The following is a 95,500-nucleotide window of genomic DNA, read 5'->3' as shown; positions in this document are numbered from 1 at the left end:
TGTGTCATGGCCTCTCGACTAATCAATCAACCCATTCACGTCATAAAACGGATACGGCCCCGGGTACTCGCCGAACACCGCGTTATGCGTCACCAACCCCTGCTCTGGGTGCCAGCGGTGCAGCAGGTAACCGGCCGGTTCCAGATTGAAATGCGCCGGGGCGTCTTCCTGCAGATCAAGCACGATCTGGTGGGAAGTACCGGGACAAATGCAGCTCAGGCTGCCACCAAAACGACGCTGCATCGGACGATGCAAATGCCCGCAGAGCAAGCGCTCCACTTGCGGGTGACGCGCAATCACTTTTTCGAATGGCCCCCTGTTGATAAACGGCTCGCGGTCCATGTGGCCGATGCCGGTAATGAACGGCGGATGATGCAAGACCAACACCGTCGGCACATCCGGGCGGCGCGCCAGTAACTCATCGAGCCAGAGCAACTGACACTCCGACAGTTGTCCGCCATGTGAGCCGGGAATACTGGTATCCAGGCCAATCAACCGCACGGGATGCTCTTCCACGACCCAATCCAGTGGCGCATCGGATGAAAGGGGCAGGTAGGTCTGATTGGCGAACTCGGCCAGCAAATGCTGTCGATCGTCATGATTGCCCGGCACCAGGTAAAACGGCATGTGCAGCCGTTTCAGTTCTGGATGCAACACCGCGTATTCATCCGCACGACCGAAGTCCACCAGGTCGCCACTGATCACCACGATATCGGGACGCGGCACGCTGGCGTTCAAGTGATCCACGGCACGACGCAACGCACCAAGGGTATCGACGACGCCATAGGTCAGCTTCTGACAGGCTTTGAGGTGCAGATCGCTGATCTGCGCAATGAGGAATGGGTGGTTCAAAGTAATAATTTCCTACCTGACAATATGTCCTGTAGGAGCGCACGAGCACCGCGAGGCCGCGATGGCGGTGTGTCAGGCAAACCGCCATCGCGGCCTCGCGGTGCTCGTGCGCTCCTACAGGTGTATGCGTTCCAGACAAAAAATCAGGAACCCAGGGTAAACAACACCTGCGGCGCGACGGTCAGGCCGATCGGCGCACCAGGGCTGTGGATAACGTTGTCGGAACTGTCGACCAACAGAGGCTGAGCACCACCGACATCCACCAACAGCCGACTTTGAGCACCCTGAAAGAACTGCCCGACCAAACGCCCGCGCAAATGACTTTCACCGTCCGCCACGCGCAAATGCTCGGGGCGGCAATACACCGTTGACGGCTGATTCGCAGCCGTCCACGGCAACTCGCCGCCGCTGACTTTCAACCCATGAGCCGTACGCTCAACCACCGAAAACGCATTGAGGTTGCCGACAAAACTGGCGACGAAGGCATTGGCAGGCTGTTGATAAATTTCGCGGGGCGTCGCCAGTTGCGCGACACGCCCTTTTTCCATCACCAGAATCCGGTCGCCCAGCGCCATGGCTTCGCCTTGATCGTGGGTGACAAAAACTGAAGTTATCCCCAGCCCACGCAGCAGCTCATCCAGCTCGCTGCGCAAGCGTTCACGTAATTGCGCATCCAGTGCCGCCAGCGGCTCATCGAGCAGTAACACCCGAGGTCGCGGCGCAAGCGCACGAGCCAAGGCAACCCGCTGGCGTTGGCCGCCGGATAGCTCGTGAATGCTGCGCTTGCCGTGCTCCTGCAAGCCGACCAACTCCAGCAGTTCAGTGCAGCGCTTGTTGCGCTCGGCAGGCGACATGCCGCGAATCTTTAGGCCATAAACGATATTTCCGGCCACATCCAGATTGGGGAACAGCGCGTAGTTCTGAAACACCATGCCCACGTCCCGCTTCTCGATAGGCAGACGGGTCACATCGCTGTCACCGAAAAAAATTTGCCCGACATCCGGGCTTTCCAGCCCGGCGATCAGCCGCAACGTAGTGGTTTTACCGCATCCCGACGGGCCGAGAATTGCCAGGGTTTCGCCGGGTTCGATAGTCAGGTTCAGGTCATGCACAGCGACGGTGCCGTCAGCGAATGACTTGCGGCAGCCCTGCAAACGAATAGTGGTTCCGGTCATCGACTCTCTCCACGGGAAAGACGGGCGCTGATGGCCTGCAACGCAATCAACAGCGGCACGATCATCAACAGAAAAATAAGGGTGTAGGCGCTGGCGACTTCCAGCCGCGCAGACGCGTAGCTGTCGGCGAGACCCACCGGCAGGGTTTTGGTCATCGGCGTGTGCAGCATCCAGGTCAGGTTGAATTCACCCAAGGACAAGGTGACGACCATCAACACACCGGCCAGAATCCCGGCCCGGCAATTGGGCACCACCACGCTGAAAAATCGCTTGAACGGACCTGCGCCAAGACTGGCTGCCGCCTCTTCCAGCACCGGTAATTGCTGACGCTGCATCACGGCCATGACCGGGCGCACCAGAAACGGCAACGTGAACAGCACATGGCCGACCAAGATGAACAACCAACTGCTGCGAAAGCCGCCGAACTGGCCGTAGGTCAGCAGCAACGCCAAGGCGCTGGCCAGACCGGGCATGGCCACCGGCAAGACCATCAATTCCTCGAAGGCACGGCTAAAGCGATTGTTCATCCGCACCAAGGCATACGCAGCCGGTACGCCAATCACGCAGACGCACACAGCGCAGGCCACCGCCAGCTGAATCGACAACCAGACCGTCGGCGAATAGGCCTGCCAGACCTGAATCAGCCAGTCGAAGGTCAATCCACTCGACAGGCCCTGGAAATAATTGCGCGTCAGGCCGGCGAGCAATGACAGCAGCACTGGCACCAACATGAACGCGCAGACCAACAGGGTAAACAGCAACTGCATGACAAACAGCGATGAGCGCTTCACAGGACAGTCCCCGAGTTTTTCACCAGACGTCGCGCCAGCAACAACACAGCCCAGGTCAACGCGCCCAGCACCACGGACAGCGCCGCAGCGACCGCAAAATTGGCGTAGTTGGTGAACACGTTGTAGATCGCGACTGGCGTGACGTTGAGCCGCGTGCCCAGCGTGAACGCCGTACCGAACGCGCCCATGGAAGTCGCAAAACAAATCGCGCCACAGGACACCAACGCGGGCGCGAGGCCCGGCACGATGACGTCGCAGACCACTCGCCAATGACCCGCGCCGAGTGAATGAGCGGCCTCTTCAAGGCTGCGATCCAGACTTTCACAGGCCGCCATCACCGTGAGGATCACGCGAGGAATCGAGAAATACAGGTAGCCCAGAAACAGTCCGGTCAGCGAGTAGGCGAAGATCCAGCGCTCCCCCGCCAACTCCATACCCAGCATCGCAAACAAGCCTTGGCGACCGGCCAGCAGAATCACCAGAAACCCTACGACCACGCCGGGAAACGCCAGTGGAAAAGTCAGCAACGCCACCAGTGCCGAACGACCGAAAAACCGCTGCCGGGCGAGAAAAACGCCGCTGATGCCACCGACCAGTAAAGCCGCCAGCGTGACCACAATTGCCAACACACAGGTCTGGGCAAGACTGCCCAGATATTGCGCACTGCTCAGCACCTGCCAGTAACCCGCGCTGCCGTCACGGCTTTCGCCACCCAGCAAAATCAGGTGCGCCAATGGCAGCAACCAGAACGCAAAGAGCATGGCTGCGGCTGGAGCCAGCGCCCAGGCCGCGGTCGGGCGCAGGCGCAAGAATCCACGCCTGCCCGACCTCACGCCCTGAGCTTTCAGAACCGAAGCGGTCACTTACTTGACCTCACTCAGATAACGCGCTGCGAAAGCTTCCTGCACCGCGGCCATGTGCTCGTAGTCGACCACGCCAGCACGGGCGTAATCGCTGTCCGGCAAGAACTGCGCAGCCACATCGGCAGGCATTTTCACGTCACGTACCGGGCGCAGATAAGCCTTGGCCCACAGCGACTGGCCTTGATCGGACAGGGTGAAATCCAGGACCTTTTCAGCGTTGGCGCGATGCGGTGCTTTATCCACAATGCTCATCACGTACGGCACGCTGATGCTGCCTTCTTTCGGAATCACGAAAGCAACATTGGCTTTGTCTTTATAGCGGGCGCGATAGGCGTTGAAGTCGTAGTCGACGAGGATCGGCAACTCACCTGAGAGCACACGTGCATAGGCAGTTTGCTTAGGCACGATCGGCGAGTTTTTCGCCAGCTTCTGGAAGTAATCGATGGCCGGTTTGAAGTCGTCCAGGGTGCCGCCCATGGCCTGGTTGATCGCCACCGCAGACACGTAACCGACAAAGGCGCTGGACGGATCCAGGTAACCAACCATGCCTTTGTACTCAGGCTTTAGCAGGTCAGCCCAGCTTTGCGGGACCGGCAGACCGCCCAGCGCATCGACGTTGACCATGATGCCCAAAGTGCCGGAGTGGATCGCGAACCAGTGGCCTTCCGGGTCTTTCAAACCGGCCGGAATCTGCTCCCAGCCTTTTGGTTTGTAGCTGCCCACTACGCCCGCTTTCTGCGCCTGCAGGCCGAAGGTCACGCCGTAATACACCACGTCGGCAACCGGAGCGGCCTTTTCAGCGACCAATTGTGCCAGCGACTGGCCGGAGTTTTTGTTGTCCAGCGGCACTTGCACACCGGTGGTGTCGGCAATTGCCTTGAGCTGCGTGCCCCAATCCGCCCACTCTGGCGGGCAGTTGTAGCAGATGGCAGTTTCAGCGGCCTGAGCCAGGCTGGCCGCACCGCACAGCAGCAGCGCTGCCAGGGTTTTACTGAAGCGGATCATGAAGCATCTCCTCGTAGGGCTGAGTACTTTCACCCGGCCGGATATGGCAAGGCAGGCAATGGGAAATCGGAGCGGCACCGGCGATTTGCGCCAGCAGTTGATCGATCACGGTGCTGGCCAGCGCCGCGATGGGTTGCACGACGCTACACAGCGTCGGATGCATCTGGGCGCCGAGGGTGATGCCATCGAAGCCGATAACGGAGAGCTGGCCGGGCACGCTCCAGCCGTTGCGGCGCAGTTCGGCGATCAGGCTGATCGCCAGTAAATCGTTGGAGCAGACCAGCGCGCTGGGTCGATGAGGCCCACGCAGCAAAGGCTCAAGAGCAGCGAAGTCGGCTTGGGTATGCGCAGGCATTTCAATCACTGGCAGACTTTCCAGACCCCGCTCGACCATGGCCTCGCAATACCCGGTATAACGCAGGCGGGCGCGGTCCGATTGCAACGCGGGACCGGCGACCATGCCGATGCGACGATGACCGGAGTCGAGCAGGTAACGCGTCGCCAGCGCCATGCCTGCGCGGTTATCCACAGACACGGCGCCGTAATCGGGATTGCCAGGTTGGTGATACGCCAGCACGAACGGCGTGTCTTCGTTGACCAGGCTTTGCAGAACACGATTGCTTTCGGCATCGGTCACGGTCAGCACCAGGCCATCGACGCGCTGCCGCAGCAGCTCCTCAACCACGGCGCTTTCCCGTTCGCTGCTGTAATCGGTCGTCGCCAATAGCAGGTTGTAGCCTTTCAGACGCGCAGCCCGCTCCATGGCCTGGAATTGCTCGGCGAAGACCGGGTTAAGCAGGTTGGGCACAATCACGCCGATCAGGTTGGTGGTTTGCAGGCGCAACTGACGCCCCAGGCGATTGGGCCGAAAACCCAACTGACGGGCGGCCTCAAATACTTGATCGCGAGTGGCGGGACGCACGACGTCCGGAGACGCAAAAGCCCGCGCGGCAGTCGCCCGCGAAACCCCTGCCAGTCGTGCCACTTCTTTCAAATCACTCACATTCGCTCGCCTTGAGATCGATCTCATTGGCCGCGACATTAGCGATTCAATATTTCGTTACAGCTAACAGGTGATGACAGTTTGATTGCAGCGCGCAACTTTGCGGTGAAGCTAAAGACCCATCGCTTGCCCGTCTGCGCTACCATCACGGGCCGACGCGGCAGCCTGCTGCGCGCAGGAGTTAGCATGGCCCACCCGTTCGCAACACTTACGCCAGACTTGGTCCTTGATGCCGTTGAAAGCATCGGGTTTCTCAGTGACGCCCGCATCCTTGCGCTCAACAGCTACGAGAACCGCGTCTATCAAGTCGGCATCGAAGACGGCCAGCCGCTGATCGCCAAGTTCTACCGGCCGCAGCGCTGGACCAACGAAGCCATCCTGGAAGAACACAGCTTCACGTTCGAACTGGCCAACGTCGATATTCCGGTGGTCGCGCCGATGGTGCATAACGGGCAGACCCTGTTCGAACACGCAGGATTTCGCTTCACGCTGTTTCCCCGTCGCGGCGGCCGAGCGCCAGAGCCGGGCAATCTTGATCAGTTGTATCGTCTGGGCCAGTTGCTCGGGCGTATCCATGCGGTGGGCGCGACCAAACCTTTCGAGCACCGCGAAGCACTGGCCGTGCAGAACTTTGGTCAGAACTCGCTGGATTTCCTGCTGCAAAACGACTGCATCCCGCGCAGCCTGTTGCCAGCTTATGAATCCGTGGCGAAGGATCTGCTCAAGCGCGTCGAAGATGCCTACGCCGCCACGCCGCATCAGAACATCCGCATGCACGGCGACTGCCACCCCGGCAACATGATGGCGCGCGACGAGATGTTCCACATCGTCGACCTCGACGACTGCCGCATGGGCCCTGCCGTCCAGGACATCTGGATGATGCTGGCCGGTGATCGCCAAGAATGCCTGGGGCAATTGTCAGAGCTGATGGACGGCTACAACGAATTCCATGATTTCAACCCGCGTGAACTGGCCCTCATCGAGCCGCTGCGCGCACTGCGCCTGATGCATTACAGCGCCTGGCTGGCCCGTCGCTGGGACGACCCGGCATTCCCGCACAGCTTCCCGTGGTTCGGCACCGAACGTTACTGGGGCGACCAGATCCTCGCCTTGCGCGAACAGTTGTCGGCGCTTAACGAGGAGCCGTTGAAGTTGTTTTGAATGAATCACATCATCACCTGTAGGTGCTCATGAGCTCCTACAGAAGAAATAAAACAAGAATCCACCACCTGCCAACAGGACCCACCATGCCAGCCGTCAACCCGCGACGCGGGTACATTCTCGGGCTTAGTGCCTACACCATCTGGGGTTTGTTTCCGCTCTACTTCAAAGCCATCGCCCAAGTGCCATCTGTGGAAATCATCGTCCATCGAGTGCTGTGGTCGGCATTGTTCGGCTCGGTGCTGCTGATGTTCTGGAAACATCCCGGCTGGTGGCGCGAACTGCGGGACAATCCACAGCGTCTGGCGGTACTGGCTTTCAGCGGCTCGATGATCGCCGTGAATTGGCTGGTGTATGTGTGGGCAGTGAATAACGAGCGCATGGTCGAGGCCAGCCTGGGTTACTACATCAACCCGCTGGTCAACGTCTTGCTGGGGATGCTGGTATTGGGCGAACGGCTACGGCGCCTGCAATGGATCGCCGTCGGTCTGGCGGCGACGGGCGTGGCGCATCAACTGTGGCAAGTCGGCAGCCTGCCGTGGGTCTCGCTGGTGATTGCCGGAACGTTCGCGGTGTACGGAATCGTGCGCAAGAAAGCCCCGGTTGCCGCCCTTCCCGGCCTTGTAGTGGAAACCTGGATTCTGGTGCCCATCGCCGTGGGCTGGCTGCTGCTCAACCCGGCGGCGTACACCTCGCAACCGGAATTCTGGACCACCAGTGAGGCACTCTGGCTCGCTGCCGCAGGCCCGGTGACGATCCTGCCGCTGGTCGCCTTCAACGCCGCCGCCCGGCACCTGCCCTACACCACCCTGGGCTTCCTGCAATACATCGCCCCGACCTTGGTGCTGGCATTGGCGGTGCTGGTATTCAAGGAACACCTTGCGACAAGCACCATTGTGACCTTCGCGTTCATCTGGGCGGGGTTGGCGGTTTACAGCGTTGATGCGTGGATAACTTTGCGTCGCAGGGCCTGATCAATTATTAATCAATAGCTTGCAAGCCTTTAACTATAAGGCCTGCAAGCGGTTCTCCAAAGGTTATCCACAGGCAGGCTAATAGATAAAGTGGATAACCCTTAGATCAATACATCCCCCTCGGCTCTCATCAAACATAAAATAACCAACTGAATTTAAATGCTTTTAAATGTAGGAGCGCGCTTGCCCGCGATGGCGTCAGGTCAGGTCAGGTCAGGTAAAACATTTTTCGCTGAGGCACCGCATCGTCCGGATGCGGCCCAGACCAAGCGCGCTCCTACAGATCCTATGTTTGCTTCGCGACAGCGCGGTGTCAGGGACACAGGACGACTTCCTATAGATCAGGCATAGCATTTCACCCGCAAGCAGTCGGTGCCTCCAACCCAATCAAAGACTGATCGATAACACTGCGCGCCATATCCACCAGATGCATGGCCGACATAGCCAATAGCCGATCCGAACCGGTCAGGCGGTCGCCGTTTTCGTAGGCTGCGACGGCTGCGCAGTGCAGCAGGTGGGAGGCGTGGTTTAGGGATTCTTCGAGGTTAGGCGAATCAGGTGAAAGCTTGATCATATTGAATACTCCGGTAATGGAAATGACCGCCTGTTATCGCTACTAATCGATAAGGGTGGCAGCTGTGTGAAGGTTAGTAGACCGGGCACCAGAGAAACCGGCGCGTCCAAAGACACCCTGCACACAGCCGCCATTGAATGAACGTTTCTAAACGTCTATTTCAGTGGATACGTTGTACATCTATGGCGATGGGCTACTAAACCCCGTCACTGAAATAACAGCAACCGGCGCACCTTAGGAGCCAAAATCCTAACCCGCAAGCGCTTGGGATTCTTTCGGAAATTTCCCTCAAGAAAAACGGAAACGTAGCGCAATGCGCGAAGGCGACTGCCTGCAAAAGCCGCCCCCACGGCCTCCATGCCCGCCCAAATCAGGGCATACAAAGCTCAATAAAACGCTTCCAAGAAACGCCCTTCAAACCTTTGAGATTCGCCCTACATAGCCATCCGTAACTTTCGTTTAGCGTCCGTTATCTCGCAGTGACATCACGTCATGCAGATGTCGTTAAACCGAAGAATCAGGATGAATGATATGAGCACACACTATCCCCTCAACGTCTCTCAAGACACTGCCCTGCAGCTATTAACAGCCAGAGCGCCGACTGCCGAAAACTTCCCGCTCTCTGTGGAGGGCTGATCCATGGCGAGGGGATATTTCATTCGCGAGGGCGACAAAACCACCTGTGGCGGTGTCGTAACAGCAGGAGATGGCCGCACCAACATGATGGGTTTCAATCATGCTCGGGAAGGCGACCCAGTCACCTGCGGTGTAGACGGCAAGGCGTACATCATCGTAGGCGGTATTGGATTCATCGACAGCAACGGCAGGTCCCCGGCAGGAACGCTGGACAGCTCCAGCACCTGTCCCTGCCGGGCGAGGCTTATCAACTCGTTAAGCCATAGCTATGAAAAACCGGACAAACCCGCAGCCCAACGGGCGACCCAGCCAGATAAAAAATCCGCAGCAAAAACACAAATGGCTGACTTAGCCTCCCCCGCCCACTCTCCCAAACCAGACATGTATGCGCGATCCTTCGCCATCACTAACAGCGAAACCGGGCAACCTCTAGTCAATCGAAAGTTCATCGCAGTGGTCAACGGCCGCGAAAAGTCTGGCATCACTGACGCCGCTGGCATGGCTCACATAAAGACGTCATCGGCAGATTCAATCGTCGCACTGCACGTTGTGTTCAATGCCCCTGCGCGAGAACTTAGCGAACTGTCGAGGAATGCCTAATGACTCCCGGAAAATTCACGACCACCGCACAGGTACAAAAGGTATTACCTGACCAATCCATCGCACCGGTGGAAATCACCGTCAACGACCGAGCGGCAACCCGCGAAGCGATTATTCGTAAAGTGCGATCACTAGGGCATGAGTTTGTTGAGCGGTCGGGGTGGAGTGCGCGCAAACCCAAGACTGAATTAGCAGATGACTGGGACTACAGCATGATTGCTCTGCACAACGCAGGTCGTAGCTACTCATGTGGTATAGGCAGCGAGCAGATGCTTGAAACCCAGCGGCTTCATCAGAATAAATTCGACGACATTGGGTATCACTTCGGGATCGACTGCTCAGGGACGATCTATGAAGGTAGGGACATCCGCTTCAAAGCGTCCAGCGTAGACAAATACAATACCGGCGTTATCGGTGTGGTGCTGCTGAATAACCTGACCGTCCCGGAAGAAGGCAGTGACTGGATTACGTTTGCGCGCAAGTCACTGAAGCTAATAGGGATCGATACAACCAATTCGGTTCCCGCACTACAAATGGATGCAACGCTAAATTTGATAATCGCGCTGAAAAGCGTTTTCTTCATAAAACATTTTGGCGGACACATGGAGTACCCAAAGCAGGAAGGTGATGGAAAAATATGCCCCGGCCGTATCGGCATGAAACTGGTGAAAAATATTCGCATTAAAACCGACTTGTTAAAACCTCCCACCTCATGAAAAAGTCAATAACAGCGGGCGGAATAATGCTGATCGCTCACCTCTACATCGGCTACTACACCGATCTAGGAATTCATGGCGGCGACGTTGTTTTTTTTATTAAAAAACACCCTACACTCCAAGTAAAATTTGAAAATATCTATACAAGATCATCCGACCCAAAATCTTGGTCTGATCTGAATATGGTGGAAGAGAAAATGATCAGAGATTACTGCAAATACCGTCTAGGTATCGAGACTTGGCTAGATAACGCAGACGAACTAGAAGCCTGTAAAGCACGGTGACCTTCTCGGGCGTTTGGGTATGAAGCCAACCCGGGCGGCACTCACCGCCCGAACTACTTAGACATGCTAAAAGCAACCATAATAAAACGTAAGGCCGCAGTGTTCTATCCTACTTTTTTGTCGACCATTACCATTATGAAAAGCATACTAATTTCTGCCACGCTGATTATCATCGCCCACTTGTACGTAGGCTACTACGTATCTCTGGATTTTGAAGACCCAAGATTAGAAATATTCATAAAAAAACACCCTACACTCCAGGTCAGATTTGAAAACATCTACACCAGTGAAGAGGAGCGAAAGCCATTGAACGATCTGAGTACAGCAGAATTAATTATGGTCAGAAACTATTGTAAGTTTCGTCTGGGCATTGATAAGCAATTGAGAAGCCAAGATGACCTAGATGCTTGCAAAGCTAGGTAACTCAGCCGCAGATAGAGAAAAACCTACATGGGCCGTACGTATACGGCCCATGGCGAAAGTACTTCGGCTAAAGTTACGCTATGAAAAAACCTATATTTTTAGGTATGAGCGTAGCATTTTATAAATGCAACTATCTTATCTGTAGGGTATTACAAATACGACTTGGGCATTGGCATCGAGATGAACACACAAGAAGAGATGGATAAATGTGCGAATGCCTATTACGCCACATGAAGAAAATCCGCGAGCTAAGGAGTTAACATTGACTGCTCAATAAATAACCAGTCGCTCACAGGCCTTGAGCCATCTAGCCTGCAAACGGTTCTCCCAAGGTTATCCACAGGCAGGCTAATGGATAAAGTGGATAACCTAAGGCAAGCACAATCCCTTATGTGGGAGTAGAGCTTGCTCGCGGTAAGGCTGGATGCAATTCACTCTAGATCGCGTCCAGACTTATCGCGAGTAAGCTCTGCTCCCACAAGGCCCTTCGTTAGCAAGGCCATAGCGCGGTGTCAGCTAATCGGTATCCTACAAATCCGTACGCAACACCAGGTCCACCATCAAATCATCCGCCAGGGTTTCCAACGCCTGTTGCAGATCATCCAGCGCCAACGATTCAGGCACGCCCAACACCGCATCCGCATGGAACAACAGCTCGCTGCTCATGGGGGCGGGTTTGACTTCGGTGATCAGCCTTTCGACGTTAACGCCCTGCTCTGACAGCAACCGCGTGATGTCGCGCACGATGCCGGGGCGATCGTTACCCACCAGTTCCATGCCAATGTGTTTCCAGGTACCGGGGGATTCAATGGCGGTTTCGGCGAACAACACGCGTATGCCTCGCCCGGACAACTCGATCAATGCGCTCTTCAATTCTTCATGGGCGTCAGCCACAACGCCAATGCGCAGGATGCCGGCGAACTGCCCGGCCATGTGCGACATGCGGCTTTCCAGCCAGTTACCGCCGTGGTCGGCGATGCATTTGGCGATGGCTTCGACCTGGCCTGGCTTGTCGGGGGCAAACACGGTGATTACGAGATGATCCACTGCTGACTCCTTCTGGTCTTGAATCCACGCCAGCGCCAACCCGGCGGGCTGACGACAACGGAGCAAGTATAGGCAACCCTGCCCGCCACGCCGGAACAGAGCTTGGTTGCCATTTTGTGTACGATTTCCATTTTTATCTGGAACAATCGACAGCATCTTTGAGAACATCCTGATCTCGATGATGACTGACCATGAAATTTCAGGCGCGAAGTGACATATTTAGTTCCGTTTCCACGCGTCAAGCCTTCATGTAGTATCCCGCGTCGCGCACTACATAACGTTGACCTAACAACAGAGCGCTCCCTCCGAGCGCAAAAAAAGCTGAGCAGAGTGAGGCAAGTGCAATGACTGAACACGTTCAAGTCGGTGGCCTGCAGGTCGCCAAAGTCCTGTATGACTTCGTGAATAACGAAGCACTTCCCGGGACCGGTCTTGATGCTGCTGGCTTCTGGATGGGTGCAGACCAGTTGATCAACGAGCTGGCCCCAAAAAACAAGGCACTGCTCGCCAAACGTGATGACTTGCAGGCGCAGATCGACGCCTGGCACCAGTCCCATGCCGGACAGGCCCACGACGCCTCGGCTTATAAAGCTTTCCTTGAGCAAATCGGTTATCTGCTGCCAGAAGCGGCGGACTTCCAGATCACGACGCAAAACGTCGATGAAGAAATCGCTCGCATGGCTGGCCCACAGTTGGTGGTGCCGGTCATGAACGCCCGCTTCGCCCTCAACGCCTCGAACGCCCGCTGGGGCTCGCTGTATGACGCGCTCTATGGCACCGATGCCATCAGCGAAGCCGACGGCGCGGAGAAAGGCAAAGGCTACAACAAGGTTCGCGGTGACAAAGTCATCGCCTTTGCTCGCGCCTTCCTTGATGAAGCCGCGCCGCTGGCCGCTGGCTCCCATGTCGATTCCACGGGCTACAAACTGATCGACGGCAAACTGGTGATCAGCCTCAAAGGCGGTAGCAATACCGGCCTGCAGGACGATGCGCAATTGATAGGCTATCAAGGTGACGCGTCAGCACCGACCGCCGTGCTGCTCAAGCACAACGGCCTGCACTTCGAGATTCAGATCGACGCTGCCAGTCCGATTGGCCAGACCGATGCCGCGGGCGTCAAAGACGTGCTGATGGAAGCTGCACTGACCACCATCATGGACTGCGAAGATTCCATCGCCGCCGTTGATGCCGACGACAAGGTCGTGGTTTATCGCAACTGGCTTGGCCTGATGAAAGGCGATCTGGCCGAGGAAGTCTCCAAAGGCGGTCAGACCTTCACCCGCACCATGAACGGCGATCGTCACTACACCGCACCTAATGGCGGCGACGTGAAGCTGCACGGGCGTTCACTGCTGTTCATCCGCAACGTGGGTCACTTGATGACCATTGATGCGATCCTCGACAAGAATGGTCAAGAAGTACCGGAAGGCATTCTGGATGGCCTGCTGACTAGCCTTGCGGCGATCCACAGCCTCAATGGCAACACCACACGCAGCAACAGCCGCACCCGCTCGGTGTACATCGTCAAACCGAAAATGCATGGCCCGGAAGAAGCCGCGTTCACCAACGAACTGTTTGGTCGCGTCGAAGACGTTCTGCGTCTGCCACGCAACACGCTCAAAGTCGGGATCATGGACGAGGAGCGTCGTACCACGGTCAACCTCAAGGCGTGCATCAAGGCGGCCAGCGAGCGGGTGGTGTTCATCAACACGGGCTTCCTCGATCGTACCGGCGACGAAATCCACACCTCCATGGAAGCCGGTCCAGTCGTGCGCAAGGCGCAGATGAAGGCCGAGAAATGGATCAGTGCCTACGAGAACTCGAACGTCGATATCGGTTTGAGCTGCGGCCTGCAAGGTCGTGCGCAGATTGGTAAAGGCATGTGGGCCATGCCGGACCTGATGGCGGCGATGCTGGAACAGAAAATTGCTCACCCGTTGGCCGGTGCAAACACGGCATGGGTGCCTTCGCCGACGGCTGCCGCGCTGCATGCGCTGCACTATCACAAGGTCGACGTGTTCGCCCGTCAGGCTGAGTTGGCCCAGCGCACTCGCGCATCAGTGGATGACATCCTGACCATCCCGCTGGCCCCGAATACCGATTGGACTGCTGAAGAGATCCAGAACGAACTGGATAACAACTCACAGGGCATTCTCGGCTACGTGGTGCGCTGGATCGACCAAGGTGTCGGCTGCTCGAAGGTGCCGGACATCAATGACATCGGCCTGATGGAAGACCGCGCCACGCTGCGTATTTCCAGCCAGCACATTGCCAACTGGCTGCGCCACGGCGTGGTCAATGAAACTCAGGTGATGGACAGCCTCAAGCGTATGGCGCCGGTGGTTGACCGCCAGAATGCGGGGGATTCGCTGTACCGTCCGCTGGCACCGGATTTCGACAGCAACATCGCGTTCCAGGCAGCGGTTGAACTGGTGATCGAAGGGACTAAACAACCTAACGGTTACACCGAGCCGGTCTTGCACCGTCGGCGTCGGGAGTTCAAAGCGAAGAACGGGTTGTAGGTGCCCGATTAAATAAAATACAACTACCTGATGCGAAATGCTTTTCTGTAGGAGCTCACGAGCACCGCGAGGCAGCGATGGCGTCCTGTCTGATGCACCGCCTTCGCGGCCTCGCGGTGCTCGTGCGCTCCTACAGGTGTGTGGTCACTTCGCTAAAGCTCGGTGTCGAGACGGCCTCTCCTACAGGTCGCCTCACTCCATCCCCAACTCTCTCTTCACCAGCTTCACCAACTGCTTGGTGTTGATGGGCTTGAGCAGGAAGTCCAGCACGCTCAGGTGCATGGCGTCGATGGCGTCGCGTACGTTGGCGTCACCTGACACGATGATGATGGGCAATGAGGCGCGCTCGGAATCACGGACCTGGCGAATCAGGTCCAGGCCATTGCACGGCGCCATGCGCAAGTCGGTAATCAGCAGAGCGATACTCTCACGGGTGCGAATCAGCTCCATGGCGCTGTTACCGCCTGCCGCCGTCAGACAACTAATGTCGTTGAGGCTGAGTATTTCGGCCAGCAGTTCGCGAGCGTCCCGATCGTCGTCAACGATCAACACCCGTTGCTCCGAATTGGACGCCGGCGCGAGCATGACCTCATTCAGAGCTTCGCGCTCTTCATCGCTCAAAATATCGTAATCCAGCATACCCGCCTCATTCCCTTGCACTAACTGACAAAAACACCGGGCTCTACCCGGAGATATCTATGTGCTTTTGCTGACGTCCCTGCGTTGAGCTAAACGCCGTCCAAGGCATCGTATAACTGTATACAGCTGCTTTTTACACCATGAGGCGAGAAGGCAGAAATCTTTTTATTGCCGTAAGACTTACGTCCAATGGGCACTACTCCTCAAGCGGCCGACCATAGCCTTCAATAAAAACAAAGCGGTGCAGGTCATGAGTCGAGCGGATGCATTCACCCAGGCCGGGAAAACAGCGGTGTTGCAGAACATTCACGGCACCATGCAGTTCCTGCAAAAATTCCCGCCATTCGACCACATGGAAAATGCGCATCTGGCCTATCTGGTCGAACAATGCCAACTGCGTTTTTACGCCGCCGATGAAAGCATCATCAAGCCTGGCGATGGGCCAGTAGAGCATTTCTACATCGTCAAACAAGGGCGAGTGGTCGGCGAGCGCCCTCATACGGCAAAAGGCGGCACTGAAACCACCTTCGAAATCACCACCGGCGAATGCTTCCCGCTGGCCGCGTTACTAGGTGAGCGAGCCACCCGCACCGAACATTTGGCCGCCGAAGATACTTTCTGCCTGCAGTTGAACAAGCAGGCGTTCATCAAGCTGTTTGCGTTATCCACAACCTTCCGCGACTTCGCTCTACGCGGCGTCAGCAGCTTGCTGGATCAGGTCAATCAGCAGGTTCAGCAACGCGCGGTAGAAACCCTCGGCACCCAGTACTCGCTCAATACCCGACTGGGTGAATTGGCCATGCGTCATCCAGTGATGTGCGCGCCGGATACGCCGATGCGTGAAGCCGTGAAACTGATGCATGAGCAACAGGTCGGCAGCATCGTGATCATTGATCAGCATCAAGCGCCGCTGGGCATTTTCACCTTGCGTGACCTGCGTGAAGCGGTCGCCGATATCAACGTCGACTTCAGCCAACCGATCGAAAGCCGCATGATCCAGGCGCCCTTTCATCTCAGCCCTGACGCCAGCGCCTTTGACGCGGCTATTGCCATGACCAGCCGGCACATCGCGCACGTGTGCCTGGTCAGAGACGGTCGCTTGTGTGGCGTGGTGTCTGAGCGGGATCTGTTCTCTTTGCAACGCGTCGATCTGGTTCACCTGGCTCGCACCATTCGCACGGCACCGCGCATCGACAGCCTGTGCAACCTGCGCGGCGATATCGTTCAGTTGGTGGATCGCATGCTTGCCCATGGCGCATCTTCAACACAAATCACGCAGATCATCACCCTGCTCAACGACCACACGGTATGCCGCGTGATCGAGCTTACCGTGCAGGAAAGAGGCGACCCGGGCGTTCCGTTCAGTTGGCTGTGTTTCGGCAGCGAAGGCCGACGCGAGCAGACCCTGCACACCGATCAGGACAACGGCATCCTGTTCGACGCCAAAGACGCAGCTGAAGCGGAGCGCATTCGCGGTCTGCTGCTGCCGATTGCCGAGCGCATCAACCAGAACCTGGCCCTGTGCGGATTCACGTTGTGCAAAGGCAACATCATGGCCAGCAATCCGGAACTGTGCCTGTCTCGCGCTGAATGGTCCCGACGCTTTGCGGCATTCATTCGTGAGGCAACACCGGAAAACCTGCTCAACTCCAGTATTTACTTCGACCTGCGAGTGGTTTGGGGCGATGAAAGCGGCGGTGAGCAATTGCGCCAGCAGATCCTCGACCAGGTCGCTGACAACCGTCTGTTCCAGCGCATGCTGGCAGAGAATGCGTTGCGACAGCGCCCACCGGTGGGCCGCTTCAAAGACTTCGTGCTCGCCCGCAAAGGCAGCGACAAGGACACCATGGACCTCAAGACTCAGGGCCTGACACCCTTCGTCGATGGTGCGCGAGTCCTTGCGCTGGCCAACGGTATTGGCGCCAATAACACGCTGGAGCGCCTGCGTCAGCTGGTGGCCCGCGAGGTCATCGATCCGCAGGACGGTGCGGCGTATGAAGAGGCGTACCACTTCATTCAACAAACCCGCATGCAGCAACATCAACAGCAAAGCCGCCAGAACCTGCCGTGGTCCAACCGCATAGATCCGGACACGCTCAACCATCTGGACCGGCGGATTCTGCGTGAATCATTACGCCAGGCCCAACGCCTGCAAATCAGCCTGACCCTGCGTTATCAACTATGAGTCTGTTTACCGGCATGAACCTGTTTCAATGGCTGCGACCTCGCCCTCCCAAACCGACGCTGGATAAACGCGATCAGCAACGTCTCGCCAATCTCGCGCCAGCTGCGCCTCTGAGCGAAAACCCGTTGCGGCAACAACGCTGGGTAGTGGTCGATCTGGAAACCAGCGGCCTGAACATGAATCGTGATCAAGTGTTGTCCATTGGTGCGGTCGTGATCGAAGACGGCGCTATAGACCTGAGCCAGCAGTTTGAGCGGACTCTGTTGCGCCCTAACCACAAAGTCAGCCCCGCGGTACTGATTCACGGTCTGGCGCCCAGCGCAATTGCGGCGGGCAGCGAACCGGTACAGGCCCTGCTGGACTTCATGGAATTTGTGGGTGAAAGCCCGCTGCTGGCCTTTCACGCGCCGTTTGATCAGCACATGCTGAGCCGGGCCCTGAAGGAGAGCCTGGATTACCCGTTCGAACATCACTTCCTCGATGTGGCAGAAATCGCCCCGCTGCTTTTTCCACAGGCTGGTTTGCGTAAAGCCGGACTGGACGACTGGACTCAGTTCTTCGGGCTTCAGGCAGAAGAACGCCACCATGCCAGCGCCGATGCATTGGTGACGGCAGAACTGGCGTTGATCCTGTTCAGCCACGCCCGCCGCCAAGAGATCGACAGCCCCGCCCGTCTCGACCAGAGCCTGAGCAAGTGGCGTCGGCGTCAGCAGAGTCATTCGTTTTAGAACCCGAGACCGTATTCCCCCTGCAGGAGCGTGCATGCCCGCGACCGGGCCGATGGACCTTCGGCACGTAAAGCCCATCGTGGGCAAGCGCGCTCCTACGGGAAGTTGTGCACAAAGGCTGTTAACGGCTCTGTGGATAACATGTTCGCTTATGCCTGAAACCTATACATACCGTGGCCTACAGGCAGTTGATTGAAAAACGACCAGCATAACCCACGGTTTTTATTGGTTATTCTCTGTGGATAAAGAGTCCACCGAGCAATGAGATCATCCACAACTACCCACAAAGTCTGTTGGCGCTTCTGTGGACAAGTTGTTTGCTTACCGCCACAAGTCACGTATATCAAGGCTTACAAGCAAACGATCAAAAAACAACCAACCACACCAAAAAGCCCTGAATATTCTTCTGTCAACCTTGAAAATCAAGGCTTTCAGCAGTTTTCCACAGATCGTGACCCTTAGATCGAAAGTTGCCCCCAAAGTCTGTTGGCGCATCTGTGGATAAGGTGTTCGCGATCCTCTACACCCCTTTAAAAACGCGGGCTTTATAGGCATGGTTAATTATTGATCAATATAAGCTAGAACAGCGTATTTTGGATAACTAACGGTTTTAATTAACTTTACAGAGGCTGACCACGTACTTTCCCACAGCCTCTGTGGATGGATCTGTGGGTAAGATGTGCAAACAGGTGTACTGAGCTAACTACAAACCTCGGTGCTCACTACCTCAACGTAAAATCGTATCCATGTCAGTATCGGCTGAGCCTGAATCGATTAGAGTCACCAGCTCCGCGATTCGCGCCTCATTTTCGAGCTCAAACCATGGCCCATCAGCAACCACCGCGCCTTGCTTCATAACAATAATCCGATCAAATCGTGGCAAAGCGGCCAAGTCATGAGTTACGCAAATAAGTCCTCGGTTCTGAAAGTGGCAAAAGATGACATCCCATACTCGAAGCCGAGCGTCTTGGTCCAGAGAGGCCGTGGGCTCGTCGAACAAATTGAAATCTCCCGGACGATTGATCAACCGCAACAGCGACAGCCGCTTCGCTTCTCCCCCAGAAATGTTTTTAGCACCTTCAGAAATAGGTCGACTTTCGAACAACTCACGCAGCCCTAAGGTATCAGCTGCCTGAGCGAGAATTGAGGACTTCTCGTGTCCAAAAAGCACCGAATGTTCAAAAGCGCCCTCGAGGAACACCGGCTCCTGCGGGCAGTAGCGAACGCGGCTCAAATATCCCTCAATGTCGGCAGGCTGGATTTGCCCACCGTTGAAGCCGAGATGATGCCTTCGAGTCTTTACTACCCCTGCCAGTGTTTCCAACATCGTAGTTTTCCCCGCGCCGCTGGGGCCGATGATCGCGATTGATTGATCACGATGAAAATGCAGCGGCCTGTCAGTCAACAGATTCATAACCGATAGACTTAACACCGAAAGGCAATCTGAGAATGGGGTTTGCGCCACGTGCAGAAGATCCTCTAATGACAAAAACTCTTGAAGTCTCTTCTTATCGACTAAAAACTGATCAAGTGTCCTATAAGCCTCCGCTAATTGACTGAAGTTATTTAAAAAAACTCCGGCGATGGAAAATACCGCAACGAGGCTTCCTACCGTTAAATGTGGTGAGGCCGATAACTGATCCTGAACCCCCCATGCCAGCAAACCGGTCGTTGAAAGACCGATATAGAGAATCCGTACTGCCCCGAGAACAGCGCCAGTGCTGGCGACCTTAGTAGCCGCCTGCGCGTAGTCCGCGTAGCTGTTGCAAAGAGGCCCAAGAGCACGATCACAGGCGCGCTCTAACTTGATGAGTTTTCCTGCATAAAGAGTCTCATATAGCCTCGAAGAGACTAGATCTTCTTCAGCATTAACCACGAGCAAATACGGTCGCCTCCAATTCACCAGATAGCGGTAAAGCAGTATATATCCAATCGAGATGGCAAGAAGCGCCATAAAAACAGTGAGTCCTCCAGCGTAGGCGAAAACTGCCCCGACCAACGCCAACTCAATGACAAGCGGAAAACCCGAGGTGATAAAAAATGTAAGCAGTTTTTCATGAGCGGTGATCCCGCGCTCAACGGACTTTATCAATCCACCGAGCCGGAAAGAAGAAAACGCTTCAAACTCCTTTCCCAAGATAGTTTGGGTCCACTCGATAGACTTTTCTCTCAACGTTATCTGTACGAGACTCACGAGTTGATAAGTCTGGAATGGGCTAAAAATGGATTGAAAGACGATCGCCATGCACAGCACTGCGAATAGCCATAACACGCCTGAAGCATCGAGACTTCCCGGAGAGGCGAGACCATCAATAATCCCCCCCAACAACAGTGCAGGAATGACAGCAACCCCTTTCAGAAAGATCGTTATAGCTGTCGCGCTTAAGAAGAGTCCCCTCCTCGCGAGAAATGTGTCCTTCAAAAAACTGATCATCTTGCCATGCCCCTCTATGCAAAAGACCTATTGGCATGCAGCAAATGCTGGGGGACGACAGGAACACCTGCCCTAACCAAATTGAAACGCTCCAGTCCGGGGATATAAACTTGAGTGACGATGCAACCATTATCGAACTCAAGCAAGGTCCGACGTAACACCCGCAAGCCGGTAGCGGAAACCTGTTCGATGATGTATTCAAGCTGATGAGCGACCGTTTTTTTCTTGGGAGGATCGAGCCGTCGGCATGTGTACTCAGTATTTCTAAGCACTTCAAGGCCTATGAGCGGTCGTAACTTTGATGACCGCTGCATCAACGAGTAGGCTTTGAGATCATTATCCCTCTCTGACTCGTCGAACAATTCCAGCATTTGAAGAAGCTCGGTTGAAGCACGTTCAATTGCCACACGAGCATCAACAGAACATCCAGAGCCGATGAGACAGACTGGGTATCTGCCATCTGGCCTTTTCGGAATTGCCATACAGAAATAGACACCGTAAATCGTGTGAGTGATTAATATCTTCATTCCATCAACCAACGCACGAACACTGTCCTGGCCAAAAAATAATTCGTCTAGAACTCCCGCAGCTGGAGATTTCAGCAATAGCTTTTCATGCTGACCGCACAGGGACATCAGTACCTTTGAAAGCGCATGTCTCTCAACAACCTCATTCAGCCCGTGAAGTATCGCTTCATTTTCTGAGCAGCCAAATGCAAGGCCCGAGTTTGATGAATAGCGGTTGAGATAGGAAATTTCAGGGTGGGCCTCAATTCTAGCCCCCAACGCCTGACATGGGAGTTGAATCACCGCTGGCACAGTGACCTTGGCCCCACTGAGCATGTCATTCATTTCGACGCAGTCAATTTTAGAGCTGCTTTGAGGAAGGTTAGCTAACAGTCCGTCCATACTGAGCAAAGGTTGACGACGGATATCGTCTATAACAGAGGAAACCAAACCAGTAAGTGAATTGTTATCCAGAGCAAAGTGCTCCAGGCTCTCAGCCATTGCACCAACTTTGCAATGCATTCCTTTACCCGCACCTTCGGCAACTGTCACGCCAGCGCTATCTACCAACTTCGATACGGCCACTGTCTTAGAAGCATTTTTGTATTCTGTCGAGAATGAGAGGGCTAAAGATGAGGCCGCATGCAAGATTTTTTCTTCAGACAGCGATGCAGGAAAATCACGTTCAAACATTTTTTTACTCCTTGCAGGTAGCGCTTGGGGAGTTACCCTCAAGCTAGCCCGTGGGCTATCCAACATTAGTCATGCGAATAAAATAGAGTCTCGCTAGGCAGCAGCCCCCCTACGAACTCATCGCTTGTATTAAAAGGAACAATTGAAATTTCAGAACGTTTACGACCCATTTTATATACTCCATATTTTTATATTGACGGGATTGATTCCCTGAGTGCCCGCGGCATGTGCCGCGAGTGGTGTATTGGTATCATTTCGTTCATAAACGTGCCAAGTCGTTTAATATTTTGCAGGTCCGATAATCCTGTAGGAAAATTCCAACTAGTTGTAGGAATGCATAAGCAAAGCCATATGCAGCTAGATCTATTCCTGTAGGACTAAGTACTTAGAGAGATGCGGTATTTCAAAAGACGCAAATGCAGATATCTGTCATCCCGCGACTAAATTGACGGTTTGGTGCACGAGGCTAGCAAGAAGAAAATCGTGGCTATACCCACAGGCACTCTTCTGACAGGGCTTTTTGAAAGGAATTAGCGACTTCCCCACAATTGCTGTGGGTTGCTCTGTGGATAAGTTGTTTGCTGACGCTGGGACGCGCGGTGGGGTTGGGCTTGCGAGGATTTGATCAAATTATGATCAGATGGAGAAATTACCTGGGAGAGCCATCTAGTTGGCGAGGCTTTGCGTCAGGTGCAAGGTCTCGCGAACAAGTTCACTCCTACAAGGGAGGCGAAGCGTTTCAGGTTTTGCTTACCGTGTAGGGACTGCCGAAGGCTGCGAGCGGTATCGCAGCCTGCGGCGGCTCCTACAGGGGGCTAACGCATCACTCGTGATTAACCGCCACACCCTTCAGGTACGGCGCAGGCTCAGCCCCCAGGTTTTCCAGCATGCGGGCACTGTACCAGTCGATGAAGTTGACCACGCCGAACTCATAGGTCTTGGAGTACGGACCCGGCTGATAGGCGCTGGAGTTGATGCCACGCTGGTTCTCTTCGGCCAGACGGCGGTCCTGATCGTTGGTCGCGTCCCAGACTTCACGCAGGCGCGCCACGTCGTAGTCCACGCCTTCGACAGCGTCTTTGTGCACCAGCCATTTGGTGCTGACCATGGTTTCCTGAGCGCTGATTGGCCACACCGTGAACACGATGATGTGATCGCCCATGCAGTGGTTCCAGGAGTGCGGCAGGTGCAGGATGCGCATTGAGCCCAGGTCCGGGTTCGTGATCCGGCCCATGAGTTTCTTGCTGCCTTGCTTGCCGTCCATGGTCATGGACACGGTGCCTTTGAGCAGCGGCATGCGCACAATGCGGTTGCGCAAGCCAAAAGCAGCATGCGCGTAAGGAATCTTCTCAGCCTCCCAGGCCGCAGCCGATTCAGCGACGTGGTCCTTGAACGACTGCGTGGCACGCGGATCGGTGACGTCGTCCCATTCCAGCAACGTGTTGAGCAGTTCGGGGTGTGAACCGGAGCAGTGGTAGCACTCGCGGTTGTTTTCCAGCACCAGTTTCCAGTTGGCCTTTTCCATCAAGGTGGTTTGCACCGCCACCTTGGTGTTTTCCATGTCGTACGGTTCCATGTAGTGCTTGAGGGTCTGCAGGAATTCGTCGATGGCCGGCGGATTTTCCGCAAGGCTGATGAAGATATAGCCACCCGCGGTTTTGACGTTGATTGGCTTGAGGCTGAAGTTCTTCATGTCGAAGTCATCGCCCATTTCGCTGCCCGCGTACAGCAGGCGGCCATCCAGCTCGTAAGTCCACTGGTGGTAAGGGCAGACCAGCTTGGCGACCTTGCCTTTTTCCTTGGTGCACAAACGCGAACCGCGGTGGCGGCAGACGTTATGAAAGGCGTTAACCGCACCATCCGGACCGCGCACCACAACTACCGGGTTCTTGCCGATCTGCAGCGTCAGGTAGTTACCCTTGGCCGGAATCTCGGCAGTCATGCCAGCGATCAGCCACTCTTTGTGAAAGATCTCCTGCATGTCGATTTCAAACAACCGCTCATCACTGTAGAAAGGCTGCGGCAGCGAATAGGTGCGCTCGCGGTTCTGCAGCATTTCGGCAGTGGCCTTACGTGCCGGTTCCAGCGGATCGCCCAAGCTCAAAGTTGCGGTGACGTCCATCGTTTGAAGTCCTCATGACCATACGGTTTACGGTCGACGAATGTGGCTAATACGGTTCTTTGTGGCGTTTGGCACGCAAGGCGGCCGTTGTTTTGCCGCTCATGCTTTTTGATAAACATTTAGTGCCGAGTGTGGAGTCCGGCGCAGACTTGACCTTATCCATGGGCGACATGGCCGAATCCGTTTCCGACGCGCTAACGCAGGTAGTCAGGGGCTGGTCGCGATAAGTACGCCGATGTCGCTGGCAGGTAAGTGGGTGGTCTGCGCCTTACGCAGAATTCGCACCATGAGGCCGGTAGTCGGCCGTGGAGATTGAGCATGTCCCAAAGCTTCCTGAGCCCGGTAAATACCCAGACCTGGGCCAATGGCCGCCACTTGGTGCGCGTCGTCAAGGTGATCCAGGAAACCTGGGACGTGCGCACCTTCTGTTTCATGGCTGATCAGCCGATCATGTTCTTCTTCAAACCGGGCCAGTTCGTGACCCTGGAGCTTGAAATCGAGGGCGTGCCGGTAATGCGCTCGTACACCATTTCCAGTTCCCCGTCGGTGCCTTACAGCTTCTCGGTGACGATCAAACGCGTGCCCGGCGGCAAGGTTTCCAATTACCTGCACGACACGCTGCATGAAGGTCAGGAGCTGGCGGTGCACGGTCCGGTCGGGCTGTTCAATGCCATCGACTTCCCGAACCCCAAAATCCTCTACTTGAGTGGCGGCGTCGGCATCACCCCGGTGATGTCCATGGCGCGCTGGTTCTACGACACCAACGCCAACGTCGACATGGTATTCGTACACAGCGCTCGCTCACCCAAAGACATCATTTACCACCGCGAGCTGGAGCACATGGCGTCGCGGATCGATAACTTCAGTCTGCATCTGATCTGCGAGAAGCACGGACTTGGCGAACCCTGGGCCGGTTATCGCGGCTATCTGAACCAGAAGATGCTCGAGCTGATGGTGCCGGACTTCATGGAACGCGAGGTGTTCTGTTGTGGGCCGACGCCATACATGACGGCCGTCAAACGCCTGCTGGAAGCCAATGGTTTCAACATGGCGCAATACCACGAAGAGTCGTTCGGTGCGACGCCTCCCGAAGCGCGTGCCGATGCTGTGGAACAAGCCGAAATCGCCGCCGAAGCACCCGAGGTCGATGCGTCGGATCTGCATCAGGTGGAGTTCACCGACACCGGCAAGAGCATCCGCGTGGCACCGGGCGAAACTGTTCACGCGGCCGCTGCCAAGCTCGGCCTGATGATCCCCAAAGCCTGCGGCATGGGCATCTGCGGAACGTGCAAGGTGATGAAGCTCAGTGGCGAAGTGGAGATGGAGCACAACGGCGGGATCACCGAAGAGGACGAAGCCGAAGGCTACATCCTGTCGTGCTGCAGCATTCCGAAGGGGGATGTGCGGATCGAGTATTAATCGCCTGGGCGATTGATACGGGTAGGAGCGAACTTGTTCGCGAGGCGGCTCGGCAGGCGAATTTATCCATCGTCCTTACAAACACATCGCGAACAAGTTCGCTCCTACCGGAGTACGTGGTTAAGTTGGAGCGAGCAGGAGGCTACATCCTGTCGTGCTGCAGCATTCCGAAGGGGGATGTGCGAATCGAGTATTAATCGCCTGGGCGATTGATACGGGTAGGAGCGAACTTGTTCGCGAGGCGGCTCGGCAGGCGAATTTATCCATCGTCCTTACAAACACCTCGCGAACAAGTTCGCTCCTACCGGAGTACGTGATTAAGTTGGAGCGAGCAGGAGGCGCTCCAACGAACTCAAAGCTTGTTACAGACTAAACCGCGAAACCATGCTGTTCAGGTCCACAGCCAGGCGCGTCAGCTCGCCACTTGCAGCGCTGGTCTGGGCCGCACCGTCGGATGACTGAGCCGACAGGTCGCGGATGTTGACCAGGTTGCGGTCCACTTCACGGGCCACCTGGGCCTGCTCTTCGGCGGCGCTGGCGATGACCAGATTGCGCTCGTTGATTTCCACTACGGCGGTGTTGATGGTGTCCAGCGCCAGGCCTGCGCCTTTGGCGATGTTCAGCGTCGACTCAGCACGTTCTGTGCTGTTACGCATGGAGTTGACTGCCTGCTCGGTGCCGCCCTGAATGCTGCCGATCATGCGTTCGATTTCACTGGTCGACTGCTGGGTACGATGCGCCAGTGCACGTACTTCATCAGCCACCACAGCAAAACCACGACCGGCTTCACCAGCACGCGCGGCTTCAATGGCTGCGTTGAGGGCCAAGAGGTTGGTCTGATCGGCGAGACCGCGAATCACATCCAGTACCTTGCCGATATCACGGGACTCTTCAGCCAGATTGCCAATCAGGTCCGCCGTGCTTTGCACATCGCCGCTCATGCGCTCGATGGCATTGACCGTTTCCTGAACCAGATCACGACCGTCACCCGCCGATGCAGTGGCGTTTTTCGACGCTTCAGAAGTGCTCACGGCATTACGTGCGACTTCTTCAACGGCACTGGTCATCTCGTTGACAGCGGTAGCGGCTTGTTCGATTTCGTTGTTCTGTTTCGAGAGCCCACGAGCACTTTCGTCGGTTACCGCGTTCAGCTCTTCAGCGGCAGAAGCCAACTGAGTGGCGGAACCCGAAATACGGGTCAAGGTGTCTCGCAGTTTTTCCTGCATCTTCTGCATGGCGGCGAGCAAACGACCGGCTTCGTCGGTGCCGTCGACCTTGATTGGGCGAGTCAGGTTGCCTTCAGCAATTGTTTCGGCCGCTTCAAGCGCCGACGCGATTGGATGGGTGATGCTATTGGTCAGCAACCAGGCGAACAGCATGGTCAGGAACGTAGCGATAATCAGCAGACCGACAACCAGATTGAACGCTGACGAGTACTCGTCGGCGGCAGCCTTGTTGGTGACCGTCAATTGCTTAGTGTTGAGGTCGGCCAGTCTGGCCAGGACCACATTCATTTTGTCAGAGTTGGAGGCTGACTCCGCATTAAGCAGCCTGGCCATCTCGTCGACTTTGCCTGCACGGCTCAAAGCGATCACACGCGCTTCGATCTGACGGTACTCGCCCAGCAACTGCACAAACTCGTTGTAGGCTGCTTTCTCCTCCGGGGCCTCGATCAGTTTTTCATAGACCGCCTGGGCTTCGCTGATCTGCTTGTTGCGCGTGGCAAACAACTCAATGGTCTTGTCCTGGACATCCTGTTCGCGATTGGTCAACAAGCGATAGGACAGAACACGCATGCGAATGCCAGCCACCGTCAGCCCGTTCAGGCTTTGAATGCTGGGCACGCTGTTCTGTGCAACCTGGTCACCCGCGGTGCGGATCTTGCTCATTTGCGTCAACGCAAATACGCCGAGGATTAGCATCAGCGTGCCGATCAAGGCAAAGCCGAGGAACGCGCGCGGCGCAATATTCATGGATCGTAATGACATGTTTTTTTCCAGAGAAAGAGGAGGAGCATTCCTTGCGAGAAAGAGATTTGAACCGTTGCGATTGCATGCCTATCGGTCGATGAGCAGAAGTCTTGAGGTGGGTGGTCGCAAATGGGGGCGCGTCGGAAAGTCGCAGTCTTTTTAAAATGCGGCAGAAGGCCATGCAAGTCATTGAAAGGCAACGTTTACGGGGCTTTGAGCTGAAAATCTGTAAATGTTGAAGACCGCATATTTTCTCGCTCTGACCGGACTGACGAGCAGCAGGAACCAGATGGATAAATCACAGTCAACAGGGCCTGTTTATGCACTTGCCTTCAGGGAGGAAGCCCGCGCGCCGAAACGTCGTTATTTAAGCGGCTTCACTGGTATGCGCAGTGACTTTTCTTTAAGGTGTGCGCCCGTTGAAATTTGCTCGAGAAATCAAAATGTTGGAAGCATCCCTTAGCCAATTGGAACAACTTGTCAGCGATCTGGTGCAACAAAACCAGCAGCTGCAAAGCACAAATACCCAGCTCACCACGGAGCTGGCTCAAGCCAGGGATGAAAACGACAGTCTGCAATTGAGTCTGATGGAGCAGGAAGAGAAACAAGGTGCCACTGCTGCGCGCATTCAGGCCCTTGTTGACCGTGCGACCAGCGCAAGCGCAGTCACCGCATGAGTACCGACAGAAACGGGGTGACGGTCGTTTCGATTCTCGGTAACGACTATTCGATCAAGGCGCCCGCCGGCGAAGAACAAACCCTGCAGCAGGCCACCGCACTGCTTCGTGCATCGCTGGCCGATACCAAGCGCAAATACCCGACGCTTATCGGTGACCGCCTGTTGGTACTGGCTGCCCTGAACCTGTGTTCACAGCAGATCGAACTCAAGCAGCAACACCAGGTTGAACTCGACCGCTGCCGCGAGAAGGTCGATGCCACCGTGGATGCGATTTCGAAGACGATTGCGCAGAACTGAGCCAAATGCCCCTGCAGGAGCTGCCGCAGGCTGCGAAGCAGTATTACTGACACATCGCTTCGCAGCCTTCGGCAGCTCCTACAAAAGCCGCCCAAACCAGACTAAGCCCCCATCACCAATCGGATATCCGCCGCCAGCTCGCGCACGCGGGCTTCTTCGGTGTCCCATGAGCACATGAAGCGCGCGCCACCATTACCAATGAAGGTATAGAAGCGCCAGCCCTTGGCCGTCAGCGCGGCAATGGCGGATTCGGACAGCTGCAGAAACACGCCATTAGCCTGGACCGGGAACATCAGTTCAACGCCCGGAATATCCTGGACCAGCGAGGCGAGCAATTGCGCGCAATGGTTGGCATGGCTGGCGTGCTTGAGCCATGCATCACCTTCCAGCAGCCCCACCCACGGGGCGGAAAGGAAACGCATTTTCGACGCCAGTTGCCCGGCCTGTTTGCAACGATAGTCAAAGTCTTCAGCCAACTTGTGGTTGAAGAACAGAATCGCCTCCCCCACCGCCATACCGTTTTTGGTGCCGCCAAAGCACAGCACGTCGACGCCCGACTTCCAGGTCAGCTCTGCCGGTGAACACTCCAGAAAGGCACAGGCGTTAGCGAAACGCGCGCCGTCCATGTGCAGGTTCAGATTGAGCTCTTTGCAGGTCGCGCTGATCGCCTTGAGTTCGTCAGGCTGGTAAACGCTGCCGACTTCGGTGGCCTGGGTCAGGGTCACGACTCGAGGTTTTGGGTAGTGAATATCCTGACGCTTGAGTGCAACCTCGCGGATCGACTCGGGCGTCAGTTTGCCCTGCTCGCTACGTGCAGTAAGGAGCTTGGAGCCGTTGGAGAAAAACTCCGGAGCGCCGCACTCGTCAGTCTCGACGTGAGCGGTTTCCGAGCAGATAACGCTGTGATAGCTCTGACACAGCGACGACAGCGCCAGCGAGTTGGCCGCCGTGCCGTTGAAAGCGAAGAACACTTCACAGTCAGTTTCAAATAATTTACGGAATTGATCCGAGGCCCGTGCGGTCCATTCGTCATCGCCGTAAGCGCGCTGATGGCCGTGGTTAGCCTGTTCCATCGCAGCCCAGGCTTCAGGGCAAATGCCCGAATAGTTATCACTGGCAAACTGCTGGCTTTTATCGGTCATGGCCGAATCCTTGTCATTGATTATGCTGCGCACTGTAACGAAGATCGCAGCGGTTGGTCATGGGTTGTTGTATCAGGCGCTGTACTTGTGACATGCACCGCTCCCACAGGTAATTCGTTCCACCTTAGAATCCGCGCTTAACCCTCTCGGAGAGATATGGATCTATCGAACCCGCCTTACCTGCCCGGACGCGACAAGGCACTGGACCTTCTCAAATGGCTGGCGATGTTGGCCATGGTACTTGACCACTTGCGCTATGTCGGCTGGTCGATAGATGTGTTGTATGTGCCGGGACGACTGGCATTTCCTTGGTTCTGCCTGGCGATTGCGGCAAATCTGGGACGCAGATCCGCGCTTTTTCCCGAGCCGAAAGTGCAGTGGCGTTATCTGGGCTGGATGTCGTTGTTCGCCGTAATGGCGGAGGCTCCTTATCGGCTGTACATGGATGACGCTCACACGCTGAACGTATTGCCGACTCTGGTGCTCGGCCTGCTGATCGCCCAGGGTTGGCGACACCGGCTGGCAGTGACGCGCGTCATGGCGCTTATCGCTTTACTGGGCGCAGCCATTTTCCACAAATACCTGATGTTTGGTTTCTTCGGGACATTGCTGCCGCTGGCGCTGCTGTTGGTGATGCATCGCCCGATCTGGTTTGCGCTGTTGCCGGGAGCGATCTGCGTGGCAGGCAACGCATGGCCGCAGATGTTTGCCGGTGCCGCCTGGGGTGATCCGGTTTCCATCGGCTCGCTGGTTGCCTGTTTGATCGCGCCCTTACTTGGGCTGGCGTTGTTGCGCCGTCGTTTGAGCTTTCCTGTCAAACCGATGCGGCGTTGGGCGTACGCGATCTATCCGGCGCATTTTCTCGTGCTGCTGGGTTTGCGGGAAATATTGGCAATATGGGGCACCCCCACAATCCTCTAGGAGCGCACAAGCACCGCGAGGCCGCGATGGCGTTTTCTCCTGACACACCGCAATCGCGGCCTTGCGGTGCTCGTGCGCTCCTACAGGGGAACGAGGTCACCCTGAAAAACGCTGTAGACAAAACGCCACCAGCGCCCTTATCTTCTGCGCTGGCCACCGCAGTGGCCGACGTCGCTCGGACGGTTCCGGGCGCTTACGTATCTGAGGCCTCCATGGCAGACTTACCTTCGCCGCGCCGTTTTGCGCGTATCGATCGACTCCCCCCGTACGTCTTCAATATCACCGCCGAGCTGAAAATGGCCGCTCGCCGCCGTGGTGAAGACATCATCGACTTGAGCATGGGCAACCCCGACGGGCCAACCCCACCGCATATCGTCGAAAAACTGGTTACTGTCGCCCAACGTGAAGACACTCACGGCTACTCGACTTCGCGTGGCATCCCGCGTCTGCGTCGGGCGATTTCCAACTGGTACAAAAAACGCTACGACGTGGATATCGACCCGGAAGAAGAGGCCATCGTTACCATCGGCTCGAAAGAAGGCCTGGCGCATTTGATGCTCGCCACCCTCGATCAGGGCGACACGGTATTGGTACCGAACCCGAGCTATCCGATTCATATCTACGGTGCTGTGATTGCTGGCGCACAAGTGCGTTCGGTGCCCCTGATCCCGGGTGTGGATTTCTTCGCCGAGCTGGAAAAGGCCATTCGTGGCTCGATCCCCAAGCCAAAGATGATGATCCTCGGCTTCCCGTCCAACCCGACCGCGCAGTGCGTGGAGCTGGACTTCTTCGAGCGCGTGGTTGCCCTGGCCAAACAGTACGACGTGCTGGTGGTTCACGATCTCGCCTACGCCGATATCGTCTACGACGGCTGGAAGGCGCCGTCGATCATGCAGGTGCCGGGCGCGAAAGACATCGCTGTCGAGTTTTTCACCCTGTCCAAGAGCTACAACATGGCGGGCTGGCGGATTGGCTTCATGGTCGGCAACCCGGAGCTGGTCAACGCTCTGGCGCGGATCAAGAGCTACCACGACTACGGCACCTTCACCCCGCTGCAAGTCGCGGCCATCGCTGCGCTGGAAGGCGATCAGCAATGCGTGCTGGATATCGCCGAGCAGTACCGCCAGCGTCGCAACGTGTTGGTCAAAGGCCTGCATGAACTGGGCTGGATGGTGGAAAACCCTAAAGCCTCAATGTATGTGTGGGCCAAGATCCCACCCGCCTATGCTCATCTCGGCTCATTGGAATTCGCCAAAAAGCTGCTGGCCGAAGCCAAGGTCTGCGTGTCGCCGGGTGTCGGTTTTGGTGAGTACGGCGATGACCATGTGCGCTTTGCGCTGATCGAGAATCAGGACCGGATTCGCCAGGCCGTGCGCGGTATTCGCGGGATGTTCCGGGCGGATGGGCAGTTGCCGGGCAAGGCTCTTTAATCCCTGCACACCGCACTCCCCTGCGGGAGCCGGGCTTGCCCGCGATAAGGACACCTCGGTCTATCCGAGAATTGCGTCGACCTTATCGCGGGCAAGCCCGGCTCCCACATGGATCGCGTTCCAACCTCACCCGCACGTTATTCGCTCTCCTCTCCCAGCCATGTCGTAAACGCACCTTTGCGTGGCGTGCGTAGGCATTTGGCGTCTTTGGTCCGGCCCTAGTATCGCTGTCAAAGGGCCCTGCTTAGATGCTGCGGTCCTACCGATAAGTCAGGCGCGACGCCGCCGCTGGGAGAACCGCGATGTTCAGCAAGAACGACCAAATCCAAGGCTATGACGATGCACTGCTGGCCGCGATGAATGCCGAGGAGCAGCGTCAGGAAGATCATATCGAGCTGATCGCTTCGGAGAACTACACCAGCCAGCGCGTGATGGAAGCCCAGGGCAGCGGCCTGACCAACAAATACGCCGAAGGTTATCCGGGCAAGCGCTACTACGGCGGTTGCGAGCATGTGGATAAAGTCGAGCAATTGGCGATAGACAGAGCCAAGCAACTGTTCGGTGCGGATTACGCTAACGTTCAGCCGCACTCCGGCAGCTCGGCCAACGCAGCGGTTTACCTGGCATTGCTGCAAGCTGGCGACACCGTGCTGGGCATGAGCCTGGCCCACGGCGGTCACCTGACCCACGGCGCGAAAGTCAGCTTTTCCGGCAAGCTCTACAACGCAGTCCAGTACGGCATCGACACCGCTACCGGGCTGATCGATTACGACGAAGTCGAGCGCATCGCCGTCGAGTCCAAACCCAAAATGATCATCGCCGGTTTCTCGGCCTATTCGAAAACCCTCGACTTCCCTCGTTTCCGGGAGATCGCCGACAAAGTCGGTGCTTACCTGTTTGTCGACATGGCCCACGTTGCAGGCTTGGTCGCGGCCGGTCTGTACCCGAACCCGCTGCCGTACGCAGACGTGGTGACCACCACCACGCACAAAACCCTGCGCGGCCCGCGTGGTGGTTTGATCCTGGCCAAGGCCAACGAAGAGATCGAGAAAAAGCTCAATTCTGCAGTGTTCCCCGGCGGTCAGGGCGGCCCATTGATGCACGTGATCGCCGCCAAGGCCGTGTGCTTCAAAGAAGCAGCAGAGCCCGGCTTCGTGGCGTATCAACAGCAGGTGATCGATAACGCTCAGGCCATGGCGCAAGTGTTCATCGACCGTGGCTACGACGTGGTCTCCGGCGGCACCGATAACCATCTGTTTCTGGTCAGCCTGATCCGTCAGGGCCTGACCGGCAAAGACGCCGACGCCGCTTTGGGTCGTGCGCACATCACCGTTAACAAGAACTCGGTGCCCAACGATCCGCAATCGCCGTTCGTGACCTCGGGCCTGCGTATCGGCACTCCAGCAGTGACCACCCGCGGTTTCAAAGTCACCCAATGCATCACGCTGGCCGGCTGGATCTGCGACATTCTCGACAACCTCGGTGACGCTGATGTCGAGGCCAATGTCGCCAGCCAGGTTGCAGCACTGTGTTCCGATTTCCCGGTTTATAGCTGAGTCAGGAGTAGTTATTCATGCAGCATTACTCAGGCTTCGGCCTTCTCAAGCACTCCCTCAGCCACCACGAAAACTGGCAGCGCATGTGGCGCACGCCTACCCCGAAAAAAGTCTACGACGTGGTCATCGTCGGTGGCGGCGGGCATGGTCTGGCGACTGCCTATTACCTTGCCAAAGAGCACGGCATCACTAACGTCGCCGTGGTCGAGAAAGGCTGGTTGGGCGGCGGCAACACGGCGCGTAACACTACCATCGTGCGTTCCAACTACCTGTGGGACGAGTCTGCTCACCTGTATGAGCACGCGATGAAATTGTGGGAAGGCCTTTCGCAAGACCTGAACTACAACGTTATGTTCTCCCAGCGCGGCGTGTACAACTTGTGCCACACCCTGCAGGACATGCGTGATTCAGAGCGCCGGGTCAGCGCCAACCGCCTTAATGGGGTGGACGGCGAACTGCTCAACGGCAAACAGGTGGCGGAGGAAATCCCGTACCTGGATTGCTCGAAAAACACCCGCTACCCCATCATTGGCGCCACCGTGCAACGGCGTGGCGGCGTGGCCCGTCACGATGCCGTGGCGTGGGGTTTCGCCCGTGCCGCTGACGCCTTGGGCGTGGACTTGATCCAGCAGACCGAAGTGACCGGCTTCCGCAAGGAAAACGGCGTGTGCATCGGTGTGGAAACCAACAAAGGCTTCATCGGCGCCAAGCGCGTCGGCGTGGTGACGGCCGGTAACTCGGGGCACATGGCGAAACTGGCGGGCTTCCGTTTGCCGATTGAATCTCACCCGCTGCAAGCGCTGGTATCAGAGCCGATCAAGCCGATTATCGACAGCGTGATCATGTCCAACGCCGTACACGGTTACATCAGCCAGTCCGACAAGGGCGACCTGGTGATCGGTGCCGGTATCGACGGCTGGGTTGGCTATGGTCAACGCGGATCGTACCCGGTGATAGAGCACACGATTCAGGCCATCGTCGAAATGTTCCCGGTGCTGTCCCGAGTGCGCATGAACCGTCAGTGGGGCGGCATCGTCGACACCACGCCGGATGCCTGCCCGATCATTTCCAAGACCCCGGTACCGAACATGTTCTTCAACTGCGGTTGGGGCACCGGTGGCTTCAAGGCCACGCCGGGCTCGGGCAACGTGTTTGCGGCAAGTCTGGCTAAAGGTGAAATGCATCCATTGGCTAAACCTTTCTCCATCGACCGTTTCCACAACGGTGCGTTGATCGATGAACACGGCGCAGCGGCTGTCGCCCACTAACAGGAGAGTCTTCCTTATGTTGCATATCTTCTGTCCTCACTGTGGCGAACTGCGCTCCGAAGAGGAATTCCACGCTTCAGGCCAGGCTCACATCCCGCGTCCACTGGACCCGGCCGCCTGCACCGACGAGCAATGGGGCGACTACATGTTCTTCCGCGATAACCCACGCGGGCTGCATCACGAACTGTGGATCCACGCCGCTGGCTGCCGTCAGTACTTCAACGCGACCCGCGACACCGTGACTTACGAAATTCTCGAAACCTACCCGATTGGCACCAAACCGCAGTTCAGAAACCCTGCGTTTGAGAAGACAGCCAGCGGCGAGGGAGACCAGGTATGAGCCAGACCAACCGACTGCCCAACGGCGGCCGCATCGACCGCAGCAAGGTCCTGAACTTCAACTTCAATGGCCAGACGTATCAGGGCTTCGAAGGCGACACATTAGCCGCCGCTCTGCTGGCCAATGGCGTGGACATCATCGGCCGCAGCTTCAAATATTCCCGCCCTCGCGGCATCTTCGCTGCGGGTTCCGAAGAGCCCAACGCAGTGCTGCAGATCGGCGCCACAGAAGCGACGCAAATCCCCAACGTGCGCGCCACGCAACAAGCGCTGTATTCGGGTCTGGTCGCAACCAGCACCAATGGCTGGCCAAGCGTGAACAATGACGTGATGGGGATTCTCGGCAAAGTCGGCGGCAAGCTGATGCCGCCGGGTTTCTATTACAAAACCTTCATGTACCCGCAATCGTTCTGGATGACTTACGAGAAGTACATTCGTAAGGCTGCTGGCCTTGGTCGTTCGCCGACTGAAAACGATCCGGACACCTACGACAACATGAACCAGCACTGCGACGTGCTGATCGTTGGCGGTGGCCCAGCGGGTCTGGCGGCGGCTCTGGCTTCGGCCCGCAGCGGTGCTCGAGTCATTCTGGCCGACGAACAGGAAGAGTTCGGCGGCAGCCTGCTGGACAGCCGCGAAAGCCTCGACGGCAAACCGGCTGCTGAATGGGTCACCACCGTTATCGCTGAGTTGAAAAGCCTGAAGAACGTGGTGTTGCTGCCTCGCGCCACGGTCAACGGCTATCACGATCATAACTTCCTGACCATTCACGAGCGGCTGACCGACCACCTGGGTGATCGTGCGCCTATCGGTCAGGTGCGTCAGCGCATGCATCGGGTTCGCGCCAAGCGCGTAGTGCTGGCTACCGGCACTCACGAACGTCCATTGGTTTACGGCAACAACGACGTGCCGGGTAACATGCTGGCCGGTGCAGTTTCCACTTATGTGCGCCGTTATGGCGTGGCACCGGGCAAGAAACTGGTGCTGTCCACCAACAACGACCACGCCTACCGCGTCGCGCTGGACTGGCTCGACGCCAGCCTGCAAGTGGTCGCGATTGCCGATGCGCGGCACAACCCACGCGGCGCGCTGGTTGAAGAAGCTCGTGCAAAAGGCATTCGCATTCTGACCGGCAGCGCGGTGATCGAAGCCCGTGGCAGCAAGCACGTTACCGCCGCTCGTGTGGCAGCGATTGATGTGAAAGCTCATCGCGTAACCAGTCCTGGCGAATGGCTCGAATGCGATCTGGTTGCCAGCTCCGGTGGCTACAGCCCTATCGTTCACCTCGCTTCGCACCTGGGCGGCAAGCCCGTCTGGCGTGAAGACATTCTCGGTTTCGTACCGGGTGAAGCGCCGCAGAAGCGCGTTTGCGTCGGCGGCGTGAATGGCGTCTACGCATTGGGCGACGCCTTGGCCGACGGTTTCGAGGGTGGCGTGCGCGCCGCCAGCGAAGCCGGTTTCAAAGTCGTCGAAGGTGTCTTGCCGAAAGCATTGAGCCGAGCCGAAGAACCCACGCTGGCGCTGTTCCAGGTGCCGCATGACAAACCGACTGCCCGTGCGCCGAAGCAATTCGTCGACCTGCAGAACGACGTCACTGCCGCCGCCATCGAGTTGGCGACCCGTGAAGGCTTCGAGTCGGTTGAGCACGTCAAACGTTACACCGCTCTGGGCTTTGGTACCGATCAGGGCAAGCTGGGTAACGTCAACGGCCTGGCCATTGCCGCTCGCTCGCTGAACGTTTCCATCCCGGAAATGGGCACCACCATGTTCCGCCCGAACTACACGCCCGTGACCTTCGGCGCGGTAGCCGGTCGTCACTGCGGGCATATCTTCGAGCCTGTGCGCTTCACCGCGCTGCATGGCTGGCATGTTAAAAACGGTGCCGAATTCGAAGATGTCGGTCAGTGGAAACGCCCATGGTATTTCCCGAAAGCCGGCGAAGACATCCATGCGGCTGTGGCCCGCGAATGCAAAGCCGTGCGTGAAAGCGTCGGCCTGCTGGACGCTTCGACCCTCGGCAAGATCGACATTCAAGGCCCGGATGCCCGTGAGTTCCTGAACCGGATTTACACCAACGCCTGGACCAAGCTCGATGTGGGCAAGGCGCGTTACGGCCTGATGTGTAAAGAAGACGGCATGGTCTTCGACGACGGGGTTACTGCCTGTGTCGCCGACAACCATTTCATCATGACCACCACCACAGGCGGCGCGGCTCGCGTCCTGCAATGGCTGGAAATCTATCAGCAGACTGAATGGCCTGATCTGAAGGTGTACTTCACCTCCGTGACCGACCATTACGCGACCCTGACGCTGTCTGGCCCAAACAGCCGCAAGCTGCTCAGCGAAGTGACCGACATTGATCTGGACCGTGAAGCCTTCCCGTTCATGACGTGGAAAGAAGGTTTGGTTGGCGGCGTTCCGGCACGGGTGTTCCGCATTTCGTTCACCGGCGAGCTGTCGTATGAGGTCAACATCCAGGCCGACTACGCAATGGGCGTGCTGGAAAAGATCATCGAAGCTGGCAAGCAGTACAACCTCACGCCATACGGCACCGAGACTATGCACGTGCTGCGCGCCGAGAAGGGTTTCATCATCGTGGGTCAGGACACCGACGGCTCGATGACCCCGGACGACTTGAACATGGGCTGGTGTGTTGGCCGCACCAAACCGTTCTCGTGGATCGGCCAACGAGGCATGAACCGCGAAGACTGCGTGCGTGAGCAACGCAAGCAACTGGTCGGCCTCAAGCCGATTGATCCAACCAAGTGGCTGCCAGAAGGTGCGCAACTGGTGTTCGACCCGAAACAGTCGATCCCGATGACCATGGTCGGTCATGTGACCTCTAGTTATGCGGCCAACTCGCTCGGCTATTCGTTCGCGATGGGTGTGGTCAAAGGTGGCTTGCAGCGTATGGGCGAGCGGGTGTTCTCACCTCAGGCTGACGGCAGCGTGATCGAAGCCGAAATTGTCTCCTCGGTGTTCTTCGATCCGAAGGGTGAGCAGCAGAACGTTTGATGGCGTGCGCCTACCCTGTAGGAGTGAGCTTGCTCGCGATCGGCTGCGCAGCAGTCGTGAAAATGGTGAATGCACCATTGCCTGAAAGTCGTTCCGACTTTATCGCAAGCAAGCTAGCTCCTACAGGTCCCAGCTCACTGGAAAAGAATTCATAACAGGTGCTCTATGACCACAGCCAACGTTTACCAGCAGCGGCCAACGACCGGCGAGAAAGCCGAGTCACCGTTGTTTCATGCCGACCTCAACAGCCTGGTCGGTAAAGGTCGCGCCAATCCTGGTGTGATCCTGCGCGAGAAGAAACTCCTCGGCCACCTGACCATCCGTGGCGACGCTCACGACCCGGCTTTCGCCGCAGGAGTCCACAAGGCACTGGGCATGGAACTGCCCGGCGCACTGGCACTGGTGATCAGTGGCGAGAGCTCGATCCAGTGGCTTGGCCCGGATGAATGGCTGCTGATCGTGCCGACCGGTGAAGAGTTCGCCGTGGAGCAGAAACTGCGCCAGGAACTGACCGGTCTGCACATCGCCATCGTGAACGTCAGCGGCGGTCAGTCCATCCTTGAACTGAGCGGCCCAAAAGTCCGCGAAGTGCTGATGAAATCCACCAGCTACGATGTACACCCGGACAACTTCCCGGTGGGCAAGGCTGTAGGCACGGTATTCGCGAAATCCCAACTGGTGATCCGTCGCACTGGCGAAGAAACCTGGGAGCTACTGATCCGCCGCAGCTTCGCCGATTACTGGTGGCTGTGGTTGCAGGATGCGAGTGCTGAGTACGGCCTGACCGTTCAGGCCTGATTAGGTCCTGTAGGAGCGCGCTTGCCCGCGATAAAGTCGGAACGACTTTCAGGCAATGGTGAATTCACCATTTTCACGACTGCTTCGCAGCCGATCGCGGGCAAGCGCGCTCCTACAGTGATCACATCAATATTGGAGTTATCGAATGAGCCGCGCCCCCGACACATGGATTCTGACCGCCGACTGCCCAAGCGTGCTGGGCACGGTGGACGCGGTGACCCGCTATTTGTTCGAGCAGGGCTGCTACGTCACTGAGCACCACTCGTTTGATGATCGCCTGTCGGGCCGCTTCTTCATCCGGGTTGAATTCCGTCAGCCAGATGGCTTTGACGAACAAGGTTTTCGCGCAGGCCTGACTGAACGCGGTGAAGCCTTTGGCATGATCTTCGAGCTGACTGCGCCGAATTACCGGCCGAAAGTGGTGATCATGGTTTCCAAGGCCGATCACTGCCTCAACGACCTGCTCTACCGTCAGCGCATCAACCAGCTGTCCATGGACGTGGTCGCGGTGGTGTCCAACCATCCGGATCTGGAACCATTGGCGCGCTGGCATGAAATTCCGTACTACCATTTCCCCCTGGACCCGAACGACAAGCCCGCTCAGGAAAGCAAAGTCTGGCAAGTGATCGAGGAGTCAGGTGCCGAGCTGGTGATCCTTGCGCGCTACATGCAAGTGCTGTCGCCGGACCTGTGCCGCAAGCTGGACGGCAAAGCGATCAATATTCATCACTCACTGTTGCCCGGATTCAAGGGCGCCAAGCCTTACCATCAGGCCTACAACAAAGGTGTGAAGCTGGTAGGCGCTACTGCGCATTACATCAATAACGACCTGGACGAAGGCCCGATCATTGCCCAAGGCGTGGAAGTGGTGGATCACAGTCATTACCCCGAAGACCTGATCGCCAAAGGTCGCGACATCGAAGGCCTGACGCTGGCACGGGCAGTGGGTTATCACATTGAGCGGCGTGTGTTTTTGAACGCCAACAGGACAGTGGTGCTTTAAGGGCACCGCTTCGCGGTATCGCGAGCAAGCTCACTCCTACAGGAAAACGCGATCAACTGTAGGAGTGAGCTTGCTCGCGATGGCGGCGGTATGAACAACATCAATCCAGGCAGGCACCCAAGAGCAATCCCTGCGTTGCTTGCAACACCCAACAAAAGCAGCGCGTTTCCCCGCGACATAACAACAAAATCGAGGTGAAAGAATGTCTGACAATCGTGGTGTGGTGTATCTCGGCGCTGGCAAGGTCGAAGTGCAGAAAATCGACTATCCGAAAATGCAGGACCCGCGTGGGCGCAAGATCGAACACGGCGTAATCCTGAGGGTGGTTTCCACCAACATCTGCGGCTCGGACCAGCATATGGTTCGCGGCCGTACCACTGCACAAACCGGCCTGGTACTGGGCCATGAAATCACCGGCGAAGTGATCGAAAAAGGCACTGGCGTCGAGAATCTGAAAATCGGCGATCTGGTATCAGTGCCCTTCAACGTCGCATGCGGTTTGTGCCGATCCTGCAAGGAACAACACACCGGTGTGTGCCTGACCGTCAATCCGGCCCGCCCGGGCGGTGCCTACGGTTACGTCGACATGGGCGACTGGACCGGTGGCCAGGCCGAATACGTGCTGGTGCCCTACGCCGACTTCAACCTGCTCAAGCTGCCTGACCGCGACCGGGCGATGGAGAAAATCCGCGACCTGACCTGCCTTTCCGACATTCTGCCTACCGGTTATCACGGCGCGGTGACAGCCGGTGTAGGCCCCGGCAGTACCGTATACATCGCTGGCGCAGGCCCGGTTGGTCTGGCCGCTGCGGCATCTGCACGCCTGCTGGGTGCCGCGGTGGTCATCATCGGTGACGTGAACCCTGCTCGTCTGGTCCATGCCAAGGCTCAGGGTTTTGAGATTGCTGACCTGTCCCTCGATACCCCGCTGCACGAGCAGATCGCCGCACTGCTGGGCGAGCCGGAAGTGGACTGCGCCGTTGACGCAGTAGGCTTCGAAGCGCGCGGCCATGGCCATGCGGGTGTGCAGCATGAGGCACCGGCGACCGTCCTCAACTCGTTGATGGGCGTGGTGCGGGTGGCGGGCAAGATCGGTATCCCCGGTCTCTACGTCACTGAAGATCCGGGCGCTGTCGATGCTGCGGCTAAAATGGGCAGCCTGAGTATTCGCTTCGGTCTGGGCTGGGCCAAATCCCACAGCTTCCACACGGGTCAGACGCCCGTGATGAAGTACAACCGTCAGTTGATGCAGGCGATCATGTGGGATCGCATCAAGATTGCCGATATCGTCGGCGTCGAAGTCATCAGCCTCGACGATGCACCACGCGGTTACGGCGAGTTCGATGCAGGTGTACCGAAGAAGTTTGTGATTGATCCGCACAAGTTGTTTAGCGCGGCGTAAGTCCAACCTCGGCCCCTGTAGGAGCTCACGAGCACCGCAAGGCAGCGATAGCGGTGTGTCAGACATATCGCTATCGCTGCCTTGCGGTGCTCGTGAGCTCCTACAGGTATCTATGCATTTCTCAACCAGATGGAACATTGCCACCCCGCTCAAGGTCGAACACGTGTTTCTACCGGCAACTGCCGGATTTTCTGGTTTGAGGGGTTTGTTGCAATGAAGATTTCCCGCGGTGTGGCACTGGCAACCTTGATGGCCTTCGCCGCCAGTCCAGTGTTCGCTTTCAATCTGAATGACGCGGCCAACGCCGTTTCCAACGCCACTAACGGCAATCAGAAAGCCACCGCAGCGCCTGAAGCTGCAGGCCTGCTCAATCTGCTGGGCACCAATCTCAATGTCACCCCCGAGCAAGCCGTCGGCGGCACGGGTGCATTGCTGGGTCTGGCGAAGAACAAACTTGCCGGTAATGACTACAGCCAATTGAGCAAATCCGTTCCCGGCCTCGATCAGCTCGCTGGCAACGGCGCACTGAGCAGCCTTGGCAGCCTGAATGGCCTGGGAAGTCTGTTGGGCAACTCCGGCAACAGCGCTGAAAGCTCGGTGCTGAACAGCGCGTTAGGTAACGTACAAAGCATGGGCGATGTGAACAAGGCGTTCAGTGCTTTGGGCATGGACAGCTCAATGGTCAGCCAGTTTGTACCACTGATTCTGCAATACCTGGGTCAACAAGGTGCTGGCGGTTCAGCACTGCAAAGCCTGAGCAGCGTGTGGGGCGCAGGCAGCTGATTCAGCTGCCGACACCTCAATCCTGAGACGCATCGCCGCGCAAGGTGGCGATGCGTGCATTCTTCTCCTGCCAAAGCTGGTTGACCCAGCCCTGCACTTTCTCGCGAAACACTGGATCGTTCTCGTAGTCGCCCTGCCATAACGCCGGGTCCAGCTCCCGCGTCTGGATATCGATGATCACCCTCGGAACGTCACCGCACAGCAAGTTCCAGAAACCCGGAATGCGCTCACCTGGATAAACCACCGTCACATCCAGAATCGCATCCAGCTTTTCACCCATGGCCGCCAGTACGAACGCCACACCGCCTGCCTTGGGCTTGAGGAGGTGTGAATAAGGCGAGTTCTGTTGCGCATGTTTGGCTGCTGTGAAGCGGGTACCTTCCAGATAGTTGACCACGGTCACTGGTTGATTTTTGTACAGCTCACAGGCCTGACGGGTGATCTCAAGGTCATGACCTTTGAGCTCTGGATGCTTGGCCAGGAAAGCCTTGCTGTAGCGCTTCATGAACGGATAATCCAGCGCCCACCAGGCCAGGCCCAACAGCGGCACCCAGATCAGTTCTTTCTTCAGGAAGAATTTAAAAAACGGCGTGCGGCGGTTCAACGCTTGAATCAGCGCGGGGATATCGACCCACGACTGGTGATTGCTGATCACCAGGTAAGAGGTGTCGCTGCGCAAGCCTTCATCGCCGCGAATTTCCCACCGGGTCGGAATGCATAGCGAGAAAATCAGCTTGTCGACTTCTGCCCATGTTTCGGCAATCCATACCACGGCTCGCGAGCAGCTATCGCGCAACTGGCCGCTGAAAGTCAGCTTGAGCAAGCCGAAAATCAGTAACGGCCCGATCATGACCAGCGTGTTAAGCAACAGCAGCAATGTAACGAAACAGCCAGTGAGCAGGCGACGCATACGGATCTCTGGAGGACTACAAGGGCCGCCATGATAAAGAGCAACTGCGTTCGCGCCAAATCCGCTGGTCGCTGACAAATGTTTCACGAGATTACAGATAAGCTCTGCCCAACGAACGATGTGTGATCGTGATGTCTAAACCGGCATGTTGCATAACCGCCGACGTGGGACCGGCTTTAGCCGGGAAGGCTGCATTCCTCACGCTACAAATGCGGGGAATAGACCGGCCTCTTCCCGGCTAAAGCCGGTCCCACGTCGGTGTACTAGCGATCAAATCCAATTCAAAAAAGGTACCCACCCAGTGAAATCAACCCTGGCGCTACTGTCCCTGCTGGCACTGCCTGTCATGGCTGCCGAGCCAACGCTGTATGGTCGCTACGAAAACATCAAGGTCGCGGAAATCGGTGAGACCTTCAAAGCCAAGATGGATACCGGCGCGCTGACCGCATCGCTGTCGGCCAAGGACATTGAGCTGTTTACCCGCGATGGTGATGACTGGGTACGCTTCCGCCTCGCCACCAAAGGTGCCAGCAACAAGGTTTACGAGCACAAGGTTTCCCGGATCAGCAAAATCAAAAGCCGCGCCGAAGGTGACGACGAGGACGAAGACCTCGATCCGACCAAACGCCCGGTTGTCGATCTTGAGCTGTGCCTGGGTAACGTCAAGCGCACTGTCGAGGTGAATCTGGTCGACCGCAGTCACTTCAACTACCCGCTGTTGATTGGTGCCAAGGCCTTGCGTGAGTTTGGCGCAGCGGTGAACCCGGCGCGGCGTTATACGGCGGACAAGCCGGATTGTTGATCACCACCGTCCCTGTGGGAGCTGGGCTTGCCCGCGATAAGGCCGGACGCGATGTAAAGTGAATCGTGTCCGGCCTTATCGCGGGCAAGCCCAGCCCCCACAAAGGACCGCGCCGTACCTATAGAAAATATCCAGACCGCAAAAAACGGCGCCCTTGCGGGGCGCCGTTTTTGTTTACCAGCCTTGAATCAAGCGTGAACCAAAGAAGGCTCAGGCTCGCGTACGACCGGCTGCAAAGGCAGCAGCGGCGCGTGCGGGTCAGCGGCGACGGACTCTCGCCATGCATCCAGCCATTCAGGGTGGTTTTCACTCCAGACCTGCTCATGCAAACGGCCCAAGGCAACCGGGTCGCTAAGCAGCATCAGACGGTCGTGGTTACTGAGCTTTTCAGGCCCGACAGCCAGCGCATGACGCACACGCTCCATCCGCACGAACTCGATTGGCTCGGCAGTACGGTGACGCGAGGTCGCCAGTGCGCAAGCCAGCGCGTTCTGTTGCGGGTCAACCACGGCGCGGATGAAGCCTTGCTTCAGTGCGTGCCAGCGGTTCTCGTGGGTGTACAGATCAGTCGAGACCAGTTCTTGCGGCGGCGTGTGCTCTTCAGGAATCAGGAAGAACTTCTCGTCGCGCGCTTTGAGGCCCAGACCGGTACGGCTGGAAATCACCGAGACCGGAATCGACAGCATCAGCGAACCAACGATTGGCGCCAGCCACCACAGGAAGCTTGGGTTCAACCAGGCCACCAGCAGCGCCCAGCAGGCACCCAGCAGCGTCTGCGGACCATGACGCTTCACCGCTTCCAGCCAAGGCGTGGAGTCGTCGTCACGTTGTGGCGAATTCCAGGTCGCAGCCCAGCCCAGGAAAGCAGCCAGTACGAAGCGGGTGTGGAACAGCATGCGCACTGGAGCCAGCAGCACCGAGAACAGCATTTCCATCAGCATCGACAGCGTGACCTTGATCTTGCCGCCATAACCAACTGCGCCCTTGGCCCAGATCAGAATGATGCTGAGCAATTTAGGCAGGAATAGCAGCACGATTGTCGTCGAGAACAGCGCAACGGCTTTTTCCGGGTGCCATTGTGGCCAGAGCGGATAGAGCTGACGCGGCTCAAGGAAGTACGTTGGCTCCATCAGCGTGTTCACCGCCAGCAAGGCTGTGGACAACACCAGGAAGAAGAACCATAAAGGCGCCGACAGGTATGACATCACGCCCGTCAGGAACACCGCACGGTGAACCGGGTGCATGCCTTTTACCAGGAACAGCCTGAAGTTCATCAGGTTGCCGTGGCACCAGCGACGGTCACGCTTGAGTTCGTCGAGCAGGTTTGGCGGAAGCTCTTCGTAACTGCCCGGCAGGTCGTAGGCAATCCACACGCCCCAGCCAGCACGACGCATCAAAGCTGCTTCAACGAAGTCGTGAGAAAGGATCGCACCGGCGAACGCACCTTTACCAGGCAACGGCGCGAGGGCGCAGTGCTCGATAAACGGCTTCATGCGGATAATCGCGTTGTGACCCCAATAGTGGGATTCACCCAGCTGCCAGAAGTGCAGACCGGCCGTAAACAACGGACCGTACACGCGAGTAGCAAACTGCTGCATGCGCGCATAAAGAGTGTCCATGCCCGACGCCCGTGGCGCGGTCTGGATGATACCCGCGTCCGGAGTGGCTTCCATCAAGCGCACCAGACTGGTCAGACATTCACCGCTCATGACGCTGTCGGCATCAAGCACGACCATGTAACGGTAATCACCGCCCCAGCGACGGCAGAAGTCGTCGAGGTTGCCGCTTTTGCGTTTTACGCGACGACGGCGACGGCGATAGAAGATCTTGCCGAAGCCTTTTGTCTCGCGGCACACGTCCAGCCAAGCCTGTTGCTCGGCTACGGCGATGTCGGTCTCGTTGGTATCGCTGAGCACGAAGAAGTCGAAACGGTCGAGGTCACCGGTGGCCGCAACCGACTCGAAAGTCGCCCGCAAACCCGCAAACACACGAGGCACGTCTTCGTTACAAATCGGCATGACCAACGCAGTACGAGCACCCTTCTCAATCGGCTCGTTACCCGCACTGGCACCGGAAATCCGGTATTTGTCGCGGCCTGTCAGCAACTCCAGGAAGCCCATCAAGGCGGTCCAGAAACCGGCTGAAACCCAGCAGAACAGAATCCCGAACAATAGCAGAATGCTGGTCTGCAAGGCATAGGGCAGAACCTGCCACATGGTCTGCACGAAAGTCTGGTGCGTGATTTCATCGAGTGAAACCAGCGACCAGCCTTGGTACGGCAGAATGCCTTTCATGTACCAGCCAGCCACTATGGTCTGACCGAGCATCAGGATCAGCAGGATGTAACGACGAATCGAACCCACGGTGCGCCAGCGCGCCTTGGGCAGATCGCGCTCAACCTTTGGCTCGACCGGATTGCTGCGACCGGTCATGCGACGCCAGATACGAACCAGAATGTTGGTCCGCCATGGCTCAGGCACGACTTTGGTCCGACGGATCGGTGGAGTAGCCTTGAGGCACACGCGACCATTGGCGTCGAGGGCCAGCATTTCGGCCTCTTCCAGCGCCTCGGCGGTAGTCAGCGTCAGTCGGCGACCCACCGAAGCCTGAGCGGCTTCGGCAGTATCGGTAACTGGCTGAGCAGACAAACGCTCATGCAACTCGGCGAACGAGGTGCAGCCAGCCAGTTCGGCTCGCTGCTCATCGCTCATCGGGAGGTGTGCCAGGTACTCGCTGAGAGACACTGGCACCGGTACGGAATTACTCATCGGCTGGCAACTGGTAGCTCCAGGTCTCGGTCATGACTTGCAGCGTCTTGGCCGGCTCTGGATTGGTGGGTGCCGCATCGGCTTCTGGCTGCTGGGTCTCTTTGCCGTCTTTGGCTACGTCAGCTTTGGCCACGTCTGTTTTGGCAGCGTCGGCTGGCTTGGCGTCGGACTTGGCAGCATCAGCAGGTTTGGCTGCATCGGCTTTGGCATCGGCAGGTTTGGCTGCGTCAGCCTTGGCTACGTCGGCTTTCGGATCCTTCGCGGCGTCTGCGGTGGCTTCTTTCTTCGGAGCCTCTTTAGGCGCAGCTTTTTTCTCGTCACCGATGTGAGCTTTGGCAGCAACCAATACCGCAGGTTCCTTGCCTGGCTCGGCCGGGATCTCGCGCAGCAGATAGGCCTGCATCTCGATCGGCTTGTTGGTGTCCTTGACCTTGACCCGCAACGTCAGGCGATAGCCTTTGGTCACCGGGTTGTAGCGCAGGTTGTTTTCCACAAGCTCAGTATTGGTGTCAGTGGTGACCTGGCTACGAATGGTCTTGTCTTCAGGCATCGACGCGAGGATCGGACCGACGAAATCGACCTGGAACGCTACGCTGCCGTCCAGCTGACGAATCAGGTTGGACTGACGGATATCACCGGCAGAACGCAGGGTCTGCTTGACCCAGCCCAGATCAGGCGAGTGAATGGCTTTCTCGTCCATGGTCCAGTGGATGCGATAGTTGAAGTCAACTGGCTCGCCCGGTGCTGGCAAAGTATCTGGCTTCCAGAACGCAACGATGTTGTCGTTGGTTTCGTCAGCAGTCGGGATTTCTACCAGATCGACGGTACCTTTGCCCCAATCGCCCTTAGGTTCGATCCATGCACTTGGACGCTTGTCGTAGCGGTCGTCCAGATCTTCATAGTTGCTGAAGTCGCGACCACGTTGCAGCAGACCGAAGCCGCGCGGATTCTCTACCGAGAAGCTGCTGACAGCGAGGTGTTTAGGGTTGGTCAGTGGACGCCACAGCCATTGGCCGTTGGCCGCCTGGATCGACAGACCATTGGAGTCATGCAGCTCGCGGCGATAGTTCTGAACGCGCGAAGGCTGGTTTGCACCAAACAGGTACATGCTGGTCAGCGGAGCAACGCCCAGCTTGGAGACCTTGTCACGCAGATACATGCGCGACTGGACATCAACCAGAGTATTGGTACCCGGACGCAGGGTCAGCTTGTAAGCACCGGTCGCACGCGGGGAGTCGAGCAGCGCAAAGATCACCAGATGATTGTCATCGGTGCCTGGCTTCTCGATCCAGAACTCGGTGAAACGTGGGAACTCTTCGCCAGACGGCAGTGCGGTATCGATCGCCATGCCACGCGCAGACAGACCATAAACCTGACCTTTACCGATAACGCGGAAGTAGCTCGCGCCCAGCATGGTCATGATTTCGTCTTGTTTGTCGTCTTTGTTGATCGGGTACAGGACACGGAAACCGGCATAGCCGAGTTTCTCGGTCGCTTTAGGATCGAACTTCACATCGCCAAAATCAAAGCGGCTGGAGTCGTACTTGATCTCTTCAACGGTTGTCGCAGTGACTTCGTTGATTTTGACCGGGGTGTCGAAGTGCATACCCTGGTGATAGAACGAGACTTTGAACGGCGTTCTGTCGCCCGCCCATTCAGCACGATCCTCACGGAAACGGATTTTCTGGTAGTCCGCGAACTTCATGTCGCGGAACTCGGCCGGCAGATTGCTACGCGGGGCTTCGTACTTCTTGTCGGCCAGTTCCTTCGCTCTGCTCGCTACGTCATCAAGACTAAACGCCCACAGTTGTGTGGCGCTGAACAATGAGATCAGGGCTGAACTTGCCAATAGCGCGCTACGCAACCGCTTGCCAGGTGTCTTTACCGCATTACAGGGACTAACAATCACGAGCAACCCTCGCCGAAAACAGATGAAGAAACCAACGGCCAGCTATCAATTGCCGGGTTGGCGAGCATTGTTCCGACTCCGAAAGAACCTAATGATTCCCCAAACGGTGTCGGACCAGCTTCTGACCTTGCCAAACGGTGCCACAAACGCGGATCCCCGGACGGCGCGATTATCTAGTAGCGCGCGCCACAACGCACCATGTCCGATGAAGTATTTATTGCTTTGCAGCCTAATAAATCCGGGGGCAGTACAGCAAATCGATACTTTACCCCTCCAGCAGAAAAGTCACGGGGCCATCATTTACCAAATGAACTTGCATGTCTGCACCAAATTGGCCCGATTCAACCACCGCATGCGAGCTTTTTGCCTGATTCAATAAATACTCGAACAACTTGGCTCCCAAAGCGGGCGGGGCTGCTTTGGAGAAGCTCGGCCGCATGCCGCTTTTGGTATCCGCTGCCAGCGTGAACTGCGAAACCAACAGCAAACCTCCTGCGACATCGCGCAAGGATAGATTCATCTTGCCGTCAGCATCGCTGAACACGCGGTAGTTAAGCAGCTTATGTAGCAGCTTGTCGGCACTGGCCTGAGTGTCTTGAGGCTCGACCCCCACTAACACCATCAGACCTTGGTCGATTGAACCAACGATCTGCCCATCCACCTCCACGCTTGCGCTGCTGACACGTTGTAGCAAGCCTTTCATGTATCAAACTCCCTCGCTCCAGCAAACGGCATCACGCCTCTTCAGGCGGCAAATCCAGCAAACGAGCAGCCACTTGCGCGGCGGCGCGGACCAGTGCGTCGGTGATACCCGGCTCGGACGCAGCATGCCCCGCATCGCGAATCACTTGCAGCTCGCTGTTCGGCCAGGCCTGGTGCAGCTCCCAGGCATTATCCAGCGGGCAGATGACGTCATAGCGGCCGTGCACGATGATCCCCGGCAAATGGGCGATTTTCGGCATGTCGCGGATCAACTGGTTTTCTTCAAGGAAGGAATTATTGGTGAAGTAATGGCACTCGATACGCGCGATGGACAATGCGCGCTGCGGCTCGGAGAAGCGATCAACCACTTGCGGATTAGGACGCAACGTCGCAGCACGGCCTTCCCACGTGGACCAGGCCTTGGCCGCATGCATCTGGGCAATCTGGTCGGTACCGGTCAGGCGTTTATGGAACGCGGTCAATAGATCGCCGCGCTCTTCCAGCGGGATCGGAGCCACATAATCCTGCCAGTAATCCGGGAACATACGGCTGGCACCCGCCTGATAGAACCACTCGATTTCCTGCGGGCGAGCCAGAAAAATGCCGCGCAGGATCAGGGCGTGGACGCGATCCGGATGAGTTTGAGCGTAGGCCAACGACAGGGTTGAACCCCACGAGCCACCAAACAGCACCCATTTATCAATGCCCAGATGCTCGCGAATTCGCTCAAGGTCAGCAACCAGATCCCAGGTGGTGTTGTTTTCCAGGCTTGCATGAGGCGTCGAACGACCGCAACCACGCTGATCAAAAGTGATGATGCGATACAGATTGGGATCGAAATAGCGGCGGCTTTGCGCATCGCAGCCCGCGCCGGGGCCGCCATGAATAAACACCACCGGCAGACCTTCCGGTGACCCGCTTTCATCGACATACAAAACGTGCGGCGCCTCTACAGCCAGATCGTGCCGGGCGTAAGGTTTGATCTGCGGATACAAGGTCTGCATAGGTGCTCCGTAAGTGCGGTTCGGGTTCTTCTATTTTTTTGCCGTGGAGGCATCATAAACCCGAAACGAGGAATGTTCATGCTGTCACTCGCAGCTCATGCCAAGTGTGGAACGATCGATGCAAGCGGTTTGCCAATTGCTCAAATGGGCGAACCAGAGCGGCATGAGTCTGTCGAAGCGTGAGTCGTGTCCTGAGTAATTTAGGAAAAATTCAGGAAAGTTTTGCAGACACGCCCTACAGTCAAAGAAACCCCATCCTTCATTCGTCTGACTACTTGAGGTCGTATCGATGTCTCAGGAACCACTCGTTCGTGACGCTGAAGTGGCTGCTTTTCGCGCCGCTGTTCTCGCCAAACTCACCTATTCGGTGGGTAAGGACCCTGACCATGCGTTTGAGCATGACTGGTTCGAAGCTGTAGCACTCGCTGCTCGTGACCATATGGTCGAGCACTGGATGGACCATACCCGGCAGATTTATCGCAAGGTCCAGAAACGGGTGTATTACCTGTCGCTGGAGTTTCTTATCGGGCGTTTGCTGTACGACAGCCTGAGCAACCTTGGCCTGCTGGAAGTCGCTCGCGAAGCGATGACTGAACTGGGCGTGGACATCGAGCGCATCAAATTACTTGAGCCGGACGCCGCGCTGGGTAACGGCGGCCTGGGTCGTCTGGCAGCCTGCTTCATGGAAAGCATGTCGACGCTGGGCATCGCAGGTCACGGTTACGGTATTCGTTACGAACACGGCTTGTTCCGCCAGGCAATCGTCGATGGCTGGCAGCAGGAACAAACCGAGAACTGGCTGGACTTCGGTAACCCATGGGAATTCGAGCGCCCGGAAGTGGTTTACCCGATCGGTTTCGGCGGCAGTGTCGACACCCTCACCAACGAGGCCGGTGAACAGCGTCAGGTCTGGCGCCCGTCTGAAACCGTCCGGGCTATTGCCTACGACACGCCTGTGGTGGGATGGCGCGGTAAAAGCGTGAACACCTTGCGTCTGTGGCGCGCCCGCGCGGTGGGCGATCTGCACCTGGAGCGTTTCAACGCCGGTGACCACTTTGGTGCAGTGGCCGAGGTCGTGCGCGCAGAAAGTATCTCCCGCGTGCTCTATCCGAACGACGCCACTGAGGCCGGCCAGGAATTACGCCTGCGCCAGGAATACTTCTTCGTTTCCGCGTCGCTGCAGGATTTGCTGCGCCGCCATCTGAACATGCACGCAACATTGATGGACCTGCCGGAACACGCAGCCATCCAGATGAACGACACGCACCCGTCCATCGCAGTCGCCGAGCTGATGCGCCAGTTGATCGACACCCACGGTATCGCGTGGGATGCGGCATGGAAGATCACCGTAGGCACCCTCGCCTACACCAACCACACCTTGCTGCCCGAGGCGCTGGAAACCTGGTCGGTTGGCTTGATGGAGAGGATGCTGCCGCGCCACATGCAGATCATCTACATCATCAATGCTCAGCACATCGACACCTTGCGTGCCAAAGGCATTCACGACTTTGACGTGCTGCGCGCGGTATCGCTGATCGAGGAAGAGAACGGTCGTCGAGTGCGCATGGGCAACCTGGCGTTCCTCGGTTCTCACAGCATTAACGGCGTTTCGGCGTTGCATACCCAGTTGATGCGCAAGACGGTCTTCGCCGAACTGCACAAGCTGTATCCGGACCGGATCAACAACAAAACCAACGGCATTACCTTTCGCCGCTGGCTGTTCCAGGCAAATCCCAAGCTCACCGAAATGCTCACCGAGTCGCTGGGCGAGGACGTGCTGGATAACGCAGAAACGCGCCTGATCGAGCTGGAACCGTTCGCGGACAAGAGCTCTTTCCGCAAGCAGTTCGCGGATCAGCGCCTGCACAGCAAACGTGCACTGGCGGCGATCATCAAAGAACGCCTGGGGATCGTGGTCAATCCGGCGGCAATGTTCGATGTGCAGGTCAAACGGATTCATGAATACAAGCGCCAACTGTTGAACCTGTTTCACACCGTTGCCTTATATCAGGCCATCCGGGCTCAGCCGGGCACCGATTGGGTGCCACGCGTGAAGATCTTCGCGGGTAAAGCGGCGGCCAGTTATCACTCCGCCAAGTTGATCATCAAGCTGACTAACGATATTGCTCGCACGGTCAATAGCGACCCGACTGTGCGCGGCCTGCTCAAAGTCGTCTTTATGCCCAACTACAACGTCAGCCTGGCGGAAAGCATCATTCCGGCAGCCGACTTGTCCGAGCAGATTTCAACTGCGGGCCTGGAAGCATCGGGCACCAGCAACATGAAATTCGGCCTCAACGGTGCGCTGACCATCGGCACGCTGGACGGTGCCAACGTGGAGATGAGCGAGCAGGTAGGCCTGGAACACATGTTCATCTTCGGCATGACCGCTCGGGAAGTCGAAGCTCATAAGCAAGTGGGCGACTTCAGCGCTTACGCGGCAGCGGCGGCCTCGGGTCGACTCAATGACGTTCTGCAAGCCATTCGGGGCGGCGTGTTTTCGCCGGATGATCCTAACCGTTATGCCGGCCTGATCGATCAATTGCTGGCCTACGACCGCTTTCTGGTCTGTGCCGACTTTGATTCCTACTGGGACGCCCAGGCCAGGGTCGAAGCCCACTGGCACGACTCGAAAGAGTGGTGGCGCTCCGCGGTGCTCAACACTTCACGCATGGGCTGGTTCTCGTCTGACCGGACGATCCGGGAATATGCTGGGGATATCTGGAACGCGCTGGATTGATGGAATAAGCGCAAACCGCTCCCACTTTGGCAATACGGCCAATGTGGGAGCCGGGCTTGCCCGCGATAGGGCTGGACGCGGTTCACTTTAGATCGCGCCATTCTTATCGCGGGCAAGCCCAACTCCCACAGGGGATCGTGCTTCACTCGGTAACCAACTCGTTTCAGCCACCGTTTCAGCATTTTCCAGCTACGCTCTGCCCACACGTGAACTCAATGGGTGTTAACCCAGTCTTATAGGCAGTATTACGTCTCGACTCGCGCTAAACTGCGCGGGTTTTTTATTCCCCCTATTCGGAGCTATCCATGTCCCGCGTTACCCTGAGTCGCTATTTGATTGAGCAGACCCGCAGCAACAACACTCCTGCCGATCTGCGCTTCCTGATCGAAGTGGTGGCGCGAGCGTGCAAGGAAATCAGCCACGCCGTTTCCAAAGGCGCGCTGGGCGGCGTGCTCGGCAGCATGGGCACTGAAAACGTTCAGGGCGAAGTGCAGAAGAAGCTCGACGTGATCTCCAACGAAATCCTGCTCGAAGCCAACGAGTGGGGCGGTCACCTGGCAGGCATGGCGTCCGAAGAAATGGACAACGCCTACCAGATCCCGGGCAAATACCCGAAAGGCGCCTACCTGCTGGTTTTCGACCCACTGGACGGCTCGTCGAACATCGACATCAACGCCCCGGTCGGCACCATCTTCTCCGTACTGCGCTGCCCGAATGAATACCTGAGCCAGAACGAGCCTTTGAACGAAAAGGCTTTCCTGCAGCCAGGTACTCAGCAAGTAGCCGCCGGTTATGCGATCTACGGCCCGCAAACCATGCTGGTTCTGACCTTGGGCGATGGCGTCAAAGGCTTCACGCTGGATCGTGAAATGGGCAGCTTCGTACTGACCCACGAAGACATCAAGATCCCGACCTCCACTCAGGAATTCGCGATCAACATGTCCAACCAGCGACACTGGGAAGCTCCAGTACAACGCTACGTTGACGAACTGCTGGCTGGCGAAGCCGGTCCACTGAAAAAGAACTACAACATGCGCTGGGTTGCTGCGATGGTCGGCGATGTACACCGCATCCTGACCCGAGGCGGTCTGTTCATGTACCCACGTGACAGCCGCGAGCCATCCAAGCCGGGCAAACTGCGCTTGATGTACGAAGCCAACCCGATGTCCTTCCTGGTCGAACAAGCTGGCGGCGCGTCCACCGACGGTCATCAGCGCATCCTCGACATTCAGCCGGACGGTCTGCACCAGCGTGTGGCTGTGTTTCTGGGCTCGAAAGAAGAAGTTGAGCGCGCGACCTCGTACCATAAGGCCTGACTAACATGACTGCCCCTTGGCTCCCGCTGCTGGAATGGTGGTTCGGCTCTGCCGGATCGCCCTCCGAAGTGGCGAAGGCCAAGGGCAAGTTGTGGTTCGGCAAGGACAAGGCTCAGGACACCGAAGCGCATACGCGTTTTGGTGATCTGGTCGAATCCGCACTTTCGGGTGGTTTGAAAGAGTGGACTGAAAGTCCTGATGGCTGGCTGGCGTTGGTACTGCTGCTCGATCAACTACCACGCATGATTTATCGCGACACACCTAAAGCTTTCGCTGGCGATCAACGCGCTCAGGCGCTTGTTGCCCACGGCCTGAAGCTTGGCCGTGACCAGCATCTGGACCCGCTGCAGCGCACCTTCATCTATCTGGTGCTGGAACATAGCGAAACCCTCGACGCACAAAATGAAGCCGTCGCCCGCTTCACCGAACTCCTCCCCCTGCTTCCCTCCACAGACCGCGACTATTTCAACCACAGTCTTGATTACGCCGAACGCCACCGGGCAGTCATCGATCGCTTTGGGCGCTTCCCGCATCGCAACGCAATTCTTGGCCGTGCTTCAACGCCGGAAGAGATTGAATTCCTGAAACAGCCTGGTTCGCGGTTTTAAGTAAGAAACGCGCGCATGGGCAAGCACCGCTCCCACAGGTATGCGTTTGCTCGAAAAAATGGATTTTTTCCTCAACGGAACCAGACCCCGCTTTTCTCTTCTAAGCTTGCGGTATTACGCCAGCAACCTGCCCATCGACCGTTTGCTGCGGCGTTGCCCTTTTCCGTTCAGGAGCTTCATCCATGTCTCTGCGCTCTCTAGCGTTGTTGTCGTTTCTCGTATTGCTGACCGCATGCAGCAAGGTTAATCAGGAAAATTACTCGAAGCTTTCTGCGGGTATGCCCAAGGCTGAAGTTGAACGCCTGCTCGGCAGCCCGACCGAATGCTCCGGCGCGCTGGGTATGTCCAGCTGCACGTGGGGCGATCAGAAGAGCTTTATCAGCGTGCAGTACGCCGCCGACAAGGTTGTGCTTTTTTCGGGACAGGGTTTGAAATAACAGATGATCAAATTACTCGTGCGCTTTGGGCTGGTGGTCATGGCCAGCTTTCTCGCAATCGGTTTCGCGCATTCCGCTGAAAACCTTGAGCCAAGAACGGTTGGTAACGTCGACCTCAAACAGTATCAGGGCACTTGGTACGAAATCGCTCGTTTACCGATGTTCTTCCAGCGTAACTGCGCGCAATCCGAAGCGCATTACGCCCTCAAGGAAGATGGCAACGTCGGCGTGACCAACCGCTGCCGGACCATTGAAGGTGAGTGGCAGGAAGCAACAGGTACAGCTACACCGCAAGTGGCGGGTAAAACCGACAAGTTATGGGTGGAGTTCGATAACTGGTTCTCCCGCCTGCTGCCCGGCGTAGCCAAAGGCGACTACTGGGTGCTGTACATCGGCGACGGCTACAAGACCGCTGTCGTGGGCAATCCGGACCGCAAATACCTGTGGCTGCTTTCGCGCACGCCTACCATCTCCAAGGAAGTGAAAGAGCATTTGCTCAGCCAGGCTCAACAGCAGGGATACGACACCACCAAGCTGGTCTGGCGGGTTGAAGATTCGAAGATCGGGAAAACCGAGAAATAATCACTGCCGGGATCATCGTCCACTCTCCAAAGGGGGGGATGCGATCCCACGTATTCACGCGATGTCGTGGGACCGGCTTTAGCCGGGAAGAGGCCGGTACATTCGCAACATTTCTATCGTCAGAAATACCGCCTTCCCGGCTGAAGCCGGTCCCACGTCGACGCCTTCAAATACTGAACGTTACCCCAACAACTCCCGCAGCACCTGCGCAAACTCACGTTTGCTCTGCTCTTCCCCGGCATGATGCCCTTCACGCACCACCCACTTGCCGTTGACCATCACGTCGCGAATCTGCCGGTCGCTGCCCGCGAATAACCAGCGGTTGAGGATCCCGTCGTCCGACGCGGTGGCGATGTATGGATCATTGCCATCAAGCACCAGCCAGTCGGCACGCTGCCCCACTTCCAGACCACCGATAGGCTGCCCCAGCGCCTGCGCCCCACCGACCAGTGCTGCATCAAACAACGTCCTGCCGACCATTGGCTGATCGCTGCGATACAAGCGATTGCGACGCTGATCGCGCAATCGCTGACCGTACTCAAGCCAACGCAACTCCTCGACCACACTCAACGACACGTGACTGTCTGAACCGATCCCCCAGCGCCCGCCTTGAGCGATGTAGTCCACTGCCGGGAAAATCCCGTCGCCCAGATTCGCTTCAGTGGTTAGGCACAACCCGGCAACCGCACCGCTTTGCGCCATCAACGCGACTTCATCGACTTCGACATGCGTGGCATGCACCAGACACCAGCGCTCATCCACCGGAGCGTTCTCGTACAGCCATTGCACAGGCCGACGGCCGCTCCAGCTCAGGCAGTCGTCGACTTCCTTCTGCTGTTCGGCGATGTGGATATGGACCGGACAATGCTGGTCGCTGGCGGCCAGTACCGCACTGATCTGCTCAGGCGTTACCGCACGTAGCGAATGAAAACAAAGGCCCAACTGCTGTGCTGGCTGCTCGCGCAATACAGGTTGCAGACGCGCGTGCAGATCAAGATAGCTGTCGGTGCTGTGGATAAACCGCCGCTGACCCTCGTTCGGCGCTTGCCCACCGAAACCGGAGTGGATGTAGAGCACCGGTAACAGCGTCAGTCCGATCCCGGCAGAACTCGCCGCCTGACTTATTTGCAGCGCCAGTTCCGCGGGATTTGCATACGGCTTGCCGGTAGTGTCCTGATGCACGTAATGAAACTCAGCGACCGAGGTAAAACCGCCCTTGAGCATTTCGATGTACAACTGACGGGCAATGACACCCAGTTGCTGCGGGCTGATCTTGCCGACCAGGCGGTACATCAAATCGCGCCAGGTCCAGAAGCTGTCATTGGGGTTCCCTGCCACTTCCGCCAGCCCGGCCATCGCCCGCTGAAACGCGTGGGAATGCAGATTCGGCATGCCTGGCAGCAACGGTCCTTTTAGCAACTCCGCGCCTGAAGCGTCTGCCTCCGCGACGATATGAGTGATCACGCCAGCGGCGCTGACCTCAATGCGAACATTATTGGCCCAGCCGGTGGGCAACAATGCACGCTCGGCAAAGAAGGCGGACATGGCTCTGAATCCCATAAAAAGTGATTTGTATATACATATACAGACGTTTGCACGCTCGGTAAACTCCGGCAAGCTTGTCGCCGAACAGGTTAATGGTTAGCGTGAGCACACGTTATTAATGACCAAGCGCTGCAAGATCAGCGCCGACCCGCACCTGAATTACCTTCGAAAAGGATTGCCCTCAGTGCCGACTCCGCCTGCCACTTCACCTTTGGCTGCCCAAATGGGCGACAGTCCGGCCCCGCTGTACGCCCGCGTCAAGCAGATGATCGCCCAGCAGATCCAGTGCGGAAACTGGCCGCCGCATCACCGCGTCCCGTCGGAAAGCGAGTTGGTGACCCAACTGGGTTTCAGCCGCATGACCATCAACCGCGCCCTGCGTGAAATGACCGCCGAAGGCCTGTTGGTGCGTATGCAGGGCGTTGGCACCTTCGTCGCCGAGCCCAAGAGTCAGTCGGCACTGTTTGAAGTGCATAACATCGCTGACGAAATCGCTGCCCGTGGTCATCGGCACACCTGCAAGGTCATCCTGCTGAAAGAAGAAGCCGCAGGCTCCGAGCGAGCCCTGGCGCTGGATATGCGCGAAGGTCAGCGGGTTTTTCACTCGTTGATCGTGCATCTGGAAAACGATCTGCCGGTGCAAATCGAAGATCGCTATGTCAACGCGTTGGTCGCGCCGGATTACTTGAGCCAGGACTTCACCCAGCAGACGCCTTACGCCTATCTCTCGCAAGTCGCGCCCTTGACCGAAGGCGAGCATGTGGTTGAGGCCATTCTCGCCGAGCCGAATGAGTGCGAACTGTTGCAGATCAGCCCCAACGAACCTTGCCTGTTGATACGCCGTCGCACATGGTCCGGCCGTCAGCCAGTGACCGCTGCACGACTGATCCACCCCGGTTCCCGTCATCGCCTGGAAGGACGTTTCAGCAAATGAGCCAACTGACCGTTTTACGCGCCGCCAACTATCCGCGCATGCCCTGGAAAAACGGCGGCGGCAGCACGGAAGAAGTGACCCGCGATGCAGGCGAAGGCCTGGAAGGTTTTGGCTGGCGTCTGTCGATTGCCGATATCGAGCAGTCCGGCGGCTTTTCATTGTTTGCGGGCTATCAGCGCATCATCACCGTGCTGCAAGGCATGGGCATGACGCTGGATATCGATGGCAAGACAACCGAGCCGCTACTGCCCGGCGACCCGTTCGCGTTCAGCGGCGACAGTCAGGTCAGTTGCACATTGCTCGACGGTGCGATTCGCGATTTCAACCTGATCTACTCACCAGAACGTTATCGCGTCAGTTTGCAGTGGGTCGATGTGCTCAAACCGCAGCGTTTGTTCAGTTCGGCGTCTACGCTGCTGCTGTTCAGCGCGGCAGAGCAGATGGCCGCGAACCTGGCCGAACATTCGCCGCAATTGCTGGAAAAGCATGATTGCCTGCAATTGGATAACGAGGCAGATGAATTGCTGGAAGTGGTGCTGTACGCACCCCGCGCCAGTCGCTGCTGTTTGATTGAACTGACCAGGATCTGACGCACGCTCCTACAGGGGATGTGGCGCAAATCAAAATCAAGGACGCTCCCACCGCCAATGACTGCCTATAACAACAAAAAAGAAACCCCAAGAGCCATCGCCATTCTCGCCAGCTTCCTGGCCTCCGAATCAGCCGGTGGCATCGTCTTGATGGGCGCGGCGCTGGCTGCATTGATCGTCGCCAACTCCGGACTTTCCACTGGCTACTTCGCAGCACTGCACAGCGTCTGGCTGGGGCTTTCCGTCGAGCTATGGATCAACGACGGGCTGATGGCGATCTTCTTCCTGATGGTCGGTCTGGAAATCAAACGTGAGGTGCTCGCGGGTGGCCTGGCTACCTGGGGCCAGCGTGCCCTGCCCGGCTTTGCAGCGGCTGGCGGCATGTTAGTGCCTGCGCTGATCTACATAGCGGTCAACTGGGGCAATAAGGAAACCATGAGCGGCTGGGCGATCCCCGCCGCTACCGACATTGCCTTCGCCCTCGGCGTGCTATCGCTGCTGGGTAAACGCGTGCCAACTTCTCTGAAAGTCTTCCTCGCCGCACTGGCGATTCTCGATGATCTGGGCGCCGTTACCATCATTGCTTTCTTCTACAGCTCGGGCCTGAACATGCCGATGCTGCTGGCCTCCTTCGCCACGCTCGCGGTTTTGATCGTGATGAATCGCCTGCGCGTGCGACGCCTGCTGCCGTACTTGTTGCTGGGCGCCGCCCTGTGGTTTTTCGTCCTGCAATCGGGCGTTCACGCGACGCTGGCCGGTGTCGCTCTGGCGCTGTGTATTCCCTTGGGCAAACCTGAAGAAGAGTCCCGCTCGCCTCTGCTGTTCCTCGAGGAGAAGCTGCACTACTGGGTCGCGTTTGCCATCGTGCCCATCTTCGGCTTTGCCAATGCCGGGGTTTCGTTGTCAGGAATCTCGCTGCAGAACCTGATTGATCCTGTACCGCTGGGCGTTGCGCTTGGTCTTTTCGTGGGTAAACAGATTGGCGTATTCCTCGCCGCTGTTCTGGCCATTCGCTCCGGCCTGGCGTCGATGCCGGAAGGCAGCAACTGGGTGCAGTTGTATGGCGTCGCGATCCTCTGCGGCATCGGTTTCACCATGAGTCTGTTCATCGGCAACCTTGCCTTCCCCGGTTCCGCGCATCTGATCGACGAAGTAAAAGTCGGCGTATTGATGGGTTCAGGACTCGCGGCGATTGCGGGCGTGATCCTGTTGCGCAGCCGAATCAGCAAGGGCTGAAAATTTATTTTCAAATCGCTGCATCCAGATGGGTTTCTCGCGGGTAGTACAGATAAGCAGCCGGTTTGGCTGTTAAGCGAAAACCCAAAACTGGAGATGTCTGCATGAACGCAAAACGCTTGCTCTGCCTGACTGGTGCTGCACTGGCTTTCACTTGCCTGGCGCCCTCTGCCTTCGCTCAAAGCAACCTGCCGGAAACCGTGCGAGTGCCGGATGGCTTCAAAGTCAGCCTGGAAACCACCGGTGTCGGCGAGATCACTTACGAGTGCCGCGCCAAAGCCAATGCTGCAGAAGGCATGGAATGGGCGTTCGTGGGTCCTAAAGCCGTGCTCAATGATCGCAGCGGCAAGCAAGTCGGCACCTACTACGGCCCGCCAGCAACCTGGGAAGCCAAAGACGGTTCGAAAGTGACCGGCACCCAACTCGCGGTGGCACCGTCCAGCGCTGGCAACCTGCCGTATCAGTTGGTCAAAGCCAACCCGGCCGAAGGCAAAGGCGCAATGACCGGCGTTGCGTACATTCAGCGTACCGCGCTCAAAGGCGGCGTAGCCCCCGCCAAAGCGTGTGCCGAGAGCAACAAAGGCGCCAAGGAAATCGTTAAATATCAAGCTGACTATATCTTCTGGTCTGCGAAGTAATTAGCGCGAGCCTGCGCAGGAACTGGTCTATGCTCCTGCGCGGGTGCTCCGATTCAAATCGGGGTAGAAGTACTCTGTATACGGCGTATTGAATTGTCCTCCCAAGAATCCCTGTTTGATTACGAAGCAGCACTGGATGCCTGCGCCCGAGGCGAGCGGCAGGCGCTTGAGCGGCTGTATGCCCAGGAAAGTCCTCGTTTGCTCGGTGTTGCGCAACGCTTGGTGCGCGACAGCGCATTGGCTCAGGACATCGTGCATGACGCCTTTATCAAGGTCTGGACCGGGGCGGCAAGCTTCGACAAGACCCGGGGTTCGGCGCGTGGCTGGATATTCAGCATCACCCGGCATCTGGCGTTGAACGCCATTCGCAACAATGCCCGGGAAGTGCAGAGTGAAGATGAAGACGAGCACGATGAAGCACAGGCGACGCTGGAAGGCTGGAACGAAACGGTGGACAGTTTTGACTGGCGGGTAAATCCGGGGCGGATCGAATTCTGTCTGGAACAGCTTGAACCGGTACGTCGCAACTGCGTGTTCCACGCTTACGTGGACGGCTATTCACATCAAGAGATTGCGCAAAAAATCGGCGCGCCGCTGGGCACTGTCAAAGCCTGGATCAAGCGCAGCCTGAATGCATTACGGGAGTGCATCGGATGAGCAACAGCTCGGGCACTGAACCCCAAAAACCGCTGAACGAATTAGCGGGCGAATATGTGCTGGGCACTTTGTCTGCCAAGCAACGAATTGAAGTAGAGCGTCGGCTGCCCAACGAGCCCGCCTTGCGCGCCGCAGTCGATGAATGGGAAGCACGTCTGCTGCCGCTGACGGATATGGTAGAGCCGCAGAACCCGCCACCGCATCTGTGGGCGCGGATCGAGCGCAGCCTGGATGATTTGCTCGCGCCACAAAAAACCGCAAAACGCGACGTGCAAAGCTGGTGGAACAACCTGTCGATCTGGCGTGGTCTTGCCGGTGCCGGGCTGGCTGCGTCATTGGTGTTGGGCATGACGCTGTTCACCCAGTCGCGCTCGACTCCGGCGCCTTCGTATCTGGTGGTGCTGGTCGCGCCGCAGGACAAAGCGCCGGGCTGGGTGATTCAGACCAGCAACTCCACAGACATCCAGCTCATTCCGCTGAGCGTTACCGAAGTGCCCGCCGACAAGGCGCTGGAGTTCTGGACCAAGGGCGATGACTGGCAAGGCCCGGTTTCCCTCGGACTGGTCAAGCCGGGGCAAACTCTGCAAGTGCCACTGGATAAACTGCCGCCGTTGCAGCCTAACCAACTGTTCGAGCTGACGCTGGAACAAGCCACCGGTTCACCGATAGGCAAGCCTACCGGTCCGATCCAGTTTATCGGGCGTGCGGTGAAGGTCATCTGACTCAAACCGCGCACCATTTTGTTACCGAGCGCCCCAAAACGAAGCGAGTCGTTTGCCAAGTAACAACTGCAGACGACTGGTTCTTTGAGCGCGTCTGTCTCTGCAAGGTTGGTCCACGGTACCGCAGACGTCGCCAATCCAGCAAAGCACCACGCAGCCAAAACAGCACACAACCTATTGAACCTGCGCGGATTAATGGTAGGAGCGAACTTGTTCGCGAGAGCGCCAGACCAGCCAATATATTCATCAATCCGCCTCCCCCCTCGCGAACAAGTTCGCTCCTACCAACTGGTTTTCAAGAGTTGGTATTTCAATTGCATATGCTTGTACATACAAGTAAAGCCAAGTGCATTGAACTGATCGCTGAGGACTTCTTTCGTGACCGAGAATAACCAAGACTGGACCCGCTACCGTGACGTCGAAGTACGCGCGGCTCGTGGCACCAAGCTCACCGCCAAAAGCTGGATGACCGAAGCACCATTGCGCATGCTGATGAACAACCTTGACCCGGAAGTGGCCGAGAACCCCAAAGAACTGGTGGTTTACGGCGGCATCGGTCGCGCAGCGCGCAACTGGGAGTGCTACGACAAGATCGTCGAAAGCCTGACCCATCTGAATGACGACGAAACCCTGCTGGTTCAGTCCGGCAAGCCGGTCGGCGTGTTCAAGACCCACAGCAACGCGCCTCGGGTGTTGATCGCCAACTCCAACCTGGTGCCGCACTGGGCGAGCTGGGAGCACTTCAACGAACTGGATGCCAAAGGCTTGGCCATGTACGGCCAGATGACCGCTGGTAGCTGGATCTACATCGGCAGCCAGGGGATCGTTCAAGGTACATACGAAACCTTCGTCGAAGCCGGTCGCCAGCATTACAACGGCAGCCTCAAAGGCAAGTGGGTCCTGACCGCAGGCCTGGGCGGCATGGGAGGCGCGCAACCTCTGGCCGCAGGTATGGCCGGGGCCAGCTCGCTGAACATCGAATGCCAACAGAGCCGCATCGACTTCCGCCTCAAGACGCGTTACGTCGACGAGCAAGCCGACGATCTGGATGACGCCCTGGCACGTATCGCCAAGTACACCGCTGAAGGCAAGGCGATCTCCATCGCGTTGTGTGGTAACGCCGCGGAAATCCTGCCGGAAATGGTGCGTCGTGGCGTGCGCCCGGACATGGTCACCGACCAGACCAGCGCTCACGACCCACTCAATGGTTATCTGCCAAAAGGCTGGACCTGGGACGAGTACCGCGCCCGCTCTCTGACCGAGCCAGCCGCGGTGGTCAAAGCCGCCAAGCAGTCCATGGCTGAACACGTCGAGGCGATGCTGGCCTTCCAGAAAATGGGCATCCCGACCTTCGATTACGGCAACAACATCCGGCAGATGGCCAAGGAAGAAGGCGCGGCAAACGCTTTCGACTTCCCGGGTTTCGTTCCAGCCTACATTCGTCCGTTGTTCTGCCGTGGCGTAGGGCCTTTCCGCTGGGCCGCGCTGTCGGGCGACCCGGAAGACATCTACAAGACCGACGCCAAGGTCAAAGAACTGATCCCGGACGACGCGCATCTGCACAACTGGCTGAACATGGCCCGCGAGCGCATTGCCTTTCAGGGCCTGCCAGCGCGTATCTGCTGGGTCGGCCTGGGTCAGCGCGCCAAACTCGGTCTGGCGTTCAACGAAATGGTCCGCAGCGGTGAGTTGTCGGCACCGGTTGTGATCGGCCGCGACCACCTGGACTCCGGCTCGGTCTCCAGCCCGAACCGCGAAACCGAATCCATGCAGGACGGTTCCGATGCGGTGTCCGACTGGCCACTGCTCAACGCCCTGCTCAACACCGCCAGCGGCGCGACCTGGGTTTCACTGCACCACGGCGGCGGCGTCGGCATGGGCTTCTCCCAGCATTCGGGGATGGTGATTGTGTGCGACGGCAGCGACGAAGCCGCCGAACGCATCGCCCGCGTGTTGCATAACGACCCGGCCACCGGCGTGATGCGCCATGCGGATGCGGGTTATCAGATCGCGATTGATTGCGCCAACGAGAAGGGCCTGAATCTGCCGATGATCAAGGGCTAGCGAGTCTCCCTGTGGGAGCGGTGCTTGCCCGCGATACATGAGACGCAGCTAGACGGCATATCGCGTCATCGTTTATCGCGGGCAAGTCGGAATGCCGCCCACCCGCTCCCACAAAGGATCTCCAACAGTGCAGAAGGAACTGACCACCCCAAAGGACCGTCAAGTGTCCTGCAATCAGGCTTCTGGCCTTTTGATCTGGAAACTGCCCACATCCATTCGCGAGGAGCGTCACACAATGAAAACCAAGAAGGCACTGCTATCCACGTTGATTTCACTGGGTTTGCTCACCGGCGCTGGCGCAAGTCAGGCAGCGGGTTGGTGCGAATCCGGCAAGCCGGTGAAGTTCGCCGGTCTGAACTGGGAAAGCGCCATGTTGCTGACCGACGTGTTGCAGGTGGTCCTGAACAAGGGTTACGGCTGTGAAGTCGACAGCTTGCCGGGCAATTCCATCACCATGGAAAACGCTCTGAGCACCAACGATATTCAGGTGTTTGCCGAAGAGTGGGTTGGCCGCAGCGAAGTGTGGAACAAGGCTGAGAAAGCCGGGAAAGTGGTCGGTGTCGGCAGCCCCGTCAAAGGCGCAGTCGAAGGTTGGTACGTGCCGCGTTATGTGATCGAAGGCGACGCCAAGCGCAAGCTAGAAGCCAAGGCTCCGGACCTGAAATCCATCAGCGATCTGGCCAAATACTCGACGCTGTTCAAAGACGCTGAAGAGCCGGGCAAAGGCCGTTTTTACAACTGCCCTGCTGGCTGGACCTGCGAGCTTGAAAACAGCGAAATGCTGAAGACCTACGGTCTGGAAGACAAATACACTAATTTCCGCCCAGGCACTGGCCCAGCACTGGATGCAGCGATCCTGTCGAGCTACAAACGTGGCGAGCCGATCCTGACTTACTACTGGTCGCCGACGCCTCTGATGGGCCAGGTGGATCTGGTACGTCTGGAAGAAAAGGATGGCGTGAACAAGAACATCGAAATCAAGGTGGGCTTGTCCAAGACCTTCCACGAACAGGCTCCGGAATTGGTGTCAGTCATGGAAAAGGTCAACATCCCCATTGATCTGCTCAACCAGAACCTGGCCCGCATGACCAAGGACCGCATCGAATCGCCGAAACTGGCGAAAATCTTCCTCAAGGAACACCCGGAAGTCTGGCACGCCTGGGTGAGTGAAGAAGCGGCGAAAAAGGTGGATGCTTCGTTGTAACGCAATCCCCTGTAGGAGCGGCCGAAGGCTGCGAAGCGATGTACCTGATCCACCGCCTTCGCAGCCTTCGGCAGCTCCTACAGAATTGAATTCCAGTTCAGAGAGCACCTTATGTTCCCCGAAAGCTTCACATTCTCCATCGCCAATCTGGTCAACGACTGGGTTGATGCGCTGGTGACCAATTACGGCGATGTGTTCCGGCAGATCTCCGACACGCTGCTGTGGGCCATCGTCAATCTGGAAGGCCTGCTGCGCATGGCGCCGTGGTGGTTGATGCTGGCGATTGTCGGCGGCATTGCCTGGCACGCCACACGCAAAATCGTCACTACGGCGGTCATCGTCGGCCTGCTGTTTCTGGTCGGCGCGGTCGGGCTGTGGGACAAGCTGATGCAGACGCTGGCGCTGATGCTGGTCGCCACCGTGATTTCAGTGATCATCGGCATTCCATTGGGCATTCTCTCGGCACGCAGCAATCGTCTGCGTTCGGTGCTGATGCCATTGCTGGACATCATGCAGACCATGCCCAGCTTCGTTTACCTGATTCCGGTGCTGATGCTGTTTGGCCTGGGCAAGGTTCCGGCGATTTTTGCCACCGTGATCTACGCCGCACCGCCGCTGATTCGCCTCACTGATCTGGGCATTCGTCAGGTGGACGGCGAAGTCATGGAAGCAATCAATGCCTTCGGCGCGAACCGCTGGCAACAATTGTTCGGCGTGCAACTGCCGCTGGCACTGCCAAGCATCATGGCCGGGATCAACCAGACCACGATGATGGCCCTGTCGATGGTTGTTATCGCCTCGATGATCGGTGCTCGCGGCCTTGGCGAAGATGTGTTGGTGGGCATTCAGACCCTGAACGTCGGACGCGGACTGGAAGCCGGGCTGGCGATTGTGATTCTCGCAGTGGTCATCGACCGCATCACCCAGGCATACGGCCGGCCACGGCATGAGGCGAACAAATGACTAACCAAGAGCCCAACAAAATCGTGGTCCGCAACGTCTTCAAGATTTTCGGCAACCGTCCCAAGGACGCGCTGGAAATGGTCAGGCAAAACGGCAGTAAAGACGAAGTTCTGGCAAAAACCGGCTGCGTGGTCGGCGTGAACGACTTGTCGCTGTCCATCGGCAGCGGTGAAATCTTCGTGATCATGGGCCTGTCCGGTTCAGGTAAATCGACGTTGGTGCGCCACTTCAATCGCCTGATTGATCCCACCAGCGGTGAAATCCTGGTCGATGGCGAAGACATCCTGCAGTACGACATGGAAGCCCTGCGCCAATTTCGTCGCCAGAAAATCAGCATGGTGTTCCAGAGCTTCGGCCTGCTGCCGCACAAGACTGTGCAGGACAACGTCGCCTACGGCCTGAAAGTGCGCGGCGAGAGCAAAGAGTATTGCATCGAACGCGCCCGGCACTGGATCAGCACCGTGGGCCTGCAAGGCTACGAAAACAAATACCCGCATCAGCTCTCCGGCGGCATGCGCCAACGGGTGGGGCTTGCTCGGGCACTGGCTGCGGACACCGACATCATCCTGATGGATGAGGCGTTCAGCGCTCTCGATCCGCTGATTCGCGCCGAAATGCAGGATCAGTTACTGGAGCTGCAAAGCAGCCTGAAGAAAACCATTGTGTTCATCACCCATGACCTCGATGAAGCCGTGCGCATTGGCAATCGCATCGCGATTCTCAAGGACGGGCAGTTGATTCAAGTGGGCACTCCGAAAGAAATCCTCTACTCCCCCGCCGACGAATACGTTGATCGTTTCGTGCAGCGGCGCGCAGTCACCGTGTAAGGAAGCGTGCAGATGTCGCCCGTCGAACAAGTGGTCATTGGTGAAGGTCCGGTCCGTTGGCAGGACGTGGTTGCAGTTGCTCGCAGGGGCGCACAGCTCGCGCTTTCGGCCAGCGCCTGGGCGCGAATCGACAACGCTCAGGCCATTGTCGAGCGCATCGTCGCCAGCGGCGAGCGGGCTTATGGCGTAAACACCGGGCTGGGCGCGCTGTGCAACATTTCCCTGCAAGGCGAGCAACTGAGCCAGCTGTCGCGCAATACCTTGCTGAGCCACGCGTGTGGCGTCGGTGTAGCGCTTTCAGACGAGCAAACCCGGTCGATCATCTGCGCGGCAATCATCAACTACAGCCAAGGCAAATCCGGACTGCACCGACAAGTCGTCGAGGCTCTACTCAACCTGCTGAACCGCAACATCACGCCGCACGTGCCATCCCAGGGTTCGGTGGGTTATCTGACCCACATGGCACACATCGGCATTGCCTTGCTGGGCGTGGGCAACGTCAGTTATCGCGGCCATGTCGTACCTGCACAGCAGGCGCTGGACGCCGAAGGGTTGAGTCCGGTGGTGCTGGGTGCGAAAGACGGGCTGTGCCTGGTTAACGGTACGCCGTGCATGACCGGCCTGAGCTGCCTGGCGATCGCCGATGCGCAGCGCCTGACGCAGTGGGCGGATGTGATTGGCGCCATGAGTTTCGAAGCGCTTGGCGTTCAGATCAATGCGTTCGATGCCGAGATCATCGCGCTCAAGCCGCATCCGGGCATGCAAATCGTCGGCAGCAACCTGCGCGGGTTGCTGGACGGCAGCGAAGTGGTGGTCAACAGCCATGGCATCCGGACTCAGGACGCGCTGAGCGTTCGCTCGATCCCGCAGGTGCACGGCGCGACCCGCGACCAATTAGTACACGCGACCCGGCAAATTGAAATCGAGCTGAACTCGGCGACTGACAACCCGCTGTTGCTTGGCACGCCTGAGGCGTATCGCGTGGTGTCGCAAGCCAACCCGCATGGTCAATCTGTGGCCATGGCCGCAGATCTATTGGCAATTGCCGTGGCGGAACTGGGCTCGATTGCCGAGCGGCGACTGGATCGCCTGATCAACCCGACCATCAGCAACCTGCCGGCGTTTCTGGTCAGCCAGCCGGGGGTCAACTCGGGGATGATGATTGTTCAGTACGTCGCGGCGTCCCTGTGCGCTGAAAACCGCCAACTGGCGCAACCGGCGGTTACCGATAACTTCGTCACCTCGGGCCTGCAGGAAGACCATTTGAGCATGGGCACCAACGCTGCGCTGAAGCTGCACAAGGTGCTGGATAACACCACCCAGATTCTGGCGATTGAGTATTTGCTTGCGGCCCAGGCCTTCGAATTTTTGAAGATCCAGCGCTTTGGCGTCGGCACCGATGCCGCGTGGCGCGTGCTCCGCGAAGAAGTCCCGCCGTACGACGAAGACCGCTGGCTCGCGCCGGATATTGCCAGCAGCGCCAAGGTGCTCAGGAGTGAAGCGCTGCTTGAAAGAGTGTTTCGCCAGTGCCGGTCGACAACAGTCGATGTCTCGCGAGGCGAATCCAATCTTATGGAGCACACCACTCATGTGGGAGCTGAGCCTGGTCTGGGCGGCATTCCGACGATAAAACTGGACGCGGTATGACTTTAGATTGAGTCGCCTATATCGCGGGCAAGCCCAGCTCCCACAAAGGAATGCGTTCCCCTGTGGGAGCAGAGCTTGCTCGCGATACATGAGACGCAGTCAGACGACACACCGCGTTATCGTTTATCGCGGGCAAGGTGGAGCGCCACCCCGGCTGCTCCAACATGAGATCGTGTTCTCCTGTGGGAGCCGGGCTTGCCCGCGAAGAACGATGACTCGATATTCCTGACGAAACAGATGCGGCAAATGTGATGACGTCCTCCCGGCTAAAGCCAGTCCTACGGATACGTGTCGTCCTTAGGAGCGGCTTTAGCCGCGAGGGGTCACAAACGTATAGACATCCATGACACCGGATGTCAGCCAGGCGACACCCGACAGGCCAATGATTTGGCCGACGCGACCCAGCAGGTATCCTTGCGCGCCTGAGTACCTGGCAGTTCGCTGGAAAGAAACTGGATTGGATTGAAATGACGTCACAGCAAGGTTTGAAACGCGGGCTTTCGGCCCGTCACATTCGCTTCATGGCGCTGGGGTCAGCCATCGGCACCGGCCTGTTCTACGGCTCGGCTTCAGCGATCCAGATGGCAGGCCCGGCCGTTTTACTGGCTTACCTGATCGGTGGCGCAGCCGTTTTCATGGTCATGCGCGCCTTGGGTGAAATGGCCGTGCACAACCCGGTCTCCGGCTCGTTCGGCGAATACGCCAGCACCTACCTGGGCCCGATGGCGGGCTTCGTGCTCGGCTGGACCTACGCCTTTGAGATGATCATTGTCTGCATCGCCGACGTCACCGCCTTTGGGATTTACATGGGTTTCTGGTTCCCGGAAGTCCCGCGCTGGATCTGGGTACTGGGCATTGTCTTCCTGATCGGCGCACTCAACCTGTGCAACGTCAAAGTCTTCGGCGAGACCGAGTTCTGGCTGTCACTGCTCAAAGTCGGCGCCATCGTCGCGATGATCGTCGCCGGGCTTGGCTTGCTGCTGTTCGGGGTCAACCTGTCGGGCAGTGGCGAGACGGTTTCCAGTATCAGCAACCTGTGGAGCCATGGCGGGTTCATGCCCAATGGCATCGGCGGTTTGATCGCCTGCTTTGCGGTGGTGATGTTCGCGTTTGGCGGTATCGAAATCATCGGCATCACCGCGGGCGAAGCCAAAGACCCGCAACGTACTATTCCGCAGGCCATCAACTCGGTGCCGCTGCGCATTCTGCTGTTTTACGTACTGACCTTGTTCGTGCTGATGTCGCTGTTCCCTTGGTCGCAGATCACCAAGGCAAACAGCCCGTTCGTGCAGATTTTCTCCAGCCTCGGCCTGCCATGGGCGGCTGCGCTGCTGAACGTGGTGGTGATTTCCGCTGCGGTGTCGGCGATCAACAGCGACGTGTTCGGCGCAGGCCGCATCATGTATGGCCTGGCGCAACAGGGTCAGGCACCGGCGGCGTTCTCGCAACTGTCCAGACAAGGCGTGCCGTGGATGACCGTGTTGGTGATGGGCGTCGCGCTGCTGCTTGGTGTTTGGCTGAATTACCGAATCCCGGAAAACGTGTTCATGGTCATCGCCTCGATTGCGACCTTCGCCACCGTTTGGGTCTGGCTGATGATTCTGCTCACTCAAGTCGCCATGCGCCGCAAGATGAGCCGCGAAGAAGCGGCGCAGCTGAAATTCCCGGTGCCGTTCTGGCCCTACGCTCCGGCCGCCGCCATTGTGTTCATGCTGTTTATTTTCGGCGTGCTGGGTTATTTCCCCGACAACCGTATCGCGCTGATCGTTGGCGCAGGCTGGGTTGTGCTGCTGATCGCGGCCTACCGCATTTGGGGCAAGCCGGGCTCGGCAAAACGCCCTGAACATTCCCCTCCCACCCACCGGTAACCTCGGAGACTGGACATGAAAACGCTCTGGAAACACTGTCACGTAGCAAGCATGGCTCAAGGCAAATACTCGATCATCGAAGATGCCGCCATCGTGACCTCTGGAGCGTTGATCGAGTGGATCGGGCCTCAATCGGCTCTCGTTGAAACAGCTTACGACAGTGTCATCGACTTGAAAGGCGCGTGGGTCACGCCGGGGCTGATCGACTGCCACACTCATACGGTGTTCGGCGGCAACCGCAGCGGCGAATTCGAGCAGCGTCTGCAAGGTGTGAGTTATGCCGAAATAGCGGCGGCCGGTGGCGGCATTGCCAGCACCGTGCGCGCCACACGCGCGGCCAGTGAAGACGAGCTGTACGCCAGCGCCGAGCGCCGCCTGCGGCATTTGCTCAAGGATGGCGTCACCACGGTTGAGATGAAGTCCGGTTATGGTCTGGATCTGGCCAGCGAGCGTAAGCTGCTGCGGGTTATCCGCCGACTGGGCAACACCCTGCCGGTTACAGTGCGCAGTACGTGTCTGGCCGCCCATGCACTACCGCCTGAATACGCCAACCGCGCTGACGATTACATCAATCACATCTGTAGCGAAATGCTGCCCGCGCTGGCCGAGGAAGGTTTGGTCGATGCGGTGGATGCGTTCTGTGAGTACCTGGCGTTCTCCCCGGCGCAGGTCGAGCAGGTTTTCACAACTGCCGGACAATTGGGCTTGCCGGTAAAACTGCATGCCGAGCAGCTTTCGCCGTTGGCAGGCTCTAGTCTGGCGGCGCGTTATAAGGCGTTGTCGGCGGATCATCTGGAGTTCATGACCGAGGCAGACGCCATCGCCATGGCCGCGGCTGGAACCGTCGCGGTGCTGCTGCCGGGCGCTTATTACTTCCTGCGCGAAACTCAATTGCCGCCGATGGACGCGCTGCGCAAACATGGCGTCGACATCGCCATCGCCAGCGACCTCAACCCCGGCACATCGCCCGCACTTTCATTGCGTTTGATGCTGAACATGGCGTGCACGCTGTTCCGCATGACACCCGAAGAAGCCCTCGCCGGGGTCACGATCAACGCCGCGAAAGCCCTCGGCATGGGCGAAACCCACGGTTCGCTGGAGGTCGACAAAGTCGCAGACTTCGTCGCTTGGCACATCGAACGTCCTGCTGATCTAGCGTATTGGCTGGGTGGCGATCTGGACAAACGCATCGTGCGCAACGGTGTTGAATCGCTGAACCTGTAGGAGCTCACGAGCAACGCGAGGCAGCGATAGCGGTGTGTCAGGCAAATCGCCATCGCTGCCTCGCGTTGCTCGTGGGCTCCTACAGGAATGGGTTCAATATTTGGTTAACAGGAGAGATTCATGGACAACGTTCTGAAATTTTCTCGCGGCCGGGTGCCGCTGCTGATCAGCATGCCCCACACCGGGTTGCGTCTGACACCTGCTGTCGAGGCAGGGCTGGTGGATGAAGCCCTGAGCCTGCCAGATACTGATTGGCATATTCCGAAGCTCTACGATTTCGCCGCAGAACTGGGTGCCAGTACATTGGCCGCCGAGTATTCGCGCTTTGTGATCGACCTGAATCGCCCCTCAGACGACAAGCCGCTGTATGCCGGAGCAACCACCGGGTTGTTCCCGTCGATCCTGTTCGACGGTGTACCGCTGTTCAAAGACGGTCTGGCACCGAGCGCTGAAGAGCGGGCGACTTATCTGGAACATATCTGGACGCCATATCACCAGACGCTTGAGCAAGAGCTTGCACGCCTGAGAGATGAGTTCGGCTACGCGTTGCTGTTTGATGCCCACTCGATTCGCGGACATATCCCTCATCTGTTCGAAGGCCGCTTGCCGGACTTCAACCTCGGCACCTTCAACGGAGCAAGCTGCGATGAACAATTGGCCAAACGCCTGGAAGCCACCTGCGCTGCCGCGGGCGATTACAGCCATGTGCTGAACGGCCGCTTCAAAGGCGGCCACATCACCCGCCACTACGGCGAACCGGCCAACAATATCCATGCGGTGCAACTTGAACTGGTGCAGGCAACCTACATGGACGAATTCGTGCCATTCCACTACCGCCCGGATCTGGCCGAGCCGACGCGGGTGGTGTTAAGGCAGTTGGTTGAAGAGATGATTGAGTGGGGGAAAATTAAATACGGTTGCTAAGCCTGCACTGCCCCTGTGGGAGCCGGGCTTGCCCGCGATAAGGATGAACCCGATTCGCTTTGGATCACCTACAGCCTTATTGCGGGCAAGCCCGGCTCCCACAAAGGACCGCATTGACTACGATTACTTCTTCAACAACCGCAACCCATTGAACACCACCAACAGGCTCACACCCATATCCGCGAACACCGCCATCCACATCGTCGCCATACCTGCAAAGGTCATCGCCAGGAAGATCGCTTTGATAAACAGAGCGAGAAAGATGTTCTGCTTCAATACCGCCGACGTCCGGCGCGACAGCTGTATAAATGCCGGAATCTTGCGCAGATCGTCGTCCATCAGGGCGACATCCGCCGTTTCAATCGCAGTATCGGTACCGGCTGCGGCCATGGCGAAGCCAATCTCGGAGCGCGCCAGCGCGGGTGCGTCGTTGATACCGTCACCGACCATGCCGACCCGATGCCCTTTGGCATACAGCGCTTCGATAGCCTCCAGCTTGTCGCTTGGCATCAGGTTGCCCTGAGCCGAATCGATACCCACCTGCGCAGCGATCGCCTTGGCGGTGTGCGGGTTGTCACCGGTCAGCATCAGGGTTTTAACGCCCAGTTCATGCAGTTGCTGGATCGCCTCACGGCTGCTTTCCTTGACCGTATCGGCCACTGCAAACAACGCCAGCGGGCCAGATTTATCCAGTAGCAACACGACGCTTTTGCCTTGCTGTTCCAGCGCATCCAGTTGTGCCTCCAACTGGGGTGAGCAAAGGCCCAGCTCTTCCACCAAACGGTGGTTGCCCAAATGGTAAAGCTCGCCATTGATCTCGCCGCGCACGCCGCGTCCAGCCAACGCTTCGAACGCGCTGACTTCATGGGCATTAACGTCTTGCTCGGCTGCCTTGGCAATTGCTTGGGAAACCGGGTGATCAGAGCGCCCCGCCAGACTCGCCGCCACACCCGGAACCCGATCCGCAGCGGTTGACTCAAGCAACACGAAATCGGTCTGCACCGGCTTGCCGTGGGTGATCGTGCCGGTCTTGTCCAGAGCCAGGTAATCAAGCTTGTGGCCCATTTCCAGGTACACGCCGCCTTTGATCAGGATGCCTCTGCGCGCCGCAGCCGCCAGCCCGCTGACAATGGTCACCGGCGTGGAGATCACCAATGCACAAGGGCAAGCTACAACCAGCAGCACAAGCGCGCGATAGATCCAGTCGAACCACGCCGCGCCCATGAACAGCGGCGGGATGATTGCTACGCCTAGCGCGAAGATGAAAACCGCCGGGGTGTAGATGCGCGAGAAGCTGTCGACGAAACGCTGAGTCGGTGCCCGCGAGCCTTGAGCAGCCTCAACCGCATGAATGATTCGCGCCAGCGTCGAGTTATTCGCCGCGGCAGTCACGCGATACTCCAGCGAGCCAGACTGGTTGATAGTCCCGGCAAAGACTTTATCGCCGATGGTTTTCTCGACCGGCAGGCTTTCACCGGTAATCGGCGCCTGATCAATCGTGGAGTTACCGGACACCACCTCACCATCCAGAGCGACGCGCTCACCCGGTTTAACTCGGACGATAGCGCCCAACTCGATGTTTTTGGCTTCCAGTTCCAACCACTGACCATCCGCCTGTTTCACGGTGGCCAGTTCCGGCGTGAGCTGCATCAAGCCACTGATAGCGTTGCGAGCGCGGTCCAGGGATTTGGCTTCAATCAGCTCGGCAACGGTAAACAGGAACATGACCATCGCTGCTTCCGGCCATTGCCCGATCAACACGGCGCCGGTCACGGCAATACTCATCAACGCATTTATGTTCAGGTTGAGGTTCTTGAGTGCGATCCAGCCTTTTTTGTAGGTGCCCAACCCGCCGCTGAGGATGGAAACCAGCGCCACGATGGCCACGACCCAATCCGACGCAAATGAGCCGAAGTGAATGACTTCAGCGGCCAGTGCGGTAACACCGGACAACGCCAACGGCCACCAGGCTTTTTTCACTACCGGTGCAGGTGCGGACTCTGCGCCCTCCTCAACCGGTTCGGCCTGCATGCCCAATGAGGCGATGGCGTCCCGAATCGGATCGGTGGACGGCAATTCGTGCCAGACGCCGAGCAGGCGATTGATCAGGTTGAATTCAAGTTTCTGCACGCCGGCCAGTTTGCCAAGCTTGTTCTGGATGAGCGTCTGTTCCGTAGGGCAATCCATCTGCTCGATACGGAATGTGCTCAGTTGCGCCCCCGATGCAGGGGCATCGCTGAACGTGACCACCGCAGGCGCGACTTTCAACGAGCAGCAACTGCCGTGACCTTGCTGAGAGTGGTCGTGGCCTTTATGTTCATGGCTTTCATGATCATGCTTGTCGTGATCGTGGTCGTGCTTATCGTGAACGGGTGTCAACTGGCTCATGGTCCGGTCCTTTATCGTGCTTGTTGCCAAGTGAACACCCTGTAGCCACTATAGGGTCAAGCACTGAAACGGAATCAACGGCAATGAAGATTGGCGAGCTGGCAAAACTGACTGATGCGCAGGTAGAAACCATCCGTTATTACGAGCGCGAGGGATTGCTCCCGGCACCTGCCCGTAGCGACGGCAACTATCGGCTGTACACCCAAGCCCATGTGGAGCGGCTGACCTTCATCCGCAACTGTCGCAGCCTGGACATGACGCTCGAAGAGATCCGCAGCCTGCTCAACTTGCGCGACAGCCCGCAAGACCAGTGCGTAAGTGTCAATGCGCTGATTGATGAGCACATCCAGCACGTCAATGACCGCATCGCCAGCCTGCAAGCGCTACAGACACAGCTACTGGACCTGCGCCAACGCTGCAGCGACGGTGCACCGGATCATTGCGGGATTCTGGATCGACTGGAAGTCAGCGGCAGCGTGGTGACCGCTGATGTAGAACACTCCCATGTGGGCAGGAGTCATGGGCATTGAGGAGCACACATAAACTGACGTGGGACCGGCTTTAGCCGGGAAGGCGGCGGATCAGACGACACAAATGCGTCGGATGTACCGGCCTCTTCCCGGCTAAAGCCGGTCCCACGTCGCGCTCCAACAGGGCTTTTTATCAGACCGCCATCGGCGCGGTCATTGCCGGGTGATGCTCGTAACCTTCCAGCGAGAAGTCTGACGGTTCGATCTGCTCCAGCCATTCCGGCTGGTATACGCCAGTCTTGGCAAACTCCGGCACCCGATCGGAAATCACCAGCTTAGGCATCGGATACGGCTCGCGCTTGAGCTGTTCGTTGAGCATGTCCAAGTGGTTTTCGTAGACATGAGCATCGCCAATGAAATACGTGAACCAGCGCGGCGTGTAGCCCGTCAGACGGCCGATCAGGCTCAGCAGCGCAGCCCCTTCAGTCAGATTGAACGGAGTGCCCAAGCCCAGATCGTTGGAGCGGATGTATAACGTCAGGGAGATTTCTTTGGTCTCCTGATTCGGGTGGAACTGATACAGCAGGTGGCACGGCGGCAAGGCCATTTCGTCCAGCTGCGCGCAGTTCCAGCCGTGGAACAGAATACGGCGGCTGCCCGGGTCCTTGATGATGGTGTCGACGCATTGGCGAATCTGGTCAATGGCCTTGTACAGCACCACGTAAGGCTGACCGTCTTCTTCAGACTGGGCGATCTGCTGGTAACCCTGACTGATTGCCAGTTCAATGGCTTTCGGGTTGCTCAGGTCAATGCGCTTGTAAGCAGGCCATTTACGCCATTGCACACCGTAAATTTCGCCCAGATCGTCTTCGCCCTTACGGAACGGGTTGTCCAGCCATTGGGCGTTTTCGTTGGCATTCTGGTCCCAGACTTTGCAGCCCAGTTCACGAAACTCGGCGGCGTTGTTCACGCCCCGCAGGAAGCCGACCATTTCGCCGATAGCTGACTTGAAGGCCATACGCCGGGTGGTAATCGCCGGGAAGCCTTCCTTGAGGTCATAACGCAGCATCGCGCCGGGAAAACTGATGGTTTTCACACCGGTGCGGTTGGCCTGCAACGTACCGTTCTTGATGACGTGGGCGACTAGATCCAGATATTGCTTCATAAATTACCTGCTTCGGTGAATCCGCCGGGCAACCTCGCCCGGCGTTTCGGTGTTAAACCGCCGCGTTCTTGCCAGCGGGGGCGCGGTTGTAAGCCAGCCAGATCAGCACAGCACCCGCGATGATCATCGGCAGACTGAGGATTTGGCCCATCGTGACCCAACCCCAGGCCAGATAACCCAACTGCGCATCCGGCACGCGGACAAACTCGACGATGAAACGGAAAATCCCGTAAAACAACGCGAACATGCCGGAAATGGCCATGGTCGGGCGCGGTTTACGCGAGAACAGATAGAGGATCAGGAACAGCGCAACGCCTTCCAGCGCGAACTGGTACAGCTGTGACGGATGGCGCGGTAACTGCGCCGGATCGCTGAACGGCGGGAAGATCATCGCCCAAGGCACGTCAGTCGGTTTGCCCCACAACTCGGCATTGATGAAGTTACCGATCCGACCGGCACCCAGACCAATCGGCACCATGGGCGCAATGAAGTCCATGAGTTCGAAGAACGACTTGCCGTTGCGTCGAGCAAAAAACCACGCGGCCAGCATCACGCCGACAAAACCGCCGTGGAACGCCATGCCGCCTTTCCAGACTTCGAAAATCAGCAGCGGATTGGAAATATAGGCAGGCAGATCGTAGAACAGGACATAACCCAACCGCCCACCGACGATCACGCCCATGGCCAGCCAGAAAATCATGTCGGAGAGTTTTTCTTTGGTCCAGGTCGGATCAAAGCGGTTCAAACGCCGCGATGCCAGCAGCCACGCGCCGCCAATCCCGACCAGGTACATCAAACCGTACCAGTGAATTTGCAGCGGGCCGATGGCCACCGCCACCGGGTCAATCTGCGGGTAAGGCAGCATTGCAACTCCTTAAATGGGAAAGCTCTTGCGAGCACTTAACCAGACACACTAAAGCAGGAAACATAAACCCGCGCTGAACAGCTAAGGCCGGGCATGACGAAAAGAGACCGGCATGTTACCGGAGCAACGCCCGGCGCTCTAGCGGCGTGCGATGGATGTGAGCCTCATGTGTGGTTACAGTGGCTTAAAAAGGAGTACTGCATGTGTCTGATCGTTTTCGCGTGGCGCCCTTCGCACGCCCAGCCGCTGATCGTGGCCGCCAATCGTGATGAGTTTTACGCCCGCCCGACTCAACCCTTGGCGCAATGGGCAGACGCACCTCAAGTTTATGCCGGGCGCGACCTCGAAGCAGGTGGAACCTGGCTGGGCGTAACTTCCGACGGGCGATTTGCAGCGCTGACCAATATTCGCAACCCTGACCTGCCACTGGGTAACCGCTCGCGAGGCGAACTGGTTGCTCAATTTTTAACCAGCGACGTTCAGGCTGAAGACTACCTTGCCGATGTCGCACAAAGGGCTGCGCAGTATGGTGGTTTCAACCTGCTGGTGGGTGATCGCGAGCGGTTGTATTACCTGAATGGCGCACACCCGGAACCACGCCTGTTGGCTGCAGGCGTTTACGGGCTGTCAAACGCAGAGCTGAATACTCCCTGGCCGAAGGTGGAAAAAGCCAAGGCGGTCATGAGCACCCAACTTGAGGACCCGAATTCACTGGCGCTCATGGCGTTGTTGAGCGACCCGGCCACTGCACCGACCGTTGAGCTGCCTGATACGGGCGTAAGCCTGGAGACCGAAAAACTGCTGTCCAGTGTGTTCATCGCCAGCCCCAATTACGGCACCCGCGCCAGCACCGTGCTGATCGTCAATGCTGACGGTAGCCAACAGTTTGTGGAGCACAGCTTCGGCCCATATGGCGGGAGATTGGGTGAGGTGGAATTTAGGATCTGACACAGCTCAACAGCGGAAATGCGATCGTTTGTGGGAGCTGGGCTTGCCCGCGATACAGATTACTCGGTATGCCTGATACAACGAGCGGCCTGAATCGCGGGCAAGCCCGGCTCCCACAGGGGAAAGCAGATCCTGTAGGAGTTCACGAGCAACGCGAGGCAGCGATGGCGTCCCGTCTGATACACCGCTATCGCGGCCTCGCGGTGCTCGTACGCTCCTACAGGTCTGGGTTTGTCTAGCTAAGCTAGAAATCAATGCCCTTTCACAGACCCCGGATTGATCATCCGCGACAACCCCAGGTTCTTCAGCGCCAGTTGCAGCGAGCTGCTGATGACTTGCGGGTTGTCGTTGGTCATCAACTGCGCCAACAATTCCTTGGCTTTGCTCAGATTGATCTGGCGCAGCATCCACTTCACTTTTGGCAGGTTGGTGGCGTTCATTGACAGGCTGTCGAAGCCCATCGCCATCAACAGCACCGCAGCAGCAGGATCGCCGGCCATTTCACCGCAAATGCTGACCGGTTTGCCCTCAGCATGAGCATCGCGCACCACGTTCTGAAGGGCTTGCAGCACGGCCGGGTGCAAGTAGTCGTAAAGGTCTGCAACCCGTGGGTTATTCCGATCCACGGCCAGCAGATATTGAGTCAAGTCGTTGGAGCCCACCGAAAGGAAATCCACCTGACGCGCCAGATCACGAGTCTGATAAACCGCAGCCGGCACTTCGATCATCACGCCAACAGGCGGCATCGGTACATCGGTGCCTTCGTCGCGGACTTCGCCCCAAGCCCTGTGGATAAGGTGCAACGCCTCTTCCACTTCGTGAGTGCTGGAAATCATCGGCAGCAGAATCCGCAGGTTGTTCAAGCCCTCACTGGCCTTGAGCATCGCGCGGGTCTGCACGAGGAAGATTTCCGGATGGTCGAGAGTGACGCGAATACCGCGCCAGCCCAGAAACGGGTTCTCTTCCTTGATCGGGAAGTAGGACAGTGCCTTGTCGCCGCCGATATCCAGGCTGCGCATGGTCACGGGCAGCGGGTGGAAAGCTGCCAGTTGCTCGCGATAAATCGCCAGCTGTTCTTTCTCGCTCGGAAAGCGTTGCTGGATCATGAACGGTACTTCGGTGCGATACAGACCCACACCTTCCGCACCGCGTTGTTGGGCACGAGCCACGTCAGCCAGCAAGCCGGTGTTGACCCAGAGCGGCATGCGATGGCCATCCAGAGTGACGCAAGGCAGCTCGCGCAGCGCGTCCAGCCCTTGAGACAACTGGCGTTCTTCTTCAACGACCTTGGCGAACTGCTTACGCATGACATCGCTAGGGTTGGTGAAGACTTCGCCGTGGTAGCCGTCGACGATCAGTTCGATGCCGTCGACCTTGGAGTAAGGCAGGTCGACCACACCCATGACCGTGGGGATACCCATGGCTCGGGCCAGAATCGCCACGTGGGAGTTGCCGGAGCCGAGTACCGACACCAGCCCCGCCAGCTTGCCTTCCGGAACTTCGCCCAGCATGGCGGCCGTCAGTTCTTCGCTGACAAGGATCGTGTTATCTGGATACACCAGCGTCTGTTGCCGCGCCTCTTGCAAGTACGCGAGCAAGCGACGGCCAAGATCTTTAACGTCAGAAGCACGCTCGCGCAGATAGGCGTCGTCCATCAACTCGAAACGTTTGACGTGCTCGTTGACCACCGAGCGCAATGCGCCTTGAGCCCACTGACCGGCCTTGATGACATTGGTCACTTCGCTGCCCAGTGAAGCGTCATCCAGCATCATGAGGTACACGTCAAACAGTGCACGCTCTTCAGGTCGCAGCTGATTGGCGAGCTTCGCAGACAGGGCCCGCATATCGCTGCGCACACCCTCCAGCGCCGTCTGGAACAGAGCCAGCTCGGCCTTTATGTCGGTGACCGTCTTGTCAGGAACCACTTCGAGGTCCGCAGGCGGCAGCATGACCACCGCGACACCCACGGCCGCGCCGGGAGAACCGGCAACACCAACGAATTTGGTTTCCTGGATACCTTTGCCCTGACGACCCAGACCGCGGATCGAGCCAGTGGCCTCGGCGTGAGCGATAACCCCGGCGAGTTGCGCGCTCATGGTCACGAGGAAGGCTTCTTCGCCCTCGTCGAACTGACGGCGCTCCTTTTGCTGGATAACCAGAACCCCCACCACACGACGGTGGTGGATGATCGGCGCGCCGAGGAACGACGCGTAGCGCTCCTCGCCGGTTTCGGCAAAGTAGCGATAACGCGGGTGATCTGCGGCGTTTTCGAGGTTCAGCGGTTCTTCACGGGTACCGACCAGGCCAACCAGGCCCTCGTTCGGTGCCATGCTGACTTTGCCGATGGAGCGCTTGTTCAGGCCCTCGGTGGCCATCAGCACAAAGCGATTACTTTCGGGATCGAGCAAATAGACCGAGCAGACTTGGCTGCCCATGGCCTCTTTGACGCGTAACACAATAATCCCCAACGCCGCCTTGAGATCCTTGGCGGAGTTAACTTCCTGGACGATCTTGCGCAGCGTATTGAGCATGGCTCGGGGTCGAACTCCGTGTCAGTCGCGCGATAAGAGGCGCGGGGCAAGCTCTTTGAGTGCGCGTCGATACACCTCGCGCTTGAATGTCACCACCTGACCCAGCGGATACCAATAGCTGACCCAACGCCAACCATCGAACTCCGGTTTCCCGGTCAAATCCATCCGCACCCGCTGCTCATTGGAGACCAGGCGCAGGAGAAACCATTTTTGCTTCTGGCCAATGCACAGCGGTTGGCTGTGTGTCCTGACCAGACGTTGCGGCAAACGATAGCGCAACCAACCCCGAGTACAGGCAAGAATTTGCACATCCTCAGGTTCAAGCCCGACTTCTTCGTTCAATTCACGATAAAGCGCGTCTTCCGGCGTTTCCTGCGGGTTGATACCACCCTGTGGAAACTGCCAGGCATCTTGGTTGATTCGCCGAGCCCATAGGACCTGGCCGGAGTCGTTTGTCAGAATTATCCCGACATTAGGACGGAAACCATCGGGGTCGATCACGGCAACAACCTCGCAAACGCATGTCACCGCATTGTTCCACAAAGCCGATCAAAGCAGCAACGAGGCTTAGCAGGTTATGTGAAGAGTTGTGAAAACCTCGTATTCTGGTGCTCTTTTTTCAGCAATTTCAGCGAGTAACCGCATGCGCCTGGCTTTATTCGACCTCGACAACACGCTTCTGGGTGGTGACAGCGACCACGCCTGGGGTGATTACCTGTGCGAACGCGGCATCCTGGATACCGCGACTTACAAAACCCGCAACGATGAGTTCTATCAGGATTATCTGGCCGGGACTTTGAACCTGACCGACTACCTGAACTTCTCACTGGAAATCCTCGGCAGCACCGAGATGGCCCAGCTAGACGCGTGGCATCGTGATTTCATGCGTGATTGCATCGAACCGATCATCTTGCCCAAGGCGCTGGAACTGATCGCCAAGCATCGCGAAGCCGGCGACACGCTGGTGGTCATCACCGCTACCAACCGCTTCGTCACCGGGCCGATCGTTGAGCGCCTGGGTATCGAGACGCTGCTGGCGACTGAATGCGAAATGGTCGACGGACGCTATACCGGACGAACCACCGATGTGCCGTGCTTCCGCGAAGGCAAAGTGACACGACTCAATCGATGGCTGGAAGAGAACCAGCTCAGTCTGGAAGACAGCTATTTTTACAGCGACTCGCTGAATGATCTGCCGCTGCTGGAAAAGGTCGCCAACCCGGTAGCCGTGGACCCGGACCCGAAATTGCGCGCCGAAGCTGAAAGCCGTGGCTGGCCGGTGATTACACTGCGTAATTGACTGGTTTGTTGGAGCGAGGCTTGCCCGCGAAGAAGGATTGCGCGATCTATCAGCTCCACCGCAGCGACTTATTCGCAGGCAAGCCTCGCCCCAACAGACGCCTAACGGTCAAACCGGCTTGGCGCCCATCAACCCGGCAATGGCGATAAAACAGACAAAACTGAAAATCGCCAGCGCCAAGGTGAATTTCAGCCCTGCCTTGGCTGGATCAATACGCAACCGGTTCAAACGCGCAACCAGCCACAGCCAGCTCAACGCCCCCAAGGTGTAAAGCACGCTGCTCGCTAATACCCAGGTTTGCCCAAGAGGCCAGCCAACCAGGTGCGCCAGCCACCAACCGGTGATCGGCATGGTCAGCAGGCACAATCCCATCAGGATCCAGGCAAATAGCCGAGGACGTAGTAACAAGCGGGTGTGGTTGGTGGTAAACCCTGCCCTGCGGCCCTTGATCAACCAGATAGTCAAACCGAGGGCGCTTAGCAAAAACAGCACCGTCGCCGAGATGTGCAAGGTTTTCAGGGCGGTGAGATGGTCCATTTTCGTAGGTTCCAGTTGAAGCGTTGGTTTAACGCAGATTACCTGTGGGAGCGGTGCTTGCCCGCGACAAACGATAACGCGGTGTGTCGTCTAGCTGCGTCTCATGTATCGCGGGCAAGCACCGCTCCCACATATTCTTGCCCACGCAGGAATACTGCATTCACCCCAAAAACAGCTTATAAGCCGGATTCTCGCTCTCATCCCAGTACGGATAGCCAATCTCGGCCAGTGCCGCCGGGACCAGGTGCCGCTCGTCCTCCGGCACCACCAGGCCCGCTACAACCCGGCCGTCGGCTGCGCCGTGGTTGCGGTAATGGAACATCGAAATCGTCCACTGGCCGCCCAGTTTGTTGAGGAAGTTGAACAGCGCACCCGGCCGCTCCGGGAACTCAAAACGGAACACCACTTCGTCGCTGACCCGCTCGGCATGCCCGCCGACCATGTGCCGGATGTGCAGCTTGGCCAGTTCGTTGTCGGTCAGGTCGATCACCGGGAAGCCCTGCTCGGTGAGGCTCGTGATCAGACCTTTACGTGGATCAGTGTCCGGATGCGTCTGCACGCCGACAAAAATGTGCGCTTCACGGTCGGTGTGGTAACGATAGTTGAACTCGGTGATCTGGCGTTTGCCAATGGCTTCGCAGAAGGCCTTGAAGCTGCCGGGCTGCTCGGGGATGGTCACGGCGATGATCGCCTCGCGACCTTCGCCCAGTTCGGCGCGCTCGGCGACGTGACGCAAGCGGTCGAAGTTGACGTTGGCACCGGAGTCGATCGCGACAAAGGTCTGGCCGCTGACTTCGTAATGTTCGACGTACTTCTTGATCCCGGCCACGCCCAGAGCGCCAGCCGGCTCGGTGATCGAGCGGGTATCGTCGTAAATATCCTTGATCGCCGCACATATTTCGTCGGTGCTGACGGTGATCACTTCGTCGACGTAATCCTTGCAGATGTCGAAGGTGTACTGACCAATCTGCGCGACCGCTACACCATCGGCGAACAACCCGACCTGCTGCAGCACAACCCGCTCGCCATAGGCCATGGCCTGTTGCAGGCAGTTGGAATCATCCGGCTCGACGCCGATTACTTTGATGTCGGGACGCAGGTATTTCACGTAGGCCGCAATACCAGCGATCAAACCGCCGCCGCCCACTGGGACGAAAATTGCGTCCAGCGGGCCCTGATGCTGACGAAGAATCTCCATTGCCACAGTGCCTTGCCCGGCAATCGTGTCTGGATCGTCATACGGGTGGATGTAAACGAAGCCCATTTCCTCGACCAGCTTCAGCGAATAAGCCAGTGCTTCCGGGAACGAGTCGCCGTGCAGTACCACCTTACCGCCGCGAGAACGTACACCCTCGACCTTGATCTCAGGGGTAGTTTTAGGCATCACGATGGTGGCTTCGACACCCAGCGTCTTAGCCGCCAGCGCCAGGCCTTGCGCATGATTGCCTGCCGAGGCCGTCACTACGCCACGGGCCAGTTCTTCAGGGCTGAGCTGCGCCAGCTTGTTATAGGCGCCACGGATCTTGAACGAGAACACGGGCTGCAAGTCTTCGCGCTTGAGCAGCACCTGGTTGCCCAGTCGCTCGGACAACTGACGAGCGCCCTGCAGCGGGGTTTCCACGGCCACGTCGTAGACACGGGAGGTGAGAATTTTTTTGACGTACTGTTCAAGCATCACGGCGACATCACTGGCGAAAGGGCAAGGACGGGAAGTCTAACCCGCACTCCGATGCACGACCACACGAATCACGGGGCTTTGGCGCTGGCATGTCGCTATAATGCGCGCCCTTTTACACATTACCGGTAGGAGCGAACTTGTTCGCGAGGCGTTGTGCCTGTGTACGCAGACTTGGCCCCCTCGCGAACAAGTTCGCTCCTACCATACGTGAACAACCAGGCACCCGTGGAGCCCGCATGAACCAGGATCAACTCAAACAAGCCGTGGCGCAGGCCGCCGTGGACTTCATCCTTCCGAAACTGGACGATAAAAGCATCGTCGGCGTCGGCACCGGCTCCACTGCCAACTGCTTCATTGATGCACTTGCCCAGCACAAAGGCGCATTCGACGGCGCAGTTGCCAGCTCCGAAGCCACGGCCGCACGCCTCAAAGGCCACGGCATTCCGGTGTACGAGCTCAATACCGTCAGTGATCTGGAGTTCTACATCGACGGCGCTGATGAAAGCGACGAGCATCTGAATCTGATCAAGGGCGGCGGCGCAGCATTGACCCGCGAAAAAATCGTCGCAGCCGTTGCCAAGACCTTTATCTGCATCGCTGACGCCAGCAAGCTGGTCTCGGTACTCGGCGCATTCCCGCTGCCGGTCGAAGTGATCCCGATGGCGCGCAGCCACGTTGCCCGCCAACTGGTGAAACTGGGCGGCGACCCGGTTTATCGCGAAGGCGTGCTGACCGATAACGGCAATATCATTCTTGATGTGCACAACATGAACATCACCAATCCGGCTGAGCTGGAAAACCAGATCAACGCAATCGTCGGCGTTGTGACTAATGGCCTGTTTGCTGCGCGCCCGGCAGATTTGCTGCTGTTGGGGACAAGTGAAGGGGTTAAGACGCTGACGCGTTGATTGCCTTCGCGAGCTTGACGTGGGACCGGCTTTAGCCGGGAAGGGATTGGTACATTCGCTACATCTTTATCGTCAGGAATGCTGCCTTCCCGGCTGAAGCCGGTCCCACGTCAGGCGCGCTGCTCAGGGCTTCTTGAACACATAAAACAGATTCGGCTCGCTCACCAGGTACAGGGTACCTTCGTCATCCATGGCGATGCCCTCGGCCTGCGGCACGGTTTTGCGCAGGCCCATTGAACCCTGGCTCAAAGAAACATTACCCACCGCCCGGCCTTTGGTATCGAGCTCAACGATTTGTCGGGACTCATCCGACAGCGCCAGCAGATGACCGCTACGCTCGTCGAACTGCAAACTGGAAATGTCCCGCACAAAAATCTCTGCATTACGCCGGGAGTCGGAAGACACCTCTACATTAGGCGTTTCGACGGTGGCATACGGGAAGCCGCGCACCTCGATTATCTGGACAGGTCGACGCTCCTTGGCGACAAAAAGACGCTGGCCTTTCGTGTCATACGCCAAGCCTTCGTAACCATTGTTATTACCGGAGCCGATACCCAGTGTCAGTTGCTCGGCATCTTTGGCGTCCAGAAAAGTGGTTTCATCATCGACGTGGATCTTGATCAGGCGCTGCTTGCGCTCATCGCTAATGACATAAACGCCAGGGCTTATGTATTCGACCGCTTCTGAGTCACCGAACCCTGTCAGAGGGATGCGGCGCAGAGTTCGGCCATCCAGGCTTAGTTCAACCAGTTGGGCGTCTTTGTTAGTCACCGTGAACAGGCTTTTGCGATCCGGATCATAGCTCAGGGCCGACGCATCAGAATCAAGACCCGCAATCGGTTGAGCTTCAACGACGACCCTATAACCCCCCAAGCCGATAGCCTGAGCGTCCTCGCCTTGCCACAAAATCCTCCAGTTGAAGGATGCACGTTCAACGACGCGATACTCACGGCCCGCAAAAAACGCCAATACAGTGAGAAGAATGATCAGAGGTATGAGGATTTTTCGGGAGAGAAGCAGGCGCATTCAGGTTGCTCAAGGTTCAGGGGATAGCATGGATACCATGCGAATATGAATTGAAACTTAATGGCGCAGAGCCACTAGACGCTACTCCTGTAGGAGTGACCGGGGTGGCGCCCCACCTTGCTCGCGATAGCGTATTTCCTGGCATTACTTTTTTAATCAAAGACCGCAATCGCGAGCAAGCTCACTCCTACAGGGGCCTTGCTTGCTGGGCTACAGCGTGGTCTCGGGGAGACCGAGGCCTCAAAAAGACTCTGCGAATCACTTCTTCTTAAACGAATAAAACAGGTTAGGCTCGCTGACGATGTACAAATTGCCGTCGTCGTCAAACGCTACGCCTTCAGCGCGTGGGATAGTGTCTTTCAAACCGTTGAAACCTCCCAGCAGGGTCATGAAGCTGACCTGTTGGCCGTTTTCATCCAGTTCCAGCAGCATGTGCGAGTCCGCGGACAGCGCCAGTGTGTGCCCGGTACGGGGCTCGACGGTCAACGAGGAGAGATTGCGCATGTCCAGAGACTTGCTCTCGACCTTTTGCTTCTCACCTTTCAATACGTCGCTACCATCGCTCTCCCAGGTGAATATCGCAGCGGGGCGCTCCTCTCCCAACAGCAATTGCTGGCGACGCGGATCCCAGGCAGTGCCCTCGAACGCTTTATTCTGATTATCGGAAGGACCGAGGTCGTATTCCCGGAAATCAGCGATGTTCAGGGTGGTGGTTTCTGGCGTGACCTTAACGATAGTCAGATGATGCTGACGCTCATCGCTGATAGCCACGAAGCCATTTTCCATGACGGCAACCGCCTCAGGATTGCTCCACCCAATCAACGGGATCTTGCGTAGCACGTCGCCTTTGAGAGTCAGTTCGACCAGAAATGGGTGCTTGCCCATGACCGCAAAAAGCGTTTTGGTCACAGGGTTATAAGACACATCCGACGCTTCGTCGTCCTCCATGCCTGGAAGCACTTTAGCGTCGATATCGACAACGTAGTCCGGCAGCCAGACGCTGGCCTTACGGTTGGCAAGACTTTCGAAACGCTCACCCAGCCACAGCAGGCCGCGATCATCCCAATGCATTGCATGAGCAACGCCGCCGCCAATCACCATCACCAGCAACAGCCAGACATACCAGCGCGGACGAGGTAGGCGACGTGGCGATTCGGCAGAAGATGAAGGGCTGGTCATGAGCATTCCCAAGTATGGATAACATCCGATGGCATAGTGCCCCAACAGGGGAACTGGAGGCCGGATTATCCAGATCAATTGTGAAAAAAACGCCAATTGTTCTATTTAAGGCTGCAAAAAACGCGAAAGCCGCCTGCGACGCTGGTCGCAGACGGCTTTGGGCGACTTCAGGGGATCAGCGAACGCTGCTTTCGAAGGGCTTCTGCCCTACCAGTTCCAGTACCAACTCATCGCCAGCCAACAGCGGGCCGACGCCTGCCGGAGTGCCGGTCATGATGACGTCACCGGCCTGCAGCGAGAAGCAGGCAGCCATGTGTTGAATCACCGGCACGATAGGGTTGAGCATGTCGCGGCTGTTACCGTCCTGGCGGACTTCGCCATTGATGGTCAGACGAATGCCGATGTCGGTCAGGTCGGAGAAGGTTTCAGCCGGAACAAACGGAGCGATGACCGCTGCACCGTCGAAAGACTTGGCCTCTTCCCATGGATAACCCTTGTCGCGCAGCTTGGTTTGCACGTCACGCAAGGTCAAGTCCAGCCCCGGAGCAAAGCCGGAGATCGCGTCCAGTACTTCTTCACGGGTCGGGTTCTTGGTCAACGGCTTGCCGATCAGCACGACAATTTCCGCTTCGTAGTGCACCGCGCCACGATCGGCCGGAATGGTGAAACCACCCTCCAGCGCAACAACGGCGCTGCCGGGCTTGATGAACAGCAGCGGCTCGGTTGGCACCGCGTTATTCAGCTCCTTGGCGTGCTCGGCGTAGTTACGACCCACGCATACGGCCTTGCCCATGGGAAAGTGGATGCTCGTTCCGTCGACATACTTGTGCTGATAGCTCATGGCGGCTCCTTGGTCTCGTTGTGGTCACGCCACTATAAAGTGACGGCCCATTAAACAGCGAAGATTTTTCCGGGGTTCATGATGCCGTTCGGATCGAACGCTGCCTTGATGGCCTTCATGTATTCGATTTCGACGGGCGAACGGCTATACGTCAGGTAATCACGCTTGGTCATGCCCACGCCGTGCTCGGCAGAAATCGAGCCGTTGTACTTCTGCACGGTCTCGAACACCCATTTGTTCACTCTGGCGCATTTGACGAAGAACTCTTCCTTGTCGAGCGCCTCAGGCTTGAGGATATTCAGGTGCAGGTTGCCATCACCGATATGGCCGTACCAGAGCACTTCAAAGTCGGGGTAGTGCTCGGCGACGATCGCATCAATTTCACTCAGAAACGCGGGCACTTTCGAGACGGTCACGGAGATGTCGTTCTTATAAGGCGTGAAGTGGGAAATGGTCTCGGAGATGTACTCGCGCAGCTTCCACAGGTTTTTCAGTTGCTGCTCGCTCTGGCTCATCACGCCATCCAGCACCCAGCCCTGCTCGACGCAATGCTCGAAGGTCGCCAATGCTTCATTGGCAAGGTCTTCAGTGGTGGCTTCGAATTCCAGCAGTACATAGAACGGGCATGGCGTATCGAACGGCGAAGGTACGTCGCCGCGAGCCATGACACGGGCAAACGACTTGTCGGAAAAGAACTCGAACGCCGTCAGGTCCAGCTTGCCGTGGAAGGCGTGGAGCACCGGCATGATCGAGTTGAAGTCAGCTGTGCCCAGCACCATCGCGGTCAGGTTCTTGGGAGCGCGGTCAAGGCGCATGGTGGCTTCGACGACAAAGCCCAGCGTACCTTCGGCACCGATGAACAACTGACGCATGTCGTAACCGGTCGCGTTCTTGATCAAGTCCTTGTTCAGTTCAAGGATGTCGCCCTTGCCAGTCACCACTTTCAGGCCCGCGACCCAATTGCGCGTCATGCCGTAGCGAATAACCTTGATCCCGCCGGCATTGGTGCCGATGTTACCGCCAATCTGACTGGAACCTGAGGAAGCGAAGTCCACCGGATAATAAAGGCCGTTTTCTTCCGCGAGGTTCTGCAGTTGTTTAGTGATTACACCGGGTTGAACGCGAGCCGTGCGCTCGGTGACGTTCAGTTCCAGCACCTGATTCATGTAATCGAACGAAACCACCACTTCGCCATTGGCAGCCACCGCCGCCGCGGAAAGACCCGTTCTGCCGCCGGAAGGCACCAGCGCAACCTTGTGTTCATTGGCCCACAGGACGATGGCCTGAACCTGCTCAATGGACTTGGGAAAGACAATGGCAACGGGCGCAGGCGTGAATTGTTTGGTCCAGTCCTTGCCGTAAGCCTCAAGGGATGCGGCATCGGTGAGCACTTTTCCAGGCTCAACCAGGGTCTTCAGTTCATCTACCAGTGCAGAATGGATCATCGACGGAACTCTCGAACAATTCATGGTCATCCTGAGAACGCTTCACGTCCAGGAATGGGGTTTCGCGGGGTGCATATGCTAGCATACGCCCCCCGCCAATCGAGCTGATGGCCCGATTCGCGACCGCTTCACTTACTGCCAAATTTCTCCGGGACACAGGTTAAAGCAGATGAGCAAGACTTCCCTCGACAAGAGCAAGATCAAGTTCCTTCTTCTCGAAGGCGTCCATCAATCCGCTGTGGATGTCCTCAAGGCAGCCGGCTATACCAGCATCGAGTACCACACCAAGTCTCTGCCGGAAGCCGAACTGAAAGAAAAGATCGCTGACGCTCACTTCATCGGCATCCGTTCCCGCACCCAGCTGACTGAAGAGATGTTCGATCACGCGAAGAAACTGGTCGCGGTCGGCTGCTTCTGCATCGGTACCAACCAGGTTGATCTGAGCGCAGCTCGCGAGCGCGGCATCGCGGTGTTCAACGCACCGTACTCCAATACTCGCTCCGTTGCCGAACTGGTATTGGCCGAAGCTATCCTGCTGTTGCGCGGCATCCCGGAGAAGAACGCATCCTGCCACCGTGGTGGCTGGATCAAAAGCGCAGCCAACTCCTTCGAAATCCGCGGCAAGAAACTGGGCATCGTGGGCTACGGCTCGATCGGTACTCAGCTGTCTGTGCTGGCCGAAAGCCTTGGGATGCAGGTGTTTTTCTTCGACCCGCTGACCAAGCTGCCATTGGGCAATGCAACTCAAGTACCAAGCCTGACCGAACTGCTGGGCATGGCCGACATCGTGTCTCTGCACGTGCCTGAATTGCCGTCCACCCAAATGATGATTGGCGAGAAAGAAATCCGCGCCATGAAAAAGGGCGCCATTCTGATCAACGCCGCTCGCGGCACGGTCGTGGACCTCGATGCTCTGGCAAACGCCATCAAGGACAAGCACCTGATCGGCGCCGCTATCGATGTGTTCCCGGTTGAGCCTCGCTCCAACGACGACATCTTCGAAAGCCCGCTGCGTGGCCTGGATAACGTGATCCTGACCCCGCACATCGGTGGTTCGACCGCCGAAGCGCAAGCCAACATCGGTCTGGAAGTGGCTGAGAAGCTGGTCAAGTACAGCGACAACGGTACGTCGGTGTCTTCGGTCAACTTCCCTGAAGTGGCCCTGCCTGCTCACCCTGGCAAGCACCGCCTGCTGCACATCCACGAGAACATCCCGGGCGTGCTGATGGAGATCAACAAGGTCTTCGCCGAAAACGGTATCAACATTTCCGGTCAGTTTTTGCAGACCAACGAGAAAGTCGGCTACGTGGTCATCGACGTCGATGCCGAGTATTCCGATCTGGCTCAGGAAAAGCTGCAACACATCAAAGGCACGATCCGTAGCCGCGTGTTGTTCTAAGCGGTTCCGGGGCAACAAAAAAGGAGACCTTCGGGTCTCCTTTTTTGTGGGTGTTGCCCTATATCTGTAGGAGCTCACGAGCACCGCGAGGCAGCGATGGTGGTATCCCTGACACACCGCTATCGCTGCCTCGCGGTGCTCGTGAGCTCCTACAGGATTATCGGTAACCTCAGCGCACATTCACCCTGATCACCTTCGATTCGACCGAAGGATTCAGCGGGATGTGGCTCTTGTCGCCGACCAGCAACTGCAAGGTGTGCGGGCCGGGCGGCAAGGTGACTTCGGTTTCGGTCTGACCTTTACCAAAATGACGAATGTTGTCGGTCATTGGCAGCGGCGCGTTCAGGTCCGGCTGGTCTTTGACATCGATCAACAGGTGGTGATGGCCGGTCTCGGGGATGTCTACCCCGGCAGGCGCGACGCCCATGCCTTTGAGGCCAAACTGGACCTTGAAGGTGCCAGGCACCGTCGCACCGTCTTTAGGCGAAATGATGTAAGCCTCGGCCCCGGCAGGTGACGGCGTGCGCGGAACATCGGCAGCACTGGCCATCAGCGAGACCCCGAGCAGCAGGCCGACGAAAGCAGTTTTTGCAAAAAGGGTTTTCATGAGTTCTCCAGTTTTTATAGGCACCAGCGATCAGCCTTTGAATGGCATGCCTATTACCATAGCGTGGTGGTGAGTTACTGGTTTGGAGAAGGGAGCTTTATGACAAAGATTTCATGCAGACCTCGCTTTTGCAGGAGCTGCCGAAGGCTGCGAAGCATTAATCCGGACAGACCGCTATCGCAGCCTTCGGCAGCTCCTACAGGTCAAGCGTTTGCTGCGCGACAAAGAGACACTTAAAACACCCCATCCCCACGCCGACGAAACCAACCCGTCAGGGAAAGTCGATCACGGCTGGCAGGCATGACCTCATGAGGGATATCACCAGACATGAACACGACCAGGCAGCCACCGGTTGGCTGCACGTCATATTCCACGTCGTCATCAAGGAACATTCGCAGTTGGCCGCCATGCTCCGGCAGCCAGGCATTGTTCAGATAAACCACCGCTGAGACCATGCGCCGGTCATCGTCGCGAAAACGATCCACATGCTTGAGGTAGAAAGCACCCGGCGGATACATCGCGAAATGGCTTTCGAAATCTTCCAGGCCAAGGAACAAACCGCGATTCAATGCCTGGCGCAAGCTGTCCATCAACCCCAGATAACGATCACAAGGTTCAGACTGCCCGGGCTCCAGCCACTGGATATGATCACCACGAATTCCTTCACGGATCTCTTGAAATGGCCCGCGACCGACAGCGGCGGGCGCCAGCTCACCTTCGGCGGCGCGCGTGCGGCACTCGCTGGCCAGCTCAAGCGTCAGGCTTTCGGGAAGGAAAATATTCTGCTGCGACCAGCCGCGGGCAGCGAGGTCGTCGACGATTCGAAGCAGCAGCGGATGATCAGAGGCGATTTGCATGGCGCATAGTATCCAGCCGCCCAAGAATAGTGAACGAAATTTCACAGGGGCGGCCAACTCATAACTCGACAAAGCCCCGCAACCACCGGGACAATAGCGGCCTGCCGACAGGAGTCCCTATGCGCCGTTTGTTTGTTGTGTTGTTGATGTGCTGCACGATGCCCGCCTGGGCAGACAGCTATGACCAGTTGTACAAGGTCGCCGGCTGGCCAGAACAGCGTGCGCATTTCAATGACGCTCTTAAAGCCGCGCAACAACGCTATCGCAACAGCCTGCCACCTGCGGTGTTTCAAGCGCTGGTCAACAACAGCAATCAGCGTTTCGCCCCACAAGCCATGGATCAACGCGCCGAACAGCGCCTGCGCGAAAGTCTGCGCAACCCGAACCCTGCGCTGCAATTCTTCCAGTCACCGCTCGGACGCAAGATCGTCAACGCCGAACTGACCGCTACCCGGCCTGATCAGTTGGCCAAGAATGCCAAAGGCTTGCCACAGATTCAGGCTGACGCCACTCGCCAACTGTTGATCGGCCATTTGGCTCAAGCGCTGCCTGCCAAAGAAGCCGGTGCTGAAGTCAGCCTGGCGATTGCCGGCGTTGCCGCCGACAGTTTGAGTCAGATGATTCCAGGATTACTGGGCGGCGGTCAGGCTCAAGGTATGCTCGACGGGCAACGTGAACGCCTGATGGCGCAAATCGCTGCCGACATGAACAACACTCTGCTTTATGTCTATCGCGACCTTTCCGATCCGGAACTGGAAGAGTTCTCGACATTCGCCGAATCTGCCGAAGGCAAGGCCTACTATCAAGCCGCACTGGCCGCGATTCGTGCGGGGCTAGCGGTTGGGCAAAGTTCTTCAAGCCTCGCCCCTGCGCAGTAACCCGGCTATTTAGCTCGCCTGCGCCAAACGTATTTTCTGTTCTATAAAGGCCAGGTACTGCGCCCTGAACTCCGGTATTTCATTAGCCAGATGGTGCCGCGCGTCGCTGAGCATGAGTATCCGGGGTTGACTGAATTTCTCGCTGAGCACCCCCAGGTTATGACTCCAGTCAACGGTCATATCGGCTTCGCCCTGGATAATGATCGGACTGCGCAGACTGACGGGCGCTGCTTCGACACGCTTGATCCAACGCACCAGCGCCCCGACCCATGCAGTGGGCAGACGCTGCGGCTGCAGGGGGTCAGCGAGCAGGAACGGCAAAAACGCCGGCGCATTGCTGTTTTCGCTGAAACGCCGGGCGATACCTGTAACGAAGGGATTGAGCAGGTAATAGCTGAGCCTGGACCAACCCCAGGCACGAGGCCTGACCAACGGCGCCAGCAGGATTACCTGACCTTGAGCGGGGCTTTCAATACCATGATTGAGCAGATGGTCGATCAGAATTGCACCACCAGTGCTTTGCCCACAAAGGTGCCAAGGTGCAGGCAGTTGCAGCGCGCTCGCTTCCTCGAACAGGCGCTGCAGCACCACTTGATACTCGGCAAAATCGTTGATGCTGGCCCGCGGACCACTGGACAAACCATGTCCGGGCAAATCGCAGGAAATGACCGCAAAGTTCATGCTCAGCGCCCATTCGATCAAATGCCGGAACAGACCCATGTGGTCATAAAATCCATGTATCAAAAACAACGTGGCCACTGGCTGATCCGGAATCCAGACCTGCCCGACAATGTCGTAGCCTCCCGCATCCATCCTCCCCAGCCAGGTGCGCAATGGCCGCTCCAGCCCCAACCTGTCCAGCACGTAAAAACGCTGGTAAGCCAATCCCTCGGCAGACAGCGGCTGGGCAGCGCTCAGCGGTTGCAGGCTGTTGCGCAATGCTTCGGGGTCGAACGTGGCAGACATGAGGTTTCCGGCGGGACGATAGACTGTGCTGCGATATTCAGCTGTATCCCTGAACATGGCAACCCGGCCCCCTCAAACAGATGCGCCTGAAATGAAATCCTCACGCCGCAACACGCTCGTCGCAGGTCTGATCGCGATTCTCTGCGCAGGGCTTTTGTGGGTCGGTTACGACTGGTTTCAAGGCCGCTACTTGCGGCCATTCAGCGACCAGGTGGCGTTTTTCGCGGGCGATTCGCTTCGCCTGCCGGATGAACTGGCCGGAACGGGGCGTGTTCGATTGGTACATTTCTGGGATCCGGCGTGCCCCTGCAACGTTGGAAACCAGCAACACCTTGCGGAGCTGATCGAGCATTTTGCTGCGCAAGGTGGCGTGGATTTCTACGCGGTGCAAAAGCCCGGCAGCCACGGCCGGTTGCCCTCCACGCTGAGCGCAATCAAACCCATCGCTTACTTGCCGGGCGCAGAACGCGTCAGCGCAAGCCCCGCCGTGGCCATCTGGGATCGAGACGGCAAGCTGGCGTACTTCGGCCCCTACAGCGAAGGCCTGACGTGTAACTCGAGCAACAGTTTTATCGAACCCATTTTGCAAGAGCTGACCGCAGGGCGAACAGTGGATGCGACGCACAGCATGGCGGTGGGGTGTTATTGCGGGTGGAACGACTAGCAATGCACTCTCCTTCCTGCCCCGACATGAATTGAAGTTCGCCCTGTAGAAGCTCACGAGCACCGCGAGGCA

Annotated in this window: 82 protein-coding genes and 1 pseudogene; 48 read left to right on the top strand and 35 right to left on the bottom strand. The window is 57.6% G+C overall.

What is annotated here, in order from left to right; translation table 11 throughout:
• Positions 1–18: 18 nt before the first annotated feature.
• From AUC60_RS09305 to AUC60_RS09280, 6 genes are all read right to left on the bottom strand, one after another.
• The gene (locus AUC60_RS09305) at positions 19–852 is read right to left on the bottom strand and encodes a phosphodiesterase (RefSeq protein ID WP_087266026.1); all 834 of its coding nucleotides are present in this window, start codon (positions 850–852) and stop codon (positions 19–21) included.
• A gap of 143 nt (positions 853–995) precedes the next feature.
• A complete protein-coding gene (locus tag AUC60_RS09300) occupies positions 996–2,027 on the bottom strand; it encodes an ABC transporter ATP-binding protein (protein WP_087266024.1) in 1,032 nt (343 codons plus the stop codon).
• Complete coding sequence (locus AUC60_RS09295; RefSeq protein ID WP_087266022.1) at positions 2,024–2,818, bottom strand: ABC transporter permease; 795 nt, start codon at positions 2,816–2,818, stop codon at positions 2,024–2,026. The genes AUC60_RS09300 and AUC60_RS09295 overlap by 4 nt, the downstream gene beginning before the upstream one ends.
• Positions 2,815–3,579, bottom strand: coding sequence for an ABC transporter permease (locus AUC60_RS09290; RefSeq protein ID WP_264760713.1), 765 nt, complete (start codon positions 3,577–3,579; stop codon positions 2,815–2,817). The genes AUC60_RS09295 and AUC60_RS09290 overlap by 4 nt, the downstream gene beginning before the upstream one ends.
• A 102-nt stretch (positions 3,580–3,681) precedes the next feature.
• Entirely contained in the window at positions 3,682–4,686 is a 1,005-nt protein-coding gene (locus tag AUC60_RS09285; RefSeq protein ID WP_087266018.1) for an ABC transporter substrate-binding protein, read from the bottom strand.
• Positions 4,670–5,689 carry a LacI family DNA-binding transcriptional regulator gene (locus AUC60_RS09280; protein ID WP_087266016.1) on the bottom strand — a complete coding sequence of 340 codons (1,020 nt, stop codon included), beginning with the start codon at positions 5,687–5,689 and terminating at the stop codon, positions 4,670–4,672. The genes AUC60_RS09285 and AUC60_RS09280 overlap by 17 nt, the downstream gene beginning before the upstream one ends.
• Before the next feature lie 186 nt (positions 5,690–5,875).
• On the opposite strand from AUC60_RS09280, the gene AUC60_RS09275 reads away from it, so the two are divergent.
• Positions 5,876–6,850, top strand: coding sequence for a serine/threonine protein kinase (locus AUC60_RS09275; RefSeq protein ID WP_087266014.1), 975 nt, complete (start codon positions 5,876–5,878; stop codon positions 6,848–6,850).
• Positions 6,851–6,936: 86 nt separating this feature from the next.
• Positions 6,937–7,824, top strand: a complete 888-nt coding sequence (gene rarD, locus AUC60_RS09270; protein WP_087266012.1) for an EamA family transporter RarD — start codon at positions 6,937–6,939, stop codon at positions 7,822–7,824.
• A gap of 355 nt (positions 7,825–8,179) precedes the next feature.
• Here rarD and AUC60_RS09265 read toward each other — a convergent pair whose 3' ends face one another.
• On the bottom strand, positions 8,180–8,398 hold the full coding sequence (locus AUC60_RS09265) for a DUF6124 family protein (protein WP_087266010.1): 219 nt from the start codon (positions 8,396–8,398) through the stop codon (positions 8,180–8,182).
• A gap of 639 nt (positions 8,399–9,037) precedes the next feature.
• Here AUC60_RS09265 and AUC60_RS28010 point away from each other — a divergent pair.
• From AUC60_RS28010 to AUC60_RS09250, 3 genes are read left to right on the top strand one after another with little or no spacing between them, the layout of a single operon-like run.
• Positions 9,038–9,634 carry a PAAR domain-containing protein gene (locus AUC60_RS28010; protein WP_193441855.1) on the top strand — a complete coding sequence of 199 codons (597 nt, stop codon included), beginning with the start codon at positions 9,038–9,040 and terminating at the stop codon, positions 9,632–9,634.
• Entirely contained in the window at positions 9,634–10,350 is a 717-nt protein-coding gene (locus AUC60_RS09255; RefSeq protein ID WP_087266008.1) for a peptidoglycan recognition protein family protein, read from the top strand. The genes AUC60_RS28010 and AUC60_RS09255 overlap by 1 nt, the downstream gene beginning before the upstream one ends.
• A 26-nt stretch (positions 10,351–10,376) precedes the next feature.
• A complete protein-coding gene (locus AUC60_RS09250; protein WP_238599543.1) occupies positions 10,377–10,634 on the top strand; it encodes a hypothetical protein in 258 nt (85 codons plus the stop codon).
• Positions 10,635–11,585: 951 nt separating this feature from the next.
• Here AUC60_RS09250 and AUC60_RS09240 read toward each other — a convergent pair.
• Positions 11,586–12,104 (bottom strand): glycine cleavage system transcriptional repressor, encoded by a 519-nt coding sequence (locus AUC60_RS09240; protein ID WP_087266048.1) that lies wholly within the window; start codon positions 12,102–12,104, stop codon positions 11,586–11,588.
• A 344-nt stretch (positions 12,105–12,448) separates the two neighbouring features.
• Between AUC60_RS09240 and AUC60_RS09235 the strand changes: the two genes are divergently transcribed.
• On the top strand, positions 12,449–14,626 hold the full coding sequence (locus AUC60_RS09235; RefSeq protein WP_087266004.1) for a malate synthase G: 2,178 nt from the start codon (positions 12,449–12,451) through the stop codon (positions 14,624–14,626).
• Positions 14,627–14,818: 192 nt separating this feature from the next.
• Here AUC60_RS09235 and AUC60_RS09230 read toward each other — a convergent pair whose 3' ends face one another.
• Complete coding sequence (locus AUC60_RS09230; protein WP_167384329.1) at positions 14,819–15,265, bottom strand: response regulator; 447 nt, start codon at positions 15,263–15,265, stop codon at positions 14,819–14,821.
• Positions 15,266–15,515: 250 nt separating this feature from the next.
• Here AUC60_RS09230 and AUC60_RS09225 point away from each other — a divergent pair, with 250 nt between their 5' ends.
• On the top strand, positions 15,516–17,450 hold the full coding sequence (locus AUC60_RS09225; RefSeq protein WP_087266002.1) for a putative nucleotidyltransferase substrate binding domain-containing protein: 1,935 nt from the start codon (positions 15,516–15,518) through the stop codon (positions 17,448–17,450).
• Between the two features lie 14 nt (positions 17,451–17,464).
• Positions 17,465–18,178 (top strand): 3'-5' exonuclease, encoded by a 714-nt coding sequence (locus tag AUC60_RS09220; protein ID WP_087266044.1) that lies wholly within the window; start codon positions 17,465–17,467, stop codon positions 18,176–18,178.
• A 727-nt stretch (positions 18,179–18,905) separates the two neighbouring features.
• Here AUC60_RS09220 and AUC60_RS09215 read toward each other — a convergent pair.
• The 3 genes from AUC60_RS09215 to gbcA form a co-directional block, all read right to left on the bottom strand.
• Positions 18,906–20,612, bottom strand: coding sequence for an ATP-binding cassette domain-containing protein (locus AUC60_RS09215; RefSeq protein ID WP_087265999.1), 1,707 nt, complete (start codon positions 20,610–20,612; stop codon positions 18,906–18,908).
• A 14-nt stretch (positions 20,613–20,626) separates the two neighbouring features.
• Positions 20,627–21,811 (bottom strand): YcaO-like family protein, encoded by a 1,185-nt coding sequence (locus AUC60_RS09210; protein ID WP_158099108.1) that lies wholly within the window; start codon positions 21,809–21,811, stop codon positions 20,627–20,629.
• An 823-nt stretch (positions 21,812–22,634) separates the two neighbouring features.
• Positions 22,635–23,933 carry a glycine-betaine demethylase subunit GbcA gene (gbcA, locus tag AUC60_RS09205; RefSeq protein ID WP_087265995.1) on the bottom strand — a complete coding sequence of 433 codons (1,299 nt, stop codon included), beginning with the start codon at positions 23,931–23,933 and terminating at the stop codon, positions 22,635–22,637.
• 318 nt (positions 23,934–24,251) lie between these two features.
• Here gbcA and gbcB point away from each other — a divergent pair, with 318 nt between their 5' ends.
• Positions 24,252–25,352: a glycine-betaine demethylase subunit GbcB gene (gbcB, locus tag AUC60_RS09200; protein ID WP_087265993.1), complete on the top strand. Its 1,101-nt coding sequence runs from the start codon at positions 24,252–24,254 to the stop codon at positions 25,350–25,352.
• A 362-nt stretch (positions 25,353–25,714) separates the two neighbouring features.
• On the opposite strand, the gene AUC60_RS28485 is transcribed toward gbcB, so the two are convergent.
• Positions 25,715–26,578, bottom strand: coding sequence for a methyl-accepting chemotaxis protein (locus AUC60_RS28485; protein WP_420800727.1), 864 nt, complete (start codon positions 26,576–26,578; stop codon positions 25,715–25,717).
• Positions 26,570–27,325: pseudogene (locus AUC60_RS28480) on the bottom strand (MCP four helix bundle domain-containing protein); the annotation flags it as partial. The gene AUC60_RS28485 and the pseudogene AUC60_RS28480, both read right to left, overlap by 9 nt.
• A gap of 440 nt (positions 27,326–27,765) precedes the next feature.
• On the opposite strand from AUC60_RS28480, the gene AUC60_RS09190 reads away from it, so the two are divergent.
• Complete coding sequence (locus tag AUC60_RS09190; protein ID WP_087266042.1) at positions 27,766–27,999, top strand: hypothetical protein; 234 nt, start codon at positions 27,766–27,768, stop codon at positions 27,997–27,999.
• Positions 27,996–28,298, top strand: a complete 303-nt coding sequence (locus AUC60_RS09185; RefSeq protein WP_087265987.1) for a cell division protein ZapA — start codon at positions 27,996–27,998, stop codon at positions 28,296–28,298. The genes AUC60_RS09190 and AUC60_RS09185 overlap by 4 nt, the downstream gene beginning before the upstream one ends.
• Before the next feature lie 101 nt (positions 28,299–28,399).
• Here AUC60_RS09185 and AUC60_RS09180 read toward each other — a convergent pair whose 3' ends face one another.
• Entirely contained in the window at positions 28,400–29,440 is a 1,041-nt protein-coding gene (locus tag AUC60_RS09180; protein WP_087265985.1) for a threonine aldolase family protein, read from the bottom strand.
• Between the two features lie 156 nt (positions 29,441–29,596).
• Between AUC60_RS09180 and AUC60_RS09175 the strand changes: the two genes are divergently transcribed.
• The 10 genes from AUC60_RS09175 to AUC60_RS09130 all read left to right on the top strand — a co-directional run bounded on the left by AUC60_RS09175 (position 29,597) and on the right by AUC60_RS09130 (position 41,955).
• Positions 29,597–30,361 carry a TraX family protein gene (locus AUC60_RS09175; protein WP_087265984.1) on the top strand — a complete coding sequence of 255 codons (765 nt, stop codon included), beginning with the start codon at positions 29,597–29,599 and terminating at the stop codon, positions 30,359–30,361.
• Between the two features lie 212 nt (positions 30,362–30,573).
• Positions 30,574–31,791, top strand: a complete 1,218-nt coding sequence (alaC, locus tag AUC60_RS09170) for an alanine transaminase (RefSeq protein WP_087265982.1) — start codon at positions 30,574–30,576, stop codon at positions 31,789–31,791.
• Between the two features lie 302 nt (positions 31,792–32,093).
• Positions 32,094–33,347 carry a serine hydroxymethyltransferase gene (gene glyA, locus AUC60_RS09165; RefSeq protein WP_087265980.1) on the top strand — a complete coding sequence of 418 codons (1,254 nt, stop codon included), beginning with the start codon at positions 32,094–32,096 and terminating at the stop codon, positions 33,345–33,347.
• Between the two features lie 17 nt (positions 33,348–33,364).
• Complete coding sequence (locus AUC60_RS09160) at positions 33,365–34,615, top strand: sarcosine oxidase subunit beta (protein ID WP_087265978.1); 1,251 nt, start codon at positions 33,365–33,367, stop codon at positions 34,613–34,615.
• A gap of 16 nt (positions 34,616–34,631) precedes the next feature.
• Positions 34,632–34,955, top strand: coding sequence for a sarcosine oxidase subunit delta (locus AUC60_RS09155; protein WP_087265976.1), 324 nt, complete (start codon positions 34,632–34,634; stop codon positions 34,953–34,955).
• The gene (locus tag AUC60_RS09150) at positions 34,952–37,969 is read left to right on the top strand and encodes a sarcosine oxidase subunit alpha (protein WP_087265974.1); all 3,018 of its coding nucleotides are present in this window, start codon (positions 34,952–34,954) and stop codon (positions 37,967–37,969) included. Before AUC60_RS09155 ends, AUC60_RS09150 begins: the two co-directional genes overlap by 4 nt.
• Positions 37,970–38,134: 165 nt before the next feature.
• Positions 38,135–38,767 carry a sarcosine oxidase subunit gamma gene (locus tag AUC60_RS09145; RefSeq protein WP_087265973.1) on the top strand — a complete coding sequence of 211 codons (633 nt, stop codon included), beginning with the start codon at positions 38,135–38,137 and terminating at the stop codon, positions 38,765–38,767.
• A gap of 145 nt (positions 38,768–38,912) precedes the next feature.
• On the top strand, positions 38,913–39,770 hold the full coding sequence (purU, locus tag AUC60_RS09140; RefSeq protein WP_027898965.1) for a formyltetrahydrofolate deformylase: 858 nt from the start codon (positions 38,913–38,915) through the stop codon (positions 39,768–39,770).
• Positions 39,771–39,972: 202 nt separating this feature from the next.
• The gene (gene fdhA / locus AUC60_RS09135; protein ID WP_087265971.1) at positions 39,973–41,172 is read left to right on the top strand and encodes a formaldehyde dehydrogenase, glutathione-independent; all 1,200 of its coding nucleotides are present in this window, start codon (positions 39,973–39,975) and stop codon (positions 41,170–41,172) included.
• Positions 41,173–41,385: 213 nt separating this feature from the next.
• Entirely contained in the window at positions 41,386–41,955 is a 570-nt protein-coding gene (locus AUC60_RS09130) for a DUF2780 domain-containing protein (protein ID WP_087265969.1), read from the top strand.
• A gap of 16 nt (positions 41,956–41,971) precedes the next feature.
• Here the strand turns inward: AUC60_RS09130 and AUC60_RS09125 are convergent, their stop codons facing one another.
• The gene (locus tag AUC60_RS09125; RefSeq protein ID WP_087265967.1) at positions 41,972–42,865 is read right to left on the bottom strand and encodes an acyltransferase; all 894 of its coding nucleotides are present in this window, start codon (positions 42,863–42,865) and stop codon (positions 41,972–41,974) included.
• Between the two features lie 301 nt (positions 42,866–43,166).
• On the opposite strand from AUC60_RS09125, the gene rloA2 reads away from it, so the two are divergent.
• Positions 43,167–43,667: a retropepsin-like aspartic peptidase RloA2 gene (gene rloA2, locus AUC60_RS09120; RefSeq protein WP_087265965.1), complete on the top strand. Its 501-nt coding sequence runs from the start codon at positions 43,167–43,169 to the stop codon at positions 43,665–43,667.
• A 188-nt stretch (positions 43,668–43,855) separates the two neighbouring features.
• Here rloA2 and mdoH read toward each other — a convergent pair whose 3' ends face one another.
• From mdoH to pip, 4 genes are all read right to left on the bottom strand, one after another.
• Positions 43,856–46,435 carry a glucans biosynthesis glucosyltransferase MdoH gene (gene mdoH, locus AUC60_RS09115; protein ID WP_087265962.1) on the bottom strand — a complete coding sequence of 860 codons (2,580 nt, stop codon included), beginning with the start codon at positions 46,433–46,435 and terminating at the stop codon, positions 43,856–43,858.
• A complete protein-coding gene (locus AUC60_RS09110; RefSeq protein WP_193441854.1) occupies positions 46,428–48,350 on the bottom strand; it encodes a glucan biosynthesis protein G in 1,923 nt (640 codons plus the stop codon). Before AUC60_RS09110 ends, mdoH begins: the two co-directional genes overlap by 8 nt.
• A 259-nt stretch (positions 48,351–48,609) precedes the next feature.
• Positions 48,610–49,047 (bottom strand): D-aminoacyl-tRNA deacylase, encoded by a 438-nt coding sequence (dtd, locus tag AUC60_RS09105; protein WP_087265958.1) that lies wholly within the window; start codon positions 49,045–49,047, stop codon positions 48,610–48,612.
• Positions 49,048–49,078: 31 nt separating this feature from the next.
• Complete coding sequence (pip, locus tag AUC60_RS09100; RefSeq protein ID WP_087265956.1) at positions 49,079–50,050, bottom strand: prolyl aminopeptidase; 972 nt, start codon at positions 50,048–50,050, stop codon at positions 49,079–49,081.
• Between the two features lie 289 nt (positions 50,051–50,339).
• Between pip and AUC60_RS09095 the strand changes: the two genes are divergently transcribed.
• The 5 genes from AUC60_RS09095 to AUC60_RS09075 all read left to right on the top strand — a co-directional run bounded on the left by AUC60_RS09095 (position 50,340) and on the right by AUC60_RS09075 (position 55,733).
• Complete coding sequence (locus tag AUC60_RS09095; RefSeq protein ID WP_087265954.1) at positions 50,340–52,790, top strand: glycogen/starch/alpha-glucan phosphorylase; 2,451 nt, start codon at positions 50,340–50,342, stop codon at positions 52,788–52,790.
• Positions 52,791–53,095: 305 nt separating this feature from the next.
• A complete protein-coding gene (locus tag AUC60_RS09090; RefSeq protein ID WP_087265953.1) occupies positions 53,096–54,106 on the top strand; it encodes a class 1 fructose-bisphosphatase in 1,011 nt (336 codons plus the stop codon).
• 5 nt (positions 54,107–54,111) lie between these two features.
• Complete coding sequence (locus AUC60_RS09085; RefSeq protein ID WP_087265951.1) at positions 54,112–54,714, top strand: DUF924 family protein; 603 nt, start codon at positions 54,112–54,114, stop codon at positions 54,712–54,714.
• 182 nt (positions 54,715–54,896) lie between these two features.
• Positions 54,897–55,151 carry a hypothetical protein gene (locus AUC60_RS09080; RefSeq protein ID WP_087265949.1) on the top strand — a complete coding sequence of 85 codons (255 nt, stop codon included), beginning with the start codon at positions 54,897–54,899 and terminating at the stop codon, positions 55,149–55,151.
• 3 nt (positions 55,152–55,154) lie between these two features.
• Positions 55,155–55,733 (top strand): lipocalin family protein, encoded by a 579-nt coding sequence (locus AUC60_RS09075; protein WP_087265947.1) that lies wholly within the window; start codon positions 55,155–55,157, stop codon positions 55,731–55,733.
• Positions 55,734–55,913: 180 nt separating this feature from the next.
• Here the strand turns inward: AUC60_RS09075 and AUC60_RS09070 are convergent, their stop codons facing one another.
• Positions 55,914–57,278 carry a formimidoylglutamate deiminase gene (locus AUC60_RS09070; protein WP_087265944.1) on the bottom strand — a complete coding sequence of 455 codons (1,365 nt, stop codon included), beginning with the start codon at positions 57,276–57,278 and terminating at the stop codon, positions 55,914–55,916.
• A 223-nt stretch (positions 57,279–57,501) separates the two neighbouring features.
• Between AUC60_RS09070 and hutC the strand changes: the two genes are divergently transcribed.
• From hutC to hutG, 14 genes are all read left to right on the top strand, one after another.
• The gene (hutC, locus tag AUC60_RS09065) at positions 57,502–58,212 is read left to right on the top strand and encodes a histidine utilization repressor (RefSeq protein WP_193441856.1); all 711 of its coding nucleotides are present in this window, start codon (positions 57,502–57,504) and stop codon (positions 58,210–58,212) included.
• A complete protein-coding gene (locus tag AUC60_RS09060) occupies positions 58,209–58,802 on the top strand; it encodes a HutD/Ves family protein (protein WP_087265942.1) in 594 nt (197 codons plus the stop codon). The genes hutC and AUC60_RS09060 overlap by 4 nt, the downstream gene beginning before the upstream one ends.
• A 57-nt stretch (positions 58,803–58,859) precedes the next feature.
• The gene (nhaA, locus tag AUC60_RS09055; RefSeq protein WP_087265940.1) at positions 58,860–60,038 is read left to right on the top strand and encodes a Na+/H+ antiporter NhaA; all 1,179 of its coding nucleotides are present in this window, start codon (positions 58,860–58,862) and stop codon (positions 60,036–60,038) included.
• A gap of 104 nt (positions 60,039–60,142) precedes the next feature.
• Positions 60,143–60,676: a DUF3455 domain-containing protein gene (locus tag AUC60_RS09050; protein WP_087265938.1), complete on the top strand. Its 534-nt coding sequence runs from the start codon at positions 60,143–60,145 to the stop codon at positions 60,674–60,676.
• A 93-nt stretch (positions 60,677–60,769) separates the two neighbouring features.
• Positions 60,770–61,333, top strand: a complete 564-nt coding sequence (locus AUC60_RS09045; protein ID WP_087265936.1) for a sigma-70 family RNA polymerase sigma factor — start codon at positions 60,770–60,772, stop codon at positions 61,331–61,333.
• Positions 61,330–62,055, top strand: coding sequence for an anti-sigma factor (locus AUC60_RS09040; protein ID WP_087265934.1), 726 nt, complete (start codon positions 61,330–61,332; stop codon positions 62,053–62,055). Before AUC60_RS09045 ends, AUC60_RS09040 begins: the two co-directional genes overlap by 4 nt.
• A 378-nt stretch (positions 62,056–62,433) precedes the next feature.
• Positions 62,434–64,119 (top strand): urocanate hydratase, encoded by a 1,686-nt coding sequence (gene hutU / locus AUC60_RS09035; protein ID WP_087265932.1) that lies wholly within the window; start codon positions 62,434–62,436, stop codon positions 64,117–64,119.
• 235 nt (positions 64,120–64,354) lie between these two features.
• Entirely contained in the window at positions 64,355–65,323 is a 969-nt protein-coding gene (locus AUC60_RS09030; protein WP_087266038.1) for an ABC transporter substrate-binding protein, read from the top strand.
• A 111-nt stretch (positions 65,324–65,434) separates the two neighbouring features.
• Complete coding sequence (locus AUC60_RS09025; protein WP_087265930.1) at positions 65,435–66,286, top strand: ABC transporter permease; 852 nt, start codon at positions 65,435–65,437, stop codon at positions 66,284–66,286.
• Entirely contained in the window at positions 66,283–67,113 is an 831-nt protein-coding gene (locus AUC60_RS09020; RefSeq protein ID WP_087265928.1) for a quaternary amine ABC transporter ATP-binding protein, read from the top strand. Before AUC60_RS09025 ends, AUC60_RS09020 begins: the two co-directional genes overlap by 4 nt.
• Before the next feature lie 12 nt (positions 67,114–67,125).
• Positions 67,126–68,760 carry a histidine ammonia-lyase gene (gene hutH / locus AUC60_RS09015; protein WP_238599542.1) on the top strand — a complete coding sequence of 545 codons (1,635 nt, stop codon included), beginning with the start codon at positions 67,126–67,128 and terminating at the stop codon, positions 68,758–68,760.
• 467 nt (positions 68,761–69,227) lie between these two features.
• On the top strand, positions 69,228–70,628 hold the full coding sequence (locus tag AUC60_RS09010; protein ID WP_087265926.1) for an amino acid permease: 1,401 nt from the start codon (positions 69,228–69,230) through the stop codon (positions 70,626–70,628).
• A gap of 15 nt (positions 70,629–70,643) precedes the next feature.
• The gene (hutI, locus tag AUC60_RS09005; RefSeq protein ID WP_087265924.1) at positions 70,644–71,852 is read left to right on the top strand and encodes an imidazolonepropionase; all 1,209 of its coding nucleotides are present in this window, start codon (positions 70,644–70,646) and stop codon (positions 71,850–71,852) included.
• Positions 71,853–71,972: 120 nt separating this feature from the next.
• Entirely contained in the window at positions 71,973–72,776 is an 804-nt protein-coding gene (gene hutG, locus AUC60_RS09000) for an N-formylglutamate deformylase (protein ID WP_087265922.1), read from the top strand.
• A 123-nt stretch (positions 72,777–72,899) separates the two neighbouring features.
• On the opposite strand, the gene AUC60_RS08995 is transcribed toward hutG, so the two are convergent.
• Entirely contained in the window at positions 72,900–75,164 is a 2,265-nt protein-coding gene (locus AUC60_RS08995) for a heavy metal translocating P-type ATPase (RefSeq protein ID WP_087265920.1), read from the bottom strand.
• Positions 75,165–75,247: 83 nt separating this feature from the next.
• On the opposite strand from AUC60_RS08995, the gene cadR reads away from it, so the two are divergent.
• Positions 75,248–75,694, top strand: a complete 447-nt coding sequence (gene cadR / locus AUC60_RS08990) for a Cd(II)/Pb(II)-responsive transcriptional regulator (protein ID WP_087265919.1) — start codon at positions 75,248–75,250, stop codon at positions 75,692–75,694.
• A gap of 133 nt (positions 75,695–75,827) precedes the next feature.
• Here cadR and AUC60_RS08985 read toward each other — a convergent pair whose 3' ends face one another.
• Positions 75,828–76,799, bottom strand: a complete 972-nt coding sequence (locus tag AUC60_RS08985; protein ID WP_087265917.1) for a thymidylate synthase — start codon at positions 76,797–76,799, stop codon at positions 75,828–75,830.
• Between the two features lie 52 nt (positions 76,800–76,851).
• Complete coding sequence (gene lgt, locus AUC60_RS08980; protein WP_087265915.1) at positions 76,852–77,664, bottom strand: prolipoprotein diacylglyceryl transferase; 813 nt, start codon at positions 77,662–77,664, stop codon at positions 76,852–76,854.
• Between the two features lie 201 nt (positions 77,665–77,865).
• On the opposite strand from lgt, the gene AUC60_RS08975 reads away from it, so the two are divergent.
• The gene (locus AUC60_RS08975) at positions 77,866–78,612 is read left to right on the top strand and encodes an NRDE family protein (protein ID WP_087265913.1); all 747 of its coding nucleotides are present in this window, start codon (positions 77,866–77,868) and stop codon (positions 78,610–78,612) included.
• A 251-nt stretch (positions 78,613–78,863) separates the two neighbouring features.
• Here the strand turns inward: AUC60_RS08975 and ptsP are convergent, their stop codons facing one another.
• Complete coding sequence (ptsP, locus tag AUC60_RS08970) at positions 78,864–81,143, bottom strand: phosphoenolpyruvate--protein phosphotransferase (protein WP_087265910.1); 2,280 nt, start codon at positions 81,141–81,143, stop codon at positions 78,864–78,866.
• Between the two features lie 21 nt (positions 81,144–81,164).
• Positions 81,165–81,644, bottom strand: coding sequence for an RNA pyrophosphohydrolase (locus AUC60_RS08965; protein WP_027898512.1), 480 nt, complete (start codon positions 81,642–81,644; stop codon positions 81,165–81,167).
• 142 nt (positions 81,645–81,786) lie between these two features.
• On the opposite strand from AUC60_RS08965, the gene AUC60_RS08960 reads away from it, so the two are divergent.
• Positions 81,787–82,443 carry a histidinol-phosphatase gene (locus AUC60_RS08960; RefSeq protein WP_087265908.1) on the top strand — a complete coding sequence of 219 codons (657 nt, stop codon included), beginning with the start codon at positions 81,787–81,789 and terminating at the stop codon, positions 82,441–82,443.
• Between the two features lie 108 nt (positions 82,444–82,551).
• Here AUC60_RS08960 and AUC60_RS08955 read toward each other — a convergent pair whose 3' ends face one another.
• Together AUC60_RS08955 and ilvA are read right to left on the bottom strand one after the other, a co-directional pair.
• Entirely contained in the window at positions 82,552–82,980 is a 429-nt protein-coding gene (locus tag AUC60_RS08955) for a DUF2269 domain-containing protein (RefSeq protein ID WP_087265906.1), read from the bottom strand.
• A 160-nt stretch (positions 82,981–83,140) separates the two neighbouring features.
• Positions 83,141–84,655, bottom strand: a complete 1,515-nt coding sequence (ilvA, locus tag AUC60_RS08950) for a threonine ammonia-lyase, biosynthetic (protein ID WP_087265904.1) — start codon at positions 84,653–84,655, stop codon at positions 83,141–83,143.
• Positions 84,656–84,894: 239 nt separating this feature from the next.
• Between ilvA and rpiA the strand changes: the two genes are divergently transcribed.
• Positions 84,895–85,566, top strand: coding sequence for a ribose-5-phosphate isomerase RpiA (gene rpiA, locus AUC60_RS08945; protein WP_087265902.1), 672 nt, complete (start codon positions 84,895–84,897; stop codon positions 85,564–85,566).
• Between the two features lie 123 nt (positions 85,567–85,689).
• Here the strand turns inward: rpiA and AUC60_RS08940 are convergent, their stop codons facing one another.
• The 4 genes from AUC60_RS08940 to AUC60_RS08925 form a co-directional block, all read right to left on the bottom strand.
• Entirely contained in the window at positions 85,690–86,592 is a 903-nt protein-coding gene (locus AUC60_RS08940; protein WP_087265900.1) for an SdiA-regulated domain-containing protein, read from the bottom strand.
• A gap of 258 nt (positions 86,593–86,850) precedes the next feature.
• Positions 86,851–87,771, bottom strand: coding sequence for an SdiA-regulated domain-containing protein (locus AUC60_RS08935; RefSeq protein WP_087265898.1), 921 nt, complete (start codon positions 87,769–87,771; stop codon positions 86,851–86,853).
• A 175-nt stretch (positions 87,772–87,946) separates the two neighbouring features.
• Entirely contained in the window at positions 87,947–88,612 is a 666-nt protein-coding gene (locus AUC60_RS08930; protein WP_087265896.1) for a fumarylacetoacetate hydrolase family protein, read from the bottom strand.
• A 50-nt stretch (positions 88,613–88,662) separates the two neighbouring features.
• Positions 88,663–90,057, bottom strand: a complete 1,395-nt coding sequence (locus tag AUC60_RS08925) for an FAD-binding oxidoreductase (RefSeq protein ID WP_087265894.1) — start codon at positions 90,055–90,057, stop codon at positions 88,663–88,665.
• A 169-nt stretch (positions 90,058–90,226) separates the two neighbouring features.
• Between AUC60_RS08925 and serA the strand changes: the two genes are divergently transcribed.
• On the top strand, positions 90,227–91,456 hold the full coding sequence (gene serA, locus AUC60_RS08920; protein WP_087265893.1) for a phosphoglycerate dehydrogenase: 1,230 nt from the start codon (positions 90,227–90,229) through the stop codon (positions 91,454–91,456).
• A gap of 169 nt (positions 91,457–91,625) precedes the next feature.
• Here serA and AUC60_RS08915 read toward each other — a convergent pair whose 3' ends face one another.
• Positions 91,626–92,063 carry a DUF4399 domain-containing protein gene (locus AUC60_RS08915; RefSeq protein WP_087265891.1) on the bottom strand — a complete coding sequence of 146 codons (438 nt, stop codon included), beginning with the start codon at positions 92,061–92,063 and terminating at the stop codon, positions 91,626–91,628.
• Positions 92,064–92,296: 233 nt separating this feature from the next.
• Complete coding sequence (locus tag AUC60_RS08910; protein WP_087265888.1) at positions 92,297–92,920, bottom strand: 2OG-Fe(II) oxygenase; 624 nt, start codon at positions 92,918–92,920, stop codon at positions 92,297–92,299.
• Positions 92,921–93,039: 119 nt separating this feature from the next.
• Here AUC60_RS08910 and AUC60_RS08905 point away from each other — a divergent pair, with 119 nt between their 5' ends.
• On the top strand, positions 93,040–93,798 hold the full coding sequence (locus AUC60_RS08905; protein ID WP_087265886.1) for a DUF2059 domain-containing protein: 759 nt from the start codon (positions 93,040–93,042) through the stop codon (positions 93,796–93,798).
• Between the two features lie 9 nt (positions 93,799–93,807).
• Here AUC60_RS08905 and bipL read toward each other — a convergent pair whose 3' ends face one another.
• Positions 93,808–94,764, bottom strand: a complete 957-nt coding sequence (bipL, locus tag AUC60_RS08900) for a phospholipase BipL (RefSeq protein WP_087265884.1) — start codon at positions 94,762–94,764, stop codon at positions 93,808–93,810.
• 91 nt (positions 94,765–94,855) lie between these two features.
• Between bipL and AUC60_RS08895 the strand changes: the two genes are divergently transcribed.
• The gene (locus tag AUC60_RS08895) at positions 94,856–95,428 is read left to right on the top strand and encodes a DUF6436 domain-containing protein (protein WP_087265882.1); all 573 of its coding nucleotides are present in this window, start codon (positions 94,856–94,858) and stop codon (positions 95,426–95,428) included.
• The last annotated feature ends 72 nt before the right edge of the window (positions 95,429–95,500 follow it).

This window comes from Pseudomonas caspiana (assembly GCF_002158995.1).
GTDB lineage: Bacteria > Pseudomonadota > Gammaproteobacteria > Pseudomonadales > Pseudomonadaceae > Aquipseudomonas > Aquipseudomonas caspiana.
This window is presented reverse-complemented; position numbering and strand designations above follow the sequence as displayed.

What these genes read in the sequence shown, in the direction of transcription:
- alaC (WP_087265982.1), top strand. Translation starts at nt 30,574, where the DNA reads ATGGCAGACTTACCTTCGCCGCGCCGTTTTGCGCGTATCGATCGACTC.
- AUC60_RS09155 (WP_087265976.1), top strand. Translation starts at nt 34,632, where the DNA reads ATGTTGCATATCTTCTGTCCTCACTGTGGCGAACTGCGCTCCGAAGAG.
- purU (WP_027898965.1), top strand. Translation starts at nt 38,913, where the DNA reads ATGAGCCGCGCCCCCGACACATGGATTCTGACCGCCGACTGCCCAAGC.
- AUC60_RS09025 (WP_087265930.1), top strand. Translation starts at nt 65,435, where the DNA reads ATGTTCCCCGAAAGCTTCACATTCTCCATCGCCAATCTGGTCAACGAC.
- lgt (WP_087265915.1), bottom strand. Translation starts at nt 77,664, where the DNA reads ATGCTGCCTTACCCGCAGATTGACCCGGTGGCGGTGGCCATCGGCCCG.
- AUC60_RS08930 (WP_087265896.1), bottom strand. Translation starts at nt 88,612, where the DNA reads ATGAGCTATCAGCACAAGTATGTCGACGGAACGAGCATCCACTTTCCC.
- mdoH (WP_087265962.1), bottom strand. Translation starts at nt 46,435, where the DNA reads ATGAGTAATTCCGTACCGGTGCCAGTGTCTCTCAGCGAGTACCTGGCA.
- AUC60_RS09010 (WP_087265926.1), top strand. Translation starts at nt 69,228, where the DNA reads ATGACGTCACAGCAAGGTTTGAAACGCGGGCTTTCGGCCCGTCACATT.
- gbcA (WP_087265995.1), bottom strand. Translation starts at nt 23,933, where the DNA reads ATGGACGTCACCGCAACTTTGAGCTTGGGCGATCCGCTGGAACCGGCA.
- pip (WP_087265956.1), bottom strand. Translation starts at nt 50,050, where the DNA reads ATGCAGACCTTGTATCCGCAGATCAAACCTTACGCCCGGCACGATCTG.
- ptsP (WP_087265910.1), bottom strand. Translation starts at nt 81,143, where the DNA reads ATGCTCAATACGCTGCGCAAGATCGTCCAGGAAGTTAACTCCGCCAAG.
- AUC60_RS09220 (WP_087266044.1), top strand. Translation starts at nt 17,465, where the DNA reads ATGAACCTGTTTCAATGGCTGCGACCTCGCCCTCCCAAACCGACGCTG.
- AUC60_RS09085 (WP_087265951.1), top strand. Translation starts at nt 54,112, where the DNA reads ATGACTGCCCCTTGGCTCCCGCTGCTGGAATGGTGGTTCGGCTCTGCC.
- AUC60_RS08905 (WP_087265886.1), top strand. Translation starts at nt 93,040, where the DNA reads ATGCGCCGTTTGTTTGTTGTGTTGTTGATGTGCTGCACGATGCCCGCC.
- AUC60_RS09080 (WP_087265949.1), top strand. Translation starts at nt 54,897, where the DNA reads ATGTCTCTGCGCTCTCTAGCGTTGTTGTCGTTTCTCGTATTGCTGACC.
- AUC60_RS09210 (WP_158099108.1), bottom strand. Translation starts at nt 21,811, where the DNA reads ATGTTTGAACGTGATTTTCCTGCATCGCTGTCTGAAGAAAAAATCTTG.
- AUC60_RS09285 (WP_087266018.1), bottom strand. Translation starts at nt 4,686, where the DNA reads ATGATCCGCTTCAGTAAAACCCTGGCAGCGCTGCTGCTGTGCGGTGCG.
- AUC60_RS09060 (WP_087265942.1), top strand. Translation starts at nt 58,209, where the DNA reads ATGAGCCAACTGACCGTTTTACGCGCCGCCAACTATCCGCGCATGCCC.
- AUC60_RS09275 (WP_087266014.1), top strand. Translation starts at nt 5,876, where the DNA reads ATGGCCCACCCGTTCGCAACACTTACGCCAGACTTGGTCCTTGATGCC.
- AUC60_RS28010 (WP_193441855.1), top strand. Translation starts at nt 9,038, where the DNA reads ATGGCGAGGGGATATTTCATTCGCGAGGGCGACAAAACCACCTGTGGC.
- AUC60_RS09075 (WP_087265947.1), top strand. Translation starts at nt 55,155, where the DNA reads ATGATCAAATTACTCGTGCGCTTTGGGCTGGTGGTCATGGCCAGCTTT.
- AUC60_RS09250 (WP_238599543.1), top strand. Translation starts at nt 10,377, where the DNA reads ATGCTGATCGCTCACCTCTACATCGGCTACTACACCGATCTAGGAATT.
- dtd (WP_087265958.1), bottom strand. Translation starts at nt 49,047, where the DNA reads ATGAAAGGCTTGCTACAACGTGTCAGCAGCGCAAGCGTGGAGGTGGAT.
- AUC60_RS08940 (WP_087265900.1), bottom strand. Translation starts at nt 86,592, where the DNA reads ATGCGCCTGCTTCTCTCCCGAAAAATCCTCATACCTCTGATCATTCTT.
- AUC60_RS08915 (WP_087265891.1), bottom strand. Translation starts at nt 92,063, where the DNA reads ATGAAAACCCTTTTTGCAAAAACTGCTTTCGTCGGCCTGCTGCTCGGG.
- nhaA (WP_087265940.1), top strand. Translation starts at nt 58,860, where the DNA reads ATGACTGCCTATAACAACAAAAAAGAAACCCCAAGAGCCATCGCCATT.
- cadR (WP_087265919.1), top strand. Translation starts at nt 75,248, where the DNA reads ATGAAGATTGGCGAGCTGGCAAAACTGACTGATGCGCAGGTAGAAACC.
- AUC60_RS08935 (WP_087265898.1), bottom strand. Translation starts at nt 87,771, where the DNA reads ATGACCAGCCCTTCATCTTCTGCCGAATCGCCACGTCGCCTACCTCGT.
- AUC60_RS09190 (WP_087266042.1), top strand. Translation starts at nt 27,766, where the DNA reads ATGTTGGAAGCATCCCTTAGCCAATTGGAACAACTTGTCAGCGATCTG.
- rpiA (WP_087265902.1), top strand. Translation starts at nt 84,895, where the DNA reads ATGAACCAGGATCAACTCAAACAAGCCGTGGCGCAGGCCGCCGTGGAC.
- AUC60_RS09090 (WP_087265953.1), top strand. Translation starts at nt 53,096, where the DNA reads ATGTCCCGCGTTACCCTGAGTCGCTATTTGATTGAGCAGACCCGCAGC.
- hutG (WP_087265922.1), top strand. Translation starts at nt 71,973, where the DNA reads ATGGACAACGTTCTGAAATTTTCTCGCGGCCGGGTGCCGCTGCTGATC.
- AUC60_RS09130 (WP_087265969.1), top strand. Translation starts at nt 41,386, where the DNA reads ATGAAGATTTCCCGCGGTGTGGCACTGGCAACCTTGATGGCCTTCGCC.
- AUC60_RS09020 (WP_087265928.1), top strand. Translation starts at nt 66,283, where the DNA reads ATGACTAACCAAGAGCCCAACAAAATCGTGGTCCGCAACGTCTTCAAG.
- AUC60_RS28485 (WP_420800727.1), bottom strand. Translation starts at nt 26,578, where the DNA reads ATGCAGGAAAAACTGCGAGACACCTTGACCCGTATTTCGGGTTCCGCC.
- AUC60_RS08895 (WP_087265882.1), top strand. Translation starts at nt 94,856, where the DNA reads ATGAAATCCTCACGCCGCAACACGCTCGTCGCAGGTCTGATCGCGATT.
- hutC (WP_193441856.1), top strand. Translation starts at nt 57,502, where the DNA reads ATGGGCGACAGTCCGGCCCCGCTGTACGCCCGCGTCAAGCAGATGATC.
- AUC60_RS09070 (WP_087265944.1), bottom strand. Translation starts at nt 57,278, where the DNA reads ATGTCCGCCTTCTTTGCCGAGCGTGCATTGTTGCCCACCGGCTGGGCC.
- AUC60_RS09185 (WP_087265987.1), top strand. Translation starts at nt 27,996, where the DNA reads ATGAGTACCGACAGAAACGGGGTGACGGTCGTTTCGATTCTCGGTAAC.
- AUC60_RS09255 (WP_087266008.1), top strand. Translation starts at nt 9,634, where the DNA reads ATGACTCCCGGAAAATTCACGACCACCGCACAGGTACAAAAGGTATTA.
- hutH (WP_238599542.1), top strand. Translation starts at nt 67,126, where the DNA reads ATGTCGCCCGTCGAACAAGTGGTCATTGGTGAAGGTCCGGTCCGTTGG.
- AUC60_RS08995 (WP_087265920.1), bottom strand. Translation starts at nt 75,164, where the DNA reads ATGAGCCAGTTGACACCCGTTCACGATAAGCACGACCACGATCACGAC.
- AUC60_RS09030 (WP_087266038.1), top strand. Translation starts at nt 64,355, where the DNA reads ATGAAAACCAAGAAGGCACTGCTATCCACGTTGATTTCACTGGGTTTG.
- AUC60_RS09160 (WP_087265978.1), top strand. Translation starts at nt 33,365, where the DNA reads ATGCAGCATTACTCAGGCTTCGGCCTTCTCAAGCACTCCCTCAGCCAC.
- AUC60_RS09300 (WP_087266024.1), bottom strand. Translation starts at nt 2,027, where the DNA reads ATGACCGGAACCACTATTCGTTTGCAGGGCTGCCGCAAGTCATTCGCT.
- AUC60_RS08985 (WP_087265917.1), bottom strand. Translation starts at nt 76,799, where the DNA reads ATGAAGCAATATCTGGATCTAGTCGCCCACGTCATCAAGAACGGTACG.
- AUC60_RS09145 (WP_087265973.1), top strand. Translation starts at nt 38,135, where the DNA reads ATGACCACAGCCAACGTTTACCAGCAGCGGCCAACGACCGGCGAGAAA.
- AUC60_RS09150 (WP_087265974.1), top strand. Translation starts at nt 34,952, where the DNA reads ATGAGCCAGACCAACCGACTGCCCAACGGCGGCCGCATCGACCGCAGC.
- serA (WP_087265893.1), top strand. Translation starts at nt 90,227, where the DNA reads ATGAGCAAGACTTCCCTCGACAAGAGCAAGATCAAGTTCCTTCTTCTC.
- AUC60_RS09175 (WP_087265984.1), top strand. Translation starts at nt 29,597, where the DNA reads ATGGATCTATCGAACCCGCCTTACCTGCCCGGACGCGACAAGGCACTG.
- bipL (WP_087265884.1), bottom strand. Translation starts at nt 94,764, where the DNA reads ATGTCTGCCACGTTCGACCCCGAAGCATTGCGCAACAGCCTGCAACCG.
- hutI (WP_087265924.1), top strand. Translation starts at nt 70,644, where the DNA reads ATGAAAACGCTCTGGAAACACTGTCACGTAGCAAGCATGGCTCAAGGC.
- rarD (WP_087266012.1), top strand. Translation starts at nt 6,937, where the DNA reads ATGCCAGCCGTCAACCCGCGACGCGGGTACATTCTCGGGCTTAGTGCC.
- gbcB (WP_087265993.1), top strand. Translation starts at nt 24,252, where the DNA reads ATGTCCCAAAGCTTCCTGAGCCCGGTAAATACCCAGACCTGGGCCAAT.
- ilvA (WP_087265904.1), bottom strand. Translation starts at nt 84,655, where the DNA reads ATGCTTGAACAGTACGTCAAAAAAATTCTCACCTCCCGTGTCTACGAC.
- AUC60_RS08955 (WP_087265906.1), bottom strand. Translation starts at nt 82,980, where the DNA reads ATGGACCATCTCACCGCCCTGAAAACCTTGCACATCTCGGCGACGGTG.
- AUC60_RS09265 (WP_087266010.1), bottom strand. Translation starts at nt 8,398, where the DNA reads ATGATCAAGCTTTCACCTGATTCGCCTAACCTCGAAGAATCCCTAAAC.
- AUC60_RS09095 (WP_087265954.1), top strand. Translation starts at nt 50,340, where the DNA reads ATGTCTCAGGAACCACTCGTTCGTGACGCTGAAGTGGCTGCTTTTCGC.
- fdhA (WP_087265971.1), top strand. Translation starts at nt 39,973, where the DNA reads ATGTCTGACAATCGTGGTGTGGTGTATCTCGGCGCTGGCAAGGTCGAA.
- AUC60_RS09230 (WP_167384329.1), bottom strand. Translation starts at nt 15,265, where the DNA reads ATGCTGGATTACGATATTTTGAGCGATGAAGAGCGCGAAGCTCTGAAT.
- AUC60_RS08925 (WP_087265894.1), bottom strand. Translation starts at nt 90,057, where the DNA reads ATGATCCATTCTGCACTGGTAGATGAACTGAAGACCCTGGTTGAGCCT.
- AUC60_RS09235 (WP_087266004.1), top strand. Translation starts at nt 12,449, where the DNA reads ATGACTGAACACGTTCAAGTCGGTGGCCTGCAGGTCGCCAAAGTCCTG.
- AUC60_RS08960 (WP_087265908.1), top strand. Translation starts at nt 81,787, where the DNA reads ATGCGCCTGGCTTTATTCGACCTCGACAACACGCTTCTGGGTGGTGAC.
- AUC60_RS09180 (WP_087265985.1), bottom strand. Translation starts at nt 29,440, where the DNA reads ATGACCGATAAAAGCCAGCAGTTTGCCAGTGATAACTATTCGGGCATT.
- AUC60_RS09290 (WP_264760713.1), bottom strand. Translation starts at nt 3,579, where the DNA reads ATGCTCTTTGCGTTCTGGTTGCTGCCATTGGCGCACCTGATTTTGCTG.
- AUC60_RS09225 (WP_087266002.1), top strand. Translation starts at nt 15,516, where the DNA reads ATGAGTCGAGCGGATGCATTCACCCAGGCCGGGAAAACAGCGGTGTTG.
- AUC60_RS08975 (WP_087265913.1), top strand. Translation starts at nt 77,866, where the DNA reads ATGTGTCTGATCGTTTTCGCGTGGCGCCCTTCGCACGCCCAGCCGCTG.
- AUC60_RS09125 (WP_087265967.1), bottom strand. Translation starts at nt 42,865, where the DNA reads ATGCGTCGCCTGCTCACTGGCTGTTTCGTTACATTGCTGCTGTTGCTT.
- AUC60_RS09215 (WP_087265999.1), bottom strand. Translation starts at nt 20,612, where the DNA reads ATGATCAGTTTTTTGAAGGACACATTTCTCGCGAGGAGGGGACTCTTC.
- AUC60_RS08910 (WP_087265888.1), bottom strand. Translation starts at nt 92,920, where the DNA reads ATGCAAATCGCCTCTGATCATCCGCTGCTGCTTCGAATCGTCGACGAC.
- AUC60_RS09050 (WP_087265938.1), top strand. Translation starts at nt 60,143, where the DNA reads ATGAACGCAAAACGCTTGCTCTGCCTGACTGGTGCTGCACTGGCTTTC.
- glyA (WP_087265980.1), top strand. Translation starts at nt 32,094, where the DNA reads ATGTTCAGCAAGAACGACCAAATCCAAGGCTATGACGATGCACTGCTG.
- AUC60_RS09040 (WP_087265934.1), top strand. Translation starts at nt 61,330, where the DNA reads ATGAGCAACAGCTCGGGCACTGAACCCCAAAAACCGCTGAACGAATTA.